113 protein-coding genes, 1 tRNA gene and 1 riboswitch (2 of these 115 cut by a window edge) are annotated in these 109,959 nt (G+C 65.1%); of the genes, 61 read left to right on the top strand and 53 right to left on the bottom strand.

Going from position 1 to position 109,959, the window contains the following annotated elements; all coding sequences use genetic code 11:
• The 3 genes in view from ACFSX5_RS01740 to rpe are tightly spaced (at most 30 nt apart) and all read right to left on the bottom strand, a layout consistent with a single transcriptional unit that may run on beyond the window.
• Nucleotides 1-479, bottom strand: partial view of an RBBP9/YdeN family alpha/beta hydrolase gene (locus ACFSX5_RS01740; protein WP_386831189.1) — the 5' portion only. Its footprint begins 73 nt before the window's first position; the window shows 479 of its 552 coding nt (coding positions 1-479); its start codon is at nt 477-479; its stop codon lies beyond the left edge, outside the window.
• Nucleotides 476-1,807 (bottom strand): adenylosuccinate lyase, encoded by a 1,332-nt coding sequence (purB, locus tag ACFSX5_RS01735; RefSeq protein ID WP_386831187.1) that lies wholly within the window; start codon nt 1,805-1,807, stop codon nt 476-478. The genes ACFSX5_RS01740 and purB overlap by 4 nt, the downstream gene beginning before the upstream one ends.
• Nucleotides 1,808-1,837: 30 nt before the next feature.
• Entirely contained in the window at nt 1,838-2,518 is a 681-nt protein-coding gene (gene rpe, locus ACFSX5_RS01730; RefSeq protein ID WP_386831185.1) for a ribulose-phosphate 3-epimerase, read from the bottom strand.
• A 315-nt stretch (nt 2,519-2,833) separates the two neighbouring features.
• On the opposite strand from rpe, the gene cysD reads away from it, so the two are divergent.
• Nucleotides 2,834-3,742, top strand: coding sequence for a sulfate adenylyltransferase subunit CysD (gene cysD, locus ACFSX5_RS01725; RefSeq protein WP_386831183.1), 909 nt, complete (start codon nt 2,834-2,836; stop codon nt 3,740-3,742).
• Entirely contained in the window at nt 3,742-5,628 is a 1,887-nt protein-coding gene (cysN, locus tag ACFSX5_RS01720; protein WP_386831181.1) for a sulfate adenylyltransferase subunit CysN, read from the top strand. Before cysD ends, cysN begins: the two co-directional genes overlap by 1 nt.
• A 252-nt stretch (nt 5,629-5,880) precedes the next feature.
• Here the strand turns inward: cysN and ACFSX5_RS01715 are convergent, their stop codons facing one another.
• Genes ACFSX5_RS01715 through ACFSX5_RS01705 form a run of 3 tightly spaced genes read right to left on the bottom strand, consistent with a single transcriptional unit; the run spans nt 5,881 to nt 7,407 of the window.
• Nucleotides 5,881-6,564 carry an RNA polymerase sigma factor gene (locus ACFSX5_RS01715; protein WP_386831180.1) on the bottom strand — a complete coding sequence of 228 codons (684 nt, stop codon included), beginning with the start codon at nt 6,562-6,564 and terminating at the stop codon, nt 5,881-5,883.
• Nucleotides 6,565-6,604: 40 nt separating this feature from the next.
• Nucleotides 6,605-6,922, bottom strand: coding sequence for an amicyanin (locus ACFSX5_RS01710; RefSeq protein WP_386831178.1), 318 nt, complete (start codon nt 6,920-6,922; stop codon nt 6,605-6,607).
• Nucleotides 6,919-7,407: a DUF4142 domain-containing protein gene (locus ACFSX5_RS01705; RefSeq protein ID WP_386835555.1), complete on the bottom strand. Its 489-nt coding sequence runs from the start codon at nt 7,405-7,407 to the stop codon at nt 6,919-6,921. The genes ACFSX5_RS01710 and ACFSX5_RS01705 overlap by 4 nt, the downstream gene beginning before the upstream one ends.
• A gap of 234 nt (nt 7,408-7,641) precedes the next feature.
• Here ACFSX5_RS01705 and ACFSX5_RS01700 point away from each other — a divergent pair, with 234 nt between their 5' ends.
• Both ACFSX5_RS01700 and ACFSX5_RS01695 read left to right on the top strand, forming a co-directional pair.
• On the top strand, nt 7,642-8,250 hold the full coding sequence (locus ACFSX5_RS01700; protein ID WP_386831176.1) for a HEAT repeat domain-containing protein: 609 nt from the start codon (nt 7,642-7,644) through the stop codon (nt 8,248-8,250).
• A 194-nt stretch (nt 8,251-8,444) separates the two neighbouring features.
• On the top strand, nt 8,445-9,296 hold the full coding sequence (locus ACFSX5_RS01695; protein WP_386831174.1) for a hypothetical protein: 852 nt from the start codon (nt 8,445-8,447) through the stop codon (nt 9,294-9,296).
• Between the two features lie 116 nt (nt 9,297-9,412).
• Here ACFSX5_RS01695 and ACFSX5_RS01690 read toward each other — a convergent pair whose 3' ends face one another.
• Nucleotides 9,413-9,826: an RrF2 family transcriptional regulator gene (locus ACFSX5_RS01690; protein WP_386831172.1), complete on the bottom strand. Its 414-nt coding sequence runs from the start codon at nt 9,824-9,826 to the stop codon at nt 9,413-9,415.
• Between the two features lie 214 nt (nt 9,827-10,040).
• Here ACFSX5_RS01690 and ACFSX5_RS01685 point away from each other — a divergent pair, with 214 nt between their 5' ends.
• Entirely contained in the window at nt 10,041-10,895 is an 855-nt protein-coding gene (locus ACFSX5_RS01685; protein ID WP_386831170.1) for an alpha/beta fold hydrolase, read from the top strand.
• Between the two features lie 344 nt (nt 10,896-11,239).
• Here the strand turns inward: ACFSX5_RS01685 and ACFSX5_RS01680 are convergent, their stop codons facing one another.
• The gene (locus tag ACFSX5_RS01680; RefSeq protein ID WP_386831168.1) at nt 11,240-12,271 is read right to left on the bottom strand and encodes an IS110 family transposase; all 1,032 of its coding nucleotides are present in this window, start codon (nt 12,269-12,271) and stop codon (nt 11,240-11,242) included.
• A gap of 117 nt (nt 12,272-12,388) precedes the next feature.
• A complete protein-coding gene (locus tag ACFSX5_RS01675; RefSeq protein ID WP_386831166.1) occupies nt 12,389-12,952 on the bottom strand; it encodes a hypothetical protein in 564 nt (187 codons plus the stop codon).
• Nucleotides 12,953-13,463: 511 nt separating this feature from the next.
• Here ACFSX5_RS01675 and ACFSX5_RS01670 point away from each other — a divergent pair.
• From ACFSX5_RS01670 to ampH, 3 genes are all read left to right on the top strand, one after another.
• Nucleotides 13,464-13,958 (top strand): DUF421 domain-containing protein, encoded by a 495-nt coding sequence (locus tag ACFSX5_RS01670; RefSeq protein WP_386831164.1) that lies wholly within the window; start codon nt 13,464-13,466, stop codon nt 13,956-13,958.
• Nucleotides 13,959-14,140: 182 nt separating this feature from the next.
• Complete coding sequence (locus tag ACFSX5_RS01665) at nt 14,141-15,754, top strand: BCCT family transporter (RefSeq protein ID WP_386831162.1); 1,614 nt, start codon at nt 14,141-14,143, stop codon at nt 15,752-15,754.
• Between the two features lie 239 nt (nt 15,755-15,993).
• Nucleotides 15,994-17,148 (top strand): D-alanyl-D-alanine-carboxypeptidase/endopeptidase AmpH, encoded by a 1,155-nt coding sequence (gene ampH, locus ACFSX5_RS01660; RefSeq protein WP_386831160.1) that lies wholly within the window; start codon nt 15,994-15,996, stop codon nt 17,146-17,148.
• A 348-nt stretch (nt 17,149-17,496) separates the two neighbouring features.
• Here the strand turns inward: ampH and ACFSX5_RS01655 are convergent, their stop codons facing one another.
• The 3 genes from ACFSX5_RS01655 to ACFSX5_RS01645 form a co-directional block, all read right to left on the bottom strand.
• Nucleotides 17,497-19,260 carry a thiamine pyrophosphate-dependent enzyme gene (locus ACFSX5_RS01655; RefSeq protein WP_386831158.1) on the bottom strand — a complete coding sequence of 588 codons (1,764 nt, stop codon included), beginning with the start codon at nt 19,258-19,260 and terminating at the stop codon, nt 17,497-17,499.
• 2 nt (nt 19,261-19,262) lie between these two features.
• Nucleotides 19,263-19,487, bottom strand: a complete 225-nt coding sequence (locus ACFSX5_RS01650; protein ID WP_386831156.1) for a zinc ribbon-containing protein — start codon at nt 19,485-19,487, stop codon at nt 19,263-19,265.
• A gap of 165 nt (nt 19,488-19,652) precedes the next feature.
• Nucleotides 19,653-20,870, bottom strand: a complete 1,218-nt coding sequence (locus ACFSX5_RS01645) for an ROK family protein (RefSeq protein ID WP_386831154.1) — start codon at nt 20,868-20,870, stop codon at nt 19,653-19,655.
• A 223-nt stretch (nt 20,871-21,093) separates the two neighbouring features.
• On the opposite strand from ACFSX5_RS01645, the gene xylF reads away from it, so the two are divergent.
• From xylF to iolG, 8 genes are all read left to right on the top strand, one after another.
• A complete protein-coding gene (xylF, locus tag ACFSX5_RS01640) occupies nt 21,094-22,137 on the top strand; it encodes a D-xylose ABC transporter substrate-binding protein (protein WP_386831152.1) in 1,044 nt (347 codons plus the stop codon).
• 128 nt (nt 22,138-22,265) lie between these two features.
• Nucleotides 22,266-23,555, top strand: a complete 1,290-nt coding sequence (locus ACFSX5_RS01635) for a sugar ABC transporter permease (protein WP_386835553.1) — start codon at nt 22,266-22,268, stop codon at nt 23,553-23,555.
• A gap of 12 nt (nt 23,556-23,567) precedes the next feature.
• Nucleotides 23,568-24,350 carry an ATP-binding cassette domain-containing protein gene (locus tag ACFSX5_RS01630; protein ID WP_386831150.1) on the top strand — a complete coding sequence of 261 codons (783 nt, stop codon included), beginning with the start codon at nt 23,568-23,570 and terminating at the stop codon, nt 24,348-24,350.
• A 115-nt stretch (nt 24,351-24,465) separates the two neighbouring features.
• Entirely contained in the window at nt 24,466-25,113 is a 648-nt protein-coding gene (locus ACFSX5_RS01625) for a DUF1345 domain-containing protein (protein WP_386831148.1), read from the top strand.
• Nucleotides 25,114-25,494: 381 nt separating this feature from the next.
• Nucleotides 25,495-26,436 carry a sugar ABC transporter substrate-binding protein gene (locus ACFSX5_RS01620; protein ID WP_386835551.1) on the top strand — a complete coding sequence of 314 codons (942 nt, stop codon included), beginning with the start codon at nt 25,495-25,497 and terminating at the stop codon, nt 26,434-26,436.
• A gap of 183 nt (nt 26,437-26,619) precedes the next feature.
• A complete protein-coding gene (locus ACFSX5_RS01615; RefSeq protein ID WP_386831146.1) occupies nt 26,620-27,741 on the top strand; it encodes an ABC transporter permease in 1,122 nt (373 codons plus the stop codon).
• A 1-nt stretch (nt 27,742) separates the two neighbouring features.
• Nucleotides 27,743-28,525, top strand: a complete 783-nt coding sequence (locus tag ACFSX5_RS01610; protein WP_386831144.1) for an ATP-binding cassette domain-containing protein — start codon at nt 27,743-27,745, stop codon at nt 28,523-28,525.
• Between the two features lie 29 nt (nt 28,526-28,554).
• A complete protein-coding gene (iolG, locus tag ACFSX5_RS01605; protein WP_386831142.1) occupies nt 28,555-29,592 on the top strand; it encodes an inositol 2-dehydrogenase in 1,038 nt (345 codons plus the stop codon).
• Nucleotides 29,593-29,918: 326 nt separating this feature from the next.
• Here iolG and iolB read toward each other — a convergent pair whose 3' ends face one another.
• The 6 genes from iolB to ACFSX5_RS01575 all read right to left on the bottom strand — a co-directional run bounded on the left by iolB (nt 29,919) and on the right by ACFSX5_RS01575 (nt 36,727).
• Complete coding sequence (gene iolB / locus ACFSX5_RS01600) at nt 29,919-30,725, bottom strand: 5-deoxy-glucuronate isomerase (RefSeq protein WP_386831140.1); 807 nt, start codon at nt 30,723-30,725, stop codon at nt 29,919-29,921.
• Nucleotides 30,670-30,921, bottom strand: a complete 252-nt coding sequence (locus ACFSX5_RS01595; protein ID WP_386831138.1) for a hypothetical protein — start codon at nt 30,919-30,921, stop codon at nt 30,670-30,672. The genes iolB and ACFSX5_RS01595 overlap by 56 nt, the downstream gene beginning before the upstream one ends.
• Nucleotides 30,922-30,964: 43 nt before the next feature.
• A complete protein-coding gene (iolE, locus tag ACFSX5_RS01590) occupies nt 30,965-31,882 on the bottom strand; it encodes a myo-inosose-2 dehydratase (RefSeq protein WP_386835549.1) in 918 nt (305 codons plus the stop codon).
• Between the two features lie 129 nt (nt 31,883-32,011).
• A complete protein-coding gene (iolD, locus tag ACFSX5_RS01585) occupies nt 32,012-33,853 on the bottom strand; it encodes a 3D-(3,5/4)-trihydroxycyclohexane-1,2-dione acylhydrolase (decyclizing) (protein WP_386831136.1) in 1,842 nt (613 codons plus the stop codon).
• Between the two features lie 5 nt (nt 33,854-33,858).
• The gene (locus ACFSX5_RS01580) at nt 33,859-35,793 is read right to left on the bottom strand and encodes a bifunctional 5-dehydro-2-deoxygluconokinase/5-dehydro-2-deoxyphosphogluconate aldolase (RefSeq protein WP_386835548.1); all 1,935 of its coding nucleotides are present in this window, start codon (nt 35,791-35,793) and stop codon (nt 33,859-33,861) included.
• 100 nt (nt 35,794-35,893) lie between these two features.
• Nucleotides 35,894-36,727: a MurR/RpiR family transcriptional regulator gene (locus tag ACFSX5_RS01575; RefSeq protein ID WP_386831134.1), complete on the bottom strand. Its 834-nt coding sequence runs from the start codon at nt 36,725-36,727 to the stop codon at nt 35,894-35,896.
• Between the two features lie 111 nt (nt 36,728-36,838).
• Here ACFSX5_RS01575 and ACFSX5_RS01570 point away from each other — a divergent pair, with 111 nt between their 5' ends.
• A complete protein-coding gene (locus ACFSX5_RS01570) occupies nt 36,839-37,951 on the top strand; it encodes a Gfo/Idh/MocA family protein (protein WP_386831132.1) in 1,113 nt (370 codons plus the stop codon).
• Between the two features lie 131 nt (nt 37,952-38,082).
• Here ACFSX5_RS01570 and ACFSX5_RS01565 read toward each other — a convergent pair whose 3' ends face one another.
• A complete protein-coding gene (locus ACFSX5_RS01565; RefSeq protein WP_386831130.1) occupies nt 38,083-39,048 on the bottom strand; it encodes a DMT family transporter in 966 nt (321 codons plus the stop codon).
• An 85-nt stretch (nt 39,049-39,133) separates the two neighbouring features.
• Nucleotides 39,134-39,275, bottom strand: a riboswitch (FMN riboswitch).
• 168 nt (nt 39,276-39,443) lie between these two features.
• Between ACFSX5_RS01565 and ACFSX5_RS01560 the strand changes: the two genes are divergently transcribed.
• On the top strand, nt 39,444-40,181 hold the full coding sequence (locus tag ACFSX5_RS01560) for a cytochrome c biogenesis CcdA family protein (RefSeq protein WP_386831129.1): 738 nt from the start codon (nt 39,444-39,446) through the stop codon (nt 40,179-40,181).
• Here the strand turns inward: ACFSX5_RS01560 and radC are convergent.
• Nucleotides 40,178-40,906 (bottom strand): RadC family protein, encoded by a 729-nt coding sequence (gene radC, locus ACFSX5_RS01555; protein WP_386831127.1) that lies wholly within the window; start codon nt 40,904-40,906, stop codon nt 40,178-40,180. The genes ACFSX5_RS01560 and radC overlap by 4 nt on opposite strands.
• On the bottom strand, nt 40,906-41,742 hold the full coding sequence (gene map, locus ACFSX5_RS01550; protein WP_386831125.1) for a type I methionyl aminopeptidase: 837 nt from the start codon (nt 41,740-41,742) through the stop codon (nt 40,906-40,908). The genes radC and map overlap by 1 nt, the downstream gene beginning before the upstream one ends.
• Before the next feature lie 124 nt (nt 41,743-41,866).
• On the opposite strand from map, the gene ACFSX5_RS01545 reads away from it, so the two are divergent.
• From ACFSX5_RS01545 to ACFSX5_RS01535, 3 genes are all read left to right on the top strand, one after another.
• Complete coding sequence (locus ACFSX5_RS01545; RefSeq protein ID WP_386831123.1) at nt 41,867-42,640, top strand: competence/damage-inducible protein A; 774 nt, start codon at nt 41,867-41,869, stop codon at nt 42,638-42,640.
• Nucleotides 42,641-42,708: 68 nt separating this feature from the next.
• On the top strand, nt 42,709-43,206 hold the full coding sequence (gpt, locus tag ACFSX5_RS01540) for a xanthine phosphoribosyltransferase (RefSeq protein WP_386831121.1): 498 nt from the start codon (nt 42,709-42,711) through the stop codon (nt 43,204-43,206).
• Between the two features lie 7 nt (nt 43,207-43,213).
• Nucleotides 43,214-43,299: transfer RNA gene (locus tag ACFSX5_RS01535), tRNA-Leu, on the top strand.
• A gap of 19 nt (nt 43,300-43,318) precedes the next feature.
• Here the strand turns inward: ACFSX5_RS01535 and ACFSX5_RS01530 are convergent.
• The 7 genes from ACFSX5_RS01530 to ACFSX5_RS01500 all read right to left on the bottom strand — a co-directional run bounded on the left by ACFSX5_RS01530 (nt 43,319) and on the right by ACFSX5_RS01500 (nt 49,653).
• The gene (locus ACFSX5_RS01530) at nt 43,319-43,639 is read right to left on the bottom strand and encodes an XRE family transcriptional regulator (protein WP_386831119.1); all 321 of its coding nucleotides are present in this window, start codon (nt 43,637-43,639) and stop codon (nt 43,319-43,321) included.
• 66 nt (nt 43,640-43,705) lie between these two features.
• On the bottom strand, nt 43,706-44,080 hold the full coding sequence (gene mnhG, locus ACFSX5_RS01525; RefSeq protein ID WP_386831117.1) for a monovalent cation/H(+) antiporter subunit G: 375 nt from the start codon (nt 44,078-44,080) through the stop codon (nt 43,706-43,708).
• Nucleotides 44,080-44,361, bottom strand: a complete 282-nt coding sequence (locus ACFSX5_RS01520) for a K+/H+ antiporter subunit F (RefSeq protein ID WP_386831115.1) — start codon at nt 44,359-44,361, stop codon at nt 44,080-44,082. The genes mnhG and ACFSX5_RS01520 overlap by 1 nt, the downstream gene beginning before the upstream one ends.
• A complete protein-coding gene (locus ACFSX5_RS01515) occupies nt 44,358-44,846 on the bottom strand; it encodes a Na+/H+ antiporter subunit E (RefSeq protein WP_386831113.1) in 489 nt (162 codons plus the stop codon). The genes ACFSX5_RS01520 and ACFSX5_RS01515 overlap by 4 nt, the downstream gene beginning before the upstream one ends.
• Nucleotides 44,843-46,420 carry a monovalent cation/H+ antiporter subunit D gene (locus ACFSX5_RS01510; RefSeq protein ID WP_386831111.1) on the bottom strand — a complete coding sequence of 526 codons (1,578 nt, stop codon included), beginning with the start codon at nt 46,418-46,420 and terminating at the stop codon, nt 44,843-44,845. The genes ACFSX5_RS01515 and ACFSX5_RS01510 overlap by 4 nt, the downstream gene beginning before the upstream one ends.
• Before the next feature lie 3 nt (nt 46,421-46,423).
• On the bottom strand, nt 46,424-46,759 hold the full coding sequence (locus ACFSX5_RS01505) for a Na+/H+ antiporter subunit C (protein ID WP_386831109.1): 336 nt from the start codon (nt 46,757-46,759) through the stop codon (nt 46,424-46,426).
• Nucleotides 46,750-49,653, bottom strand: a complete 2,904-nt coding sequence (locus tag ACFSX5_RS01500; RefSeq protein ID WP_386831107.1) for a monovalent cation/H+ antiporter subunit A — start codon at nt 49,651-49,653, stop codon at nt 46,750-46,752. Before ACFSX5_RS01500 ends, ACFSX5_RS01505 begins: the two co-directional genes overlap by 10 nt.
• Before the next feature lie 232 nt (nt 49,654-49,885).
• Here ACFSX5_RS01500 and ACFSX5_RS01495 point away from each other — a divergent pair, with 232 nt between their 5' ends.
• Genes ACFSX5_RS01495 through ACFSX5_RS01480 form a run of 4 tightly spaced genes read left to right on the top strand, consistent with a single transcriptional unit; the run spans nt 49,886 to nt 52,599 of the window.
• Complete coding sequence (locus ACFSX5_RS01495) at nt 49,886-50,779, top strand: universal stress protein (protein ID WP_386831105.1); 894 nt, start codon at nt 49,886-49,888, stop codon at nt 50,777-50,779.
• Between the two features lie 5 nt (nt 50,780-50,784).
• Nucleotides 50,785-51,924, top strand: a complete 1,140-nt coding sequence (locus ACFSX5_RS01490) for a pyridoxal-phosphate dependent enzyme (RefSeq protein ID WP_386831103.1) — start codon at nt 50,785-50,787, stop codon at nt 51,922-51,924.
• 7 nt (nt 51,925-51,931) lie between these two features.
• Nucleotides 51,932-52,312: a RidA family protein gene (locus tag ACFSX5_RS01485; protein ID WP_386831101.1), complete on the top strand. Its 381-nt coding sequence runs from the start codon at nt 51,932-51,934 to the stop codon at nt 52,310-52,312.
• Entirely contained in the window at nt 52,312-52,599 is a 288-nt protein-coding gene (locus tag ACFSX5_RS01480; RefSeq protein WP_386831099.1) for a hypothetical protein, read from the top strand. The genes ACFSX5_RS01485 and ACFSX5_RS01480 overlap by 1 nt, the downstream gene beginning before the upstream one ends.
• Here ACFSX5_RS01480 and rnd read toward each other — a convergent pair whose 3' ends face one another.
• Nucleotides 52,600-53,769, bottom strand: coding sequence for a ribonuclease D (gene rnd, locus ACFSX5_RS01475; RefSeq protein WP_386831097.1), 1,170 nt, complete (start codon nt 53,767-53,769; stop codon nt 52,600-52,602).
• 192 nt (nt 53,770-53,961) lie between these two features.
• On the opposite strand from rnd, the gene aspS reads away from it, so the two are divergent.
• From aspS to ACFSX5_RS01460, 3 genes are all read left to right on the top strand, one after another.
• Nucleotides 53,962-55,749 carry an aspartate--tRNA ligase gene (gene aspS / locus ACFSX5_RS01470; protein ID WP_386831095.1) on the top strand — a complete coding sequence of 596 codons (1,788 nt, stop codon included), beginning with the start codon at nt 53,962-53,964 and terminating at the stop codon, nt 55,747-55,749.
• Nucleotides 55,750-55,838: 89 nt separating this feature from the next.
• A complete protein-coding gene (locus ACFSX5_RS01465; protein WP_386831093.1) occupies nt 55,839-57,443 on the top strand; it encodes an EAL domain-containing protein in 1,605 nt (534 codons plus the stop codon).
• Nucleotides 57,444-57,548: 105 nt separating this feature from the next.
• Nucleotides 57,549-59,831, top strand: coding sequence for an NADP-dependent malic enzyme (locus ACFSX5_RS01460; RefSeq protein ID WP_386831091.1), 2,283 nt, complete (start codon nt 57,549-57,551; stop codon nt 59,829-59,831).
• Between the two features lie 4 nt (nt 59,832-59,835).
• On the opposite strand, the gene ACFSX5_RS01455 is transcribed toward ACFSX5_RS01460, so the two are convergent.
• A complete protein-coding gene (locus tag ACFSX5_RS01455) occupies nt 59,836-60,495 on the bottom strand; it encodes an RluA family pseudouridine synthase (protein WP_386831089.1) in 660 nt (219 codons plus the stop codon).
• Between the two features lie 92 nt (nt 60,496-60,587).
• Between ACFSX5_RS01455 and ACFSX5_RS01450 the strand changes: the two genes are divergently transcribed.
• The 6 genes from ACFSX5_RS01450 (at nt 60,588) to ACFSX5_RS01425 (ending at nt 64,642) form a co-directional block, all read left to right on the top strand.
• A complete protein-coding gene (locus ACFSX5_RS01450) occupies nt 60,588-60,770 on the top strand; it encodes a CsbD family protein (RefSeq protein WP_386831088.1) in 183 nt (60 codons plus the stop codon).
• Nucleotides 60,771-60,832: 62 nt separating this feature from the next.
• Entirely contained in the window at nt 60,833-61,363 is a 531-nt protein-coding gene (locus ACFSX5_RS01445) for a methylated-DNA--[protein]-cysteine S-methyltransferase (protein ID WP_386831086.1), read from the top strand.
• Between the two features lie 5 nt (nt 61,364-61,368).
• A complete protein-coding gene (locus ACFSX5_RS01440) occupies nt 61,369-62,259 on the top strand; it encodes a CHAD domain-containing protein (protein WP_386831084.1) in 891 nt (296 codons plus the stop codon).
• The gene (locus ACFSX5_RS01435; protein WP_386831082.1) at nt 62,260-62,736 is read left to right on the top strand and encodes a CYTH domain-containing protein; all 477 of its coding nucleotides are present in this window, start codon (nt 62,260-62,262) and stop codon (nt 62,734-62,736) included.
• 50 nt (nt 62,737-62,786) lie between these two features.
• Complete coding sequence (locus ACFSX5_RS01430; protein ID WP_386831080.1) at nt 62,787-63,560, top strand: MerR family transcriptional regulator; 774 nt, start codon at nt 62,787-62,789, stop codon at nt 63,558-63,560.
• A 131-nt stretch (nt 63,561-63,691) separates the two neighbouring features.
• Nucleotides 63,692-64,642 carry a DMT family transporter gene (locus tag ACFSX5_RS01425; protein ID WP_386831078.1) on the top strand — a complete coding sequence of 317 codons (951 nt, stop codon included), beginning with the start codon at nt 63,692-63,694 and terminating at the stop codon, nt 64,640-64,642.
• Here ACFSX5_RS01425 and ACFSX5_RS01420 read toward each other — a convergent pair.
• Nucleotides 64,584-65,126: a gluconokinase gene (locus ACFSX5_RS01420; RefSeq protein WP_386831077.1), complete on the bottom strand. Its 543-nt coding sequence runs from the start codon at nt 65,124-65,126 to the stop codon at nt 64,584-64,586. The genes ACFSX5_RS01425 and ACFSX5_RS01420 overlap by 59 nt on opposite strands.
• Before the next feature lie 2 nt (nt 65,127-65,128).
• On the bottom strand, nt 65,129-65,893 hold the full coding sequence (locus ACFSX5_RS01415) for an SDR family oxidoreductase (protein ID WP_386831075.1): 765 nt from the start codon (nt 65,891-65,893) through the stop codon (nt 65,129-65,131).
• Between the two features lie 200 nt (nt 65,894-66,093).
• Here ACFSX5_RS01415 and gndA point away from each other — a divergent pair, with 200 nt between their 5' ends.
• The gene (gene gndA, locus ACFSX5_RS01410; RefSeq protein WP_386831073.1) at nt 66,094-67,515 is read left to right on the top strand and encodes an NADP-dependent phosphogluconate dehydrogenase; all 1,422 of its coding nucleotides are present in this window, start codon (nt 66,094-66,096) and stop codon (nt 67,513-67,515) included.
• Between the two features lie 10 nt (nt 67,516-67,525).
• Here the strand turns inward: gndA and ACFSX5_RS01405 are convergent, their stop codons facing one another.
• The 4 genes from ACFSX5_RS01405 to ACFSX5_RS01390 form a co-directional block, all read right to left on the bottom strand.
• Nucleotides 67,526-68,020 carry a GNAT family N-acetyltransferase gene (locus tag ACFSX5_RS01405; RefSeq protein ID WP_386831071.1) on the bottom strand — a complete coding sequence of 165 codons (495 nt, stop codon included), beginning with the start codon at nt 68,018-68,020 and terminating at the stop codon, nt 67,526-67,528.
• Nucleotides 67,989-69,329, bottom strand: a complete 1,341-nt coding sequence (locus ACFSX5_RS01400; RefSeq protein WP_386831069.1) for a TCR/Tet family MFS transporter — start codon at nt 69,327-69,329, stop codon at nt 67,989-67,991. Before ACFSX5_RS01400 ends, ACFSX5_RS01405 begins: the two co-directional genes overlap by 32 nt.
• Before the next feature lie 105 nt (nt 69,330-69,434).
• On the bottom strand, nt 69,435-70,622 hold the full coding sequence (locus tag ACFSX5_RS01395; protein WP_386831067.1) for an FAD-dependent monooxygenase: 1,188 nt from the start codon (nt 70,620-70,622) through the stop codon (nt 69,435-69,437).
• A gap of 12 nt (nt 70,623-70,634) precedes the next feature.
• Nucleotides 70,635-70,877 (bottom strand): zinc-finger domain-containing protein, encoded by a 243-nt coding sequence (locus ACFSX5_RS01390; protein ID WP_386831065.1) that lies wholly within the window; start codon nt 70,875-70,877, stop codon nt 70,635-70,637.
• 125 nt (nt 70,878-71,002) lie between these two features.
• Here ACFSX5_RS01390 and ACFSX5_RS01385 point away from each other — a divergent pair, with 125 nt between their 5' ends.
• The 3 genes from ACFSX5_RS01385 (at nt 71,003) to ACFSX5_RS01375 (ending at nt 73,040) form a co-directional block, all read left to right on the top strand.
• A complete protein-coding gene (locus ACFSX5_RS01385) occupies nt 71,003-71,779 on the top strand; it encodes an alpha/beta fold hydrolase (RefSeq protein WP_386835547.1) in 777 nt (258 codons plus the stop codon).
• A 108-nt stretch (nt 71,780-71,887) separates the two neighbouring features.
• Complete coding sequence (gene cysE / locus ACFSX5_RS01380) at nt 71,888-72,712, top strand: serine O-acetyltransferase (protein ID WP_386831064.1); 825 nt, start codon at nt 71,888-71,890, stop codon at nt 72,710-72,712.
• A 112-nt stretch (nt 72,713-72,824) separates the two neighbouring features.
• Entirely contained in the window at nt 72,825-73,040 is a 216-nt protein-coding gene (locus ACFSX5_RS01375; RefSeq protein WP_386831062.1) for a DUF3126 family protein, read from the top strand.
• Between the two features lie 3 nt (nt 73,041-73,043).
• On the opposite strand, the gene ACFSX5_RS01370 is transcribed toward ACFSX5_RS01375, so the two are convergent.
• A complete protein-coding gene (locus tag ACFSX5_RS01370) occupies nt 73,044-73,709 on the bottom strand; it encodes a hypothetical protein (protein WP_386831060.1) in 666 nt (221 codons plus the stop codon).
• 98 nt (nt 73,710-73,807) lie between these two features.
• Here ACFSX5_RS01370 and ACFSX5_RS01365 point away from each other — a divergent pair, with 98 nt between their 5' ends.
• Entirely contained in the window at nt 73,808-74,131 is a 324-nt protein-coding gene (locus tag ACFSX5_RS01365) for a DUF6949 family protein (RefSeq protein ID WP_386831058.1), read from the top strand.
• A gap of 333 nt (nt 74,132-74,464) precedes the next feature.
• On the opposite strand, the gene ACFSX5_RS01360 is transcribed toward ACFSX5_RS01365, so the two are convergent.
• From ACFSX5_RS01360 to ACFSX5_RS01345, 4 genes are all read right to left on the bottom strand, one after another.
• Nucleotides 74,465-75,088, bottom strand: coding sequence for a transglutaminase-like cysteine peptidase (locus tag ACFSX5_RS01360; RefSeq protein ID WP_386831056.1), 624 nt, complete (start codon nt 75,086-75,088; stop codon nt 74,465-74,467).
• A 105-nt stretch (nt 75,089-75,193) separates the two neighbouring features.
• A complete protein-coding gene (locus ACFSX5_RS01355) occupies nt 75,194-75,703 on the bottom strand; it encodes a hypothetical protein (RefSeq protein ID WP_386831054.1) in 510 nt (169 codons plus the stop codon).
• Between the two features lie 59 nt (nt 75,704-75,762).
• Nucleotides 75,763-76,392: a PilZ domain-containing protein gene (locus tag ACFSX5_RS01350; protein ID WP_386831052.1), complete on the bottom strand. Its 630-nt coding sequence runs from the start codon at nt 76,390-76,392 to the stop codon at nt 75,763-75,765.
• 111 nt (nt 76,393-76,503) lie between these two features.
• A complete protein-coding gene (locus ACFSX5_RS01345) occupies nt 76,504-77,160 on the bottom strand; it encodes a PAS domain-containing protein (RefSeq protein WP_386831050.1) in 657 nt (218 codons plus the stop codon).
• Nucleotides 77,161-77,339: 179 nt separating this feature from the next.
• On the opposite strand from ACFSX5_RS01345, the gene ACFSX5_RS01340 reads away from it, so the two are divergent.
• Nucleotides 77,340-78,080: a rhomboid family intramembrane serine protease gene (locus tag ACFSX5_RS01340; protein ID WP_386831048.1), complete on the top strand. Its 741-nt coding sequence runs from the start codon at nt 77,340-77,342 to the stop codon at nt 78,078-78,080.
• Here the strand turns inward: ACFSX5_RS01340 and hisI are convergent.
• The 3 genes from hisI to folE form a co-directional block, all read right to left on the bottom strand.
• Complete coding sequence (hisI, locus tag ACFSX5_RS01335; RefSeq protein WP_386835546.1) at nt 78,074-78,514, bottom strand: phosphoribosyl-AMP cyclohydrolase; 441 nt, start codon at nt 78,512-78,514, stop codon at nt 78,074-78,076. The genes ACFSX5_RS01340 and hisI overlap by 7 nt on opposite strands.
• A 117-nt stretch (nt 78,515-78,631) precedes the next feature.
• On the bottom strand, nt 78,632-79,039 hold the full coding sequence (locus ACFSX5_RS01330) for a hypothetical protein (RefSeq protein ID WP_386831047.1): 408 nt from the start codon (nt 79,037-79,039) through the stop codon (nt 78,632-78,634).
• A 60-nt stretch (nt 79,040-79,099) separates the two neighbouring features.
• Nucleotides 79,100-79,723, bottom strand: a complete 624-nt coding sequence (gene folE / locus ACFSX5_RS01325) for a GTP cyclohydrolase I FolE (protein WP_386831045.1) — start codon at nt 79,721-79,723, stop codon at nt 79,100-79,102.
• Between the two features lie 78 nt (nt 79,724-79,801).
• Between folE and ACFSX5_RS01320 the strand changes: the two genes are divergently transcribed.
• Complete coding sequence (locus tag ACFSX5_RS01320) at nt 79,802-80,320, top strand: iron-sulfur cluster assembly scaffold protein (protein WP_386831043.1); 519 nt, start codon at nt 79,802-79,804, stop codon at nt 80,318-80,320.
• The gene (yidD, locus tag ACFSX5_RS01315) at nt 80,320-80,631 is read left to right on the top strand and encodes a membrane protein insertion efficiency factor YidD (protein ID WP_386831041.1); all 312 of its coding nucleotides are present in this window, start codon (nt 80,320-80,322) and stop codon (nt 80,629-80,631) included. Before ACFSX5_RS01320 ends, yidD begins: the two co-directional genes overlap by 1 nt.
• Before the next feature lie 56 nt (nt 80,632-80,687).
• On the opposite strand, the gene ACFSX5_RS01310 is transcribed toward yidD, so the two are convergent.
• Nucleotides 80,688-81,626, bottom strand: coding sequence for an IS110 family transposase (locus ACFSX5_RS01310; protein WP_386831039.1), 939 nt, complete (start codon nt 81,624-81,626; stop codon nt 80,688-80,690).
• Nucleotides 81,627-81,988: 362 nt separating this feature from the next.
• Here ACFSX5_RS01310 and thrS point away from each other — a divergent pair, with 362 nt between their 5' ends.
• From thrS to ACFSX5_RS01285, 5 genes are all read left to right on the top strand, one after another.
• The gene (thrS, locus tag ACFSX5_RS01305; protein WP_386831037.1) at nt 81,989-83,971 is read left to right on the top strand and encodes a threonine--tRNA ligase; all 1,983 of its coding nucleotides are present in this window, start codon (nt 81,989-81,991) and stop codon (nt 83,969-83,971) included.
• A complete protein-coding gene (locus tag ACFSX5_RS01300) occupies nt 83,971-84,198 on the top strand; it encodes a hypothetical protein (protein ID WP_386831035.1) in 228 nt (75 codons plus the stop codon). The genes thrS and ACFSX5_RS01300 overlap by 1 nt, the downstream gene beginning before the upstream one ends.
• Before the next feature lie 13 nt (nt 84,199-84,211).
• Nucleotides 84,212-84,643, top strand: coding sequence for an alternative ribosome rescue aminoacyl-tRNA hydrolase ArfB (gene arfB, locus ACFSX5_RS01295; protein WP_386831033.1), 432 nt, complete (start codon nt 84,212-84,214; stop codon nt 84,641-84,643).
• 144 nt (nt 84,644-84,787) lie between these two features.
• Nucleotides 84,788-86,131, top strand: a complete 1,344-nt coding sequence (locus ACFSX5_RS01290) for a UDP-glucose dehydrogenase family protein (RefSeq protein WP_386831031.1) — start codon at nt 84,788-84,790, stop codon at nt 86,129-86,131.
• A 21-nt stretch (nt 86,132-86,152) separates the two neighbouring features.
• The gene (locus tag ACFSX5_RS01285; RefSeq protein WP_386831030.1) at nt 86,153-87,154 is read left to right on the top strand and encodes an NAD-dependent epimerase/dehydratase family protein; all 1,002 of its coding nucleotides are present in this window, start codon (nt 86,153-86,155) and stop codon (nt 87,152-87,154) included.
• 89 nt (nt 87,155-87,243) lie between these two features.
• On the opposite strand, the gene ACFSX5_RS01280 is transcribed toward ACFSX5_RS01285, so the two are convergent.
• A complete protein-coding gene (locus tag ACFSX5_RS01280) occupies nt 87,244-89,034 on the bottom strand; it encodes a hypothetical protein (protein WP_386831028.1) in 1,791 nt (596 codons plus the stop codon).
• Between the two features lie 73 nt (nt 89,035-89,107).
• A complete protein-coding gene (locus ACFSX5_RS01275; protein ID WP_386831026.1) occupies nt 89,108-90,082 on the bottom strand; it encodes a hypothetical protein in 975 nt (324 codons plus the stop codon).
• Between the two features lie 164 nt (nt 90,083-90,246).
• On the opposite strand from ACFSX5_RS01275, the gene ACFSX5_RS01270 reads away from it, so the two are divergent.
• From ACFSX5_RS01270 to ACFSX5_RS01255, 4 genes are all read left to right on the top strand, one after another.
• Nucleotides 90,247-90,840, top strand: coding sequence for a nitroreductase family protein (locus tag ACFSX5_RS01270; protein ID WP_386831024.1), 594 nt, complete (start codon nt 90,247-90,249; stop codon nt 90,838-90,840).
• 62 nt (nt 90,841-90,902) lie between these two features.
• Nucleotides 90,903-91,712 (top strand): transglycosylase SLT domain-containing protein, encoded by an 810-nt coding sequence (locus ACFSX5_RS01265; protein WP_386831022.1) that lies wholly within the window; start codon nt 90,903-90,905, stop codon nt 91,710-91,712.
• A gap of 155 nt (nt 91,713-91,867) precedes the next feature.
• Nucleotides 91,868-92,017 (top strand): hypothetical protein, encoded by a 150-nt coding sequence (locus tag ACFSX5_RS01260; protein WP_386831021.1) that lies wholly within the window; start codon nt 91,868-91,870, stop codon nt 92,015-92,017.
• 41 nt (nt 92,018-92,058) lie between these two features.
• Nucleotides 92,059-93,303 carry a DUF2336 domain-containing protein gene (locus ACFSX5_RS01255; protein ID WP_386831019.1) on the top strand — a complete coding sequence of 415 codons (1,245 nt, stop codon included), beginning with the start codon at nt 92,059-92,061 and terminating at the stop codon, nt 93,301-93,303.
• Here the strand turns inward: ACFSX5_RS01255 and ACFSX5_RS01250 are convergent.
• Nucleotides 93,300-94,067 carry an NAD kinase gene (locus ACFSX5_RS01250; RefSeq protein ID WP_386831017.1) on the bottom strand — a complete coding sequence of 256 codons (768 nt, stop codon included), beginning with the start codon at nt 94,065-94,067 and terminating at the stop codon, nt 93,300-93,302. The genes ACFSX5_RS01255 and ACFSX5_RS01250 overlap by 4 nt on opposite strands.
• Before the next feature lie 227 nt (nt 94,068-94,294).
• Here ACFSX5_RS01250 and ACFSX5_RS01245 point away from each other — a divergent pair, with 227 nt between their 5' ends.
• The 3 genes from ACFSX5_RS01245 (at nt 94,295) to ACFSX5_RS01235 (ending at nt 96,333) form a co-directional block, all read left to right on the top strand.
• Nucleotides 94,295-95,329 (top strand): UDP-glucuronic acid decarboxylase family protein, encoded by a 1,035-nt coding sequence (locus ACFSX5_RS01245; RefSeq protein ID WP_386831015.1) that lies wholly within the window; start codon nt 94,295-94,297, stop codon nt 95,327-95,329.
• 156 nt (nt 95,330-95,485) lie between these two features.
• Entirely contained in the window at nt 95,486-95,851 is a 366-nt protein-coding gene (locus tag ACFSX5_RS01240; protein ID WP_386831013.1) for a hypothetical protein, read from the top strand.
• 305 nt (nt 95,852-96,156) lie between these two features.
• Nucleotides 96,157-96,333, top strand: coding sequence for a DUF4169 family protein (locus ACFSX5_RS01235; protein WP_386831011.1), 177 nt, complete (start codon nt 96,157-96,159; stop codon nt 96,331-96,333).
• An 11-nt stretch (nt 96,334-96,344) separates the two neighbouring features.
• Here ACFSX5_RS01235 and ACFSX5_RS01230 read toward each other — a convergent pair whose 3' ends face one another.
• On the bottom strand, nt 96,345-96,770 hold the full coding sequence (locus ACFSX5_RS01230; protein WP_386831009.1) for a VOC family protein: 426 nt from the start codon (nt 96,768-96,770) through the stop codon (nt 96,345-96,347).
• Nucleotides 96,771-96,933: 163 nt separating this feature from the next.
• Between ACFSX5_RS01230 and eno the strand changes: the two genes are divergently transcribed.
• The gene (gene eno / locus ACFSX5_RS01225) at nt 96,934-98,211 is read left to right on the top strand and encodes a phosphopyruvate hydratase (protein ID WP_386831007.1); all 1,278 of its coding nucleotides are present in this window, start codon (nt 96,934-96,936) and stop codon (nt 98,209-98,211) included.
• Nucleotides 98,212-98,883: 672 nt separating this feature from the next.
• Here eno and ACFSX5_RS01220 read toward each other — a convergent pair.
• Together ACFSX5_RS01220 and ACFSX5_RS01215 are read right to left on the bottom strand one after the other, a co-directional pair.
• Nucleotides 98,884-100,359, bottom strand: coding sequence for an AMP nucleosidase (locus ACFSX5_RS01220; protein WP_386831005.1), 1,476 nt, complete (start codon nt 100,357-100,359; stop codon nt 98,884-98,886).
• Nucleotides 100,360-100,644: 285 nt separating this feature from the next.
• Complete coding sequence (locus tag ACFSX5_RS01215) at nt 100,645-101,079, bottom strand: DUF1801 domain-containing protein (RefSeq protein ID WP_386831003.1); 435 nt, start codon at nt 101,077-101,079, stop codon at nt 100,645-100,647.
• Nucleotides 101,080-101,199: 120 nt separating this feature from the next.
• Here ACFSX5_RS01215 and folD point away from each other — a divergent pair, with 120 nt between their 5' ends.
• The 3 genes from folD to ACFSX5_RS01200 are packed head-to-tail and all read left to right on the top strand — an operon-like array spanning nt 101,200 to nt 103,688.
• The gene (gene folD / locus ACFSX5_RS01210; protein ID WP_386831001.1) at nt 101,200-102,102 is read left to right on the top strand and encodes a bifunctional methylenetetrahydrofolate dehydrogenase/methenyltetrahydrofolate cyclohydrolase FolD; all 903 of its coding nucleotides are present in this window, start codon (nt 101,200-101,202) and stop codon (nt 102,100-102,102) included.
• A complete protein-coding gene (locus ACFSX5_RS01205; protein ID WP_386831000.1) occupies nt 102,099-102,647 on the top strand; it encodes a DUF1643 domain-containing protein in 549 nt (182 codons plus the stop codon). The genes folD and ACFSX5_RS01205 overlap by 4 nt, the downstream gene beginning before the upstream one ends.
• A 3-nt stretch (nt 102,648-102,650) precedes the next feature.
• Complete coding sequence (locus tag ACFSX5_RS01200; RefSeq protein WP_386830998.1) at nt 102,651-103,688, top strand: dipeptidase; 1,038 nt, start codon at nt 102,651-102,653, stop codon at nt 103,686-103,688.
• Here ACFSX5_RS01200 and ACFSX5_RS01195 read toward each other — a convergent pair whose 3' ends face one another.
• Nucleotides 103,689-104,546: a DsbA family protein gene (locus ACFSX5_RS01195; protein WP_386830996.1), complete on the bottom strand. Its 858-nt coding sequence runs from the start codon at nt 104,544-104,546 to the stop codon at nt 103,689-103,691.
• 142 nt (nt 104,547-104,688) lie between these two features.
• Here ACFSX5_RS01195 and ACFSX5_RS01190 point away from each other — a divergent pair, with 142 nt between their 5' ends.
• Both ACFSX5_RS01190 and rnk read left to right on the top strand, forming a co-directional pair.
• Nucleotides 104,689-105,831 carry a pyridoxal phosphate-dependent aminotransferase gene (locus tag ACFSX5_RS01190; protein ID WP_386830994.1) on the top strand — a complete coding sequence of 381 codons (1,143 nt, stop codon included), beginning with the start codon at nt 104,689-104,691 and terminating at the stop codon, nt 105,829-105,831.
• Nucleotides 105,832-106,058: 227 nt separating this feature from the next.
• Nucleotides 106,059-106,502, top strand: coding sequence for a nucleoside diphosphate kinase regulator (rnk, locus tag ACFSX5_RS01185; RefSeq protein ID WP_386830992.1), 444 nt, complete (start codon nt 106,059-106,061; stop codon nt 106,500-106,502).
• A 59-nt stretch (nt 106,503-106,561) separates the two neighbouring features.
• Here the strand turns inward: rnk and ACFSX5_RS01180 are convergent, their stop codons facing one another.
• Complete coding sequence (locus tag ACFSX5_RS01180) at nt 106,562-109,267, bottom strand: Rne/Rng family ribonuclease (protein WP_386830990.1); 2,706 nt, start codon at nt 109,265-109,267, stop codon at nt 106,562-106,564.
• A 623-nt stretch (nt 109,268-109,890) separates the two neighbouring features.
• Here ACFSX5_RS01180 and ACFSX5_RS01175 point away from each other — a divergent pair.
• A protein-coding gene (locus ACFSX5_RS01175; protein WP_386835544.1) for an N-acetylmuramoyl-L-alanine amidase crosses the window boundary here: on the top strand, nt 109,891-109,959 show its start. It continues 1,155 nt past the right edge of the window; 69 of the gene's 1,224 nt are visible here — the first part of the coding sequence; the start codon lies at nt 109,891-109,893; its stop codon lies beyond the right edge, outside the window.

Below are 109,959 nucleotides of genomic sequence, written 5' to 3'. Positions count from 1 at the left end.
ATGTGCCCGGCGTCACCCGCCTGGTGGAAGTCCGATCCCCAGCAGGTGGCAAACTCCACCGCACGGTCGACGCTGCACAGCGGGTCGTTGGCCGACGCCACCAGCATCGACGGGAAGGGCAGGGGATCGCGCGGGATCGGTCCGAAGCCGAGCGCCTCTTCCGGCACCGCTTGGCTCTGCTCCACATCCGGCAGAGACACCAGGAAGGCGCCACGGACATTGCTGTGCGCCAGCCGGGGCGCCACATGCGCCACCGCCAATACTGCCAGCGAGTGCGCCACCAGCACCACCGGCCGATCGGTGAGGCGTACAGCCTGCTCGATGGTCAGCACCCAGTCGTCGAGGTCCGGCTCGTCCCAGTCCGCCTGCTCGACGATGGCGGCGGTGTTCATCCGCTCGGCCCAGCGCTGCTGCCAGTGGCCGGGACCGGAATTGCCAAGACCCGGCAGGACCAGGATGTCGGCCTCGGAAATCTTCATTGCCCGAATACCCGGCGGAAGATCGTGTCGACGTGCTTGAGGTGGTACGCGTCATCGAACATGGCGTCGATTTGCGCATCGCTCAGAGTCACTTCGGGGTCGTCCTTGAGGTTTTGGGCGAACAGGCCGGTGCGATCGCCCCGGTGCTCCCACACCTTCATGGCGTTGCGCTGGACGGCGGCATAGCTGTCCTCGCGGCTGTAGCCGGCCTGGGTCAGCGCCAGCAAGACGCGCTGGGAGTTGTGCAGGCCACCGAGCAGGTCGAGATTCTTGCGCATGTTCTCGGGATAGACCACCAGCTTGTCGATGACGCCGGTCAGCCGGGCGAGGGCGAAATCGAGGGTCACCGTGGCGTCGGGGCCAATCATGCGCTCGACCGAGGAGTGCGAGATGTCGCGCTCGTGCCAGAGGGCGACGTTCTCGAGGGCAGGGGTGACCATGCCGCGGACCAGACGGGCGAGGCCGGTGAGGTTCTCGGTCAGCACCGGGTTGCGCTTGTGGGGCATGGCCGACGAGCCCTTCTGGCCGGGCGAGAAATACTCCTCGGCTTCCAGCACTTCGGTGCGCTGCAGGTGACGGATTTCCACCGCGACGCGCTCGATCGAACTGGCGACCACGCCGAGAGTGGCAAAGAACATTGCGTGGCGGTCACGCGGGATCACCTGCGTCGACACCGGCTCGATGGCCAGCCCGAGCTTGTCGGCGACATATTCTTCCACCGACGGGTCGATATTGGCGAAGGTGCCGATGGCGCCGGAGATGGCGGCCGTCGCGATTTCGTCACGGGCGGCGACAAGGCGGACGCGGTTGCGGGTGAACTCGGCATAGGCCTCGGCCAGCTTTACCCCGAAGGTGGTCGGCTCGGCGTGAATGCCGTGCGAGCGGCCGATGGTGATGGTGTCCTTGTGCTCGAAGGCGCGGCGCTTGAGGGCCTCCAGGAGCGCGTCGATATCGGCGATCAGGATGTCGGCGGCGCGCTTAAGCTGCACCGACAGGGTGGTGTCGAGAATGTCCGACGAGGTCATGCCCTGGTGCACGAACCGCGCCTCCGGCCCGACAATCTCGCTGAGGTGGGTCAGGAAGGCGATGACGTCGTGCTTGGTGGTGCGCTCGATCTCGTCGATGCGGGCGACGTCGAAGCCATAGTCGCCACGCTCGGCCTTGCGGGCGTTCATCGCCTCCCAAATCCGCGCCGCCGCTTCGCGCGGCACCACCCCGAGTTCCGCCAGTTTCGTGGTGGCGTGGGCTTCGATTTCGAACCAGATGGCGAAGCGGGTTTCGGCCGACCAGACGGAGACCATTTCGGGGCGGGAGTAGCGGGGAATCATGAGCTTACGGCTGTCCGGTCAGAGATTGAGTCAGGCGGTGCGGGTGGTCGCGGCGCTGCGAATTGCAGCGATACGGTGAGGATATGTCTGCGTTTCGTTACCGCCGAACACCGAAGAGCCGGCAACGAACACGGTTGCGCCAGCATCGGCAACGGCACGGGCATTGTCGGCGGTGATGCCGCCGTCGACCTCGATCTCGATCGGGCGATTGCCAACCAGGGCGCGGGCCTGTCGCAGCTTGTCGAGCGTGCCGGGGATAAAAGCCTGGCCGCCGAAGCCGGGGTTCACCGACATCACCAGCAGGAGGTCGATGTCGTCGAGCACGGCCTCGACCGCGGACACCGGCGTGCCGGGATTGATGGCGACACCCGCGTTCTTGCCCTCGGCGCGGATCGCCTGCAGCGTGCGGTGGAGGTGCGGGCCGGCCTCGGCATGAACGGTGATGACGTCGGCGCCGGCTTTGGCGAAGGCGGCGATATAGGGATCGACGGGGGCGACCATCAGGTGCACGTCGAACGGCTTTTGCGTCACCTGGCGCACCGAGGCCATCACTGCCGGGCCGAAGCTGATATTGGGCACGAAATGGCCGTCCATGATGTCGACATGGATGTAGTCGGCCCCGGCGGCATCGATCGCGGCGACTTCCTCCGCCAGCCGGCCGAAATCGGCCGACAGGATCGAAGGGGCAATGCGGATGGGACGGCTGGTCATCTCGGCCTCGCGGGCGGTGAGCGGCCCGCCTGCCTTAGCGGCCAGGGGCGCGCGTGACAAGCTAGCCATGGTGCAAGGACCTGGCGCACAGAGCCGGGCGCTCTCGCCGTGAACTATTTTTCCGGGCACTGCGGTGCCGTGCGAACCCAACGCCCGTGGGGACCGGCGCGTGCGCAGCGTTGTACTGGCAGCCGGGGCCGCCAGAGAAACATGTCCCGACCGGCGGGCCAGACGCGCGTCGGTGCCGGGTTTGTCTCTTGCTCCCTGCCGTGCAGCTACCGTACTTAGTCCCATCCTCGGGAGCCCGGACGCGCCTTGACCACGACCCGCCTCACGCATCTGCAAACGCTCGAAGCCGAGAGCATCGAGATCTTCCGCGAAGTCGCCGCCAGCTTCGAGCGGCCGGTGATGATGTATTCGGTCGGCAAGGACTCCAGCGTCCTGCTGCACCTGGCGCGCAAGGCCTTCTATCCCAGCAGGATCCCGTTCCCGCTGCTCCACATCGACACCACGTGGAAGTTCCGCGAGATGATCGCCTTCCGCGACCGCATGGCGGCCGAATACGGGTTCGATCTCATCACCCACACCAATCCGGATGGGCTGCGGGACAACATCAATCCGTTCGATCATGGCTCGTCGCGCTATACTGACATCATGAAGACCGCGGCCCTGCGCCAGGCATTGAGCGCCGGCCAGTACGATGCCGCCATCGGCGGGGCCCGTCGCGACGAGGAAAAGTCCCGCGCCAAGGAGCGCGTCTTTTCCCACCGCAATGCCAGCCATGCCTGGGACCCCAAGAACCAGCGCCCCGAACTCTGGCGCCTGTTCAACACCCGCCTCAACCCTGGCGAGAGCCTCCGGGTGTTCCCGATCAGCAACTGGACCGAGCTCGATGTGTGGACCTACATCTACGCCGAGAACATCCCGATCGTGCCGCTTTATTTCGCCCAGAAGCGCCCAGTTGTGGAGCGCTCCGGCACCCTGATCATGGTGGACGACGAGCGCTATCGCCTCGAAGCCGGCGAGACGCCGCGCGAGGAACTGGTGCGCTTCCGCACCCTTGGCTGCTACCCGCTGACCGGCGCCATCCGTTCGGGCGCCGCGACGCTCCCCGAGATCATCATGGAAATGCAGGCCAGCCGCACCTCCGAGCGTGAGGGCCGGCTGATCGACTCCGACCAGGCCGGTTCGATGGAAAAGAAGAAGCAGGAGGGCTATTTCTGATGAGCCTGTCCCTTGCCATCTCCAACACCGAACTCGATCGCTGGCTTGCCGAACAGACCGACAAGTCGCTGCTGCGCTTTCTCACCTGCGGCAGCGTCGACGATGGCAAGTCCACCCTGATCGGGCGGCTGCTCTATGACAGCCAGCTCGTGCTCGACGACCAACTCGCCACCCTGCGCAAGGATTCGCGCAATCGCGTGACCGGCGACGAAGGCATCGATTTCTCGCTGCTGGTGGACGGGCTCGCCGCCGAGCGCGAGCAGGGCATCACCATCGATGTCGCCTACCGGTTCTTTTCGACCGACAAGCGCAAGTTCATCGTTGCCGACACGCCCGGCCATGAGCAGTACACCCGCAACATGGCGACCGGCGCCTCGACCGCCGACCTGGCGCTGGTGCTGGTCGATGCCCGCAAGGGCCTTCTCACCCAGACCCGGCGCCATACCTTCATCCTGTCGCTTCTCGGCGTGAAGCACGTGGTGCTGGTGGTCAACAAGATCGACCTCGTCGGCTACGATCAGGCGGTCTTCGACCGCATCGAGGCCGAGTACCGCGCCCTCGCCGAGCCGCTCGGTTTCTCGACCCTCCACGCAGTGCCGGTTTCGGCCCTTCGCGGCGACAACATTCTCGCGCCCAGCACCAACATGGCTTGGTTCACCGGCACGCCACTGGTGCCGTATCTCGAAACCATCGTGGTGGACGAGGACCGCACCAGCCTGCCGTTCCGCCTGCCGGTGCAGTGGGTGAACCGACCCAATCTCGATTTCCGCGGCTTCTCCGGCACCGTCGCCTCCGGCACGATCGCGGTGGGCGAGGAGGTGCTGGTCGCCGCCTCGCGCAAGCCGGCACTGGTCAAGCGCATCGTCACCATGGATGGCGATCTCGAGCGCGCCGTGGCGGGGCAGGCGGTGACGCTGGTGCTGGACCGCGAGCTCGATATTTCCCGCGGCGACGTCTTGGCGAGGCCGGGCGAGACGCCGGACTATTCCAACCAGTTCCAGGCGCGGCTGGTGTGGATGAACGAGGGGCCTGCCTTTGCCGGCCGTTCGTACCTCCTCAAGATCGGCACGCAACTGGTGCCGGCGACCATCACCGACATCAAGTTCCGCACCAACGTCAACACGCTGGAACAAGCGCCGGCGACCAAGCTCGACCTCAACGAGGTTGCCACCGTCACCATCGCCACCGACAAGCCGATCGCCTTCGATCCCTATGCAGAGAACCGCTTGACCGGCGGCTTTATCCTGATCGACCGCGTCTCCAACAGCACGCTGGGCGCCGGCACCATCGAGTTCGGCCTCCGCCGGGCGCAGAACCTGACCTACCAGAATTTCGACGTGAACCGGCAGGTGCGCGCCGAGCTCAAGGGGCAGACGCCGCGGATCGTGTGGTTCACCGGTCTCTCCGGATCCGGCAAGTCCTCGGTCGCCAACCTGCTCGAAAAGCGCCTCACCGCCGAGGGCCGCCACGCCTATATCCTCGACGGGGACAATGTGCGGCACGGCCTCAACAAGGATCTCGGCTTCACCGAAGCCGCCCGCGTCGAGAACATCCGCCGCGTTGCCGAAGTGGCCCGCCTGATGGCCGATGCCGGCCTGATCGTCCTCGTCTCCTTCATCTCCCCCTTCGAAAAGGAACGGCGCCTCGCCCGCGAGATCGCCGGCGACATCGACTTCACCGAAGTCTATGTCGACACCCCTCTCGAGGTCTGCGAGGCGCGCGACCCCAAGGGGCTCTACAAGCGCGCAAGGGCAGGGGAGATCAAGAATTTCACCGGCATCGACTCCCCCTTCGAGGCGCCCACCAACCCCGACGTGGTGCTGCACGGGGCGGAAGCGGAGCCGGTGGAATTGGCCGATGTGCTGTATGGGCGGCTGGGGCTTTGAGGCCAGGGCCAGTGGACCGCTGACGCCCGGCCAGCGCGTTACAGGGATGCCGGGCAGCGTCTTCTGTGTGCGCCCTTGCGCGTTGCCCCTGACGGCAAGACGTTCCTGGTGCCGACCGACCTCTTCCGGTTCGGGGTGGTTCTTGACGCGGCAATCGCCTCCGGTAGCACGGGCGCATACCCCAAACAGTTCGCGGAGCTGGACACGGTGCTCGCAGATGTCCGCCCCGGTGTGGCGGGGTGATCGTGCGGTTCAGCGGCGGATGGCGTCAAGGACGTGATCTGCCATGGAGGCGCAACGCTCGCCATCGAAAGGGTAGAGGTTGGCGAACGATCCGGTGACCTGTGAGGTGAACTGCGTGCGTAACTCGCGCCGCGCCCGGTGCAGTCTCGACTTCACCGTTTCCGCCGGGATTTCGAGCAGGGTGGCGGTTTCCTCGGTGCTGAGGCCCTCGATGTCGCGGAGCACGAAGACCGAGCGGAAGCCCGGTGCCAGCCGGTCGACCATGCGTTCCAGCAGCCGGGCCACCTCGTGGCGCGCAACCTCCTCCTCAGGGCTGGGCTCGCCCGAATTGAGAGCCGGCGCGTCGTCGTCCAGTGCGTCGATGCGCTCGGTGGGGCGCCGCCGGCGCAGGCGTCCGAGCGCTTCGTTGACGGTGATGCGGGTCAGCCAGGTGGCCATGCCTGAGTCTCCCCTGAAGCTGTCGAGATGGGTGAAGGCCAGGGCATAGGATGCCTGGACCACATCCTCCGCCTCGGCATCATTGCCGAGGATGGACCGGGCGGTGCGGAACAGCCGCTGGTTGTGCCGCTTGATCAGGAGGCGAATAGCGCGCTCGTCCCGCAGGCGGGCCAACGAGACAAGCTCCAGCTCTCCGAGGAGCGCGTAGTCGGGCGGGTGCGGCATCCTGCTGACGGCCAGAGCAGGGATGGTCATGACTCTCCTCCTTTCCGCTGCGCGGGGATGGCAGGCGCGTTCATGGTTCCACCACCAGATCGAGGGTCATTCCCGGGTGGTAGCGGCAGTAGACCTCGAATGTTCCGGCCGCGGCAAGCGTCAGCCGGGCCTCGGCGCCCGGCTCGAGATCCATGTCGAAGCTGCCGCCGCGGTCGGTGGCGGTGTGGCGGAAGATGTCCTCGTTGCGCCAGACGATCACGTCATTCTCCTTCAGTCCGTCGGGCGGCGCGGCGAACTTCATGGCATCGATGACGATGACGTACTCCTCGGCAAGCGCAGGGCTGGTCAGAAGCACCAGGCCGGCGAGCAAGGCGGGCAGAAGGCGGCCACTGCTCATTTGAACGTGGCCGCGAGATGTTCGGCGTGCATCTGGTGTTCGCCGAACAGGGTGAGGCCCGACTCCAGCAGAGCCTTCAACTCAGCATTTTCCGCGGAGGGGATCAGCGTTGCCGCGAGGGCCTCATTCACCGTCTGGTGGAAGGCCACTTCGTTGGCGACATAAGCCGCGTCGAAGGCTTCTCCCTCCAGTGCTTCGAGCTCTTCGAGTTTGGCTGCGGCGGCTTCGCTCAGGGCTGCGCTGGTGGCGTTGTCCTCGGGTTCGACGCCAAGCTTTTCCAGCAGCGACAAAGCCTGCTCGTTCACGGCGCGGTGGTCCCGCACCATGGTTTCGGCGAACTCGGTCACCTCGGGATTCGTGCTCTTGCGCAGCGCCTGCTCGGCCGCGGCAATGTCGATCTCGCCAGCCGTATAGGCGATATGGGCGATCTGCGGGTCGGTGAGATCAGCCTGGGCGAAGGTCGGGCTGGCCAGGGCCACCGCCATGGCTGCCGAGGTCACTAGGGTTCTGAACATGTCCACTCCTGTGCAGGACCTGGGGCGCCGCGGCGGATGCCGGCGCTGCACAGGTCTCACCAGAATAGATGCGGCACGCAGAGAAAGGTCCCCAGATCTGTGGGCACGATCGGCCAAGAGTGTTTTGTTGCCAATGCATGAGCACAAAACGTCTCGCATCGGCGAGCGTCCTATGTTCGCATGCAAGCGATGGAGGCCGGTTCAATGCTGAAGATTACAAGCTCCAAGGCAGTCCTGGTGCTCTGGCTCATGGCATTGGCCGGACCGGCGGCGGCGGAAGGCCCGTTGGGCGGCCTGGCAGAGAGGGCTACGGACAGCTCTGTTGATACTGACGTTTTTGCCCAGGAGGCCAACGCGGAGGTGCTTCGGCTGCTGCAACATGATCCAACTGAAGCGGACGTGGCGGCAATACCGAGACTGATCGACGCCTTCCATCGATCAGGGACCGACAGGCAGGATGATGTTCTGAAATTGCTCGCCCAGCTTCTACCGGGCAGCACGAAGTATCACTCGGCCATTCTCGACACAGCAGTGGAGGCACTACAATCGCCGTCACCTGGTGTGCGGGTGGCTGCTGTCGACGTTTTGGCGCGTAGCAAAAATGCCGCCGTGGTTTCGCAAATGGTGGACAGTCTCAGTGACCCGTATTGGGGTGTCAGATATCAGGCACTTTACGGGCTTTCCTTCTTTGTCGATCAGGGAGGGCACGAAGAGATTCTCGAGGCTGTCGCCCCTCTGGTCGAGGATAAAAACGAGCGGGTCCGCGTCATGGCCCGCACGCTGATGCGCGAAGCACTTGGAGCCGGGGACTAGAAGGCCCGGTGTCGGTGGTACATTCAGACTGGTGACTGGAACTGACCCGCGGCTGGGGTGGCTCCGGGCGTGTTGGTCGACGCGGGGCAGGGGATGATGTTGCAATCAGACTCAGAACTGGAGATGCCGTTCGGATGACAAGGAAGGCAGACGGAACGCTGGCGAGTGGGCTGGGGCGCGACGACATCGACGCCATGCTGGGCGCGGCGGAGCCGCGTCGGATAGAGGTACTGTCCGCCAGCCTCAATCTGGTGGGCGCTACCTTCTTTGTCTTGCTTGAATACCTGGAGGCGTTTCTTTTAACGCCACTGGCTGCGGCGCTGGGGGCTTGGGGGGTGTGGCGGCTGTCGCAACGGTTGTGGCGCGATCTTGCCATTGCCGTGCTGGCGCCGGCCATCGGCGAGCGCTGGGGGCAGGTCGAGTTCGCCAGCGGCTGGGGCGCGGTCGAGATCGAGAAGTGGCTCGGCGACCTGTTCAGCGACGAAGGCATGCGTGTCGCCGCCTGGCAGAGCCGCGGCCGCTATCGCGAAATCGACTATCGCCTGATCGAGTCCACGATCTGGCGGCGGCGCAAGTCCGGACGGCGGATCACCCATGTCATGCAGGTCGAGATCGCAGTTCCACGATCATTTTCCGGAAACGTGCAGTTGGTGCCGCGGTCAGGCTTTGCCGCGGAGGTGGACGACCTGCTGCGGCAGGTGACGGGCAGCCGGGAGCGAAGACAGGAGATAGATCCCGAGTTCGATGCGGTCTTCGAAACCATCGTCAGCGAAAATGCCTCCGCCGACATCTTGCTGACACCGAATTTTCGGCGCGCCATGCCGGCGCTGGCTGCACGCCATCCGAATACCTATCTAACCGCGGGCTTCGAACATGGATGGTTCAGCCTGCGCTTGCCTATCCCCCATCTCGTCTTCGCCTCGACCAGCCTCGTCAAGCCGCTCACCGACATGGCGGACGATGCAGATGCCCTTTGGTGGGACCTGACCGTGCCGCACCGGTTGATCGATGCACTCACGGGCACTCACGACGGCGCGCTGCGCTAAGGCATGGGAGTGAAGCACGAAGGTTGTGGGAGCCCAGGAGGCTTGTCTCAAGAAGGGGCCATTCAGCCGGAAGCGGACTGTCGGCAACCCACCCCGTGGTAGACCACAATCTACGTCTAACCAGTGCTTCGGTACCTTTGCGCGATTGCCTCGATCGTCACCCGGCTCAGTTGATCGGACAAGGCAGCCTCGGCCTTGTGTAGGGCGTGTCCGATCAGGTGGTTTACAGTTTGCTCTACGGGGCAGTTTGGATGGTCATTCGAGCAACTGATGGCGAAGACTTGGCTGGTGAGAGCACGATGAACGTCGAGCATGGTTACTGTCTCGGCGGGCTGTGCCAGACTCCATCCTCCGCTCCGGCCGCCTGCCGAGGAAACAAGGCCAGCGTCGCGCAGGAGGCCCATGGTGCGTCGCACCACAACCGGGTTGGTGTTCAGCATCCGGGCTATCACCTCCGATGTCTCGGAGCCGCCGAGCAGGTGCATGTGCACCAGAACGTGCATCATCCGGGCAAGTCTTGTGTCGCTCATGCCTTACCGTAACAGCGTCAGTTGCAGAATATTGACCTCGCTAGTTCTGTAACATATTCAGTTACGCATTGCAGCAGGAGATCTGGCTGACCATGACGAGTGTGAACGCAAACGGGCTAGAGATGAAGTTGGTCGAGGAGGGTAGCGGAATGGCCGTGCTGTTCCTCCACGTTTTCCCGAAACGTCGTATGCTTGGCGTCATCAAATCAAAGCGTTGGCGGAAGCAGGTTACCGGGCCATAGCACCCGACCTGAGGGGGTATGGAGGCACGGCCAGGCCGCAAGAGCAGGAGGCTTATTCGATCTACGACGGTGTTGGAGACGTGATCGGGCTGCTTGATGCCTTGGCCATCGAAGACGCGGTTCTTGTTGGAAATGACTGGGGCAGTACCCTGGCGTGGAGCGCTGCCCAGGCTAGACCTGACCGAATTCGAGGCGTGGCAGCAATAGGAGTGCCCTTTATGGACCCGGCGCCTTTGCCGCCGTCCAGCTTTTTTCCGCAGAATGAAGAGGCCTTGTTCTACACGCTCTACTTCCAGCAGCAGGGAGTGGCTGAGGCGGAGTTCGAGGCTGATATCGCGCTGACGCTTCGCAAGATATTGTTCGCTGCATCGTTCGATGCCGGCCCCCGTCTTCCCGGTGATGGAACACCGAACCCCTTTTCCATGGTCTCGCGACAGGACGGTCTTCTTGGCCCGCTACCGGATCCTGCAGTGCTTCCAAGCTGGCTCAGCGAGGCAGACCTGCAGAACTATGTTGCAGCGTTCACGGCAAGCGGCTTCATGGGGCCTCTCAACTACTATCGGAACCTTGATGCGAACTGGCGTCTTCAGAGAGCTTTCTCAGGTCGGCGGATCGAGGTGCCAGTCGTGTACATGATTGGCCAGCAGGACGTGGGCCTGAGCATTCCAGGAATGCGCGAGATTATCGCCGGCATGAGGGACAGCGTCCCAGGACTACGCCGCTCGGTGTTCATCGAGGAGTGCGGCCACTGGGCGCCCCAGGAGCAGCCTGAGCAGGTGAACGACATCCTTTTGGAATTCCTTGGAGAGCTGACGGACCTGCCTTGAGGTTGAGTCTTGGAGACCCTCTGTCAGCTTCCCCAGCGACGTCCGCTCTTGATGTCGCCTGTATCTATAGCCGACGTTCGGCTTCCCATCTGTGGACGCCCCGTAAGACGCAAGTGGTTTGTTGGGAGGTCTCGGCACGTTGTCGGATGCTGCCATCTGTCCGGCCTCTGATGCAGCACCAGAGGCTGCGGGCCCGTATGGGAGTTCGCGGACCGGATCCATATCACCCACAGCGTGCTCTTGGCACAGTGGAAAGCCCTGGTTGTCCGGCCCCGTCACCGACTGTTGCGCCATACCTTCCTTCGAACCGACTACGTCTCCGACGACCTCTGGTTCGCTATGGCTTACGCCGTAGCTGCAACCGGAGCTTTGTAATCCTCCTGCTTCATGAGCAGCGCCCAGATGATGCGCGCTGTCTTGTTGGCAAGCGCGACCGTCACCAGCATGCGTGGCTTCCGAGCCATCATCTGTTCAAGCCACGAACCTGCTGGGGCACCTCGTTTGCTCGCATGCAGCACGACTGCGCTACAGCCGATGATGATGAGACGCCTCAGCGTTCGTTCGCCCATCTTCGTGATCGACCCAAGCTTTTGCTTGCCTCCTGTCGAGAGCTGCCGTGGCGCCAGGCCGAGCCAGGCGGCAAAGTCTCGTCCTCTGGTGAATGTCTCGGCGGGCGGGGCAAGGGCAACAATCGCTGCCGCGATGATGGGGCCCACGCCTGGTATCGTCATGAGCCGCCTTCCAACGGCATCCTCGCGAGCGCGCCGCGCGATCTCCTTGTCCAGTTCGATGATCCTGGCGTTCAACGTTTCCAGCAGATCGAGCATCATCCGGAACATGGGCACGGCTGCCTGCGGAAGCGATGAGCCTATCTCGCCCTCGAGCAGGTCGCTCAACACCGCCACATGCGAAGGGCCTTTTGGTGCGACCCATCCATACTCGGCCAGATGCCCGCGGATTGCATTGATCAGCTGGGTTCGCTGCCGCACCAGCAGATCACGGGTTCGGAACACAAGCGCCGAGGCCTGCTGCACCTCACTCTTGATCCCCACAAAGCGCATGTTCGGTCGCTGCGCAGCCTCGCAGATTGCCTCCGCATCGACAGCATCGTTCTTGTGCCGCTTCACGAAGGGCTTCACGTAAGCCGGCGGAATCAGCTTCACCTCGTGACCCAATAGGGTCAGTTCGCGGGCCCAGTGGTGGGCACCGCCGCAGGCCTCCAGCGCCACCGTGCAGGGTGGCTGCCGGGAGAAGAACTCAAGCAACTTGCTGCGGCTGATCTTCCGGCTGAACAGCGCTCGGCCGGTCGCATCTGCCCCATGCGCGTGGAAAACGCTTTTCGCAATATCCAGACCGATTGTGGTAACTTCCGACACGGGCGCCTCCTCATGTGGTGTGTTTCGACACCTCCACTTTGGCACATCGATGCCGCCGGGGGCGTCCACCCCATCACCCCTACCCTGCCGGCCACCGACCCAGTGCATTTGGCCGCGCTAAGCGAAGGCGAGCATCGCTGCGCATGCGCTCGCCCCAACCAAGAAGGGAAGGAAGCGACCGTCGCTACTGGCGGGCAGTTCCTGACGTAGAATGTTGAGGATCATGCCGCCGGCCAGTAGTGCGAAGGCGCTGCCGATGATCAACGGTGGCATTGTGGTGGCGTTCCCCACCGCCCAACCGGCGAGAACGCTCGTCGCCATGACCCACCTCCCGATGCGATCGTAGAGCTGTTCGTGTTGCCCTCGGAAAGCGGCGTCGAGCGCCAGGATGTGTATCCCCAATACAAGGATATACAGGATCTCCTGTAGATCCCCCGGGTCTCCGCGGTGCTGGAGAAAGTACCCGATCAGGGCGAAATACAGCGAGTATCCGGCCGTGTGGACGACGAACGCAGTCCGCCCGCCTGCACGTCGGCTGCTGGAGAGGAAGGATTCAATTCCGTAGTAGATGCACGTTCCGCCCAGAAGGACGACGTAGAGAATCCCTCCAGAGCTCCCCTCCGCGTCCTCGTCAATCTGCTCACGGTAGTGGCCAATCTCGGGCAAGAGATGGATGAACAAGTAGGCCGTCGCCACACCCCCCGCCAAGCTGAGCCAGGTTTGCCGCTGAAATCGCGACACGATGCCCAGCCGACCGGCTCCAATGCAGACCGATGCAAGAGTGATAGCGCCTAGCGCTGCTAGCCAATTCATTGCGGACGAATGCGTCTGCAGGAACATGAGTTCATTGGTGCCCGATCAGGAACATCGGGCCCGGCCAACTATTCCCCTGCCAGCTTCTGGCCCGGCGCAAACGGAAGAGCTCCGAGGCAACCGCGCTTTTCGCGCTTCGGCAATGTTGCCGGCTGCCTGCAGCAATCTCAACAACTCCCCAAGCGCACCGGGCATCAGCTCGGCACGCCAGCGCGCCATTCTTCTGGGATAAAGATCGCACCATTCGGGGTGCCGGCGACCTGTTGGCTCCACCGCCAGCTTCCTAGTCGGTCAACCATTCAGTACGCGGGACACCATTCAACCCCGAAGCCGTTTGGTCTTTGGCACACCCCGGGCGGGATACGAATTGGAGGATCGAATGAACTGGACGAACATGTTCTTTCAGGACTGGACAGGGCTGGTCCGGACCGGCGTCGTCGGCGTGCTCGCCTACGCTACCCTGGTGCTCTTTCTACGCATTTCAGGCAAGCGAACACTGGCAAAGCTCAATGCGTTCGATCTGGTGGTCACCGTCGCCCTGGGTTCAACTCTGTCCGCCATTTTGCTGCAGGAATCCATCGCACTTGCCGAGGGTGCGCTCGCGCTAGGATTGCTGATCCTTATGCAGCTCCTGGTGACATTCACGTCCGTGCGCTGGCGAGGCTTCGCTCAGGCGGTCCGATCGGAGCCCACGCTCCTTGCCCATGACGGTGAGTACTGCCATGCCGCTCTCCAGCGCGAACGAGTGACACAGGATGAAGCGCTCAGCGCCATCCGATCTGCCGGCGGCGAGCACGTCGGTAGTGTCCGGTACCTGGTTCTGGAAAGCGATGGCACCATCAGCGCCGCCCTGCGCTCCAAGGGTGACCAATGACACAGCTTTCGTTCCAACTGACGCCGGGCCGTCCATTCACTTGCATAGCAAGCGGCCAAACCCTTCCCGCTCCCGAGAAGACGCTCCCACACCTGCTGGAACATCTGCAGCAGCGGCAACGTTTCGACGCCAGCGGCCCTTGTGAGCTGCGTTTTCGGGTCGGCTAGCGATCGGACGAGCTGGTGGAAGGTCTTGCACGGCGACTGGGGTTACGCACTGACCCCATCATCTTTTTCGTTTCGGCGGGATGCACACTGCTCTTCGTGCTTCTGCTTGTCTTGTTTCCCGGGCCCATTGGGCAGGCTTTCGCCGCAGGTCGCGCGTGGATCGTCACCAATCTGGGCTGGTTCTTCATCCTGGGCGTAAATGTCTGGCTCGGCTTCCTGGTGTGGGCAGCCCTGAGCCAGCACGGACATATCAGGCTTGGGCCACGGGACAGCACCCCTGAATATTCCAACCTATCCTGGTTCACCATGCTGTTTGCCGGCGGTGTCGGCACGGTGCTGATGTTCTGGGGCGTGGCCGAGCCTATCAGCCATTTTTCCAACCCGCCCCTGCCTGGCGTCGCACCCTATTCGGAGCAGGCGGCGCGGGACGCCGTCTCCATCGCCCTTTATCACCTCGCGCTGCACACATGGGCCATCTTCACCCTGCCAGGCCTGGCCTTCGCCTATTTCATTCACCGTTATGATCTTCCCGTGCGGGTGAGCTCGGTGTTCTATCCGCTGCTCAAGGAAGGCATTCACGGGCCGATCGGCAAGGCAATCGACATCATCTCCATACTGGGCACCCTGTTCGGGGTCGCAGTTTCGCTGGGGCTCGGCTCCGCGCAGATTGCCGCGGGGCTCTCCGCGCTGTTCGGCGTGAGCGATGATGTGGTGCTCAAGGTCGGCATCCTCACCGTACTGACCGGGGTGGCCGTCGTCTCGATCGTGGCCGGTCTCGACAAGGGCGTGAAGTTCCTGTCCAACCTCAATATCGGGTTGGCAGTCTCCCTGCTGGTGTTCGTGGTCATGGCTGGCTCGACGCTGTTCCTGTTCCGCGGGATCGTCGAAACCATCGGGCTTTACCTCTCCAACCTGCCGCGCCTTGCCTTCTGGAACGACATGTTGGCCAACATCAATCCGACCAACGAACCCTGGGGCTGGCAGGGAAACTGGACCGTCTTCTACTGGGCTTGGACAGTCACCTGGTCGCCTTTCGTGGGCCTTTTCGTTGCGCGGATATCCAAAGGCCGGACGATCCGCGAATTTGTGGCCGGCGTCCTGCTGGCGCCCTCCCTGTTTACCCTGCTCTGGTTCGCCATTTTCGGCTGGCAGGCGATGCTGTTCGATGGCATCGGCTTGGCCCTACGCGAACAATTGGGCCCGCAGGCGGGGGAAATCAGCCGCGCCGTGGCCGAATCCGTTCCCTTGGCGATGTTCGCCTTTTTCGAACACTTCCCGTTCGCGCCCTTTATTCAGGGCGTGGCTGTCGTGGTGGTGGCGCTGTTCTTTGCTACCTCGTCCGACTCCGCTTCGCTGGTTGTCGACATGCTTTCAACCGGCACTGCGGAGCCCGGACCCGTGCGGCAACGCGTCTTCTGGGGTGTGAGCGAGGGGCTGGTGGCCGCGATGCTGATCATCCTGGCAGGCGATCTGGGCCTAACCGCCCTGCAGCAGGTGATCACCGTGGTAGGGCTACCCGTGTTCTGCCTCGTGTTCATGATGATCCCCTCGATGGTCATGGGATTCCGGATCGAGAACATCGACAATGTGACCGTGGGCAGGCGCCCACGCCTGGATGAGTTTCAGTGATATCGCACCGGTACGTGTGCCGACAGAGCAACTGCATTGGTCTATTCGTCGACGCAGGGCTGAGAAACGTCAAGCGTGTGCCGTGCTGGCCGTCCGAAGGGAGATCGTCCGCTCCTGAGCGGATTTCGCCCAAAAACGGATTGCCAAGGCCAGTTCGGTCCTTGCCATCTTGTCTTAACCCGATCTTAGACCTCGCTGCTGAGGCTGCCCTCTAGTTGCTGCTTCCGGGAGATGTTTGCATGGGCCTTTCACGTGGCATGGGGCGCTATTGGAAATCGGCCATCGTTGCTGCAGTCGTCGCCATCCCGACACCTACAGTTGCCGAAGACACGCTGCTGTCAGAAGTGGTCGACTTTACCGGGCAAGTCCTGGCGCTGGAGACGGGAGTGCCAGGCTTGATAATCGGCGCTACTCGAGGCGGCGAAACTGCGGTCTTCGGCTTCGGGGAAACTTCCGACGGCTCGGGAAGCCCCCCTGACGGCAACACCCTCATGCGAGTTGGGTCGATCACCAAGGTGTTCACAGGGGCTGTGCTTGCCTCATTGGTGGCAGACGGCACAGTGAGCCTGACGGACACTGTCGGGCAATACCTCCATGAGGACGCCCAGTTCCCCGCCATGGGCGAAAGGCCGATCCGTTTGATCGATCTGGCAACCCACACTTCCGGTCTACCGCGAGAAGTGGACCGCCCAGAGGGTACGGACGGCAACCCGTTCTCCACACTCACAGAGGAAGCCTACTACGCGGCGCTTGCCAGCGAGCCGCAGCTTTTCCCCGCCGGAGCAGGCGGACTGTACTCGAATTTTGGTTTTGACATGCTGGCGTTGGCGCTCGAACGAGCCGCGGGGAAACCCTACGAGCAAGTTCTTGCGGAGCGAATATTGGAGCCGCTTGGCCTGTCGGACACGATGCTGCGCGTGTCCGAAAGCGAGCACGATCGACTGATGCGAGGCCACGGCTTCCAGGGTGAGGAACTTCCGGACGTCCCCACACCGGCAGTGATGGCGGGTGCAAGTGGGCTCTATTCAACCGCCGACGACATCCTGAAATGGCTGCAGTGGCATCTTGATAGCAGTTCGGACCACTACGCGGAGACGCTCATGATCGATCATGCCGCTTACGTATGGCGCGATGGGCTAGAGGTGGTCTACGGCCTTGACGAGTCTGGCGAGATGGATGCCATGGCGCTTGGCTGGGTGGTGATGGCCCCTGAAGGGAACCGGCCATTGATCCTGCAAAAGGCTGGAGGTTTGCAGGGCATGTTCCTGTATCATGCTTTCGCACCAACCCGGGACGTGGGTGTCTTTGTCGCCATCAACGAGTTCGATTTCGGTGCCTCGGCAACCATCGCCGAGTTTGCCAACGATCTGATCACCCAGCTGGCCCCGCGATAGCGCGCACAGCGGTTCTCGGACGCTTCGAAGTCCGCTAGTGCAGGCTCTGCCTCCCGATCTTGTCCTGGCTGCAGCTGGAAAGCAGCCTGGTCGAGCAGGTCGGCCACGGTAAGCTCCCCCTCGACGTTTGCCGGCTGATTCAGACGGCCCGCACGGATGGCGATCTTCGCGTCCGTTATCCACGATCCAACCGGCAGCCCCAAGGCATCGAGGCGGGTCTTGATGACGCTGACCCTCACTCGCTCGGTCAAGGCAAAGGCAAGGCTTGGAATTCCGTGGTCCAGCACTGCGCCGTCCACAGTGAACTGCACCAGGTGACTCACGACTCTGCACCTGTTGGCGAACCGCTCAACCGTTATCGATCTGCATCATGGTCTTCAGCGGCTCGCGGGTGAGGTTTTCCTCGATGCGCTCGTGGTTGGGCGTCTCCGGCAGCGCTTTGCGGAAGTTCCTTGCGAACTCCGGCGGCATCTTCGGCGGCAGCATCGGTTCATAGGCGTCCACCAGGGCTTCGATGACCACCGGACCCTCCGTGGCAAAGGCGGCATCCAGCACCGGATCGATCTCTTCCGGCCTGGAAATGGAAAAACCAGCGGCGCCCATGGCCTGCGCCGCCATGGCGAAATCGATCGGCTGCAGCTCGCAGCCGAACTGGGGATTGCCCAGGAACATCATCTGTTCCCAAGCGATCTGGTTCAGCATGTTGTTCTTGAGTACCAGCACCTTGAGCGGCAGCCGATAGCGCACGGCGGTCGAGAATTCCCCGAGTTGCATGGCAAAGCCACCATCGCCGACGACGGAGACGAGTTGTCGGCCCGGGAAGGCGAACCCTGCGGCAATGGCGTAAGGCAGGCCGGTGGCCATGGAGGCCAGCGCACCCGAGACGCCGAAGCTGGCACCATCGGCGAGATCGATGTGGCGCGCTGCCATCTCCGTGTTCTGGCCGGAATCGGTGGTCAACACTGCATCGCGTGCCATGCGCAGCCCGAAGGCACGGGTGATGCGCTGCGGCTTCAGCGGCACGGCGTCACTCGCTTCCGACTGGCGCATCATCTCCCGCCAGCGCCGCATCCCCTCCTGAGCCTCGGTGAGGAAGCTGCGGTCCGGGTTGCGCCGGAGCCGCTCGTTAAGGAGACGCAGGGTTTCGCGGGCATCGCCGACGAGTCCGGCTTCCACCGGATATCTCAGGCCGATGCGCTGGGCATCAATGTCGATCTGGACGGCACGGGCCTGGCCCGGCTCGGGATAGTATTCGATATAGGGGAAGGTCGAACCAACGATGAGCAGGGCGTCGCATCGTTCCATCGCCTCCTGCGCTGGCAGTGTGCCCAGCAAGCCGATCCCTCCGACAGTCAGCGGATGATCGTCGGCGACAACCGCCTTGCCGAGTAGTGCCTTGACGATCGGCGCGCCCAGCAGGTTCGCAATGCCCTGGAGTTCATCGGTGGCGCCGAGCGCGCCGCGGCCGGCAAGGATGGCCACCCGCTTGGCATTGCTCAGGATCTCGACTGCCCGCTCGACCTCCGCGAGCGAAGCGATGCGCCGGCCCTGGAACCAGTGGTTTGGCTCATGCCGGGGTTTGTTCCGCTTCGAACGCATCTCGTCGCGAAGCGGCTGCTCCTGGATATCGCTGGCAATGGTGAGATGCGCCACACCGCGTCTGGCCAGCGCCGACCGGCAGGCGAGGCTCGCCATGTTCTCCATGTGCTCAGGACCGGTGACCTGCGCATTGAATTGGGCGACGTCCTCGAAGGCACGCTCGAGGTTCACGTCCTGCTGGGTGAAGGTCTCGATCAGGTCGTGGTACTGCATGCCGGTGATGGCCAGCACCGGCGCCTGATCAAGCTTGGCGTCGTACAGGCCGGTCAGCAGATGCGTGCCGCCCGGACCGGAGGTCGCAAGGCAGACGCCGAGCTTGCCCGTCCACTTGGCGTAGGCGGAGGCCATGAAGGCGGCGGATTCCTCGTGCCGGACCTGCACGAAGCGGACGCGATCCTGCCGCTGCCGCAGTGCCTCCATGATGCCATTGATACCGTCGCCGGGCAACCCGAAGATCACCTCGACGTCCCAGGCGATCAGCGTGTCGATCAGGATGTCGGAGGCGCTGGGCATGGTCAGCAGCTCTTGTTTCCGGGCTCGTGGTAGCGCGTGTCGAAGCTGTCGTTACCGCAATTCGGGCATTTGGGAATGGGTTTGCCGGCGCTCACATGCACCTGGTGATGGCACCGCTCGCAGCGGAAGTCTCCCGTTCCCTCCGCTTTCTCGCCAGACTTCGCCGCCACGCTCGCCTCCTGCTTTTGCGCAGAAAGCGAAACCCCGGTGGCGAAGAGGCGGTTCACGGGCTCGGGTGGGATTAACCTGGATGCCATCGCACGGAAAGCCCGGGCAGAGCGGGATGTGCGTGCTGGAACGGCTGGACTTGCGAGGACGTCAGCTTATGCGAGCGTCTGCCCGAAAGCAGACCGTCCGCATTCCACCCATTGCTGCCGCGTCTGCCAATCCGCTCACACACCCGTCTGCGCAGCGAAACCTTCGTCCACGTCGCTTAGCGTCTTCATCAGGAGGCCCTGGAAGATGGGTTCGCGTTCGTCGTGGTGGGCGACGATTTCGGGGAGGCCGTTGACCTGGCAGACCAGGGCGCTGCCGAGGGCGGCCATGATCTCGCTGCGCATCAGGGTGAAGGCGCGGGCGCCGGGGCCGAGGATCAGGACGTGGCTGGGGTCGAACACCGCCATCATGCGGCTGAGGCCGTAGCCGATCGCGCGGCCGGCGAGGTGGAAAGCGTGGGTGGCGGCGCGGTCGCCGCGTTCGGCGCGCACCACGAGCCCCGCAAATTGCTCCGGTGGCACCGAGGCAGCGGGCAGGGCGGTTTCGGGCACCGAATAGGCGGCGCGCAGCACGCCGTAATCGGCGGCATAGGCCTCGATGCAGCCGCGCTGGCCGCAGCGGCAGAGGGCGCCGTTGGGGATGTGGTTCATGTGCCCGAACTCGGTGGCGCCTTCGTCGCCGCGGCCGAGAATCTGCCCGCGGGCGGTGATGCCCATGGCAACCGTCGAGCCGACGAAGACGGTGGCGACGCTGGCGTCGCGCAGCTTGGGGTCGAGCCAGCGGGCGCCTTCGGCGAGGAGCCGGCCGCGCTTGTAGAGGCTGATCGGTAACCCCAGGGATTCGGACAGCTCGCGGGCGAAGGGTTTGCCGGCGAGGTGCGCGATGGGCGACCATTTCAGCCCATGTGCGTCGCGATCGAGGATGCCCTGGACGGAAATGGCGACGTGCCGCAGGCGCGCCATCTGCGCGGGGTTGCGCAGGTGCAACTGCTGCAGGCGCTCGCCAAGGGCGGTGGTGACCTCGGTCTCCTGAAACGTCGTTGGCGTCACCGGCGCCTCGAGCCGGTCCACCAGCACGCCGCCATAGTCCACCAGCGACACACGGATGCGGTTGACGTCGATCTCGATCAGCACCGCCGAGGCGGCGCGGCGGTCGAAGCCGACCTGGGTGGCGGGGCGGCCGCGGCCTCGCGCCTCGGCCTTGTCGTCGGGCAGCTCCAGGATCAGCTTCTGGGCGATAAGGTCGCTGGAGATGGCGCTGATGCTGGCGTGGCTGAGCCCGGTGGCGCCGGCCAGGGCCGTGCGCGAAAGGGAGCCGTGCTGCCGCAAGGCAGCAAGCACCAGTGCCCGGTTCTGACGCCGGACGCTATCGCTATCGCTGACGGTACGCGACAAACAGCCCCTCCTCCCCCGGCGGCAAGAGACACCATCCGGAGCGGCTCGTGCAACGGATTTCCTTCGAGCCGCAAATTGACGTTGACTCGTTCGCAGGGACTATGCCAGACCTTTTTTCGAGCAGCGAAATTAATGCTCAGGGCGCCGGTGGAGCGTGCGCCCGGCTGGGTCATGCCACCGGCAAACAGGCGGCAGGTCTTCTGCCGCCCATGGGAGGACAGATATGAAGAAGTTCGCATTGGCCTTGCTGGCCACGACGGCGCTTGCCGCCAGCACGGGTGCCGTGTTCGCGCAGGACGGCGTCACCATCGGCGTGAGCTGGAACAACTTCCAGGAAGAGCGCTGGAAGACCGACGAAGCCGCCATCCGGGCCGTTCTGGAAGAAGCCGGCGCCACCTACATCTCCGCCGACGCGCAGTCGTCCGCGTCCAAGCAACTCACCGACATCGAGTCGCTGATCAGCCAGGGCGCCGATGCGCTCATCATTCTGGCGCAGGACAGCGACGCGATCGGGCCGGCCGTGGCCGCGGCTGTGGCCGAGGGCATTCCGGTGGTCGGCTATGACCGGCTGATCGAGAACCCTGACGCGTTCTACCTCACCTTCGACAACAAGGAAGTGGGCCGCATGCAGGCTCGCGGCGTGTTCGAAGTGCAGCCGGAAGGCAACTACGTCTTCATCAAGGGCAACTCGGCCGACCCGAACGCCGACTTCCTGTTCGAAGGCCAGATGGAAGTGCTGCAGGAAGCCATCGACTCCGGCGCCATCGTCAATGTCGGTGAAGCCTATACCGACAACTGGAACCCGGAAGTCGCCCAGGCGAACATGGAGCAGTTCCTGACCGCCAACAACAACGAGGTCGACGCTGTCGTCGCCTCGAATGACGGCACGGCCGGTGGCGCGATTGCCGCGCTTTCGGCCCAGGGTCTTGCCGGCTCGGTGCCGGTCTCCGGCCAGGACGGCGACCATGCCGCGCTCAACCGCATCGCCCTCGGCACCCAGACCGTGTCGGTGTGGAAGGATGCCCGTGAACTCGGCAAGCGCGCGGCCGAGATCGCGCTCGAACTCGCCGAAGGCACCGCCCTCGACGCGGTGGAAGGCGCCACCACCTTCTCCGACGGCCCGAACGGGGTCGAGATGAACGCGGTGCTGCTGGCTCCCGTGCCGATCACCCAGGACAATCTCGACGTCGTCATCGACGCCGGCTGGGTCAGCAAGGACGTGGTCTGCCAGGGCGTGGCGGCCGGTTCGGTTGCCGCGTGTGACTGAGCGCATTCGGACGTAAACTGAACGGTGCCGCGGCGACATTCGCTGCGGCACTGTTGTCAACGGAGCCTGCCCGGCGCGGGCCCGTCGGGGGAGGGACGAACTTGGCCGATCAGCACGCCGCGACGACCATCACACATGCGGGGCAGACGCAGAACCCGCTGCAGCGCTTTCTGGGCGCAACGGAGCTCGACACGCGCCTGCTCGGCATGGTGGGTGCGCTCATCATCATCTGGGTCGGGTTCAACATCTTCTCGGGTGGCCTGTTCCTGACGCCGCGCAATCTGTGGAACCTGTCGGTGCAGACCGCTTCGGTGGCGGTGATGGTCACCGGCATGGTGCTGGTGATCGTCACCCGCAACATCGACCTGTCCGTCGGCTCAATCCTCGGCCTTGTCGCCATGATGATGGGCGTGATGCAGACCGACATCCTGCCGGTGCAGCTCGGCCTGGGGCTCGGGCATCCGCTGATCTGGGTGCTTTCGCTGGCCGCCGGCCTCGCCATCGGCGTCGGCATCGGGGCGCTGCAGGGCACCATCATCGCCTATCTGCGCGTACCCGCCTTCATCGTCACTTTGGGCGGCTACCTCGTCTGGCGCGGCGCCGCCTGGTGGGTTACCGCCGGCCGCACCGTGGCGCCGCTCGACCCCACCTTCCAGTTGATGGGCGGTGGTCCCTCAGGCGCGATCGGGGCGCTGTGGAGCTGGGTGGTGGCGGTGATCGCCTGCGCCGCCATCGTGATCGGGCTGTGGTGGGGCCGCCGGCAACGCCGCCGCTTCAACTTCCCGCTGCGCCCGCTCTGGGCCGAAGCCGCGCTTGCCGTGATCGGCTGCGGGATCACCATTGCCGCGGTCAGCGTCGCCAACTCCTATCCCTGGCCGTCGCGCATTGCCGCCAACTATGCCGAGGCGCGCGGTATTCCGGTGCCGGAGAGCGGCCTCTTCATCGCCCACGGCGTCGCCATTCCGGTGCTGATCGCGCTCGGGGTCGGCGTGGTGATGACCTTCATTGCCACGCGCACCCGCTTCGGCCGCTACGTCTTCGCCATGGGCGGCAACCCCGAGGCGGCGGAGCTGGCGGGCATCAACACCCGCTGGGTGACGGTCAAGATCTTCATGCTGATGGGCGGGCTCTGCGCCATCGCCGCCGCCATCTCCTCGGCCCGCCTCAATGCCGCGACCAACGCGCTGGGCACGCTCGACGAGCTCTATGTCATCGCTGCCGCGGTGATCGGCGGCACCTCGCTTGCCGGTGGCGTCGGCTCCATCGCCGGGGCGCTGCTGGGCGCGCTGGTCATGCAATCGCTTCAGTCCGGCATGGTGCTGATGGGCATAGACAGCCCGCTGCAATCCATCGTCGTCGGCATCGTTCTCGTCTTTGCGGTGTGGCTCGACACGCTCTACCGCCGCAACAAGCAGTAGGAAGTCCTCGTCATGCTGGACACCAAGACTCCCCTGGTCGAGATGACGGATATCTCGATCTCCTTCGGCGGTATCCGCGCCGTCGACCATGCCTCGATCGACCTCTATCCCGGCGAGGTGGTGGGGCTGCTCGGCCACAATGGCGCCGGCAAGTCGACGCTGATCAAGATCCTGTCCGGCGCCTACAAGCGCGATGCTGGCAGCATCCGCATCAATGGCGAGGACGCCACCATCAACAATCCGCGCGATGCCAAGGCCTATGGCATCGAAACCATCTACCAGCAGCTCGCGGTGGCCGATAACGTCGATGCGGCCGCCAATCTGTTTCTCGGCCGCGAGCTGATCACGCCGCTCGGCACGCTGGACGATGCGGCGATGGAGTCCAAGGCGCGCGAGGTGATGGGGCGGCTCAACCCCAATTTCCGCCGCTTCAAGGAGCCGGTGAAGGCTCTATCGGGCGGACAGCGGCAGTCGGTGGCGATTGCCCGGGCCATCCTGTTCAATGCGCGCATCCTGATCATGGACGAGCCCACCGCGGCCCTTGGTCCGCAGGAGACGGCGCAGGTGGGCGAGCTGATCAAGCAGCTCAAATCCGAGGGCATCGGTATCTTCCTGATCAGCCACGACATCCACGACGTGTTCGATCTTGCCGACCGGGTGGTGGTGATGAAGAACGGGCAGGTGGTGGGCAGCGCCCGGACCAGCGAGGTCACCAAGGACGAAGTGCTGGGCATGATCATTCTCGGCAAGGTGCCGCCGGGCGCGGTTCCAGGCCCCGGAGCCATTGCGGCTTAACCTGCGTTATCCCCTTGCCGGTGCAGGTGCCGGCGGCAAGCGGGAGTATGATGTGGCCAAAGCGGCGAGCAGGCCTCAACCGGGAGGCTTTGGCAGTTCTGCGATCGACCGGCTGATGCCGCGGCATGCGCCGTTCTGGGCCGGGCTGGCGCTGGGCGCGGTGACACTTCTCGTCTCGGTGCTGACGGTGCCGGAATACGCCATTGCTCTTGGTCCGATCGGCCTGTTCGTCGGCATTCTCCTCGTCAGCTATCTCAAGCTGCCACGCCTCACCGCCGACTATTTGCGCGAGCACGCCCGCGACGAGGATACGCCCGCGGCCGGCATCTTCTTCGTGGTGCTGGTGGTGGTGGTCACGTCCATGGTGTCGCTGTTCATGGCCCTCAGCAATCCAGAGGGGCCGGACCCGATCATGGTGACCGTGTCCGTGACATCGGTGCTGCTCGGCTGGTTCACGGTGCAGGCGCTCGGCGCCTTCCACTATGCCTATGAATACTACCAGGCGCCCGACGCAGGCGGGGAAGACCAGGATGTCGAGGGGGGCCTGGAATTCCAGGGCGACGAGGACCCCGACGGCACCGCCTTCATGTATTTTTCCTACACGATCGGCACGTCGGTCGCGACCTCGGACACCAAGCTGACCTCCAACGCCATGCGGCGGCGGGTGACGGTGCACCTGGTGTTCTCGCATCTGTTCAACACCATCATCCTGGCGGCGGCGGTCAATGTGATCCTGAGCCTCGGGGGAGGGGGCGGGGGATGAGCGTGGCCTGGTGAAGCCGCAGTGCGCTGCTGGGCCGTAGCCCCCACCAGCCTCCCCCGCTAGCGGGGGAGGGGGTGGATCGAGTTTGGGGCGGCGTTTCGGCAGTCACCGACTGGTTCCTCCCCCGCTTGCGGGGGAGGTTAGGTGGGGGGCGGAGTTACGGTCCTGCATAGTGCCTGCCTTGCAGCCGACACCCCCACCCTTGGTCCCTCCCCACAAGGGGGAGGGAGACGATGAGCAACTGCATTGGCGCTTGGTGCGCCAACCCATCTGCCGCTTGACGCTCCCGTTTCAAAATGGAATGTTTGTTTCGCGCCGACTGCGAGACGGTTCATTTGTTCCGAGCTGGCGGGGCGCCAAGGGAGGACATCGATGAACAACATGCTGCGGGGCCTGTCGGCCCTGGCCGTTGCCGCGACGCTTGCCGGTGCGGCCACCGTTCCAGCCCAGGCCGAGGGCGAGCGCTTCGTGCTCGTGTCGCACGCCCCGGACTCCGATAGCTGGTGGAACACCATCAAGAACGCCATTGCGCTCGCCGGCGAGCAGATGGGCGTGACGGTCGAGTACCGCAATCCGCCGACCGGTGACCTCGCCGACATGGCCCGCATCATCGAGCAGGCTGCCGCCTCGAGCCCAGACGGCATCATTTCCACCATCGCCGATTTCGACGTGCTGTCCGGCCCGCTCGGCGACGCGGTGGATCGCGGCATTTCGGTGATCACCATCAACTCCGGCACGGTGGAGCAGTCCAAGGAGATCGGCGCGCTGCTCCACGTCGGCCAGCCCGAATACGACGCCGGTTTCGGCGCCGGCGAACGCGCCAAGGGCGAGGGGGTGACCAGCTTCCTCTGCGTCAACCACTACATCACCAATCCGGCTTCGGTTGAGCGCTGCCAGGGCTTTGCCGACGCGCTCGGCGTTGAGCTGGGCAACCAGATGATCGACGCGGGGCAGGACCCCGCCGAAATCCAGTCCAAGGTCGCGGCGTACCTGCAGACGAACCCGGATACCAACGGCATTTTGACCCTGGGTCCGACTTCCGCGCACCCCACCATCGCCGCGCTCAACGACAATGGCATGGCCGGCACCGTCTATTTCGGCACCTTCGACCTGTCGCCGGAGATCGCCGAAGCGATCAAGGCCGACACCATTGCCTTTGCCATCGACCAGCAGCCGTACCTGCAGGGTTACCTGCCGGTGGTGATCCTCACCAACCTCGCCCGCTATGGCGTGGTGCCGGGCAACTCGATCAACTCGGGCCCGGGGTTCGTGACCAAGGACAATATCGCTTTGGTCGAGGAGTATGCGGGGCAGTACCGCTGAGGCGAGGGTACGCGCTCTCAATACCCACCGGGTGTCATCCCCGCGAAAGCGGGGACCCATCCTGAGATGCTGCACAACCCTCTGGCGGCCGTTCAGACATCTCGAGATGGGCCCCGGCTCAAGGCCGGGGTGACGTCGGGGGTGTGGTGAGGTCGGCGACGTGCCGATCAACCTGGAGGTTTCATGACCGACCAAACCGCCATGCCACCTGCGGACGAGCGCGTTGCGCGGCAGTCGCGCTTTCGGCAGGCTTTCGTGCGGCCGGAGCTGGGGGCTATGGCCGGCACGGTGCTGGTGTTCATCTATTTCGCCGTGGTGGCGGGCAGCACGGGCATGTTCGCGCCGGACGGCATCATGAACTGGGGCGTGGTGTCGGCGCAGTTCGCGATCATCGCGGTGGGCGCGTGCCTGCTCATGATTGCCGGCGAGTTCGACCTGTCCGTGGGCTCGATGATCGGCTTTGCCGGCATCGTCATCGCCATCCTTAGCGTCCATCTCGGCTGGCCGATGTGGGCCGCGATCATTGCCGCCTTTGTGGTGGCCATGATGGTCGGCGCGGCGAACGGCTACCTGGTGATCAAGACCGGGCTGCCGTCGTTCATCGTCACGCTGGCCTCGCTCTATATCCTGCGTGGCCTCACCATTTACCTCTCCATCTCCACCACCCGCCAGACCATTGTCGGCGGGGTGAAGGAAGCCGCCGTTGGGGACTGGCTGGCGCCGATCTTCGGCGGCAAGGTGTTCGGGTTCATCTTCACCTGGCTGGCCGATCTTGGGCTGATCGCCACCTTCAAGGCCGGCAATCGCGCTGGCCAGCCGGTGGTCGACGGCATTCCCATGCTGATGATCTGGGCCCTTGCCCTCATCGTCTTCGGGCATGTGCTGCTGACCCGCACCCGCTTCGGCAACTGGATCTATGCCTCCGGCGGTGATGCGCGCGCGGCGCGCTATGTCGGCGTGCCGGTCGACCGGGTGAAGATCGCCATGTTCGTGTTCTCGGCCTTCTGCGCCACGGTGTTCGCCACCTGCCAGGTGATGGAGTTCGGCTCGGCGGCGGCCGACCGCGGCCTGCTCAAGGAGTTCGAGGCCATCATCGCGGTGGTGATCGGCGGCGCCTTGCTGACCGGTGGCTACGGCTCGGTGATCGGGGCGGCGCTGGGGGCGCTGATCTTCGGCGTGGTGCAGCAGGGCCTGTTCTTTGCCGGGGTGGAAAGCTCGCTGTTCCGGGTGTTCCTGGGCGTCATCCTGCTGCTGGCGGTGATCCTCAACACCTATATCCGCCGCCTGATCACGGGGGAGCGCTGAGATGGCCGACACACCCCTGATCGAACTCATCGACATCAAGAAGCAGTTCGGCCCGGTGATCGCCCTCAACGGCGTTTCCGTGTCGGTGGTGGCCGGTGAGTGCCATTGCCTCCTCGGCGACAATGGTGCCGGCAAGTCGACCTTCATCAAGACCATGTCGGGGGTGCACAAGCCGACCTCCGGCGAGATCCGCATGGGCGGCCAGCCGGTGAGCTTCCACACCCCGCGCGACGCCATGGAGGCGGGGGTGGCGACGGTGTACCAGGATCTCGCGATGATCCCGCTGATGTCGGTGACGCGTAATTTCTGGATGGGCCGCGAGCCGCGCAAGGGCTGGGGGCCGTTCCGCTTCCTCGATATGGAGCAGGCCAACCGCCTCACCATGGAGGAGATGCGCCGCATGGGCATTGCCCTGCGCGAGCCGGAGCAGGCGGTGGGCACGCTTTCGGGCGGCGAGCGGCAGACCGTCGCTATTGCCCGGGCCGTCTATTTCGGCGCCAAGGTGCTGATCCTCGACGAGCCGACTTCGGCGCTCGGCGTGCGGCAGACGGCCAACGTCCTCGCCACCATCGACCGTGTCCGCAAGGCCGGGATCGGCGTCGTCTTCATCACCCACAATGTGCGCCATGCGCTGGCGGTGGGCGACCGCTTCACCGTGCTCAATCGCGGGCGCACGCTGGGGACTGCGCGGCGCGGCGAATTGAACGCCGAGCAGTTGCAGGACATGATGGCCGGCGGGGCCGAAATGGCCGAACTCAGCGCTTCCCTCGGGGGGACGGTCTAGCCGCCCCCATCTATCCTCTGGAGTTTGAAATGACTGTTCGTTTCGGCCTGCTCGGCGCGGGTCGCATTGGCAAGGTGCACGCCAAGGCGATCACCGGCAATCCGGATGCCCGGCTCGTGGCGGTGTCGGATGCGATGGCGGATGCCGCTTCGAGCCTTGCCGGCCAGTATGGCGCCGAGGTGCGTGGCACCGAGGCCATCATCGGCGCGAGCGACATCGATGCGGTGGTGATCTGCACGCCCACCGACACCCATGCCGACCTGATCGAGGCGGCGGCGCGCGCGGGCAAGGCGATCTTCTGCGAGAAGCCGATCGACCTCGATGTCGAGCGGGTGAAGGCCTGCCTGAAGGTGGTCGACGCCGAAGGCGCAACCCTGATGGTCGGGTTCAACCGCCGGTTCGATCCGCATTTCGAGGCGGTGAAGGCGGTGGTCGACCGCGGTGAGATCGGCGCGGTGGAGATGGTCACCATCGTGTCGCGCGATCCCGGTGCGCCGCCGCCGGACTATGTCCGCCGCTCCGGCGGCATCTTCCGCGACATGACCATCCACGATTTCGACATCGCCCGCTGGCTGCTGGGCGAGGAGATCGAGACGGTTTCCGCGCAGGCCTCGGTGCTGGTCGACCCGGCCATCGGTGAGGCTGGCGACTACGACAGCGCCTCGGTGATGCTCGCCACTGCCTCGGGCAAGCACGCCACCATCTCCAACTCGCGCCGCGCCACCTATGGCTATGACCAGCGCATCGAGGTGCATGGCTCCAAGGGCGCCGTTTCCGCTGAGAACCAGCGGCCGGTCTCGATCGAGGTCGCCAATGCGGCCGGCTACACACGGCCGCCGCTGCACGACTTCTTCATGACCCGCTACACCGAAGCCTATGCGCGCGAGATCAGCCGCTTCATCGACTGCGTGAACAGCAAGTCAGCGGCGACGCCCAGTGGTCTCGACGGGCTGATCGCGCTGGCGCTGGCCGAGGCTGCGGTGCGCTCGGTGAAGGAGGGCAGGGCGGTGAAGGTGAGCGAAGTCACCGGGCCGCTGGGGGATCGGGGTGTGTTCCAGGGGCGGTAGTGCTGGTGGATGAATGGACCACCGGGACAAGCCCGGTGGTGACGGTGGGGAGATATTTTGCCCCGATCCGTCGTCATTGCCGGGCTCGTCGCGGCAACCCAGGTCCGAAGCAACCCGATGTCATCCCCGCGTAGGCGGGGATCCACTCTTCCACTGACTTCAGAAAGAATGGATTCCCGCCTGCGCGGGAATGACGTGGTGGTGGTGGTAAGGTTGGTGGCCGCGACCTCCTGGTTCGACGAGCTCACCATGAGGTCTACGGTGCGCTGAGTTTTCGTAGACCTCATCCTGAGCCTGTCGAAGGACGAGGTCGCGGGCAGCCGGCCTCAAACCCCGCTCAAAATCCACTCATGCTCGGGGGCGTTGTGGAACTTCCACACGCGCCTGGGGCCGGCCATGACGTTGAGGTAGTAGGACTCGTAGCCGGCCGTGGTCGCGACAGGGTGGTAGCCGCGGGGGACTAGCACTACGTCGCCGTCCTCTACCGCGATGGCTTCGTCGAGGGAGCGGTCGTCGGTGTAGACGCGCTGGAAGGCGAAGCCCTGTGGCGGGTTCAGGCGGTGGTAGTAGGTTTCCTCGAGCAGGCTTTCGTTGGGCAGGTCGTCCTGGTCGTGCTTGTGCGGGGGATAGGAGGAGGTGTTGCCCTGCGGGGTGATCACCTCGACGACCAGCAGCGAGTGCGCTGCGTCGTCATCCTCGGGCATGATGTTGTAGACGTGGCGGACATTGTTGCCCTTGCCGCGGGTGACCCGCGGATGGGTGCCGGGCGGGATCACCCTGGCCGGATAGCTGCCGCCGCCGGGAGCGGTACATTCGGCAAGTTCGAGATCGGTGGTCGCCTCCACCTGCCAGCGTGACCCGGCGGGGACATAGAGCGCCCACGGCGCGCCCTCGAAGGGGCTCATGCGTTCGCCGAGTTCGCCGAACCCCTTGCCGTCGACGCTGAAGCGAGCCTTGCCGCTGACGAGGACGAGGCAGAGTTCACGCTCGCCGGTATCGCCGCCCGCCGTGGCGCCCGCCGCAAGCCGGCTCAGGCCGAAGCCGACATAGGTCCAGCCGGCATCGACAGGGGTGACGTCATGGATCCTGCCGGTCTTGGCTGTCGGCCGGCGGAGGAGGGGGGACTTGCTCATTGGCCTGTTCCTCGTTGGGGAAGGCATAGAAGAAGTTGTAGAGCGAATAGGCGAGCGCCGCGCCGACCAGCAGGGCCCAGAACTGATCCTGGTTCCACAGCAGTTCCCAGGCCAGCCAGACCGCCAGGAAGGCCGTCACGGCGACTCGGCGCCAGAGTGGCCTGAACCAGTTTGCGTCCTGCTGCTTGAGAGCCATGCCCACTATCCTTGCGCTGTTTCGGCGCTCTTAGCACATCGGATCAGTCCTTGGGAAAGCCGGTGGTTTCCACTGTGTAGCCCGCAGCGGTCATGACCCGCATCAGTTCGCGGTGGCCGATCTCGGCCATGCGTTGCGGCGGGGCCTTTTTCGGGTCCTGCTCGGCCTCGACCACGAACCAGCCTTCATAACCATGGTCGGCAAGACGCTGGACGATGGCGCCGAAATCGAGCGAGCCATCGCCGGGCACGGTGAAGGCGCCGAGTGCCACCGCATCGAGGAAGGACTGCTGGCTGCGGTCGAGGCTGTCGACCACGTCGCGGCGGATATCCTTGACGTGCACGTGGTTGATGCGCCGGTGGTGGTTGTCGATGGCGCGCAGCACGTCGCCGCCCGCAAAAGCCAGGTGCCCGGCATCGAGCAGGAGCGGGATGCCTTCGCCGGAATGGCGCATGAAGGCGTCGAGCTCGGGCTCGGTCTCGACCACGGCGGCCATGTGGTGGTGATAGGCCAGCGGCACCCCCTGTTCGGCACACCATTCGCCGAACTCGGTCATGCGGCGGGCATAGGCGCGCATCTCATCGTCGTCGAGGCGTGGCTTGGTGGCGAGCGGCTTGCTGCGGTCGCCCTGGATCGAGCGGCCGACTTCGCCATAGACGATGCAGGGCGCGTTGACGGCCTTGAACAGCTCGATCATCGGCAGGATGCGGTCCTTGTTGGCCGCAATCTCCTCGTCGACGACCGTGCCGGAGAACCAGCCGCCGCACAGCGTGACGTCGGCCGCCCGCAGGATCGGCAGCATTACGGCCGGATCGTCGGGGAAGCGCCGGCCCTTCTCCATGCCGGTGAACCCGGCCGAGCGCGACTGGCGCAGGCATTCCTCGAGCGAAACGTCGTCGCTGAGGTCCGGCAGGTCGTCATTCCACCATGCAATCGGCGACATGCCGAGTTTGGCTTCCAGGGGCATTCCCATCCTCTCGTAGACCCGGTCCTGAGCTTGTCGAAGGACGAGGTCGCGGCCGCTGCGTTACCGACCTCCTGGTTCGACAGGCTCACCATGAGGTCTATGAAGGTGTGGTGGACCTCGGCGCTAGAGCCGCTGCCGCTTCACCGCCTCGACGTACTCCGCCCGCGCTTCGCGCACCTGCGCGCGGTCGCTGACCTCGGGGACGGCCACATCCCACCAGTGGCCACCGGCTTCGGTGGTGATCAGCGGGTCGGTGTCGATGACGATGACGGTGGTCCGGTCGGCGCCGCGGGTTTCGGCGAGGGCGCTTTCGAGTTCGGCGATGGAGCCGACCTTGCGCGCGTCGGCCCCCATCGAGGCGGCGTGGGCGGCGAAGTCGATATGCGGCAGAGTCACATGCGTGGTGTCCTTCAACAGATTGTTGAAGTTGGCGCCGCCGGTCGCCATCTGCAGCCGGTTGATGCAGCCATAGCCGCCATTGTCGAGCACGACCACGGTGAGCGGGGTGCCGAGCATGATCGAGCTGACCAGCTCGGAATTCAGCATCATGTAGCTGCCATCGCCGACCATCACCACGACATCATCCTCCGGCCGCGCCAGCTTGACGCCGAGGCCGCCGGCGATCTCGTAGCCCATCGTCGAGAAGCCGTATTCGAGGTGGTAGCTGCCGGGCCCGCGCGCCTGCCACAGCTTGTGCAACTCGCCCGGCAGGCCGCCGGCCGCGCAGACCAGCGTGGCGTTCTGGCGCGCCCGCTGCACCGCCCCGATCACCTGCGCGTCGGAGGGCAGGGCATTGGTCGCGGCCGTGGCGCGATCGGCATCGGCCAGCCAGTCGGCCTTGCCGGTCTCCGCCTGCTCCGTCCAGTCGCGGCTGACACGCCAGCCCTGGAGGGCGGAGGCGAGGGCGTCGAGGCCGACCCGGGCGTCGCCCACCAGCGGCAGGGCGTCGTGCTTCATGGCGTCGAAAGGCTGCACGTTGAGCCCGACGATCTTCACGCCGGCGTCCTTGAACAGGGCCCAGGAGCCGGTGGTGAAATCCTGCAGGCGCGTGCCAACGGCGATCACCAGATCGGCCTGTTCGGCTAGGGTGTTGGCAGCGGACGAACCGGTAACCCCGACGGCACCCATGTTGAGCGGATGGTCGTGGGGCAGGGCGCTCTTGCCGGCCTGCGTTTCCATCACCGGAATGCCGTGCGCCTCGGTGAACTCGGCAAGGCTGTCCGAGGCTTCGGAGTAGAGCACGCCGCCGCCGGCGATCAGCACCGGCCGTTCGGCCTGGCGGATTGCGGCTGCGGCGGTGGCGAACTCGTCGGCATCGGGCATCATCCGGCGCGGCGTCCACACACGCTCGGCAAAGAAGCTCTCGGGATAGTCCCAGGCCTCGGCCTGCACGTCCTGACAGAGCGACAGCGTCACCGGCCCGCATTCCGCGGGGTCGGTCAGCACCTGCATGGCACGGCGCAGGGCCGGCACGATCTGCTCGGGGCGGGTGATGCGGTCGAAATAGCGGCTGACGGGGCGGAAGGCGTCGTTGGCCGAAACCGTGCCGTCGCCCCAGTCCTCGACCTGCTGCAGCACCGGATCGGGCAGGCGGTTGGCGAAGACATCGCCGGGCAGGAACAGCACCGGCAGCCGGTTCACATGCGCCAGGCCGGCTGCCGTGACCATGTTGAGCGCACCGGGCCCGATGGAGGTGGTGCAGGCCATGAAGCGGCGGCGGAAGCTGGCCTTGGCATAGGCGATGGCGGCGTGGGCCATGCCCTGTTCGTTCTGGCCGCGATAGGTCGGCAGCTTGTCGCGCACCGAATAGAGCGCCTCGCCCACCCCGGCGACGTTGCCGTGCCCGAAGATGGCGAAGACACCGCCGAAGATCGGCACCGTTTCGCCTTCGATCACCGTGTGCTGGGCGGCGAGAAAGCGGGCCACGGCCTGGGCCATGGTCAAGCGCACGGTGTTCTGGCTCATGGTCGTCATCCTTGTGGTCGGGCAGCCGCAGTCTGGCCCAGACGCTGCCAGACGTCGACCAGGGCGGAGAAGCGGCGCGCCATGTCGGCAATGGCGGCTTCGTCGTCAATGTCGCCGTCCAGCCAGCGGCGGGCGGCATCGAAGAAGATTGTGCGGCCCACGGCGAAGCCCCGGACGCTCCGGGAGGTGCGCGCGGCGGCGAAGCCGGCTTCGAGCTGCTCCTGCGGGGCGTCGAGCCCGAGCAGCACGACGCCGCGGCAGAACGGGTCGCGAGCCTCTATCACGGCGTCCGTAGCGGCCCAGGCGGCGGGGTTGGCCTGCGGCTCGAGCTTCCACCAGTCGGGCTTGATGGCGGCGTCATAGATTTCGGTCAAAGCGCGGGCGACCGTATCGTCCGCCAGCGGGCCATGCTTGCCGGCGATGATCTCCACCAGCAGTTCGCGGCCGACCTTGCGGGCGGCATCGTAGGCGGAGCGGAGCTTGGCGATCTGCGTCGCCTTCAGCTCGGCGGGATCGTCCGGATGGAAGAAGCAGAGCACCTTGATGCAGTGGTCGACCGGCCACTCCACGAGGCGCGAGCCGAGGTCCTGGGTGAACTCGAACTGCAGCGGCCGAGAGCCGGGCAGTTCGATCGGACGCGCAATCCAGAGGTTACCGGTGCCGCTGGCAGCATAGAGGGCATCGCGGCCGTATTTGTCGTCGATCAGCATGCCGAAACCGTCGCGGCCGGCGGCAACGCGCTTGGCAGCCTCGACCGCCAGCACCTTGAAGTGCGGGATGCGGGCGAGCCGTTCGGCATCGCCGCCGGCGAGGTCTTCCAGTTGCGAGCGGTGGTCGACGGCCAAGGCCATGAGCTGCGGCCGCTCGCGGCGGCGGGTGGTGGCCCAGTGGACGTGGTTGATCGCCTCGTCCTTGCGCAGGGCGCGCTCGCGGCTGCCATGCTCGAGGAAGTAGCTGAGTTCGGTCCAGGTGGGGATTTCTGGCGCGCAAAGCAGGCGGGAGACGGCAAAAGCGCCGCAGGCGTTGGCCCAGGTGGCGGAGGTTTCGTGCGGCTCGCCGCGCAGCCAGCCGCGCAGGAAACCGCTCATGAAGGCGTCACCTGCGCCGAGGACGTTGTAGACCTCGATCGGGAAGCCCTTGCCGACGATGCCCTCCTCGAGGTCATCGGGAATGGGGCCGTCATAGACGATGCAGCCCATTGGCCCGCGCTTCAGGACGATGGTGCCGGAGGACAGGGCCCGGATCGTCCTGAGCGCGGAGGGGAGATCGGACTCGCCGGCGGCAATCAGCACCTCTTCCTCGGTGCCGACGATCAGGTCGCACTCCGGCAGGACGGTCTTGAGATGCGCCGAAACGGTGTCCGAAGCGATATAGCGGCTGTCGCCGGCGTCGTGGCCGGCAAGGCCCCAGAGATTGGGGCGGTAGTCGATGTCGAACACCACCTTGCCGCCACTGGCGCGGGCGATGCGCATGGCCTTGCGCTGGGCGGCGTCGCTGTTGGGGCGGGCGAAGTGGGTACCGGTAACCAGAACGGCACGCGAGGAGCGGATGAAGGCCTCGTCGACATCTTCCTCGGACAGGGCCGCGTCGGCGCAGTTGTCGCGATAGAAGATCAGCGGGAAGGAGTGCTCGTTCTCGACGCTCAGCAGCACCAGGGCCGTCAGCCGGTCGGGATCGGTGACGACGCCGTGGGTGTCGACGCCCTCGCGGACGAGCTGTTCGCGGACGAAGCGGCCCATCTGCTCGTTGCCGACGCGGGTGATCAGGCCCGAGCGCAGGCCGAGGCGTGCGGTGCCGACGGCGATGTTGGTGGGGCAGCCGCCGACGGATTTGGCGAAGCTGCCGACATCCTCGAGCCTTGTGCCGATCTGCTGGCCGTAGAGGTCGACCGAGGCACGGCCGATGGTGATGACGTCGAGCGTCCGGTCACGCTCATCCATCACGCTGGTCAAGGCAGTCCTCCCGAGTGGCCTGTGGGTGGCTTCTGGCAATCATGAAACATGGGTTCTGAACGAGCGTCAATATGGAACGCCTGTTCTACTAACCCTGCCGGCGCTTCTCGGCAATGCTGACGGTCAGCGCCATGGCGAAGGCCATGCTGGCCGAGAGCGAGCGGAAGCCGGCGTGGTCGGCCTCAACCAGTTCGAACCACACGGTCGAGCACTCGGCCAGCGGTGAAAAGGCCGAATCGGTGAGGGACACCACCGGCACGCCGCGCGCCGCCATGCTGCGGGCCTGCACAGCACTTTCCGAGGCGTAGGGCGAGAAGCTGACGGCGAAGGCCGCGTCGTGCTCACCGGCCATGGCCAGCAGGTCGTCGTCGATGCCGGCGGCGGTGCCGACCAATTGGCACTTCACCTTCAGCTTGCCGAAGGCATAGGCCATGTAGCTCGAGATCGGGTAGGAGCGGCGCTTGGCGATCAGGTAAATGGTGTCGGCGCCGGCGAGCAATTCGACCGCTTTATCGAACTGCGCCGGCTCGATTGCGGCGCTCACCGCGTCGAGCGAGCGATGCGCCGCCGACACGAAACCGTTGAAGATGGTGGTGCTCTGCGCCAGCGCCACCCCGCCTTGCTCCAGCGCCCGCAGCCGGTCCTCATAGGACGAGGTGCGCTCACGCAGGCGGGCGCGGAACAGTTGCTGCAGACCGGAAAAACCATCGAAGCCGAAGAGCTGGGCAAAGCGCACCAGGGTCGAGGGCTGCACCTCGGCCGAGGCGGCAATGCTGGCGGCGGTGCCGAAGGCGATGTCGTCGGGATGGTCGAGCGCATAGGCGGCGACCTGGGTCAGGCGCTTGGGCAGTTCGGCACGACGCTCGAGAATGGCGATGCGAAGGGACTCGAAATCGGCGGGCGGCAGCGGGGCAGGGGCCATGAGCACCTCGTTCGGAACGCTCCACTTCTAGGGACCCTCGCGCCGAAATAGAAGGGCCATTCCGGAAACGGAACGGATGGACTATCCCTGTGGCGAGCGAGGGAGGAGCGCATGCAGCAGCGGATCGGGGTCGGACTCATCGGGACCGGCTATATGGGCAAGTGTCATGCGCTTGCCTGGAACAGCGTGCGGCCGGTGTTCGGCGACGGGCCGAAGCCGCGGCTGGTGCACCTGGCGGAGGTGGATGCGGAGCTCGCGGCCCGCCGCGCCGACGAGTTCGGTTTCGAACGGTCCACCGGCGACTGGCGCCAGCTCATCGCCGATCCGGAGGTGGAGGTCGTCTCCATCACCACGCCCAACGCCTTTCATGCCGAGATGGCCGTGGCGGCGCTGGAAGCGGGCAAGCACGTCTGGTGCGAAAAGCCGATGGCGGTGGCGCTGGCTGATGCCGAGCGCATGGAGGCGGAGGCACGAGCCTCCGGCAAGGTCGCGATGCTCGGCTACAACTACATCCAGGGCCCAATGGTGCGGCTGATTGGCGACCTGCTCGCCGCTGGGCGCATCGGTAGGGTGAACCACGTCCGGCTCGAGATGGACGAGGACTTCATGGCCGATCCCGGCACGCCGTTCGGGCTCAAGAGCCTCGCCGAGTCGGGCTATGGCGCCATCGACGATTTCGGCGTCCATCCGCTGAGCCTGCTGCAGGTGTTGCTCGGCCCGGTGCGGCGGGTGATGGCGCACCTGTCGAAGCCCTATGCCGAGCGGCCGGTGCAGGGGGGCGGGCGGCGGGCGGTGGAAACCCACGACGTCGCTAGCATTCTGTTCGAGATGGACAACGAGGTCAGCGGCGTGATGGCGCTGAGCCGCACTGCCTGGGGCCGCAAGGGCCGCATTGCGCTGCAGATCTTCGGCAGTGCCGGCACTATCGTCTTCGACCAGGAGCGCTTCAACGAAGTGCAGATCTATGAGGCGGGCGAGGGCACCACGGCTGGTTTCCGCACCGTGCTCGCCGGGCCGCAGCACCCGCCCTACGACCGGTTCATCCCGGCGCCCGGGCATGGACTCGGCTTTAACGACCTCAAGATCATCGAATGCCATGAACTGCTGCGGGCGATCGGGGGCGAGCCGGCGCGGGTGATCGACTTCACCACCGGGCTTGCGATCGAGCGGACGGTGCATGCGATGGCGCAGAGCCATCGGGAGAGCAGGTGGGTGGAGGTTTGAGGCTCCTCTCAGGAAGAGATCGCCACGAAGTGTGGCGACGTGGCGAGCCCCGGCCGAGAGGGTGAACCCCTCACCCTAACCCTCTCCCTTCGAGGGGAGAGGGGACGCAGGAGGCGAGCAGCCGGAGCTGCTTACGCCACCTTCAGCCGTTGCGGGGTACGGGTCTGCTCGTTCCACAGGATGAAGGTGGAGGCGCCGAGGATCAGCAGGGCGCCCGGCCAGAACCAGACGGCCGGTACCTGCGACAGTACCAGCCAGCCGAGCAGCGTGTTGAGCGGCAGCTTGAGGTCGTCGAAAGGCTGGAGATAGGTCGCGTCGGCCACCTTGTAGGCCAGGCTCAGGAAGTACTGCGCCGCGGCGGTAACCAAGCCCAGCAACAGCACCAGCCACAGCGCGTCACCGGTCGGCGGCACAAAGTCGAATCCGGTGGCGAGGCTCGCGGGCAGCGCACCCGCGGGCAGCACGGCAACCGCAATCCCCAGCACCACACCGATCAGCAGGTGGTTGGGCGTGATCAGCACCAGCATGTAGAGGGTCAGCGATTCCGGAGCTTCGTCGCGGCTGAGATATTTGGTGATCACCGAAACCGAGCCCCAACAGGCCGCGGCCAGGACCGGCAGCACCGAAGCCAGGGTGAACTGCTCGGTGCCCACCTGCGACACCATCACGGCGCCGATGAAGCCGACCACGGTGGCGCCGAGGCGCTGCACGGTCAGCCGTTCGCCCAGGAACAAGGTCGCGCCGGTGATGATGAAGAAGGGCCCCGTCATCGAGAGCGCCACCATCTGCCAGACCGGCACGCCGCTGGCGAAGCCGAAGGCGAAAAACTGCACACCGAGTGCCGACAGCAGCGCCCGCGACTCGTGCCAGAGGGGATGGCGGGTCCTGAGGGCCCCGAAGCCGATGCGGGCGATCAGCGGCAGCGCAAATGCGGTGGCGATCACGTATTGCCAGAATACCGTCGCGGTCGACGGCACGCCCATGCCGTAGGTGATGATCGGGGTGAGGATGTTGGTGATGGCGAAGGTGAGCCCCGCGCCGAGCATGAAGATAGCCCCGAGAACGGGGGCATTGGAGGCAGAGGAAAGCTGGTTCATTTGGCGTCCTTTCCGTAACCAGTTCCCTCAGGGTTACGGGAAGACGCTGCGGCCGGCGGCACGGGGCCACCGGTTCAACGCTCCATCCCGTTCTCTTTCATCCGGACTATACCGTCGGCTCCGGAGTCGCACCGGATCTGCTGACCCCGGCAGAAGCCGGGCGCTCGCGGGCTTGGCGTTGCCGCCTTACCGCCGGTGGGGAATTGCACCCCGCCCTGAGAACGTAAGCGAGACGACATCATCGGCTCGCGACGATAGAAGTAGGGCAGAGGCCCGGCGGTTGCAAGCCTGCTCCTCGGCGTGAACAATCCATCACATGCGGCTGAACGGCGATCATGCCGCATTGCTTTGTGGGCTCCTCCGGCTAGAAGGGGCGGCGAAGGAGCGTCAGCCTCGTGGAATTCTCGTTGCCATTGGTGTTCGGCGCCGGCGTGCTGAGTTTCCTCAGCCCCTGCGTGTTGCCCCTGGTGCCGCCCTATCTCACCTATATGAGCGGCGCGAGCTTCGACCAGTTGCGCGACAGCGGCAACTCCGAGGGCGCGGCGGTGCAGCGCCGCGTCGCCGTGACTTCGCTGTTCTTCATCCTTGGCTTCGGCATCGTCTTCACCACCCTCGGTGCCACTGCCACCGCGTTCGGCCAGGCTTTCCGGCAGGCGCTGCCGATCCTGACGCCGATTGCCGGCGTGGTGATCATCGCCATGGGCCTGCATTTCCTCGGCGTCTATCGCATCGCGCTGCTCGACCGGCAGTTGCGCCACCAAGGACCGGGCGTCGCCAGCGGACCGTTGGGCGGGTTCCTGCTCGGCCTGGCGTTCGCCATCGGCTGGACCCCCTGCATCGGCCCGGTGCTCGCGGCCGTGCTGTCGGTCGCGGCGAGCGGCGAGACCGCCTGGGATGGCGCGGGGCTCCTCGCGCTCTATTCGCTGGGACTCGGCGTTCCCTTCTTCCTTGCGGGCATCGCCATCGGGCCGTTCCTGACCTTTTTCAACGGCTTCAAGCGGCATCTGCGCCGGGTAGAGCAGGTGATGGGCGGATTGCTGGTGCTTACCGGTGTGCTGTTCCTCACCGGCAACTTCACTCGCATCTCCTACTGGTTCCTCGAAACCTTCCCGGTCCTCGCCACCTTCGGCTAGATCAGCTTCAGCGCCTTGAGCGAGGCATGGCCGGCCTTGCCGATGATGATGTGGTCGTGCAGCGTTATGCCAAGCGGCCGCGCGACGTCGGCGATCTCGCGCGTCATCCGCACGTCAGCCGAAGACGGGGAGGGGTCTCCTGACGGGTGATTGTGCACCAGGATCAGCGCCGTGGCCGACAGTTCCAGCGAGCGCTTGATGACCTCCCGGGGATAGACCGGGGTGTGATCGACGGTACCGGTCTGCTGCACTTCATCGGCTATCAGCCGGTTCTTCTTGTCGAGGAACAGGATGCGGAACTGCTCGACCGACGCATAGGCCATCTGGCTGCGGCAGTATTCGATCAATTCGGTCCATGAGGACAGGATCGGTTTTTCCCTGTCCAGCCGGTCCCGCCCGAACCGGGCGGCCACGGCCTGGATCACCTTGATGTGGGCGACGGAGGTCGGGCCGAGGCCGTCCACCGCTTCGAGCCGGGCCTGGCTGGCATTGAACACCCCCGAAAAAGAGCCGAACTCGCGCAGCAGCGTCTTCGCCAATGCTTTGGTGTCGCGGCGCGGGATGGCCAGTTGCAGCGCCAGTTCCAGCAACTCGTAGTCTTCCAGCGCGTCGCCCCCGAGCTTGAGGAAGCGTTCGCGCACGCGCTGGCGGTGCCCGGCATGGTCTGAACTGGCGACGGGAGGTGTAATCGGCGCTTCCGCGAACTCGTCCCCCCGGTCGCTCATCAGGCGGCTTTCCGAGCTGCGAGTGGGTTGAACAGATTGCCCGGCGAGAGGGTGAAGATCTCGCAGCCGGTCTCGGTGATGCCGATCGTGTGCTCGCATTGCGAGGACAGCGTCCGATCACGGGTCACCGCGGTCCAGCCGTCCGACAGAATCTTCACATGCGGGCGCCCGAGATTGATCATCGGCTCGATCGTGAAGATCATCCCAGCCCGCAGCGGCACGCCGGTTCCGGGCGTACCGAAGTGCATGATGTTGGGCTCGTCATGGAACAGCCGGCCGACGCCGTGGCCGACGAAGTCGCGCACCACGCTCATCCGCTCGGTTTCGGCGAGCACCTGGATGGCCGCCCCGATATCGCCGGTGGTGTTGCCCGGCTTCGCGGCCGCGATGCCGGCTTCGAGGCTGGCATAGGTGACCTCGATCAGCCGTTCGGCCTTCCGAGAAATCTCGCCCACCGGATACATGCGGCTCGAATCGCCGTGCCAGCCGTCCACCACCAGCGTGAGGTCGATGTTGACGATGTCGCCCTCGCGCAGTGGCCGCTGGTCGGGGATGCCGTGGCAGACCACGTGGTTGATCGAGGTGCAGGTGGCGTGCCGGTAGCCCTTGTAGAAGATGGTGGCGGGCACCGCGCCGTGATCCCGCGCGAATTCGTAGGCCACCTTGTCGATGGTCGCGGTCGGTACGCCCGGCTCGACATATTCGGTCAGCACGTCGAGCGCGGCCGCCGTCAACTGCCCGGCACGGCGCATGCCCTCGAAACCTTCCTCGCCGTGCAGGGGGATCACCCCCGGGGTGCGGCGAAGGCGTGGGCTGGCGTCGACAAAGGTGATCATGAGGTACTCCGGAAGGCACCATCAAAATAGTATCGACTGGCGGGCAAGGAAAGCCTTGCCGGTCCCGCTTGACGCAATCGGCACCCCGGCGCATTGCTGTGCGCCTTCAGCCTACGGAACCACCATGTCCGATACCTCCCGCGTCACCGCTGGCCTCGTCGTCATCGGCGATGAAATCCTCTCCGGCCGCACCAAGGACGTCAATATCGGCGCCGTCGCCGAATTCTGCACCGATCTCGGCATCGACCTCACCGAAGTCCGCGTCGTCGCCGACGAGATGGACGACATCGTCGCTGCGGTGAACGCCCTCCGCGCACGCTACACCTATGTCTTCACCACCGGCGGTATCGGGCCCACGCATGACGACATCACCGCCGATGCCATCGCCCGGGCTTTTGGTGTCGACCTGCCGATCAATCCGGAAGCGCGGGCCATGCTCGAGGCGCGCTGGCAGCAGACCGGCACCGAAGTCAACGAGGCGCGGCTACGCATGGCCCGCATTCCCGAAGGGGCTAGCCTGATCGTCAACGCCGTCAGCGCCGCGCCCGGCTTCCGCATCGGCAATGTTCATGTGATGGCGGGCGTGCCGGTGATCATGCGCGCCATGCTCGAGGCCATCGCGCCGACCCTGCAAGGCGGGCGCAAGGTGCAGTCCGTCACCGTCAAGGCCGCGGTGGGGGAGGGCACTATCGGCAGTCCTTTGGCGGCGCTCCAGGAGGAGTTCCCGGACGTCAAGATGGGCAGCTATCCGCAGATGGGACACGGCCGTGTCATGACGGAACTGGTGCTGCGCTCCCACGATGAAGCGCGGCTGGAGCAGGCGGCGGGGCGGGTGCGGGCGATGGTGGCCGAAGCGCATCGGAAAGCCGGAGTCACGCCGCCGGACGAGGCCTATTGAACGCCAGCGCATTGGCGGCAGCCCGCCTGTTTGCTAAGGACGAACCAAGCCCCTTGGGAGAAGCCAGTTTGACCAGCCCGAACCAGAAGTCGTTTCCCGTGACCTGGGATCAGTTCCACCGCGACAGCCGCGCCCTGGCCTGGCGGCTTGCCGCCAATGGCGGCTATGACGCCGTGGTGGCGATCGCCCGCGGCGGCCTCGTGCCGGCGGCCATCGTTGCCCGTGAACTCAATATCCGCACCGTCGAGACGGTGGCGGTGAAGAGCTACGACCACCAGAACCAGGGCATGATCAAGGTGCTCAAGGAGATCAGCCAGCCGGTGCTCGAAATCGCCAAGGGCGGCGGCAAGGTGCTGATCGTCGACGATCTCGTCGATACCGGCGGCACTGCGCGCGTTGTCCGCGAAATGCTGCCCGGAGCCCACTTCGCCACGGTCTACGCCAAGCCCAAGGGCCGGGACCTGGTCGACACCTTCATCACCGAAGTGAGCCAGGACACCTGGATATTCTTCCCCTGGGATCTCGACGTGGCCTATGTCGCCCCGATCTCCGGAGGCACCGACTAAGCCTCGCGCGGGCGTGGTGGAATGGTAGACACACCGGACTTAAAATCCGGAGGGGGTATCCCCGTGCGGGTTCAAGTCCCGCCGCCCGCACCAGAATGCGTTTGACGCCCGGTCAGGGCACGTCGTCGGGACGGGCGGGACCACCTTCGGTTTCGAGCCGCAGCAACTGCTTGACGTCCTGACGGGTGAATTTGAGCCGTACGCCGGCGCCAAGCCCGTCGGACTCTTCGATCACGAACACCCCGAAGCGCTCGAGCGCTTGCGTCAGCCCGGGCACGTCGTCCTCATTGATCCAGGCGCTGCCCTTGGATTCGACCGTCTGCAGGCGTTCGGTGGTGATCCCGGCAGCCTTGGCGAAGTCATCGCGGCTGACGCCGGCCAGCACCCGCGCTGCTGCCACCAGACGCCCCGTGAGTTTTCCGCTTTCCGACATGCTGAACTCCATGCTCGTTGCTGCTTTTCGCCAGCATGGCACGAGAGCATGGCCAAAGACAGCCGGCTAGCTCTGCCTCTCGGGTGAGCCGGCGTTGGCGCCTTCTTCGGCCGCGGCATCCGCATCGAGCTTCTGCTGCAGCCGGTCCCGGAACAGCGTGGCCCGCGCCAACAGCATCAGCGTCACCGGGGTGGTGATGCTCATGAACGCAAAGATCGCCAGTTCGGGGAAGATCGCGCGGCCTTCGGTGAAGGTGAAGTAGAGTGCCGAGGTGAGCAGGATCAGCCCGCCGCCCATGCTGGTGCCCATGGTGGGGGAGTGCATGCGCAGGTAGAAGCTGTTGAGCCGCACGAGGCCGAAGCAGCCGGCCAGTGTCAGCGCCGCGCCCATGAGCACGCAGACCGACAGCAATACCGCGAGCCACAGGGGAAGATCGGCCATCACTCGATCACCTCCCCGCGCATCAGGAACTTGGCGAGCGCGACCGTGCCGACGAAACCAAGCAGGCCGATCAGCATGGCCAGCTCGAAATAGATGTGACTCGAGGTGCGGATGCCCTGCGCGATCAGCAGCAACAGGGCCACGACGTAGATGGCGTCGAGCGCGAGAATCCGGTCCTGCGCGCGCGGACCGAACACCATGCGGTAGAGCGCCAGCAGCATCGCAAGTGCCAGCATCACCTGCGCCGCCAACAGGCTCCAGGACAGAATGGCCACGCTCATTGGAGCAACTCCATCAGCGGTTGTTCGTAGCGGGTCTTCAGTGTCCGCACCCATTCCTCCTCGTCCACCAGGTCGAAGACGTGGATCAGCACCATGCTGCGCGTGCGGTCGTATTCGAGCCAGGCGCTGCCGGGGATGGCGGTGACGAGGCAGGCGAGCACAGACAAACCGAACGGATGGGTCAGTTCGAGGTCCACCTCGACGAAACCCGCCGTGGGCTTGGCATCGGGATGGATCAGCACCCAGAACACGGCGAGGTTGGACCGCACAATGTCGATGCTGGCATGGGCGAGGATCTTCAGGACCGCCAAGGGACGCCGGAAGATCACCTGCTCGGGCAGGAGTGGTGCCACCGCCACCGGAATGACCAGCGCCAGCAGAGCTCCGAGCAGCAGGTGCCCGAGCCCGGCCGATTGCTGGAACAGCAGCCAGAGCCCAAGCAGCATGGCCGACAGGACGGGATGGGGGAGAAGCCGTTGCCTCATGGGACGACCTCCCCACTGCCGAGCACGCCGGTGATGTAGATCTCGGGGTTGTGCAGGTTGCCGGCCGTGCTCGCCAGGATGTCGATGATGGGTCCAGCCAACATCGTCGCAATCACGCACAGCGCCAGCAGCAGCACCACCGGTATGATTTCCAGCAACCGGACGCGGATGCCGGTTTCCGGCATCGAGGTCCAGAAGATGTTGATGCCGTTGCGAACCATGGCGATCAGCACCAGCAGGCCCGACCCGATTACCGCGGCGGCAAACCACCAGGTCTGCGGACCAGGATGCTCCACTGCCGTGAAGGCGGAGGAGATCATCACGAACTTGGACAGAAACCCGGCGAGCGGCGGCAGGCCCGCAAGCACCAGGGCCACGATGGCGAAGCACCAGCTGATCAGGGCGGCACCGGCAGGCACGGTGGGGCTCACCTCCTCGTCCTCGTCGATCTCGTCCTCGTCGTCCTCACCATAGAATTCCAGCGAGATGGCGAGCACCTGCGCTTCGGCCGGCAAGGCCTGGTCGATGATGTCCTTGAGCAGGAAAAGAGCGCCGGCGGCAAGGGTTGCAACGATCAGGTAAAGCAGTGCGCCCGCCGTGACACCCGGCACATCATAGGCGGCAGCGAGCAGCATCGTTCCGGCCGAGACCAGGAGCAGATAGCTCGCCAGCCGGTCGAGCGCCTTGGACGACAGCGCCCCGATGCTGCCATAGGCAAGCGTGACGAGTCCAATGACGAACAGGGCAAGCTCCCCGAAATCGCTGCCGGCAAAGGCCAGCGTCTTGAGGCGCAGGACGGCGTAGAACCCCACCTTGGTCATGATGGCGAACAGCGCCGCCACCGGCGGAGCGGCAGCCGAATAGGCCGGCGGCAACCAGAAGTGCATGGGCCAGGCGCCCGCCTTCACCAGGAAGGCGATGCCCAGCACCGACGCGCCCACCTCGAACAGGATGCGCGGGTCGCCCTCGAGGCTCATCGCCCGCCGCGCGACGTCCGCCATGTTGAGCGTTCCGGTCGCCCCGTAGATCAAGGCGACGCCGATCAGGAACAGCGAGGACGCAACGAGGTTGACGGCGATGTAGTGCAGTGCCGAGCGCACGCGGTTGCGGCCGCTGCCATGCAGCACGAGGCCGTAGGAAGCGGCCAGCAGCAGCTCGAAGAAGACGAAGAGGTTGAACAGGTCGCCGGTGAGAAAGGCGCCGTTCAGTCCCATGGTGAGGGCGTGGAACAGGGGGAAGAAGGCCGTGCCGCGGCGGTACCAGCGCGCCGTGGCGAACAGGAGGGCCGCCAGCGCCAGTACCGAGGTGGTCACCACCATCACGGCCGCCAACCGGTCGGCCACGAAGACGATGCCGAACGGGATCGGCCAGTTGCCGAAGCTGTAGACGGCCATGGCCGTCTCGCCACCGGTCATCAGCCCCGCCAGCAAGGCGCCCGAGACCAGCAGCAGGACGATGCTGAAGGCGATGTTGATGCCCAGGATGCGGCCGCGGCCATCGCCGAGCACCAGATTGGCAATCACCGCAGCCATGGGAACGAGGACGGGCAGGACCGCCAGGGTCGTCAGGTCCATGCCTCAGTTCCCCCTGCCGTCAACATGGTCGTTGCCCGAGAAGCCGCGGGCGGCCAGCAGAACAACGAGGAACAGGGCCGTCATGGCAAAGCCGATGACGATGGCGGTCAGCACCAGCGCCTGCGGTACCGGATCGGCATAGTCCGCAGCATTTACCGCACCGTGCTCGATGATCGGCGGTGCGCCGACGCGGAGACGTCCCATGGCGAGGATGAACAGGTTCACGCCATAGGAGATGATCGACAGCCCGATGATCACCTGAAAGGTGCGCGGGCGCAGCACCAGGTAAACCCCGGATGCAATCAGCACGCCGATGGCAAGCGAGAGAATCAGCTCCATTGGTCGGACTTCTGGATCTGGCGACGGCGGGCCGGCGCGGCGGGTTGCGGTTTACGGATGGACTGGTGCGCGAGGGCGACCAGCATCAGCATGGTGGCGCCGACCACCAGCACGAACACACCGAGATCGAACAGCAGGGCCGAGGCCATCGGCACCTTCCCGATCCACGGCAGGTCGGCATAGGCGAAGGCGGAGGTGAGGAACGGATAGCCGAGCAGCATGGCGCCGAGGCCGGTGAGCAGGGCCAGCAGCAGGCCCCATCCGACCCAGAGCATGGGCCGGATGCGAAGCCGCGATTCCACCCAGCGCGTACCGCCAGCCATGTATTGCAGGATGAACGCCAGGGACAGGATGATCCCGGCGATGAACCCGCCGCCCGGCAGGTCGTGCCCGCGCAGGAACATGTAGAGGGCGATCAGGATCACCACCGGGAAGATCCAGCGCATCATGTAGGATGGCACCAGCAGGTACTCGGCAACGTCACGGCCACTTTCGTCCTTGGCAGCGAACGCCTCCTGCACCTGCTGCTGCTCGGGGCGCTCAAGGCTGTCCGCGGCCGGGCGGAACCGTCGCAGCAGCGCGAACACGGTGATCGCCACCATGCCCAGAACGGTGATTTCGCCCAGCGTGTCGAAGCCGCGGAAATCCACCAGCATGACGTTGACCACATTGGTCCCGCCGCCCTGGACATAGGCGTTCTCGAGGAAGAAGCTGGATATCCCGTCACCGGGCTGGCTGGTCATCACCGCGTAGCTCATGGTGGCCACGCCGAGGCCCACGATCCCCGCCAATAGGGCATCGCGGAAGCGGCGGAAGCGGACGCGCCAACTGACGTCCTCGGGCACGGGCAGCCGCTTGGGCAGCCAGCGCAGACCAAGCAGGATCAGCACCGTGGTGGCGATTTCAGCCAGCAACTGGGTCAGCGCCAGATCGGGAGCCGACAGCCAGGCAAAGGTGATGCAGGTGGCCAGCCCGGCGCCGCCGAGCAGGATCATGGCCGCCAGCCGATGATACTTCGCCTGCTGGGCCGCTGCCACCGCGCTCAATCCGCCGAGTGCCCACAGCAGCGCGAACACCGGATCGAACTCGCGGGGCAGGGGAAGTTGCCCCAGCCGGGCCCAGCCGGCGCCGACGCCCGCCGCGAGCGCCACTGCGACGACGAGGAAGATCTGTGTCTGCAGCCTCTTGGTGCCGAGCGCCGCCGTCAGGCGCACGGCCCATTTGTTGGTGGCGGTGAGCAGGATGCGCTCGAAGATGCGCTGGCCTCTGAGGCGACGCAGCAGTGGGACGCCGTCGACATTGCGCAGGCGGCGATAGTAGGAAATGTAGATTACCGTGCCGCCCGCCATGGCGATCAGGCTCATCACCAGCGGCAGGTTGAAGCCGTGCCAGACCGACAGGCTGTAGTAGGGCACGTCCGGCCCCAGCACGGCGGTCACCGCGGCAGCGAGATAGGGTCCGATGGTGATGCCGGGAACGATGCCGACCGCCAGGCAGGCCAGCACCAGCAATTCGATCGGGCGGCGCATCAATGGCGGTGGTTCGTGCGGGGTGCGATCCAGGTCCGTCGCCGGCGGCCCGAAGAACACCCCGTGCACGAACTTGATCGAGTAAGCGACGCTCAACATGCTGGCGAGCGTCGCCACGATCGGCAGCGACAGGTTGACGAACGGATTGGGGTCGAACTCGGCCGTTTCGGTGAAGAACATCTCCTTCGAGAGGAACCCGTTCAAGAGCGGCACGCCGGCCATGGCGCCGCTGGCGATGATCGCGAGCGCGGAGGTGAAAGGCAGCGCCTTCCGCAAGCCGCTGAGCTTGCGGATGTCGCGCGTGCCGGTCTCGTGGTCGATGATGCCCACCGCCATGAACAGCGACGCCTTGAAGGTGGCGTGGTTGGCGATGTGGAAGATGGCCGCCACCGCGGCCAGCGGTGTCCCCATGCCGAGCAGAGTGGTGATCAGCCCGAGATGGCTGATGGTGGAATAGGCGAGCAGGCCTTTGAGATCGCGCTGGAAAAGCGAGGTATAGGCGCCGACCAGCAGCGTGATCAGCCCGGTATAGGTGACCACCCAGAACCACAGGTCCGACTGCGACATCACCGGCCAGAAGCGGGCCATGAGGAACACGCCCAGCTTCACCATGGTGGCAGAGTGCAGATAGGCCGACACCGGCGTCGGTGCCGTCATGGCATTTGGCAGCCAGAACTGGAACGGGAACTGCGCGCTCTTGGTGAAGGCGCCGATCAGGAACAGCACCAGCGTGACGGGGTAGAGCTCATGCTGAACGATCAGCGAGCCCGAGGCGAGCACGTCGTCGAGCTGGTAGCTGCCTACGATATGGCCCACCAGCAGCATGGCGAAGAACAGCGCCAGCCCGCCGGCACCGGTCACGATCAACGCCATGCGGGCGCCGTCGCGGGCGTCGCCACGGTGATACCAGTAGCCGATCAGCAGGAATGAGACGAGGCTGGTGACCTCCCAGAAGATGGCGAGCTGGATGATGTTGCCCGACAGGACGACGCCGATCATCGAGCCCATGAAGGCCAGCAGCAGCGAATAAAGGCGATGCACCGGATCGCGCGGCGACATGTAGTAGCGCGCATAGAGCACCACCAGCAGGCCGATGAAGGTGATCAGGATGCAGAACAGCCAGCCGAGCCCGTCGAGCCTGAAATCCAGGTTGAGGCCGGCCATGGGGATCCACTCGGTCCCCACCCGCAGCACTCCGCCGTCTGCCACCGAAGGAAAAGCCGCGACGGTCAGCACGAATCCGATAGCGGCGACACAGCCGGCCAGCCACGCGGCGCCATTGCGCGCCGAGGTGGGCAGCAATATCGCCACGACGCTGGCGGCAAAAGGCAGCGCCCAAAGCAGAGTAATGATCAGTTCGGACATGCGGGCAACCTAAGGAACTCGATCCAGCAGCACAATGACCGGGGGAGCGACAGGCTGCCCTTTGGGCCTGATTTTCAGTCCAAAAATATCGTTATGACGTCCCACTTCACCCGAAATGCCACCCGGTCTTGCCGCGCCGGTGTACTCAACCCTAAGCTCGTCCTGAATTCGACCGATGCGACACCAACGATTGGCTCGGTTCGAATCGCCGGTGAGGCAAGGAGAGAGCGAAATGAATGACACAGGCTGGCCGGTTATCCCGCCGCGCCGGATCCTGCTGGCCACCGATCTCAGTGCCCAGTCGGACCGCGCCCTCGACCGGGCCCTGCAATTGGCCCGGACATGGAACGCCGAACTGGTGGCGGTGCATGCCATCGAGCAGGCGGAGGCATGGCGCGATCCCGCGCGCATTCCCTCCTGGCACAATCCGCCCGACCTCACGAGGCGCGTCGAGGATCAACTGCGCGACGATCTCGGCGGCGTCGCTTCCCTGCGCATACGCGTCGTCGAGCAGCCTGCTGCGGAAGCCATTCTGGCTGCGGCCACCGCAGACCAGTGCGATCTGATCGTTGTCGGAGATGGCCGCCACCGGCCACTGGGCGGTCTCGGCGCCACGCTGAGCGAGCTGTTCAGGACCTCACCCGTCTCCGTGCTCGTCGCCAAGCAGAGGGTGCGCAGCCCGTACCAGCGATTGCTGGTGGGCACCGACTTCACCGACGAGGCCTTGATCGGCTTCGAGATCGCGGCACGGCTGTTCCCATCGGCGCGGTTCACCCTCATGCACGCCTTTGACCTCCCCTACCGCTCGCTGCTCGCCGACAACAGCCTGAGCCGCGACTTCCAGTCGATGGAGCGCGAGACCATCAACGAATTCGTCGGCAAGGCGCAGTTGCCGCAATCGGTTCGCGACACGCTCGAAACGCTGGTCGAGCACGGCCCGCCATCCGAGATGCTCTACCGCTATGCCTGGGATCACCAGGTTGATCTCACCGTCATCGGCGCCTATGAGCGCGGCCGTCTGTTCCACGCACTGCTCGGCGGGGAGGGGCCGCGGATTCTCGAGTCGGTCACCAGCGACATCCTGGTGGTGCGGCCACCGGGCGGCGCTGCCGCTGCCGAGGCGTAGAAGGCGTGTCCTCGGAACCGGGCGCTCGCTCCTCTGCCGCGGTGGACATCGTGCGAAAGGTCTCGCTCGCTAACGCTTCGCTAGGCTATGGCGACAATGGCCTGATCTTCGAGGTCCATGATCCGCTGCCCGAAGCGTTGTGGCAGCATCCACAGCAGTTCTGGTCGCCTGTCCTGTCGTCCCGCATCCCGGGACTCCGTGGAGTCTGGATCAAGTACGAGGGCAGCCACATCAGCGGCTCCTTCAAGGACCGGATCATTCGCGCCACCCTGGCGGCGCTGCTGGAAAAGCACCCCGACTGCTCAGGTATCGTCGTGCCCTCGAGCGGCAACGCTGCCGTGTCCGCTGCCGTGTTTGCGGCGCGGCACCAGCTACCGATGATTGCGATCGTGCCGGAAGGCACGCCCGACGCCCGCATGCTGCCGATCCTTGCTCGCGGCGCCGCAGTGCTGCGGGCTGGAGAGGGGCCAAGCGCCTCCTACGCGCTGGCCTATCGGATCGCCTCCGAACTTGGCTACTTCCCGCTTCTGTCGACCTTCGCCTCCCCCTGGGCGGAGTGGGGCTGTCGCGCCATCGGGCGTGAACTCGCCGTGCAACTGCCGCAGGTGCAGCATGTGGTTGCCCCGGTGAGCGCCGGCCCGGTGCTGGTCGGCACGATCAACGGCTTGCGCGAAGCAGGGCATCCTGCCGTGTTCCCGGTTGCCATTCAGGCGCAGGGCTGCGCGCCCATCGCCGCCGCCTTCCGCGCCGGCAGCGACCATGTCGTGCCGTGGCAGCAGCCCGTCACCACCGCTGCAGGAGCCATCGCTGACCGGCTGGAGGGCTATCCGCAGGACGGTACCCGTGTGCTGTCGCTGCTGCGCCAGCATGGCGGCCTTGCCGATGCTGTCAGTGACGAGGCCATGGCTTACGCGCGGGCGGCGCTTCTGCGCTACGACGGACTCGATGCGGAGTTTTCGGCATGTGCTGCCGTCGCCTGGCTGATGGGTGCGCCTGATCGAGTCCGCCCGGGTACTGTCGCCATCGTCACCGCCTCGGGCTTCAAGCACACCTTTGCCGGCGACGTGCCGGTGGCATCGCCGAACCACGCTGCTATAGAGGGCCGACTTCGGCACCTGTTGCCGCCCGGCGCGTCTTTCCTGTGAGGTTCTCTTGACCATCGAATCCATCTCCACCGGCATCGTGCCATCATCCGCTCCCGTCAGCGACGCGGTGCGGGCCGGCAAGCAGGTCTGGCTCGTCGCCATCGCCGAGGACCCGGAGACGGGCGCCATTGTCGATGGCGGCATCGAGGGGCAGACCCGGCGTACGCTGGAGAACCTCGACATGGCCGTCCGCGCCGCCGGCGGCACGCTCGCCAACGTCGTGCAGGTGCAGGTATTTCTGATCGACAGCGCCGATGCGGCGGGAATGAACGCCGTTTACCGCGAGTTCTTCGCCGCGCCCTATCCGGTCCGCGCCACCGTCGTGGTCAAGGAATTGCTCGCCAAGGGGCTCAGGGTGGAGATGCTGGCGACGGCGGTTCTCGACTGATGCTGCTCAAGCGCGAACTTGTCGAAGACATCCGTGCCGGCAAGGTGGACCTGATCTTCCGCCGCTGGAGCCGCCCCACCGTCAAGGCCGGTGGTACGCTGAAGACCAGGCTGGGTACCCTCGCCATCAAGGCGATCGACGATCTCAAGCCCGAAGACGTCACGCCGGAGGAGGCGCGCCGCGCCGGCTTCGCCGACCTCGACGACTTTCACCGCTGGCTGGCGACCATGAAGCCGGGCCACCTGTTCCAGCGCATCACCGTCGGCTGGCTCGCCGACGCAGAATAGCTACTCGGCCGGTTCGGCCTGCTTCACCGCGAACTCCACCACGCCCTTGCGGGTGGCGACGAGGCCGATGCGGCCGTGCTTGATGTCGAGCGCCTTCTCGCCGAACAGCTTGCGCCGCCAGCCGCGCATCGCCGGCACGTCGGCCTCGTCGTCGAGCACGATGGCGTCGATGTCGTCCGAGGTGGCGATGATCCGCGCCGCCACCCCGTGCTGCTCGGACACCGATTTCAGCAGCACGCGCAGCAGGTCGCCCACGGCGCCTTTGGGGGAGGGGCCACGATAGCGCTCCGGCGCCGGCGGCAGCGCCGATTTCGGCAGGGCCTCGACCTCCTTGAGCAGCGCCATGATCTCGGCAGCCGCGGAACTGCGGCCATAGCCGCGCGGCACCGCGCGCAGCTTCTCGAACGCGTCGGGCGTCAGCGGTCGCTGCTGCGCCAGTTCGAACAGCACGTCGTCCTTGAGGATGCGGCTGCGCGGCTGGTCCGTCTCCTGCGCCTTGCGCTCGCGCCACTCGGCGAGCTTCTGCAGCGCCGCCAGGTCACGCGGCCGGTTGACCTTCATCTTGAGCCGCTCCCAGGCGCGCTCCGGCCGGATCACATAGGTGTCGATGTTGCGCAGGATGCCGAGCTCATCCTCCACCCAGTCCCACCGCTTTGTGCGGTCCACCTGCTCGCGCAGTTCGCGATAGATGTCGCGCAGATGAGTCACGTCCGCGATGGCATAAAGCCGCTGCTTCTCCGACAGTGGCCGCGCCGACCAGTCGGTGAAGCGGCTCGACTTGTCGAGCTCGATCTTGACGATCGAGCGCACCAGATTGTCGTAGGAGATGCTGTCGCCGAAGCCGCAGACGCTGGCGGCGATCTGGGTGTCGAAGATATTGTGCGGCACCTCGCCAGTCAGCTTGACGAAGATTTCCACGTCCTGCCGCGCGGCGTGGAACACCTTGGTAACGTTGGGATTGGCCAGGAGGGTGAAGAACGGCGCGAGATCCAGCCCCGGGGCCAGTGGATCGATCAGCACCGCCTCGTCATCCGTTGCCGCCTGAATGAGGCACAGCTTCGGCCAGTAGGTCGTCTCTCGCAGGAATTCGGTGTCGACGGTTACGAAGTCAAACTTCTGCGCGCGCTCGCAGAAATCCGCGAGCACGTTCGTAGTGGTGATCAGATCCATACTGTGGTCCGTCAAACTTCCGTCTCAAAAAAGCCGGTATTCTTCCTAGCAGGCTCGCGCCCTGCGCTCCAACGATTTTCCGGCGGCCGCCGGATGTTGCTCCATCAGGCCCGCGAGACCGCCCCGCCTTGACAAGGCCGGGGCTGCGTGTGCTTTACCCGCCCCAGATTCCGCTGTTTCCCAGAGTATGCCATGACCCTCCACCGCTATCGCTCGCACACCTGTGGCGCGTTGACCGACGCCGATGCGGGTCAGACCGTGCGCCTCAGCGGCTGGGTCCACCGCATCCGCGATCATGGCGGGCTGCTGTTCATCGACCTGCGCGACCACTACGGCGTCACCCAGTGCGTCATCGATCCCGATTCCCCGGCCTTTGCCGAGGCGGAGAAGGTCCGCTCCGAATGGGTCCTGCGCATCGATGGCGAGGTCAAGCTGCGCGACGCCGCCGCAGTGAACCCCAACATCGCCACCGGCAAGGTGGAAGTGTTCATCCGCGAACTGGAAGTGCTGTCGGCCGCGAAAGAGTTGCCGCTGCCGGTGTTCGGCGATCAGGAATATCCGGAAGACATCCGCCTGCGCTACCGCTTCCTCGACCTGCGCCGCGAGAAGCTCCACGCCAACATCGTCAAGCGCACGCAGATTATCTCGGCGATGCGCACGGGCATGGGCGGCGCCGGCTTCACCGAATTCTCGACCCCGATCCTCACCGCGTCCTCGCCCGAGGGTGCGCGCGACTTCCTGGTGCCGAGCCGCATCCACCCCGGCAAGTTCTTCGCCCTGCCGCAGGCGCCGCAGCAGTACAAGCAGTTGCTGATGGTGGCTGGCTTCGACCGCTACTTCCAGGTCGCCCCCTGTTTCCGCGACGAGGATCCGCGTGCCGACCGTCTGCCGGGCGAGTTCTACCAGCTCGACCTCGAGATGAGCTTCGTCACCCAGGAAGACGTGTGGAACACTGTCGAGCCGGTGATGACGAGCGTGTTCGAGCAGTTTGCCGACGGCAAGCGCGTCACCCGCAACTGGCCGCGCATTCCCTACGACACCGCCATCCGCAAGTACGGCTCGGACAAGCCTGACCTGCGCAACCCGATCGAGATGGTGGCGGTCACCGAGCACTTCGCCGGCTCCGGCTTCAAGGTGTTCGCCAACCAGATCGAAGCCGACCCGAAGGTGGAAGTCTGGGCCATTCCGGCCAAGAACAAGGCTGGCGCCGAGCCGATCGGCCGCGCCTTCTGCGACCGCATGAATGCCTGGGCGCAGGGCGAAGGCCAGCCGGGTCTTGGCTATATCTTCTTCAAGGACGGCGCCGGGTCCGGTCCGATTGCCAAGAACATCGGCGAGGAGCGGACCGCCGCGCTCAAGGCCCAGCTTGGCCTCGAAGATGGTGACGCCGTCTTCTTCGTCGCCGGCCGCCCCGAGAAGTTCTACAAGTTCGCCGGCGAGGCCCGCACCAAGGTCGGGACCGACCTCGGCGTGGTGGACACCGAGCAGTTCGCGCTGTGCTGGATCGTCGACTTCCCGTTCTACGAGTGGAGCGAGGAAGAAAAGCGCATCGACTTCGCGCACAACCCCTTCTCGATGCCGCAGGGCGGTCTCGAGGCGCTCAACACGCAGGACCCGCTGACGCTCAAGGCCTATCAGTACGACGCGGTCTGCAACGGCTACGAGATCGCCTCCGGCTCTATCCGTAACCAGGAGCCCGAGACCATGGTCAAGGCGTTCGAGCTCACCGGCAAGTCGCGCGAGGAAGTGGAAGAGCAGTTCGGCGGCCTCTACCGGGCCTTCCAGTATGGCGCTCCGCCGCATGGTGGCGCCGCCTTCGGCATCGACCGCATCGTCATGCTGCTGTGCGGCGTGCAGAACCTGCGCGAGATCACCGCCTTCCCGATGAACCAGCAGGCCGAGGACCTGCTGATGGGCGCGCCGAGCCCGGCCGACAACAAGCAGTTGCGCGAGCTCAGCATCCGCCTCAACGTTCAGTAGCCGCTCACCGGCGGTTAACCAGGCTTAATGGTGCGTTAACATCGCACTGCTACCGCTGAGGCACTGGTCGTCCTCGTCGGATTCGCACTGTGCGGTCGCGCTATTCAAATGCCCTGATGCTGATCGGCGCGATCCTTGCGTTCGCGCCGATCCTCGCGGTCGACTACTTGCTCGACTCCTATGTGCGGGTCCGCGAAAAGGCGACGTCGCAACTCTATACCGCCGCCCTTGCCTCACAGATAGAAACCGCCGTGCAGGAGTCGGTCACGACGCTACGGACCATCCTCGCCGACAGTCCCTCACTCTGTACGCCGACATTCCTCGCCAACGCGCAGGCGGCGATGGAATCCAGCCTCAACGTCAAGCAGGTTCTGGTCGAGAATGCCGATGGGGTGCAGTACTGCGATGCCGTCGGTCGCACGGTGCAGTATTCGCCGCTGTCGGAAGACCTGCCAATCCCGGGTCAGACGGAAACCGTTGCGGTGGTGATGTTGGGCAACCTCGACATCCCGGCTTTCAAGATCACACAGGCATTCGGCACGACCCGAGACGTGTCGGTTTTCCTGCCGCTGCTGGGGCAGGGGACCGAAGCCATCGCGCGAGGCATGCGGAGCGGCGCCATGCTGCGCGTGGTCCTCGCCAATGGCGATCCGGTGCTGAGTGTGGGGGATGCCGATTCCTTTGACAGGCGAGCCAACAGCTCCGAGTTTGTGCACGGTCAGGCCTTCGCAGGAGAACTGCCCCTCAAGGTGGAGTACGCCGCGCCGTTCGCCATGACGCGCGCCGACTATGTGGATCTCGATGTCGGCTTTACCGTCGTCGCCTGCCTGATGAGTGCCGCCTTCCTGGTGCTGGCGCTGCAGTATGTTCGACGTTCCCGCGTGCCGGCGTTCGATCTCGAGCGCGCCATCGCCCGCGGCGAGATCAAGCCCTACTACCAGCCCGTGATCAACCTGCGCACCGGCGTGCTCGAGGGTTGCGAGGTGCTGTGCCGTTGGGAGAAGAAGAATGGCAAGGTCGTGCCGCCCGGCGCCTTTATCGACTATGCCGAGGTGACGGGCCTCGCCATTCCCATGACCCTGTCGCTGATGCAGCAGGTGAAATACGACTTGAGCGACCTGGCGCGAATGATGCCGGACCTCAAGATCTCCATCAATCTGTTCGAGGGGCACTTCCGCGACGGCAGCATTGTCGACGACGTGCAGGCGATTTTTGGCAACTCCGCCATCAGCTACCGCCAACTTGTGTTCGAGATCACCGAGCGCCACCCGCTCGGGAACTCCGCCGTGGCACAGAGTGTGATCTCGGGGCTGCACGCGCTCGGCGCGAGGGTCGCGCTCGACGATGCCGGCACCGGGCACTCGAACCTGGCCTATATCGGCACGCTCGGCTGCGACATCATCAAGATCGACCGCATCTTCATCGACATGATCAAGCCCGGCACCACGCAGGTTCCGGTCCTCGACGGCCTCATCGCCATGGCCAAGGACCTCAACTGCGAGATCGTGGCCGAGGGCGTCGAGACGGAAGAGCAGGCGCTCTATCTGCGTGCTCACGGGGTGCTTCAGGCGCAGGGCTTCATCTTCGCGCCGGCACTGAAGATCGGCGCCTTCCGTGAACTGGCGACCGCCCTGCACACCACCGCCACCCCCCGCGCCCGCATCAACGAGATCGTTGAGGCCGCCGCTGCGTGAGTTCAGCGCGACAGGGCAAGTTTGCCTTTTCATCGACGCCGTTTGATGGCACCAACGCCATGTCTGTGTTGCCGCAAACGCAGCGCAGGCAAGGGGAGATAATGCGTGAGCACTGACGTCAACGAGCAGCGCAAGGCCCTGCGCGAAGCGGCCCTGCATTTCCATGAATACCCGAAGCCGGGCAAGCTCGAGATCCAGCCGATCAAGCCGCTGGGCAACCAGCGCGACCTGGCGCTGGCCTATTCGCCCGGCGTGGCCGCTCCCTGCGAGGAGATCGCTGCCGATCCGGATACGGTGGCGCGCTATACCTCGCGGCAGAACCTGGTGGCGGTGATCTCCAATGGCACCGCGGTGCTGGGGCTGGGCAATATCGGCGCACTGGCCTCCAAGCCCGTGATGGAAGGCAAGGCCGTCCTGTTCAAGAAGTTCGCCGGCATCGACGTGTTCGACCTCGAGATCGACGAGCTCGATCCCGCCCGCTTCGTCGAGGCGGTGGCGCCCCTCTGGCCCACCTTCGGCGGCATCAATCTCGAAGATATCCGCGCCCCCGACTGCTTTGCCATCGAGGAAGCGCTGCGCGAGCGCATGCCGATTCCGGTTTTCCACGATGACCAGCACGGCACCGCCATTATCGTCGGTGCCGCGGTCCTCAACGGCCTCGAACTCGCCGGCAAGCGCATCGAGGACGTGAAGATCTGCACCTCCGGGGCAGGGGCCGCAGCCATCGCCTGCCTCAACGTCCTGGTTGCGCTGGGCGCCCGGCACGAGAACATCTGGGTGGCGGACAAGGACGGCCTCGTCACCCACAAGCGCAACGACGTCAATGACAAGTGGCGGGGCCAGTTCCGTCGCGAGAGCGACGCCACCACACTGGCCGAAGTCATCGACGGCGCCGACATCTTCCTCGGCCTTTCCGCCGCCGGCGCGCTGACGCCCGAAATGCTCCAGCGTATGGCTTCACGCCCGCTGATCCTCGCGCTGGCCAATCCGTATCCGGAAATAATGCCGGAGGTTGCCCGCGAGGTGCGACCCGACGCCATGGTTTGTACCGGCCGCTCGGACTATCCGAACCAGGTCAACAACGTCCTCTGCTTCCCCTTCATCTTCCGCGGTGCGCTCGACGTGGCTGCCACCACCATCAACGAGGAGATGAAGCTGGCCGCGGTGCGCGCCATCGCCAAGCTCGCCCATGATCCGGGGCTTGAAGTCTCCGCCTCCGGGGCCCCCACCGTGTTCGGGCCTGAGCACATAATTCCCAACCCCTTCGACCAGCGGCTGATCCTCCGGATCGCCCCTGCGGTGGCGCGTGCTGCGGTCGAAAGCGGTGTCGCCAAGCGGCCGATCACCGATTGGGAAGCCTACCACCACAGCCTCAACCGCTTTGTGTTCCGCTCCGGGCTGGTGATGAAACCGATCATCGATCGGGCTCAGGGGCGCAATCAGCGCATCGCCTTTGCCGATGGCGAGGACGAGCGGGTGCTCCGCGCCACCCAGGTGCTGCTCGAGGAGCGCATCGCCCGCCCGATCCTGATCGGCCGCCCGTCGGTGATCGAAGCCCGCATCGAGCGTTTCGGGTTGCATCTGCGCCCCGGCACCGATTTCGAGGTGATCAACCCCGAGGACGATCCGCGCTACCGCGACTATGTCGCGCTGTTCCACTCGCTAGTGGGTCGTAGCGGCGTCACCCCCGAGACCGCCCGCACCATCGTGCGCACCAACACTACGGTCATTGGCGCGCTGGCGGTGAAGCGCGGTGAAGCCGACGCGCTGATCTGCGGCCTCCAGGGCCGCTATATCCGCCACGTGCGCGATATCCGCTCGGTGGTCGGGCTGCAGGATGGCGTGCAGGACGTATCGGCGCTGTCGATGCTGATCATGCCGCGTGGCGTGTTCTTCCTCGCCGACACCTATGTTCACATCGATCCGTCGGCGGACGCCCTGGTCGGCATCGCGCTTCAGGCACGCGATCATCTCAAGCGCTTCAACATCGAGGCGCGCATCGCGCTCTTGAGCTACTCCAATTTCGGCTCGCGCGATGGCCAGAGCGCCGAGAAGATGCGCGAAGTCTACCAACGGCTGAAGGCCATCGACCCGGACATGATCGTTGAAGGCGAGATGCAGGGCGACCTGGCGCTCAACAGCGAACTGCGCGAACGCTACATTCCGGACACGGTCCTGCGTGGCGAAGCCAATCTGCTGCTGTTCCCCAATCTCGACGCTGCCAACCTGTCGATGACGCTGCTCAAGGAAATGAACCACGCGCTTTCGGTGGGGCCGATCCTGATGGGCACCCGGTCGCCGGCGCACATTCTGGCGCCGTCGAGCACCAGCCGTGGCATCGTCAACATGGCCGCAATCGCTGCGACCGAGTCGCTGGGCGAGGGCTGATCGCCTAGAACGGGGTGGGTGCCACGAAGGTGGTGAACTCCCCCGTCGTCGGGTGAGTAAAGCCCAACTCGGCCGCGTGCAGTTGCAGGCGGTCGGCTGCGGCCATGGTCTCGGGATCGCCATAAAACGCATCGCCCAGAATCACATGGCCGATGGCCTTCATGTGAACCCTGAGCTGGTGCGTGCGTCCGGTGAGGGGATGCAGCCGCACCCGCGTGACGTTCGGCTCCCGCTCGATCACCCGCCATTCCGTTTGCGACGGCCGCCCGTTCTCGTAGTCGACGCGCTGCCGCGGCTTGTTCTCCCAGTCGGTCGCCAGCGGTAGGTCGACGAGCCCGCTGTCGGTCTCCATCACGCCAGCCACCCGCGCCAGGTAGGACTTCGTGGTCTTGCGGTGCTCGAACTGCGAGCCGATGCGACCGTGGGCGCGCTTGTTCAGCGCCAGCACCAGCACGCCGGAAGTGTCCTTGTCGAGCCGGTGCACGATGCCGGCCGTGGGCCAGGTCTGCCGCGCCCGATACTCGACGCAGTCCCACAGCGACGGGTCCTTGCCTGGTACGGTGAGCAGGCCGCTCTGCTTGTCGACGACGAGGATGTCATCGTCGACATGGAGCACACTAAGGTACGGCTCCATTGGCGGGCGGTAGTCGAGAAGGGTGGGCATGGGTCCGGTCACCGCCGGGCTCTAGCAGTCTCGTGAAGGAACGTCCATGCGTTGCCGGGGTTTAACCGGTATCAATGAACGGAGGACGTGCCATGCACAAGGACGAAGCCAAAGGTGCCGGAAAGCAAGCAAAAGGTGCCGTAAAGGACGCAGCCGGCGGTCTCACCGGTAACGAAAAGCTGCAGGCCGAAGGCAAAATGGACAAGGCCGAAGGCAAACTGCAGCAGAAGGTCGGCGAGGCCAAGGAAGGCGCTCGCGACGCGCTGAAGCACTAAGGCGACGGGCCGCTCGAGAGAGCGGCCCTTTTCTTTTCAAGCCGTTACGCTATCTTGGCCGCATGCAAACGGCAGTCTTTCCCACGAGCCTGGGTGAGTTCGTCATCGGCTGGACCGACGCCGGCATCTGCCGCCTGCTGCTGCCCGACAGCGATCCCGACCGCCTCCGCCAGCAACTCGGCGGCGAACCTGCCGATCCCCCGCCAAACATTGCCGACGCTATCGCTCTGATCCAGCGCTACGCTGACGGTGAGCGCGTGGACTTCGCTTCCGTGCCACTCGACATCACCAGCCTTCCCGAGTTCCACCGTCGCGCCTATGCGCTCTTGATGGAGCTTGGCTATGGCGAAACAACCACCTACGGCGCGATGGCGTGCCAGTTGGGTGACGTTGGCCTGTCCCGCGCCGTGGGCCACGCCATGGGTGCCAACCCGATCCCGCTGATTATTCCCTGTCACCGGGTGCTCGGTGCCAACGGAAGTCTCGGCGGGTTTTCAGCCCCCGGGGGTGGCGACAGCAAGCGGCGTCTCCTGCTGCTGGAAGGCGCCCGCACCAGCGCCGCGCCGGCAGCGCAACTGGCACTGGATTTCTAGCGATCATGGGCTTTGCCTTCACCACCCGCACCGATGCCGCCGGACAGGTCCGGCGCATTGCGCTCGAACAGGTCGAAAAAGCCCTCGAGGACGCCGAAGAAATGGCGGATGGCTTCGATGCCACCGTCCACCGCATTCGCCGTCGCTGCAAGCGGCTGCGTGGTCTGCTCCGCCTCATCCGTCCGGTGTTCGATGGCTACTCGCGCGAGAACGCCACCATCCGCGATGCCGCCGCCGAACTGTCCGGTAGCCGCGACGCGAAAGTGGTGCTCGATACATTCGACGCCCTGCTTGCCGACGGTGCGCTGTCCCTCTCGGTGGAAAACCGGGAGGCCGTCCGTGCGTTGTTGCAGCCGCCGGAAGGGGCGGTATCGGAGCAGCATGGCCGCGCGGTGCTGGACGATTTCACGGCGCGCATGCGCCCGTTGCGCGACCGCATTGCCGATTGGGATCTCGACGGCAACGGCTTCGGCCTGATCGAGGATGGGCTGGAGGCGACGTACCGAACGCTGCGCGAGGATTTCGCCACCGCCTCCCGTTCTGAGGACGCCGAAGACCTGCACGAGTGCCGCAAGGCCGTCAAATATCACTGGCACCATGTCACGCTGCTGGAAAAGAGTGCTCCCAATATCCTGTCGGCGCAGCGAGACGCTCTTGGCAAACTGGGGGAACATCTGGGCGACCACCACAACCTGGCTGTCCTGGCCGAGCGGCTGGACTCCGGCGATAGCACCGTGGACAAGGCCGTGACCGACAGCGTTCATGCAGCCGTCACAAAGCGCCAGCATGATCTTGCTGAAGCCGCGCGTGAACTGGGCGCCCAATTGACGGCTGAACGGGCGGGAGCCGTGCGCGACCGCTTCGCTGCCTATTGGCGTCTGCTGCCGGAGCGCTGAATGGCCCGTGAGATCGAACGGAAGTTCCTGTTGACCTCCGAGGTCTGGCGGCCGCTGGTCACCCAGACAATCTCCATTCGTCAGGGCTATCTCTCCGCCAACGCCAAGGCGACCGTGCGGGTGCGGCTGCTGGGCAGCGATCGCGCCGTGCTTACCCTCAAGGGCGCAAGCCAGGGCATATCGCGCGCCGAGTTCGAGTACCCCATCCCCTTCGCGGATGCCCTCGAACTGTACGCGATGGCCGAGCCGCACACGATCAGCAAGCAGCGCCACCTGGTGCCGTTCGGTGGCCTGACCTGGGAGGTGGACGTCTTCGATGGGCGTCACCAGGGGCTGGTGGTTGCGGAGGTCGAGCTCGAGCATGCCGACCAGCAGGTGCCACTCCCATCCTGGGTAGGGCGGGAGGTCTCGGACGACGACCGCTACTTCAATGCCAGCCTCTCGCGCGCAGCGGCGCCGCCACAAGAAGCGGCTTGACCCTCACGCGGCGTGAGGCCCTATCAGGTCATCCGCGGAGACGTGGACCGATGAAGACCTACACTGTCAGTCAACTGGCGCAGCTCGCGGGCGTATCCGTGCGCACGCTGCACCACTATGACGAGATCGGCCTCCTGAAGCCTGCGTACACGGGTGAGAACCGCTACCGGCACTATGGAGAGGAAGAACTGATGCGGCTGCAGCAGATCCTCATCCATCGCGAACTGGACATTCCTCTCGACGAAATCCGGGCCATTCTGGATGCGCCCGGGTTCGATCGCATCGAGACGCTGGCGCGGCAACGCGCGCGGCTGGAGGAACAGTCCCGGCGGTACGCCCAAATGGTCAAAACGATCGACCGCACGATCGCTAAACTGAAAGGAGGGTGTGCCATGACGGCCGCCGATCTTTATTCCGGCGTGGTGTCGCCAGAGAAGCAGGCAGAATACGATGCCTGGCTCGTGGAGAAGTATGGTCCCGAGATGGAGGACCAGCTTGCCGTCAGCCGCGAGGCGATGAGCGATCAATCAGCGAGCGGCATGGCCGCCCGTATGACAGAGCTCAAGGAGATCGAGGAGGCGCTGGCCGAAGGCCTGCGCCATGGCGTGCCACCGCAGGCGGCCGCTCTGGAGCCTGCCATAGCGCACCACCGTGACTGGATCGCCGCTAGCTGGGGCCGCGACTGCACCCCACAAGCCTATGCCGGGCTCGCCGACATCTACGAGCATCCGGACTTCAAAGCGCGCTTCGAGGCGATTGAACCCGGCTTCGCCGACTATCTGACGACTGCCATGCGCTCTTGGGCGTCTCGGCAAGCCGGATAGGTGCTGCCGATCTGCGGGTGGCGGATACCGCCACCCGTTAGTGGTTCACCGCGACTTTGAGCTGGCGCGGTGATGACAGCGGTCCAACCAGTCGCTATGGAAAAGTCATACTTTTCGCGTGGACCGCGTTCGTGACCAAGCCAAATTCTCGTCTTGCCATTGGGCTGGCCACGGTCGCCCTGGCCATCATGGCCGCTATGTCGGCTGCGATCCACGAGGCTGCGAAGGTGGCGCCGACCGGGCAGCTCATCTTCTGGCGCAGTGCCTTGGCGCTGCTTCCGATTGTTCTCTACATGGCACTGCGCCGCGAACTGCTGCCGTCGCTGCGGACCCGTTACCCCCACAAGCACTTGATCCGGGGTCTCCTCGGCTGTGCGGTGATGTTCTTCTCCTTCGTATCGCTGGCTTACCTGTCGGTCGGCCTCGCCACCGCGCTGAGCTATCTGGCGCCGGTGCTGTCCATCGCCGCCGCGATGGCGTTCCTGCGAGAACGCCCGGGCCCGGTGGTCTTTCTTGGTGTGATCATGGGCTTTGCTGGCATCCTGCTCATGCTCTTTCCGGCGCTTGTGGGGCAGGAGGTTCGAGAGGGCGCGCTTATCGGTATCGGCGCTGGCGTCGCCATGGCGGCGACCAACGCCCTGTCGCGGGTGCAGGTGAAGGATCTCACCCGCACCGACCCGCCGTCGAGCGTGGCGCTGTCCTTTGCCGTCATCTGCAGCATCGTCGGGCTGGCGACGGCACCCTTTGGCTGGGCGGCGCTGGAGTTCGAGACAACCGTCCTGCTTGCCGGAGCGGGTCTTCTGGGTGGCGCCGGGCATATTTTGATGATGGAGGCCATTGCCCGGGCGCCCGTCTCGCTGCTCGCGACCTACGAGTACACCGGCATTCTCTGGGCCTTCGCCTTCGATGCGCTCCTGCTCGGAGTGGCGCTGAACGTATGGGTGGTAGCGGGTGCGCTGGTCGTCGTGGCGGCCGCCGTGCTGGTGGCCTATGGCCAGGGGCAGTTGGCGGTGAAGCCGGGCGCTACTGCCAGCGTCGGAAGCTCTTCAGGTGCTCCAGGTTCTTCAGCACCGTCCGGGTGATCTTCTCGACACTGTCGGTGATCGGTACGGCAAGCACATTCTCCGTAGCCGGATCAGGGACCTCAAGGGTTGCGAACTGGCTGTCGAGCAGCGCGGCAGGCATGTACTCGTGCTGGCGCGTTGCCATGCGCGACGCGATCAGTTCCTTGCTGCCCTCGAGGTGGACGAACAGGATCGGCTCGCCAGCCTTCTCCACCAGGTAGTCGCGGTAAATCCGCCGCAGCGCCGAGCAGGCGCCAACCGCCACACCCTTGGGCTCGGCCGCTTCGCACAGGGCCTTTGCCAGCCGCTCGAGCCAGGGCCAGCGATCTTCGTCCACCAGCGGCGTGCCGGCACGCATCTTTTCGACATTGGCCGGGGGGTGGAACTGGTCGCCATCAAGAAATGGAGCATGCAGTTGCCGCGCGATAGCCTGGCCGGTGGTCGACTTGCCGGAGCCGCTCACCCCCATGACGATGATGATTCGAGCAGGAACAAGGGACATGGCTACACCGTCGCCTTGAAGCCGCCATCCACGTAGAGGATGTGGCCGTTGACGAAGCTTGCCGCTGGCGATGCCAGGAAAACGACGGAGCCGCCGAGTTCTTCCGGTTCGGCCCACCGACCCATCGGCGTGCGCTTTTCCACCCAGGCGTTGAACTCCGGGTTCGCGATCAGCGTCGCATTCAGCTCGGTCTTGAAATAGCCCGGGGCCAGCGCGTTGACGTTGATGCCGTGCCTGGCCCATTCGGTCGCCATGCCGCGGGTCAGGTTGCCGACGGCAGCCTTTGCAACCGCGTAAGGCGTGGCCGTCGGGCGCACAACATCGGTCACGATCGAGCACAGATTGATGATGCGACCGAAACGCCGCTCCATCATGCCTTTCACTACCGCCTTGCTGACCATGAAGGTGGCGGTGACGTGGGTGGTCAGCAGCTGCTCGAATTTGTCGACCGGGAAGTCCTCCAGGGGACCGCGCACCTGCTGGCCGGCATTGTTGACCAGGATGTCGATGGGCCCGATGTCCCGATCGCAGTGCGCGATCGCCTCGGCAACGCTCTCTTCGCTGGTCACGTCGAAGGCGAGCGCCTTCACCTTCGCGCCGCTTCCGGCGATTTCCTCTGCGGCGGCCCCAAGTGCTTCCGGGTCGCGCCCATTGAGCACGATATCGGCGCCGGCCGCCGCCAGTGCCTTCGCCATGGCAAAGCCCAAGCCGCGGCTGGAGCCGGTGACCAGTGCGCGCCGGCCCGTCAGATCGAAGGGTGAGGTCATGGAATGCTCCGAAAGAATGAGCGCGACCCTATGAGGCGGGGCTTGCGCTGGCAACAGGTTCTTCCATACAAGGCCGCAGATCGGCTCAAAATTTCCCCTGCAATGGCTTCCGTCAGCAGCGGCTTTGTGGTCAGGTCGCCCCGCGTGCGCCAAGCCCACGCGTCCATTGGATTGGTTGTGACTTCAGAAGGACTGCTCGCATGTCGACAGCGGATATCGGCCTTATCGGCCTGGCGGTGATGGGTTCGAACCTCGCGCTCAACATCGCCGAGAAAGGCTATACGATCGCTGTCCACAACCGGTCTTCGGGCCGCATCGACGAGTTCGTCGCCGAAGCAAAAGCGCAGGGCCTCGATAGCCGCACCATCGCCAAGTACGACCTCGCCGACTTCGTGCAGACGGTGAAGCGTCCGCGCTCGATCATCATCATGGTCAAGGCCGGTGCACCGGTCGATGCGATGATCGAGCAGTTGCTGCCGCATCTCGAGGAGGGCGACGCCATTATCGAATGCGGGAACTCCCTGTTCACCGACACGCAGCGGCGCTTTGACTACCTCAAGCCCAAGGGCATCGGCTATCTCGGCGTCGGCGTGTCCGGCGGCGAGGAGGGGGCCCGCCATGGTCCCTCGATCATGGTCGGCGGCTCCAAGGAGCAGTGGCACAATGCCGAGGCGGTGCTGACCGCCATCGCGGCCAAGTTCAAGGGCGAGAGCTGCTGCGCCTATCTCGGCGAAGGCGGCGCCGGCCATTTCGTCAAGACCATCCACAACGGCATCGAATATGGCGACATGCAGATGATCGCCGAAATCTACGGCGTCATGCGCGATGGTCTCGGCATGGATCCAAAGGCTTGCGCCGAAGTCTTCAAGGAGTGGAACAAGGGTCCGCTCAACTCCTACCTGATCGAGATCACCGGCCACGTCCTCGACGCCGTCGACGAGCAGACCGGCAAGCCGCTGGTCGAACTCATCCTCGACAGGGCCGGCCAGAAGGGCACCGGCGTCTGGTCCGCCATCGCCGCCCAGCAGATGGGCGTGCCGGCAACCGCCATCGAAGGCGCCGTTGCCGCCCGCTCTATCTCCTCCCGCAAGGCCGAGCGCGTTGCTGCCGAAGGCATCTACGGCAAGCCGAGCCGCGCCCAGACCGACGTCACCCTCGCCGACCTTGAACAGGCGCTGCTCGCCGGCAAGATCGTCTCCTATGCCCAGGGCTTTGCGGTGATCGCCAAGGCCAGCGAGGAGAACGGCTGGAACCTGCCGCTCGCCACCATCGCCAAAATCTGGCGCGCCGGCTGCATCATCCGCTCGCGCTTCCTCGATCAGATGTCGGCTGCCTATGAAAAGGGCGGCAACACCAACCTGCTGGTCGTGCCCGACTTCGTCGAGTTGATGAAGGAAGCGCATCCGCACCTGCGCAAGGTCGTCTCGGCCGCCGCCCTTGGCGAGTTCCCGATGATCTGCCTGTCGGCAGCCCTCAGCTATTTCGACAGCTACCGTCAGGCGCAGGGCACCGCCAACCTCATCCAGGGCCAGCGCGATTTCTTCGGCGCGCACGGCTTCGAGATCGAGGGGCGCGGCTCCGACCTCCACGGCAAGTGGCCATCGACGCTGGGCAAGGACTGACCCTCCGCTGCTAGAGCAGCGAGCGGTACATTACATAGCTGTCGACATATCCATGCACCGGGTGCCGAAAGGCGCCCGGTAGCGTTCCGACGATCTCGAAGCCGAGCGACTGCCACAGCGCCACGGCTCGGGTGTTCGTCGACACCACGTGGTTGAACTGCATGGCGCGAAAGCCACGCTGCTTCGCCCGCTCCAGGGAATGCAGGCACATCGCCCGTGCCACCCCGCGCCCTTGCGCCGCCAGGGCGGTCATGTAGCCGCCATTGGCCACGTGGGCACCGCCGCCGCGGCGATTGGCCATCAGGTAGTAAGTGCCGACAATCTCGCCATCGGCCTCGACCACGAAAACCTCGTGCTCCGGCATCATCCAGAAAGAGCGAATGCCCTCGTCATCGAGGTCGCGATCGACGGCATATGTTTCCCCGGCAGCCAAAGTCGGCTTCACGATCGCCAGAATGGCCGGCCAGTCCGCTTCAGTGGCGGCGCGGATTGCTACTTGGCCCATCATCGTCCTCCAGTGGCGGGGTGCGCACCTGGCCGGGCGGTGGCACCTCCGGCACCTGCGGATGGTCCGCGACGCTCGGGCGGTGCCGCAGCTCGAAACGCCAGGCGGTGAAGGCGAAGATCAGCAGTGCCACGGCGACACTGGCGCTGGCGGCAATGAACGGCGCGCCGGGGAAGTAGCCGGGTGCGTCGGCGGTGGTGGTGAAATAGGAGAAGATCTGCGTTGCAGCCAGCGGCCCGATGATCGTTGCCAGCGAACTTGCCGCGTTCACCGCCCCCTGCAACTCCCCCTGGCCATTGTCCGGCACCTGCCGTGACAGCACGCCATTGATCGCGGGCGGGGCGAGGCCGCTCACCGTGCCGACCATGATGAAGAGGTAGAGATAGAACACGCTGTCGGCCAAGGCGACGCCGGCAAAGCCGGTGATGGCGGCCAGGAGTCCGATCATCGCCACGGCAGGCTCACCGATACCGCGCGACAGCGGCCCCACCAGCACCGCCTGGCTGATGGCGAAGCCGAGCCCGAAGGCGCCCAGCGTGCGTCCGATGGTCGAGGAGGTGAAGTTGAACACCTCCACGGTGAAGTAGCTGAACACCGTCGGCAGGGCCTGAGCCGCCAGCTGGAAAAAGAATAGCACCGCCAGCAGCCACAGTACCGAAGGGTATTTCCGCAGCGACAGGACCGCGCCGAATGGATTGGCGCGGCGGATGTCGAACTTGCGCCTGGAGGTCTTGGGCAGGCTTTCAGGCAGGACGAACAGCCCAAACAGGAAGTTGGCGAAGGCCAGGCCCGCCGCTGCGTAGAAGGGAACGCGTGGTCCGAACTCTCCCAGTTCGCCACCCACCACCGGGCCGATGATGAAGCCCAGCCCGAAGGCCGCACCGATCAGGCCGAAGCGGTGCGTGCGCTTATGGGGAGGGGTGATGTCCGCCATATAGGCAGTGGCTGTCGCCAGCGCCGCCCCTGCGATGCCGGCGATGACGCGCCCGATGAACAGGTACCAGACGACCGGAGCGATCGACATCATGACGTAGTCGAAAGTCAGCCCCAGCAGGGACAGCAGCAGCACCGGCCGCCGGCCGAACCGATCCGACAAATTGCCGAGCACGGGGGAGAAGACGAACTGCATAAAGGCGTAGGTGAAGACCAGATAGCCGCCGATCACCGCAGCATTGGCCACGCTGCCTCCAGTCAGGTCTTCCAGCAGTTCCGGCAGGACAGGCACGATGATGCCCACGCCGATCATGTCGATCAGGATGGTGACGAGGATGCAGGCCAGGGTCAGGCGTGAGCGGGTGGCGGCTTGCATGCGGTTGCGGTCAACCTCGTTGAGTCCCGGTGCCGGGCCTGGATGCCGGGCAATTGACACGGCGCGCCGGGCCAAAGCAAGGCGGAACCCGGCGGCCGCAGTTCATCACGGACGGGCGCCCGCAATCTCTGCGTCATAGCCATAAAGCCAGCCGAGCCGCTGCAGTTGCCCGCGCGGGCCGGATGTTTTGATCACCAGGTCGCGTCCGAGGCTCAGGGGCCACGGCAGGTGGAAGATGGTCCCATTCATCCGAGAAATCCTGGCGACGCGGGCGACCCGCTGCTGCCGCAGCGTGGCATAGCGGGCAAGTGCCGCCTCCGGCTGGTCCGTGCTCGCGAGCAGCGGCGCCAGAACGGCAGCATCCTCGATGGCCATGGCCGCGCCCTGTGCCTGGAACGGCACCATGGCATGGGCGGCATCGCCGATCAGCCCAATGCGGCCGCGGTTCCAGTTCGGGGTAGTGACCGCAAACAAGGGCCAGGGGGTCCACCCGCCGCCGGCAGCATCGAGCACGGCCTCTACCCGGTTTGACGGCCGACCAGGGATCACCGGCTGCGCGCCCGGCGCCACGCGCGGATCGCCGGAGGCAATGAACAGCGCCAGATTGACCTGCGCCCGATGGGGCAGGGGATAGCACACCATGTGGTACCCGGGCCCGAACAGGACCGTTACCCGATCAAGCTCGATCTGCCCGGCTACCGATGCTTCCGGCACCAGCGTTCGCCACGCCACCCGACCGAAATAAGATGCGTCCGGGCCGCCCAGCGTTTCGCGCCGGGTCGCGGAGTGGACGCCATCGGCGCCGATCCAGGCGTGGACGGGAACCTCACGTTCGGCGCCACCTTGCCGGAGCGTCACCCGGGCTGCCGCATCGGTGTTCTCGACTGTCCACGACTCGACGCCGAACAGGATCTCGATGTTGGCGAAACGGCGCGTGGCCTGGAACAGCACTTCGGCCAGATCCGCGCGATGCATCACCACATAGGGCGCCGCGAAGCGCTCGCGCATGACCGGGCCGAGTTCGAGCGTGGTCAGGGGCCGCGTGGCGCCGGAGGGAATGATGTCGATGCCCACCGGCTCGAGGCTGGTTGCAGCGATGGCGTCGCCGAGCCCGAGCCGATCAAGAATGCGAAAGGCGTTTGGGCTGATCTGGAGGCCCGCGCCGAACTCGGAAACCGCTGCCTGCCGCTCCAAAACCACCACGCGCAGGCCGAACTTGGCCAGCGCCAAAGCCAGCGTCAGCCCGGCGATTCCGGCGCCGGCGATGTAGATGCTGCGCCCGTCTGTGGGCATGATCGTCGCCGCTTAGGCGGCGTCGTGGAAGACGGCGGAGGCCGGGTTGGCGGTGCCGGCGGCGAGGCGGGAGTTGAACACGTAGTGGGTCGAGCAATAGGGGCAGACGATCTCGTTGTCCTTGCCCATATCGATATAAATATGGGGATGGTCGAACGGGGGCAGGGCGCCTACGCACTTGAATTCCTTGGATCCCACCTCGATCTGGCGGAGGCCTTCGGTGTTGTGGAAGTGCGGCGTGGTGTGATGCGCCATGGCAGAATAGACCCGAACGGTGGACGTGCGCCGGGAACTTAGTCGAACCGCCGGTGCAATGGAAGGCAGCGAAAGGGGCAATTTCCGATTGCTTTCCGTTACCCGTTCCGCGAAAGCGGCAGCAGATCGGAGAACTTCCAGTGCCACTCTTCACATCTCGCGGTCACACGCTTTCCTTCGAGACACATGGCAGCGGCGAGCCGGTGCTGTGCATCCACGGCTTTGCCTCGAGCGGCAAGGTCAACTGGCTGGATACCGGCTGGGTGGAGACGCTGACCGAGGCCGGCTATTGCGCCATCACGCTCGACAATCTCGGCCATGGCGAATCCGAGTCCTCGCACGAGCCGGAGGACTATACGCCGCAGGCGATGGCGGCCGATGCGGTGGCGCTGCTCGACCACCTCGGGATCGAGCGGGCGGCGCTGCTCGGCTATTCGATGGGCGCGCGGATTTCGGCCTTCCTCGCCTTCGAGCATCCCGAACGGGTGCCGTGCGCCGTGTTCGGCGGTATGGGCATGAATCTCATCAATGGCCTTGCCGACGGCAACGAGATCATCGCGGGCCTCCTGGCGCCGTCGCTCGACTATGTCACTGGCCCGACGGCCCGGCAGTTTCGCATCTTTGCCGAGCATACCAAGTCGGACCGGCAGGCACTTGCCGCGTGTATGGAAACCTCGCGGGCGCCAATGGCGCGGGCCGATGTCCGCCGGATCGACGTGCCCGTGCTGGTTGCGGTGGGTGAGCAGGACGTGATGGCGGGGTACCCCGAGGAGCTGGCGCAACTGTTGCCCCAGGGGGAGGCAGTGGTGATCCCGCGGCGCGACCATATGCGCGCCACCGGCGACAAGGTGTTCAAGGCCGCCACGCTCGATTTTCTCGCCCGTCATTGGCCCGCTGTTTAGGAACGCCGTTTCACATTTGGGGCACTGTGTGAACCAACGCACCCGACAGCCTTTGTGCTGAGGGACACGATGCTCTATATCGGTGTTCTTCGATGAAGCGGAGTTGAAATGTCCACGCTACGCAAGCCGGCCAATCTTCAGAGCGTCGATCCCGTGTGGGAAGCGGTGCGTGCGGGCGCGCGCCAGGTGCTCGAGAAGGAGCCGTCGCTGGCGAACATGGTGGTCGCCAACGTCCTCAACCACGACAGCTTCGAAGCGGCGCTGGCGCACCGGCTGGCGACGCGACTCGACCATGAGGACGTTTCCGCTGACCTGATCCGCCAAGCCTTCGCCGAGACCTTGGCCGACAGCCCCGAGATTGCGGACCTCGCGCGCGCGGACCTTGCCGCGACGCTTGAGCGCGATCCCGCCTGCCACCGGGCAGTCGAGCCGCTGCTCTACTTTAAGGGCTATCAGGCCATCCAGACTCACCGCTTTGCCCATGCCATGCACAAGGCGGGGCGGCGCGACTTCGCCCTCTACCTGCAGAGCCGCTCGAGCCAGGTGTTCCAGGTGGATATCAACCCCGCCGTGCCGATGGGCAAGGGCATCATGCTCGACCATGGCACCGGTCTTGTCATCGGCGAAACCGCGGTGGTGGGGGACAACGTCTCGATGCTGCAGAACGTGACGCTCGGCGGCACCGGAAAGTCAGACCAGGACCGGCATCCCAAGATCGGCAATGGCGTGCTGATCGGCGCCGGAGCCAAGGTGCTCGGCAATATCCGCATCGGCGAGTGCTCGCGTATCGGAGCGGGCTCGGTGGTGCTGAAGGAGGTGCCGCCGCGGGTGACCGTCGCCGGCGTTCCGGCCAAGGTCATCGGTGAGGCAGGATGTGCACAGCCGGCGCTGGTGATGGACCAGGTGATCCTGGTTCACGACATGACCAGCTGACGGCACCGCAACCCCTGTTGGCGCGTTGTCACCGCTAAACACCTGAACTGCAGGGTTGCCACTCTGCGGGTTGGGGCTATTTTCCCGCCATTCCAATCATCAGGACGGTCCAGTGAACCACGCCGAGATCATCAAGCTGCAGAAATTCCTGCAGACCAAGTTCAACAACCGCAACATCGACGTGCGACCGCGCGGCAAGCTGAACGATTCCGTGGAAGTCTATATCGGCGACGAGTCGATCGGTCTGATCCATGTGGACGACGAGGACGGCGACAAGTCCTACATCTTCAATATGTCGATCCTCGACATCGACCTCGACGAGGTCTGATCCTCACATCGCGCCGATGCGGCCGAGCCAACGGCCCATCTCGCTGTCGAACTCGCGCCAGGCGGCAAGCGCCGGCTGGCTGAAGGTGTAGACGGCAGCAATCCCCGAGGGCAGATAGACGGTGCGCACGCACTGCTCCGCCCCCTCCGGCTCCACCGGGGCCAGGCACTTGGCCACGAACGGGTTGGGCGACAGGGGATCGTACCACACCGTCTCGCCGCGGTAGCCAGGGCCGGCCACCGGCTTGCCCACCAGCCCCATCACCCCAGACAGCGTTTCTTCGCCGAACTGGTGCAGGTACACCCGGTCCAGCAGGCTGGCGCTCGTGCGCGCCCGGCTTGGCGGCAGCAGTGTCACCTGCACCGGGATCGGCTCGGCCTCAGGGGGCGTGAGGGTCACCAGCAGGTCGATCTGGCTGGCGAATCCGGTGCGTGACTCCTGGCCGTTGCGGAACCAGCTCTGCGGGATGCTCAGTTCCTGGCCGGCAATGGTCTGCGTCACCAAACGATCGTCGTTCAGCACGGGCCCGGGTGTTCGGGCCTCCCGCGTGGCACCATCCACCCAATAGGCGAGCCCGACCGCCGCCAGCAGCACCATCACCGATAGCGCCGCAAGGTTGAAGCCGATGGCCGAGGGCGCGTTTGGCGCGCGTGCGGTGGAGGAAGCCATTTCCGGCATTAACCAGATTTGTCCGGAGGAGGTGACAGCCAATCAGGCAGCCAATATGCTTAACAAAGTGTTAAGTTCTGCCGCGCGGGGACGCTGGAATGAGTACCGAACTGCTTCTGGCTGCGTTTCTGATCTGTGTCGGCTTGTGCACCGCGGGAGCGGGAACGCATCTGTATCAGATGCTATCGGGTCAGCAGGCCATGCTGCGCTATGACGGCAAGACCTTTGCCGGCACGCTCGGGCATCTGTTCATGAGCTTCATCTGCGGCCCCTACATCATGCTGCAGATGGGCTGGCAGCATGAGGACAACAGCACCCTGTCGATGAGCAATGCCCTGATCGCGGCCATGGTCGCCTTCGGTTGGGCGTTCCTCACCGGCCTGCTGATCGTCGGCAGCTACGTCGCCGTCCTGCGGCTTTAGCAGGGCCGGAACTGTTCCCTTCAAACTCCTGGGCGTGCTCGCGGCATCGGCTCCATCGCCTCCCTCCCCGTTGAGAGGGTGAGGGTGGGGTTGTCGAGGGCAATACAGGCTGGGAACTCCCAGTATGCACATGCTCCGACACCCCCACCCCTTACCCCTCCCCTCAAGGGCGAGGGGAGGTCGATGTTTCCGCGCTCGAGCCGTTTCTTCGCCACCGAAGGGCAAAGAGAACACTCCAAAAGCAGTGAGGCCAGCCGTGGTTTGCGCCGGGCTGGCCTCACTCTTCAGACCCCTATCAGGGATGTATTGGGCGGGGTCCGGAAACCGTGAAGATCAGTCGATCGCTGCGGTGGTGACAATGTTGCGGTCGTCGAACATGTCCACCCAGGCGCCGGCATCGGCCTGCGACTGACGCTTGACGAATTTGTACGGGGTGTTGCTCCACAGATCGACACTGCCGACCTGGTTGTCGAGCACGAGATCGCCGCGATCGGTGCGGACCAGCAGCACGGCGTGGCCTTCGCCATTGGCCTGCTTGACCACGGTGATCAGCAAGGTGCTGGCGGGCCAGCCCGCCTCGATCAGGGCCCGGCGCTTGGCGAGAACGTAGTCTTCGCAATCGCCATAGCCGTTGGGATAGGTCCAGAACTCTTCAACCTGGTAGAGATCGGCGTCGGTAACCGGCACGATCTGCTGGTTGAAGGTGGCGTTCACGGCCAGCAACTGCTGCCATAGCGGCTCGGTCAGCGTCACGGCGCCGACGGGGTTCTGGTGCGGCGTGCACTCGGCGGGGCGAGCCCGGCAGAACTCGGCATGGCCCACGGGAATGCTGGTGGCGCTGGTGGCGGTCTGGATGAAGGCGACATTCTGGAAATCCAGCGCCGCCACTGGTGCTGCGGCCAGGAACGCCAGAGCGATCGCCGCCGTCGCCCGCTTTGCCCAAGTTGTTGTACGCATTGCAGTCTCCCTGATGGAGACCACGCTACGGCTGGCGGTTTGCCGCGATCGGAAAACTGCCGCGCAGTTTTTATGCGAGTTTTATCGAGTGGATTCGGTGCTTGTTTACCGTGTTGCCGCGCCCAGGCGGCTCTTCACTTCGGCAAAGACGGCATCGTCCTGGTGCGGCCCCTCCCGGCACTGCTTGGAGCCGATATGGATCGTCGAGGCCCTGTCGAGGCCGGCGGCAGGATATGTGAACACCTCCTCACGCACCTGACCATCCGTCATGTACCAGTTGGTGTGGTGGACTGCGAGGTTGCGCCCGGCCGCGTCCACCACCACGGCGGTGACGCAGACATCGTCGTCGTCATACCAGTCGTTGTCCTCGAGGCGCTGGGTGAGCCTGAGGCTTTCCTGCCCAAGCGTGACCCAGATGCTGACCCACTGGTCGCGCTTCCAGTCCCACTTTTCCCGGTAGAGAGGACAGACGCGTCCTTCATCCCCCGCCGTGCAATCGGCGACATCGATCGTCTGCCAGGCATAGCCGGCCCAGTCGGACCGCCCGTCGGCAAGAGCCGGCGCGGCCAGCACGGCCAGGGCAGTCACAAGCGGGAAGAGGCGGCGCGATCTCACGCCAGCGTCATACGCGATCGGAGGGCGCAGTGTCAGCCCCTCACGCATGGAGGTGCGTTTCAGTTCACCCGCAGGTTCTGCTGCACCACGGTCAGCATTTCCTGCGCCGAGGCGAACTCCACCGCCACCCCGTTCTGGAAATGGCGCACCACGCGGGCGCGCATGCGGCCGAGCGTAACCGGAGTGCCCATGGCGGGACGAACGTCGAGTTCGATGGCGGCACCCGAGAGCGAGATGTCGATGATCTTGCAGTTGTACCGCCGGCCATCGTCGAGCACCACATAGGAGTGGCGAATGTCCGGCACCACGCGCTCGTGGCGGCGGTCCTCCGGCAGGTTCAACAGATCCTTGTTGGCAAGCCAGGTGAGTTGGGCCGCCATCTTGTCGCGCTTGCGCGGGCTGGCGTCGATGCTCATCGAGAAGCCGCCTTCGACCTGCGACTGCACATAGCCTTCGATGCGGCCGAGATGATCGATGTAGCCAATGACGCGCTCGCCGACGACGCCGGGCACCGGTGCCACCATCATGGCGTCACCGGGGGACATTTCCAGCACCTGGCAAGGAAATTCCCGCCGGTCCGAGAGCATGTACCGGCCGAGCAGCGACACCGATACGCGCTGGAAGCGATCCGCTTCGAAGCGGGGCGCCGGCGAGGCCAAAGGCTGTGATGGCAGGTCGTCGCTGAGCATTCGCCGGACCGTCTGGTAGGGGTTTTCCCCGCCAGACTAGTGGCTGTTGGTTAACGCTTGGTGGAACCGAAGCAACGCTCCGCCGCCACAAACCGGTAAAACTGCAAGAGTTTAGCGGCGGCCGCCGTCAATGACCGCAAGGTGCGCGTAGCGGCGTGCGGTGCGGCCGAAAACCACCGCCGGAATGCCGGCCGGGGCAGGGGCGGCGTGGGAGTATCCGACGTCGTTGACGACCTGCGAGGCGACTTCCTGCGGGGCATCCGACGGCAGCTGGTCGTCCGGCCAGATCAGCCGAAGGCCGGTGATGCGCTGCTCGGTAATCGGCTGCACGCCGAGCCAGTAGGGCTCGTCGATGGCGGTCATGGCGCCCAGGATGCGCGTGTGCGTGGTACCGTTGTGGCGCAGCGGCAGCAGGATGCACTCGAAGTTGACCTTGGTCTGCACCGCAGTGGTGGCCTGGAACGTCACCAGCGCCACTGCATGATCTTCGGTGACCGCGCGGATCAGCGTATCCATCGCGTCGGTGTCGCGCTCGTGCCAGAGGGCGGAGAAGGACCGGCCCTTCAGTTCGCGGCAATAGCTGGTACACAGGTGCGAGCCGGCGAGGCGGAACGAGAAACGATCATCATCCGCAAGCTCGAGGATGAAGGTGTTGGCCAGCGCCTCGCGGATGTGCGTGGGATCGATATCCTTGCGGTCTGGAGCGCTGCGGGAACCCCTGAGGCTGTTCCAGTAGTTGTAGAGCGTTCTGGTGCTGTGCTTTTGCATCTTCAATCGACCCGCCAAGAAGGGCGGCGCTTTCTCCCCGAGAGCGCGTCCACCGCGGCTGAACTCTCGCAAATGGGCGCGGCAAAATCGCTCTTAAAGAAGAGTTAAGGTTAACGCGGCGGCGGCAATGTGGAAAAGAGGCACAAGTGCCGGGGCGCCGTGCCGAATCGGAGAACATGATGGTTGAAAACGGGCAGGGTCCCCAGCAGCAGGCGGTTTCCGGGCGCGAGCCGGTGTTTCTCCTGCCTGGCGCCGTGACGGCGGTCGCTGCGCTGTTCGTGGTCATTCACCTGGCATCAACCCTGGTGCTTAACCCCGAGGGGCAGGTGGAATTCCTGTTCTGGTTCGCCTTCCAGCCGCTGCGCATCGTCGCCGCACCGCAGGATCCGAGCCTTGCCATCCCCCTGATTTGGACGCCCTTTACCCACGCCTTCCTTCATGGCGGGTGGGAACACCTGCTGGTCAACACGGCGTGGTTCGCGATCTTCGCGACCCCGGTTGCGCGCCGCTATGGCACCGGGCCGATGCTGGCGATCTTCCTCGTATCCGCGGCGGCCGGCGCGGCGCTGTTCGCCGCAACCACGCTGCTGACAGGAGCCTATCTTGTTGGCGCCTCCGGCGGGGTGGCGGGGCTGACCGGGGCGGCAGTCCGTTTCATCTTCCAGCCGGTGGTGGTTGCCAACCATCCCGAGACCGGCGAGCGGGTCGTGCTCGGGCGGCATCTGGCCCGGCCGATCGACCTCTGGCGCGACCCGCGGCCGCGCTTCTTCATCCTGATCTGGGTGCTGCTCAATGCCGCCGTGCCGCTGTTGCCGCTGCTCACCGGCTCGATGCTCAGTGTCGCCTGGCAGGCGCATCTGGGCGGGTTTGCCGCCGGCTTGCTGATGGTGGGACTGTTCGAGCGGCCGAGGCGTCAGTAGACGCTGGCGGGATCTAACAGGCGCGGCAGGCCCGTGTCCTCGAGCGTGACCGACCCGTCGGCGACCACTGCCCGGCGATAAAAGCAGGTCTTGCGGCCGGTGTGGCAGGCAGCGCCGCGGCCGGTCTGTTCCACCGTCAGCAGCAGCACGTCCTGGTCGCAATCGGTGCGCAGTTCGACCACCTGCTGCAGTTCGCCCGAGGTCTCGCCCTTCTTCCACAGCTTGCCGCGTGAGCGCGACCAGTAGTGGGCGATGCCGGTCTCGAGCGTCAGCGACAGCGCCTCGGCATTCATGTGCGCGACCATCAGCACCGCGTTGGTGTCGGCTTCGGTGGTGACGACGGTGATCAGCCCGGCGGCGTCGAAGCGCGGGGCGAAGGCGGTGCCTTCTTCGAGCGCGGCGTGGTCGAGGGTGTCGGGTGCGGTGAAGGTGATAGCCATGATGCGCGCTTTAGTAGCGCGCATCGGGGGCGGGGACCAGCGGCTCAGCGCTTGAGGCCGAACGTAGAGGCCCAGCGCGTGGCGACCATGCAAACAGCGACCTCCCAAGCGTCAGTTCAGGACGGTGACCTCAACCCAATCACGGCCGTTGGCGCTCAGGACGTCTACCTGGATGACAGCGCCGCCGCCGACGATCGCGCGGCGGGCGGAGTTGCTGATGGTTCCCCTAGCCAGCATGCGCTCCATGGCATCGCGATTGGCGGAGCTGGCGAAGAAACCGTCATTCTCGTCGAGCCGGTCGCGGATGCCGAAGCGATGGAAGTTGGCGCGATCCTGCCGGATGATCTGCCACGGCTGATCAAGCCGCTTGCCGCTGGAGTTGTAGAGGTCGTCCTCGCCGACATAGGCGACGTAACTATCGAGCAAAGTCGTGCCACGGGAGCGGCTTATCGAAGACTGCGCACTTGCCGGGACCAGCGTCGCTGCAAGAAGTACTGCAGCACTAAGTAGCTTGTACATGCCATTCCCCCGAGATGTTTCCCCTTGCGTATATCAGGGGAGCAGAGCGCAAGGAATGACTCAGCGCTGGCCGACCATGGCGAAGAAGCGGTCCTGTTCCACCCGGTCCTCGGCGAAGACGCCAGTGAAGCGGTGGGTCACGGTCTTGACGCCGTGGGCGCGCACGCCGCGCATGGTCATGCACATATGCTCGGCCTCGAGCAACACGGCGGCGCCGCGCGGGCCAAGGTTCTCGTTGAGAGCGTCGATGATCTGGGCGGTCAGCGTTTCCTGCGTCTGCAGGCGGCGGGCGAAGGCTTCCACCAGTCGCGCCAGCTTGGACAGGCCCACGACACCGTCATGCGGCAGATAGGCGATGTGCGCCTTGCCGAAGAAGGGCACCATGTGGTGCTCGCAATGGGAGAAGAACGGGATATCGCGCACCAGCACGATATCGTCATAGCCGCCGACCTCGCGGAAGGTTTTGGAGAGGATCTCCTTGGGGTCCTGCGTGTAGCCGCCAAAGAGCTCGCCATAGGCCTTGGTCACGCGGGCAGGAGTTTCCAGCACGCCTTCACGGCGCGGGTCGTCGCCGGCCCAGGCAATCAGGGTGCGCACGGCCGCTTCGGCTTCTTCGCGCGTCGGGCGCAGGGCGGGCTCCAGCGGAAGCTTGGCAGTGCCCAGCGGGGTTATCTTGGCGTCCATGGATCGGCTCCTTGCCGACGGTGCCGCATCGGTGCGGCGGGCACTGCTGGACCCAAGAGCGGGTCTGATCCTGACAGCATGCGTGAGACACCCTATATAGTCGGCGACACACCCACCGACAAGAAATGGCCTTCGCGTGCGCTCGTGGAATTGAGCAACCTGTACTCCGACCGGCTTCTCGAGCTTGCTGCAAATGCGCCGCAGCCGGGGCGGCTTGCCGCGCCGGACGCGTCCGCGCGCAAGGTCAGCCGCGTCTGTGGCTCGCTGATCGAGGTCGATCTCGTGGTCGAGGGCGGGGTGGTGACCGCTTATGGGCAGGCAGTCTCGGCCTGCGCCATCGGACAGGCGAGTGCCGCGGTGGTGGCAAGAAACATCGTTGGGACCGAGGCAGCCGAGTTGCGTGCGCTGCGGGCGCAGATGGTCTCGATGCTCAAGGAAGGCGGCGCGCCGCCGGAGGGGTGTTGGGCCGACCTCGGCTGGCTCGCTCCGGTGCGGGACTACCCGGCTCGTCAGCCTTCGGCGCTGCTGGTGTTCGATGCGGTCGTCGAGGCGCTGGATAAACTTGAGTCTTCTCAGGCTCTTCCGGCCGATGCTTGATGCGTAACGTCATGCATACGCTTTGGCGGTGGATCGACCTGCCGTTCAAGTTCGCGGCTGTCGCGCTGATTACCCTCTACCGCTATACGCTGTCGGCTTTTGTCGGGCGCACCTGCCGGCATGCGCCAACCTGCTCGGAATTTACCGGCGAAGCGATCTGGCGGTTCGGCTTCTGGCCCGGCGGCTGGATGGGCCTCGCCCGCCTCAGCCGCTGCCGCCCTGGGGGTACGCACGGCTATGACCCGGTGCCGGAACGGCTGCCCGAGGCAGGGCGATGGTACCTGCCGTGGCGGTATGGGCGGTGGAAGTAGCGCGCTCAGTGCCCGCGACCTCGTCCTTCGACAAGCTCAGGATGAGCAACCATTAGCTATGGGGTCCAGGGTTGGCCTCGTTGCAGAACGGTGTTGGCGAAGATGACGAGTTTTCGAGCGCAGGCGACGAGGGCGAGCTTGTGGGGTTTGCCAGCGGCAGTAAGGCGGGCATAGAGCGCCATGAGTTGGCGGTTCCATCGATAGGCGGCAGGCAGGGCCGCGGCGTAGAGGGCCTGCCGGGGGCGGGCACGGCCGCCGGCGATGTGGCGCCGCCCGTGATGCTTGCCGCTGTCGTGGTCGAACGGTGCCAACCCGATCAGGGCAGCGGCCTGTTCACGGCTGATGCTGCCCAGTTCCGGCATGGCGATCAGCAAGGCCAAGGCGGTCGGTATGCCGATGCCGGGGACGGAGAGCAGCAGATCGAGCCGCCGCCCGAGAGCCTTGTCGGCCCGCACCGCCCGTTCCAGCCGGCGCCGTTCGTCGCGCAGGCGGGCCTTGAGTGCGGCAATGTCAGCGGCAACCAGGCTGGCAAGACGGGTATCGTGCAGATGCTCGAGCCGGGTCTTGAGCCGGGCGATGTCCTGGACCAGCTGGTCGATGAAGACCAGATGCTCGTGCAAGCCGGCCAGTGTCGGATCGGCAGCCGCCCTGTCCATCCCGAACAGGACGGTGAAGGCAGCAATCACCCGGGCATCCAGCCGGTCGTTCTTGGCGCGCTGCAACCGCATGCGGGCAAACAGGCGTACCTGCAGCGGCTGGTGCAGGATCACCTTGAACCCGGCCTCCCGCAAAGCCGCGACCACGCCACGTTCGTAGCCGCCGCTGGCTTCGATGCCGACCCGATCGACACCGGCCTTGAGCAACCACTCCGCCGCCGCTTGCCATCCGGCCGCGTCATTGTTCACCCGCAGCCATCCCTCGCCGGGCGTCACCGCCAGATCAAGAGCTGCCTTGCCGGTATCGATCCCGGCCACAAATGTGCTAGAATGGCTCATCTTCCTCGTCCCGTCCTTGCAATGCGAACCCTGGGTTCAATCAACCATGCGGGCCCGATGAAGACTGACGGCAACGATCCCGCTCATCCTCAGACAAAGGTGCACACCACCAGTCTGGGTCTACCTCGATCCGATGCCGCCGCCGCGGCCTGGTGTCGAACAGGCCGCGGCACCCCCACATTCGCACATCCCGCTAATACAAGGTCTATGGGATCGCTGCGTTTGCGTAGACCTCATGGTGAGTCCGTCGAACCACGAGGTCGCGGGCACAAGGCTGGAAATACCGCTCAATCGTGCTAGACAGGCGCCCTTGTCGCGCGGCGGTCGTGCGACAGAGCCAACATGAGTTCTGGAGACTTCCGATGTCGATCAAGGTGACGTTCCCCGATGGTGCTGTTCGCGAATTCGCGCGCGGCACTACCGGCACCGAGATCGTGGAGGGGATCAGCAAGAGCCTGGCCAAGAAGACCGTCGCCATGCGCTGGAACGGCGCGTTGAGCGACTTGTCCGACGCGCTCGAAAGCGATGGCAGGATCGAGTTCGTCACGCGCGACAGCGGGTCGAAGGATGTGCTGGAGCTGATCCGGCACGACGCCGCGCACGTCCTCGCCGAGGCGGTGCAGGAGCTCTGGCCCGGCACGCAGGTGACCATCGGCCCGGTGATCGAGAACGGCTTCTATTACGACTTCAAGCGCGACACGCCGTTCTCGGAAGAGGACTTTCCGGCCATCGAGAAGAAGATGGCCGAGATCGTCGAGCGCGGCGCGGCGTTCACCAAGGAGATCTGGACGCGCGACCAGGCCAAGCAGGTGTTCCAGTCGAAGGGTGAGGACTTCAAGGTCGAACTCGTCGACGCGATCCCCGAGGACCAGTCGATCAAGATCTACAAGCAGGGCCAGTGGTTCGACCTTTGCCGCGGGCCGCACATGCGCTCCACCAAGGATGTGGGCGCCGCCTTCAAGCTGACCAAGGTAGCCGGCGCCTATTGGCGTGGTGACAGCAACAACCCGGTGCTGAGCCGCATCTATGGCACCGCCTTCCCGTCGCAGAAGGAACTCGACGAGTACCTCCACATGATGGAGGAGGCGGAGAAGCGCGATCACCGTAAGATCGGCCAGGAAATGGACCTCTACCATTTCCAGCCGGAGGCGCAGGGCTCGGTGTTCTGGCACCCGCGCGGCTACGTGCTCTACAACCAGATGGAGACCTATATCCGGCGGCGTCTCAATTCGTCCGGCTATGTCGAGGTGAAAACCCCGCAGTTGATGAGTTCGAAGTTCTGGGAAATGTCCGGCCACTGGGGCAAGTACCGGGAGAACATGTTCGTGGTGCCCGACGAGGTGCCGAACACCGAGGACGAGGGGCCGGTGCTCTCCGGCGAAGGCGAGCTCATGGCGCTCAAGCCGATGAACTGCCCGGCGCACGTGCAGATCTTCAACCAGGGCATCAAGTCGTATCGCGATCTGCCGCTGCGCATGGCCGAATTCGGTTGCTGCCACCGCAACGAGGCGCATGGGGCCCTTCACGGGCTGATGCGCGTGCGCCAGATGACCCAGGACGACGCCCACATCTTCTGCCGCGAAGACCAGATCCAGAGCGAGACGGAGCATTTCGTCCATCTGCTGTATTCGGTCTATGCCCACATGGGCTTCGACAACGTGGTCATCAAGCTCGCGACGCGGCCGGAAAAGTTCGGCGGCACCATCGAGCGCTGGGACGCTGCCGAGAAGGCGCTGGGCGACGCCCTGCGCGCCACCGGCTATGACTTCGAGATCGCCGAGGGGGAGGGCGCCTTCTACGCACCCAAGCTCGAGTTCCACCTGAAGGACGCCATCGGCCGTTCCTGGCAGGTGGGTACGCTGCAGCTCGACTATGTGCTGCCGGAACGGCTCGGCGCCACCTATGTCGCCGATGACGGTTCGCGGAAATACGCGGTCATGCTGCACCGCGCTATCCTCGGCTCGCTCGAGCGCTTCATCGGCATGATGATCGAGAACTATGCGGGCAAGATGCCGATGTGGCTCGCTCCGACCCAGGTGGTGGTGGCGACCATCGTCTCCGAGGCCGACGAGTATGCCGAGAAGCTGGTGCGCCAGTTGCGCGCCGCGGGCCTGCGTGCCGAGCTCGACACCCGCAACGAGAAGATCAACTACAAGGTGCGCGAGCACTCGGTCGGCAAGGTGCCGCTGATGTTCGTGGTCGGCAAGCGCGAGGCCGAGGAGGGCACGGTGTCGGTCCGCCGCCTCGGCACCGAGGGCCAGCGGGTGCAGCCTTTCATGGATGCGCTGGTGTCGCTGGTTGCGGAAGCCACGCCGCCCGACCTCAAGGAACAGGCGGCTGCCTGATGCCGCAGCGGCCGTCCAACCGCGAGCTCAAGGTCCTCTCCCATCTGGGGGAGGACAATGCGCTCGGCCCCGATGACTTCAAGGATGTCGGCGACAAGGTGTTCGCCGGCATGCTGAAGAAGGGTTGGGTCGTGCCGGCCGACCAGCCGGGCAAGTACCGGGCGACCATCAAGGGGCTCACCGTCCACGAGGGCGAGATCATCTTCGCGGGCCGCTGGAAGCGCTAGCCAGGGGGCGATCATGGCCGAGCCGATCGTCATCACCCGCTCCGTCAGCCTCGATCCCTCCGAGATCGAGGAGACGTTCGTGCGGGCGTCAGGACCGGGCGGGCAGAACGTCAACAAGGTGGCAAGTGCCGTTCAGATTCGGTTCAGGTTGATGGATTCCCCGTCCATTCCCGAGCCGATGAAGCGGCGCGTTGTGGCGCTGGCCGGCCGGCGCCTGACCAAGGATGGGGTGCTGGTGATCACCGCCGACAGCCACCGCGACCAGCCGCTGAACCGCCAGGAAGCCCTGTCCCGGCTGATCGACCTGCTCCGGCAGGGCGCCCATGCTCCCAAGGCCCGCATCGCCACGCGGCCAACCCTGGCGTCGCGGCAACGCCGGCTGCAGGGAAAATCCATCCGCTCCGGGGTGAAGCGCATGCGCGGCAATCCCCGCCCCGATGATTGATTGCGTTGCTGAAATCACACGCAATGCAACCTGTATCATATTTCCGACTTACCACTCACGGTGCTGTGTAGTCCGCCCTGCCAAGTAGAACGGGCTTGACCAACGCAGTCAGCCGACAGGACTGTGTGGTTAAGGGAGAACAGCGTGAAGATCGCAGTGGTGGGTTCTGGCTACGTGGGCCTGGTGACCGGCGTCTGCCTCGCCGATTTCGGACACGAGGTCGTCTGCATAGACAAGGATGCCAGCAAGATCGCGGCCCTCGAGCGTGGCGAGATTCCCATCTACGAGCCGGGCCTGGCGGCGCTGGTCGCGGGCAATACCGCTGCGGGCCGGCTTTCCTTCACCACCGAACTGGAAGACGGCGTGCGGGATGCAGCCGTGGTCTTCATTGCCGTCGGCACTCCGAGCCGCCGTGGCGACGGTCATGCGGACCTGAGCTATGTGTACGGCGTTGCAAAGGAACTCGCCCATGCGGTGAGTGGCTTCACCGTAGTGGTGACCAAATCCACCGTCCCTGTGGGCACGGGTGACGAGGTGGCCCACATCATCCGCAGCACCAATCCCGATGCCGACGTCGCCGTGGTGTCGAACCCGGAATTCCTGCGGGAAGGTGCGGCGATCGAAGACTTCAAGCGGCCCGACCGCATCGTGGTCGGCGTCGAGGACGAGCGCGCACGCGCCGTGATGGCCGAAGTATACCGGCCGCTCTATCTGAACCAGGCGCCGCTGATGTTCACCAACCGGCGGACGGCGGAATTGACCAAATATGCCGCGAACGCCTTCCTCGCCATGAAGATCACCTTCATCAACGAGATCGCCGACCTGTGCGAGGCCACCGGCGCCAATGTGCAGGAGGTGGCGCGCGGCATGGGGTTGGATAACCGGATCGGCGGCAAGTTCCTTCATGCCGGCCCGGGCTATGGCGGCTCCTGCTTTCCGAAGGATACGCTGGCCATGGTCAAGATCGGGCAGGATTTCGACAGCCCGATGCGACTGGTGGAAACCACCGTTTCGGTGAACGATCAGCGCAAGCGCGCCATGTCGCGCAAGGTGATCACGGCCTGCGGTGGCGACGTGCGCGACAAGACTATCGGGGTGCTCGGGCTGACCTTCAAGCCGAACACCGACGACATGCGCGAGGCTCCGTCGATCGACATCATCCGCGGCCTGCTCGATCGGGGGGCGCGCGTCGTGGCCTATGACCCGCAGGGCATGAAGGCAGCACGCGAATTGATCGAGGGCGTCGAGTTTGCTAACAGCGCCTATGCCGTTGCCCAGGACGCGCATGCCGTTGTGCTGGTGACGGAATGGAACGAGTTCCGCTCGCTTGATCTGGCCCGGCTGAAGCGGGGCATGAAGACGCCGGTGCTGGTGGATCTGCGCAATGTCTATCGGCACGATGAGGTCGCAAAGCATGGCTTCAGCTATGTCAGCATCGGACGCCCGCAGCCGGTCCTGGCGGAATCGCTGGCGCAGGCGGCCGAGTGACCGACCCAAGGATGGGTGCCGGTGAAGATATTCGTCACCGGTGCCGCCGGGTTCATCGGCTTTCATGTCAGCCGGCTGCTGCTCTCCCAGGGGCATGAGGTCGTCGGTTTCGATGGGCTCACCGCATATTACGACCCGGCGCTGAAACGTGGCCGGGTCGCGATCCTGGAGCAGGAGCCCGGCTTTCGCTTCGTTGAAGGCATGCTTGAGGACCAGGAGGGCCTGTCGGCACTGTTGCGGTCTGAAAAGCCCGATGTGGCGATCCATCTCGCCGCGCAGGCGGGGGTGCGCTACAGCCTCGAATCTCCCGGCAGCTACATCCAGTCAAACATCGTGGGTACTGCCAGCCTGCTCGAGGCGCTGCGGCAAACGCCGGTGAAGCACCTGATCTTTGCCTCGACCAGCTCGGTCTATGGCGGCAACATGAAGATGCCCTTTGCCGAAACCGATCGCGCCGACCACCCGGTGTCGCTCTATGCGGCGACCAAGAAGGCCGGTGAGGCGATGGTGCATTCCTATTCGCACCTGTGGGGCCTGCCGACCACCTGCTTCCGCTTCTTCACCGTCTATGGCCCCTACGGCCGGCCCGACATGGCGCCGATCAAGTTCGCCTCGGCGATCAGCGCCGGCCGGCCTATCGATGTTTATGGCTACGGGCGGATGCGGCGCGACTTCACTTATGTGGATGACCTTGCCGATGCGGTGGTGCGGCTGATCCCGGTGACGCCGCAACGCGGGCTACCGGTGGAAAACGACAGCCTTTCGCCGGTGGCGCCATATCGCATCGTCAATGTCGCGGCCGGCAAGGCGGTGGAACTGATGGATTTCATCGCGGCGCTGGAGACCGCGCTGGGCCGCAAGGCGGTGCTGAACCTCCTGCCGATGCAACCGGGGGACGTGGGCGCCACCGAGGCAGCCACCGGCCTGCTGCACCGGCTCATCGGCCCGATGCAAACCACGCCACTCGAAGTGGGCGTGCAGAGATTTGTCGAGTGGTTCTCGAGTTACAGGGCGAACGAGTAGGCCGGCACAACTGCTGGACGGGGCCGTTGGGCACGGCCGTGACTGCGATGCGCTGAAACGAAAGGGCCACCCGGAGGTGGCCCTTGTGGTCAGTTGGCTTCGGCGCTCACATTTACCTTGTCGAGCAGTACCGTCGGGTTCTCGCTCGCCGACAGGAAGTCCACCAGGCCGAGACCGGGCTGCTGCTTGGCCTCCAGCTCGATCCGCAGCGTCCTGGCGGTGCCCTGAACGAACGCGCTCACTGCCTGGGCCACCTCTTGCGCGTTGGCGGTCGTTGCGAGCTGGCCAAGGATCGTGCCCTGGGCGATGCCGGCGAACACCGTGCGCAGGTCGGCAGGGGTGGCGCCCTGTTCGGCGGCGGCCTGCTCGAGCACGATGTCCGAGAAGCCCGCGTCGACAAGCTCGAGCTGCAGGTCGGACACCGAAAGGGCAAGTGCTGCCAGTTGCGCCTTGTCGGGGTCCACGTCGAACAGGTCGGCAGTGGCATTGGTGATGGTGCCCGTGACGGCCAGAGTCGCGAGATCGGCCGCCGAAACCGAGAGATCGCTGATCGCGATGCTGTTGGCGGCCTCGTCCCAGGCAAGGTCCAGATTGAAGCCGGCATCGATGCTGGTGATGCCCATGGCGATCAACTGCTGGATCGACTCGTCCTCGGTGTCTTCCGGCAGGTCGACCACCAGATTTTCGAGGCTGGTGGCGATGCTGGCGGGAATGCCGTTGCGATAGTCGCCAAGCGTCAGGTCGAACAGGCCCAGCGAACCGGTGATGCGGGTCGCAGGCGCGTCGGGATCCGGGATGTCGACAGACACATCGGCGAAGGACAGCCCCTCGAAGGCCGGAATGAACGCACGAGCATTGGCCTCGAACCAGTTCGCGTCGACGGTGTCGGGAGCCGAGCGGAGTGCATCCACCACGCTGGTCAGGTCCATGCCCTTGAAGCTGAACTCGCCGATGGAGATCTGGCCATCATCGACAACGGCCATGTCGATGTCGTTGAGGGTTATCGACGGGTAGTGGCCCGCGGTGAAGGCGCTGGCCTTGCCAGGGCCGACGCTGAGTGTGATTTCCTCGCCGTCCTCGCTCTCGAAGGCGCAGCCGAAGCCCTCGAAGCTGATCGGCTCGGCCTCCATGGCGGTCAGGAACTCGGCATACATGCGCATGGCCTGACCGATAAGTTCCGGCGGTGGCTCGTCACCGGCCGCCTCCAACTGCTCCACCAGGGTGAAGAATTCGGCGAAGGAGAAGGAAACTGGACGAACGCGCACCTCCGAGCCGCTGAAGCCACCCATGGTGCATTCGCCATCGGGGGCGCTCACGGTGCCGCCTTCGAAGTTGAAGCTCGAATACAGCGTCTCCATCTCGGTGCTGCCGGTCTCGACCAGCCCGTAGAGCCCGAGCAGCGCAGCGATGTTGAAGTCGGTGGCTTCCATCGCGCCGAACGAGCCAGTGGCGTCTTCGTCACCGGACATTTCGAAGCTGCCAAGAGATACGGTAGCTGCAACGCCATCCGTGACATCGAGGAAACTGATGTCGCTGATTGTGAGCGTGCTTTCGGACGTCTCGCCGTCCACTTCTGCACTCACCAGAATGGAGATCTCGGGGATCTCGATGCTGCTTGCGGTCAACTCCGCCAGCGCCTCGGCATTGTCGACGAACTCGCCGCTGAAGATGTCCCGCAGGGTTGCTTCGTCGACGCTGGAGTCAGCGGTGATGATTTCGGGAATATCGACACGCACGTCCGGCATGGACGCAGTTGCGGTCGCTTCCGCTGGCGCCTTGGACTTGGTCTTCTGTGCCATCGCTGTTCCCGCGGAGAGAGCGATGGTCAGCAGGCAGGCCGCCGCGATCGCGGCCAGAGGGGAGTGCGATGGGCGGAACATTGACGTCTCCAGTTCGCAAAAGCGGCTGCAATCTGAAGGAAGCGCTCCTGGTCGGCAAGCCTGCTGAGAGCGGTCAATAGACGGAGGTGAGAACCTCGATCTCGCGTGGCGGGCCGGGCTGCACCTGGAACTCCCGATTGTAGACTGTCTCGCCCAGCTTCGCGAGCACCAGATAGTCGCCCTCGGCAAGCACGGTCGTCGGGAAGGCCCCGAGATTGCTGAACACGGTGGTGCCATCCGCGGTCTTGACGGTCCACTCGACGTCGGCGATCGCCTCGCCTCCCTGTTCGGACACCAGCTTGAACGAGATCTGCGCCGCGTGATGATAAAGCGTTGCGTCGGTGATCTGCCCCGGCTCCACGCGCAGGTCGGCGCGCACGGTGGCGTTGACCTCCCCGAAGCGGGAGACCACGTGGTAGGTGCCAGAGTTGAGGGTGACGATCTCGTTGGGCGAAACGGCCTCGGCGATCAGACCACGAGCCACTTCTTCCTGGTCGGTGTAGATGTCGAAGGCGAGTAGGCCTGGAGGGATCGGGACCTCCCCTGTGACAGCGGCGTTGAGCCGCAAGGCGCCGGCACCGAGCACCATCTCAATGCTGCCCTGGCCCGGTTGAATGGTCACTGTTTCGCTGCTCTGCGCCCGCCCATAGGCCACGTGGACCACGTACTGCCCCGGCTCGAGTTCGATGCTCGCCTCTCCGGATTCCGACTTGGCAAGCAGCGCGAGCTCGCCGTTGCTGTCCGGTTCGGATTCGAAGATGCGCCAGACCAGTCCTTCGGGAATCGGTGCGCCGTCGGGAGTGATGCGTGCCGTCAACACGACGGCTTGTGGCGCGGCTGTCGCCGCGTCGATGGCATCCGTTGCCGGGGTGACCTGGTTTACGGGTGCGCCGCCGTCAGTCGGCAGAGCATCAGGGTCGGGGCGCGGTCGGGGGAGGGGCGGCATCTCCGCCTCCTCTTGCGCCAGGACGTGCACGGGCTGCAACGGCCCAGACGCCAGCCCTGCAGTGAGTACGACCAGAATAGCGAACAGCGGTCGCAAACGCATTGCGCAGACACTCCTGAATCGGTGCGCTCCTAAGCGGCGATTGGGGAGAAGCTGTGTCACAGGTGCCTGTTGATGAAAACCGCTGCGGTGGAATTTCCGCCCGAGGTGGGATGCTGGCCCTTGCCTCCACCCCGCGCTAAGGAATGCAAAAAAGGAGTCTGCCAATGCCCGTGAACGCCGCGCTACGCGACCATCTCAAGACCCGGCGCTCGGTCGGTATCGGCTTCCTCCAGGAGCCGGGACCGGATGAGGCGGTGCTCGCAGAGATGCTGGCCATTGCGACGCGCGTTCCCGACCATCGCAAGCTCGCTCCATGGCGGCTGGTGCTTTATCGCGGCGCGGCAAGGGCTCAGGTGGGTGACAAGCTGGCTGAGATTGCCAGGCGCCGAAACCCGGATATCGACGAGGCGAGCCTCGATGCCGAGCGCCAGCGCTTCCTGCCCGCGCCGCTTACCGTTGGCGTGCTGTCGGTGCCAGTGGAGGATCCGAAAGTGCCCGAGATCGAGCAGGTGTTGTCTGCCGGCAATGTGTGTTTCAACCTTCTGCATGCCGCTGCGGCGTTCGGGTTCGGCGCGTCCTGGGTGACCCGCTGGTACACTTTCGACGCCGAGGCCGCTGCCACGTTGGGGGCAGGGGAGGGCGAGCGGTTCGTCGGCTTCGTCCATATCGGCACCGCGACTGCCGTCATCGAAGACCGGGATCGGCCGCAGCTCAGCGACGTCGTGCGGGAATGGGGTGTGGACCGGGCTTATGGTTAACAGCCGGTTAACCATCCTCGATGCTAAGGTGAGGTTCATGATTCTCTGGAGCTCCGCCGGGCATGGGCGTGCAGCCGATATCCATTCCCCAGAGCCTCGCCTATGTCCTTACGGCTGCCGGCGACCGTAGCGGCGTCGACTTCGACTACCTGCTGCAGACCGCCGTGCGCGAGAGCAGCCTCAATCCTGAAGCCAAGGCGCAGACCTCCTCCGCCGTCGGTCTATTCCAGTTCCTGGAGAGCACCTGGCTGCAGGTGATGAAGGAGGATGGCCCGCGGCTCGGCTATGGCCAGTACGCCGATGCCATCCAGCGTACTGCCGATGGCGACTACGTGGTCCGCGACCCGCAACTCCGGTCGCAGATTCTGAGCCTGCGGACCGACCCGCAGATTGCAGCCGACATGGCGGCAGCCTTCACCAAGTCCAACGGTGATTATCTGACCGCCCGCTTCGGCCGGATGCCGAGTGCAGGGGAGCTCTATATCGCTCACTTTCTCGGACCTCAGGGCGCCGAGAAGCTGTTCACGGCCGGTCTGTCCAACCCGGACCAGATCGCGGCCAATCTGTTTCCGCGGCAGGCCGCCGCAAACCGCGCCATCTTTTACGACAATGGCGCGCCGCGCTCGATCCGGGATGTGTATCGGGTGCTCGTGGCCAAGCACGAAGGGATTGGCACCAATCCTGCCTTTTCCGTGCAGCAGATGGCCGGGGAGTCTCCCCCGGTGACTGAAGCACCTGTCGTTTCGTCCCGCTTTTCCCCCGCCAACATGTCCTTCACGGGTCTGTTCAGGAACGTTCCAGAGCCCGCTCAATCGGACGCGGCCGGCGAAGCGGGCGACGCTGCCTTCTTCACGCAACTCTATGCGCAGTAGCTGAACTAAAACTCTCGCGAACGCGTTTACTGAGGAGAAACGATCACTGAGGAAACGCCGGCAAATACTGCCGATAGAAGCAAGCCGGCGTATCCGTGGTGACAATCGATTAAGGGCCGCCGCCCAAATTCGGTTGCGAGCCAAGGGAGGAACCCATGCGTGACATCGCAGCCAATCATCACACTGCTACCGCGGTACCCCGCGGGCTGGTGATTGTCGGCGCCGCATCTGCCAGCTGGCTGCTGGTCGGCGCGACGGGCCTGGCGGTCTTCCAGGTTCTGGCACTGCTGGGCGCCGCGGTCTGACGATCCGCCCCGTCCAAACGTGGTGAACGGTTCCTTAAAACTTGCCGCCTAAGGTCTTCGCGTGGTTCGCGGAGACCCCGATGATTGCCTTGAGTGACTTCGTTGCCCTCACCTCGTCTCGGGACAGCGAGGAACGGGCCCGTGCCGCGCACCTGGCGGCTCTCTGCTATCTTGATCATACCGGGCCGGCCGACGAGCATGCCGCGCTTTATGCCGTGCTGATCGGCTTTCTTGATGATCCGTCGGTAAAGGTTCGCGCCGCCCTGGCGTACGGCCTGCTCCACTCGGCTCACGCACCGAGGGCCGTCGTGCTCGCGCTTCTCCGCGACAGCGCGGTTATCGCCCGCGCGATTGCTCAGTACTCGCCGGCGCTGCTGGATGCCGACCTGTTGCCGTTGGTTCCTGGCGCGCCGTTGCCGATGGTGCTGGCACTGTGTCAGCGATCGCAGATCAGCGGAAGGCTCGCCGCCGCCTTGATCGGGAGCGGGATGCGGGAAGCACAATTGCTGCTGTTGCGGCGCACGGACGTGCCGGTTCCCGCTGAGGTTTTGCTTCGTCTTGCCGACAGCGAGGGGAGGGATTGCGAGCTTCGAGGGGCATTGCTGGCGCGGCGAGACCTGCCCCCGGATGCGCGTCTGCTGCTGGTCCGCTACGCTGCCAGCGATCTCCGCCAGGCCCGCATCGTGCGCGGTGCCCTCCATGCTCCCCGCCTCGACAGGCTGTTCCGCGCGAGCGAAGACGAGGCCATCGCTGCAATCGGCGAAAAAGCGGCAGCGCAGGAGAATGCGCATTATGCTTCGGCGCTGGCGGCAGCCGAACAACTCAATACCAGGCTGTTGTTGCATGCGCTGGTCAGTGGCCAGGTGCTGTTCCTTGCCGAATGCCTGGCGCAACTCGCGCAAACGCCGCGGCGGAAGGTGCTGAACCTGCTGGAGACCGGTAGCCGGGCGGCCCTGCAGGCCCTGCTGGCAGCGTGTAGCGTGTCCGATCCCGTGCGCGGCGTTCTGGTTCAGCTCATTCGGCACGCCCGGACCGTCGATCTGGCGAGCGACGTTGCCGGACGGCATTACGTGATCACCGTGGTACTAGAAGAACTGATTGCCGAATACGACGATGGTATCCCCGCGGATCTCGAAGAAGCGTTCAGCTATCTGAGCGAGCAGAATGTGCGCCTGGCTCGTGAGGCGGCCCGGCAGGTGATGTCTGCCTTCACCGGACCAGAAGGGCAGGGCACCGCTGTCGCTCTTCCCGTGACGGACGAACGGCGGCTGCTGCCTGCCGCCTAGTAGCGGAACTGTTCGATCAGCCCGCGCTCCTCGAGGCCCGTGCCGGGGTCGAACAACAGCGTTACTCCGTTGGTGCGGTCTTCCTGCACGGTCACGTCGACGACGTTCTGGAATTCAACATTGTCAGCCACGGCACTCACCGGCCGCTTTTCGGCTTCCCGGGCCACGAAGCGCACCCGGGCCCGGTTCGACAGAATCGCGCCCCGCCAGCGCCGGGGCCGGAAAGGCGAGATCGGCGTGAGGGCGAGGAGCGGCGCCTCGATGGGGATGATCGGGCCGTGCGCCGAGAGGTTGTAGGCAGTGGAGCCCGCCGGCGTGGCGAGCAGCACGCCATCGCAGATCAGCTCGTCGAGCCGCACAGCCTCATCGACCATGATCTGGATCTTGGCCGCCTGATAGGTCGAGCGGAACAGTGAAACCTCGTTGAGCGCCAGCGCCTGATGCTGCTGGCCGGAGGCGTCGGTGGCCGCCATGGAGAGCGGGAAAATCTCGGTCCGCTGCACCGACTTCAGCCGCTCCAGCAGGTCGTCCTCGGAGAACGGGTTCATCATGAACCCGATGGTGCCGAAGTTCAGCCCGTAAACCGGGGTATCGGTGCCCATTACCCGGTGCAGGGTCTGCAGCATCAACCCGTCGCCACCCAGAGCGATGACCACATCGGCGGCGTCGAGCGGATGGTCGCCATAGCGCTGGCGGAGCCGGTCGGCGACGGCGTCCGCTTCCGGCGTGCCATTCGTGACGAAACTGAGAGTCCGAATTGCCAAGACGCCCTCCGTGGTTCAGCGCTGCCTATCACGCTGGCCCGTCTCGAGCCAGACAGTGGCGCCGCGCTCGCCGCCGCATGCGACGCTGGTACTATGATCCATGTTAATCACATCGGTACGGCGGCAGCGACCGTACAGGCCCGGCGTTGTGCGGCGGAGGGTAAGAGGCTGCTCCGGCGAGGTAATCCCGCGGCCAGCCCTCGACACACAAGCAGCGAGGGCAGGGCATGACGAAGCGCGTGGTGGTAACAGGCGGGGCGGGTTTCATTGGGTCCCATCTGTGCAAACTGCTGCTGGACCAGGGCCACGAGGTGCTCTGCGTCGACAACTTCTTTACCGGCTCGCGCGCCAACATCCTTCCGCTTCTGAACCATGACAATTTCGAGCTGCTCCGGCACGACGTGACGTTCCCGCTCTATGTCGAGGCCGACGAGATCTACAACCTGGCTTGCCCCGCATCGCCGGTGCACTACCAGTTCGATCCGGTGCAGACGGTCAAGACCAGCGTCATGGGCGCCATCAACATGCTGGGCCTGGCAAAGCGCCTCCGCGTGCCGATCCTGCAGGCCTCGACCTCGGAAGTGTATGGCGACCCGCATGTGCATCCGCAGCAGGAAAGCTACTGGGGCAATGTGAACCCGGTCGGGCCGCGCTCCTGTTATGACGAAGGCAAACGCTGCGCCGAGACGCTGTTCTTCGACTACCACCGCCAGCACAAGCTGAACATCAAGGTGGTCCGGATCTTCAATACCTATGGGCCGCATATGCACCCGGCCGACGGGCGGGTGGTGTCGAACTTCATCGTCCAGGCGCTGAAGGGCGAGGACATCACCGTGTACGGTACGGGCAGCCAGACCCGATCCTTCTGCTATGTCGACGATCTGGTCGACGCGATGATGCGGATGATGGCGACCGGCCCCGAAGTCACCGGCCCGATCAATACCGGCAACCCACATGAGTTCACCATCCGTCAGCTGGCTGATCTGGTCATCGAACTGACCGGCTCGCGTTCACGCGTGGTCTACCGCGACGTGCCTGTGGACGATCCCAAGCAGCGGCGCCCGGACATCACCCAGGCCCGCGCGGTGCTGGATTGGCAGCCAACCGTGCAGTTGCGCGATGGGCTTGCCCGGACCATCGAGTATTTCGACGGGGTGCTCGGCACGGGCCGCGGCTTCGCGGCGGATCGACTTCCGACCTACCAGCCGGGGGCCGGGTCGGCAGCCATTCCCGGCAACGCGGTCGTACACGGGCAGCGCTGATTCAGCAGAACCGCCAAGGGTAACGGGCGCGGACCTTGCCGCTCGGGCTCGTGCTCCACGACCGGTACAAATTGCGTAAAATTTGAGAGAAATTTGGAATCGGGCGGCAATGTGGCCCGGGCAGTCTGATGCCATCAGAGCTTGGGAGCGGGCAAGGTGGCTCTCGAGGGCGGCGAGGTCGCCGCGACGGGAGGCAATCATCGCCAGCACCGCTTCGGTTTGCCCATCGGCAGCAATGCTCGTGAGAGCTTGGCCGGCAATGCTCTCGCACCGGTCGAGCAAACGGGTACGCACCTGTTCGGGCTGCGCGCGCATGGCGGCGCTATCGAAAGACAGCAGGATCTCCTGGCAATCCATCAGCGTATGGCGAATCGTGAGAGCGCTGGCGCCAATCGGGTCCTGAGGGCCGGTAAGTGCCTGAATGCGCTCGAGGGGCGTTCGTCCGCCGCGCAGAACTGGTCCGGCCTCCGAGTACATGGACCAGCCGCCCAGCAAGACGCTGGCGACGCCCATCAGAAGTAATGCCACGCGCCCCAACTGCATGTACCGCTACTCGATTACGCTGATGACTATGCCACGACATCCATAAACAAGTGGCTACGCGTCGCCTGTGTCGCGACCAGTGCGTTTGCTGGCCTTCTAGCCAGCTTTGTGCCTGAAGGCGAGAGCAACTCGCGGCGTCGTTAATGCAATCACGACTGCCGAACCCTACATGCCAGCGGCTTGACGGGGCTCAAAAAAAGCGCGGGTGCTCCAGTCGCGTCGGGGGAGAGTCGCGGTGGGAAGGCCTGGTGCCAGAGCAATCGGGAACGTGCTATCGTTCACCCATGGCCGACATCATCAATCTTCGCACCGTCCGCAAGCAGAAGGCCCGCGCCGACAAGGCGGTTACGGCCGAGCAGAACCGCCGACTGCATGGCCGCAGCAAGGCCGACAAGCAGCTCGACGCCGCCGAGAAGGCACGTGCCGAGCGGCAGATCGAGGGACATAAACGCGACGATTAGGTTGCGTTTCGTTACCAGTCCACCTGGCACTGCACACCATCCGGGCCGAACTGCATGCTCTTGTCGGTGTACTGGAAAATCTCGAGCTTCACCCCGCTCGGGTCGGCCAGCCAGCACTGCCAGGTGTGATCAACCCCGAGCTTCTTGTCGGTGACCGACACACCCTTGCTGCGCGCATTGGCCATGAAGGCGTCGATGTCGTCGGTCTCGAAGCAGAGATGGTTGATCTGGTTGGTCTCGTCGAAGCGCGACTCGCCCTTCCGGAAGACTTCCACGAAAGTCCGGTTGCCGAAATCGAGATAGAAGCCGATCCGATCCTCACCCCGCATGAAGTCGAACTTCGGCGCCACCCCGGTGATGTCGCGGTAGAAGGCCTCCACGGCATCGAGGTCGCGGGCGAAGATACAGGTGTGGGCAACCTGTTTGACGAGCGGCATGACGTATCCTCCTCTGGAAACGATACCGGTAGAGCAGGGCGCCGGTTCGCTGGCAAGGGCGGCTGAGGGACGACAAAATTTCAGCCACCCTCTTTCCCTTGTCATAGGCTGCGTCTAGGAGAAGCCGAACCCACCAAACTTCGCCAGAAAAAGGGCTTAGCCGATGTCCTCCATCATCCATGTCCAGGGCCGCCAGATCTATGACAGCCGCGGCAATCCCACCGTCGAAGTCGATGTGGTGCTGGATGACGGCAGCTTCGGCCGCGCGGCTGTTCCCTCCGGGGCCTCGACCGGTGCCCACGAGGCGGTCGAACTGCGCGACGGCGGCAAGCTCTACAACGGCAAGGGCGTGACCCAGGCGGTCGAGAACGTCAACACCGTCATCTTCGAGGAGATCCAGGGTCTGGATGCGCTCGATCAGCTCGCAGTCGACCAGGCGATGATCGAGCTCGACGGCACCGCCAACAAGAGCAAGCTCGGCGCCAACGCCATTCTGGGCGTGTCGCTGGCGGTGGCCAAGGCGGCCGCGGAATCGAGCGAACTGCCGTTCTACCGCTATATCGGTGGCCCGAACGCCCATGTGCTGCCGGTGCCAATGATGAACATCATCAATGGCGGCGAGCACGCCGACAACCCGATCGACATGCAGGAGTTCATGATCCTGCCCGCCGGCGCCTCGAGCCTCGCCGACGCCGTCCGCATCGGTTCGGAAATCTTCCACACCCTCAAGAAGGGTCTGTCCGCCGACGGCCACAACACCAATGTGGGTGACGAGGGTGGCTTTGCGCCCAACCTCAAGTCGGCCGACGACGCGCTCGGCTTCATCATGCGCTCGATCGAAAAGGCCGGCTACAAGCCGGGCGAGGACGTGTTCATCGGGCTCGATTGCGCCTCGACCGAATACTACAAGGGCGGCAAGTACGAGATGGTGGGCGAGGGCAAGTCGCTCGCCTCGGACGAGAACGTCCGCTTCCTCGAAGACCTCGTGTCGCGCTTCCCCATCATCACCATCGAAGACGGCATGGCCGAGGACGACTGGGACGGCTGGAAGGCCCTGACCGAAGCCATTGGCAAGAAGGTGCAACTGGTCGGCGACGACCTGTTCGTCACCAACGCCGAGCGCCTGCGCTCGGGCATCAAGATGGGCGTCGCCAACTCCATCCTGGTCAAGGTCAACCAGATCGGCTCGCTGTCCGAGACCCTGGACGCCGTCGATACCGCCCACCGCGCCGGCTACACCTCGGTGATGTCGCACCGTTCGGGCGAGACCGAGGATTCGACCATTGCCGACCTCGCCGTGGCGCTGAACTGCGGGCAGATCAAGACCGGCTCGCTCTCCCGTTCCGACCGTCTCGCCAAGTACAACCAGCTGATCCGCATCGAGGAGCAGCTCGGTTCCTCGGCCAAGTACGCGGGCTACTCGGTGGTCAAGGGCCGCTGAGCCTACCGAAGGTACCCCCACCTAACCTCGCCCTGGTACGGGGAGGGACACATCGGGGGGGGGGGAGGGGCTGGGCAGGGCGGCAAGCTCGATAGGCTCCTCCCCCGCGGGGGAGGTTGGGTGGGGGATTTCACAACAAACGCGGTGTCATTCCCGCGAAGGCGGGAATCCAGCCTCAGATGCTTGCACCACCATCTGGCGGCGGTTGAGGCATCTCGGGATGGGCCCCCGCTTTCGCGGGGGTGACATCAAGTGTGGGTGAGGGTGGTGAAGGGCCTACCGAAGGTACCCCCACCTAACCTCCCCCTAGTAGGGGGAGGGACGTATCGGGGTTGTGGAGGGGCTGGGGAACCACTCGGGACTACTTGGCTCGTCAAGAGGCGGCGATGGATGCAAGGCCCGCAGAGACGCCGGGCTTCTTGTTGGTGGGGTTTTGAGGCACCCCCTCATCCGCCCTTCGGGCACATTCTCCCGCAAGGGGAGAAGGGGCGTCGTGCCAGCAACGAGCGCAGAGTTCCCCTCGCCACTATGCCTCCACCTCCTCGGACCGTCCTCGGGCTTGACCCGAGGACCTGCCGCTACCTCCACCGCCATTGAGAGAGGCCCTCGGGTCAAGCCCGAGGGCAGATCGTGGGGTGTGGGCGGATTTGGGGATGGAGCCGAGCCCCCCGCTTACTGGAAAGCCGTCTCCGCGAAGCTCCTGAGCTTGCGGGAATGCAGGCGCTCGGCTGGTTCGTTGCGCAGGATCTCCATTGCTCTGAGGCCAATCTGCAGGTGGCGGTTGACCTGGGTGCGGTAGAAGTCCGAGGCCATGCCGGGCAGTTTCAGTTCGCCATGGAGCGGCTTGTCGGAGACGCAGAGCAGGGTGCCGTAGGGCACCCGGAAGCGGAAGCCGTTGGCGGCGATGGTGGCGGACTCCATGTCGAGGGCGACCGCACGCGACTGGCTCAATTGCCGGACGATTTCGGTCTGGTCGCGCAGCTCCCAGTTGCGGTTGTCGAAGGTTGCGACCGTTCCGGTGCGCATGATCTTCTTGGTTTCGACGCCCTCGGTCTGGGTGATTTCCTCCACCGCCTGCTCGAGCGCCACCTGCACTTCCGCCAGGGCCGGTACCGGCACGGTCAGCGGCAGATCGGCGTCGAGCACATGGTCTTCGCGGAGATAGGCGTGGGCCAGCACGAAGTCGCCGAGTTCCTGCGAGTTCCTGAGGCCGGCGCAATGGCCGAGCATGATCCAGGCGTGCGGGCGGAGCACCGCGATATGGTCCGTGATGGTCTTGGCGTTAGAGGGCCCCACGCCGATATTGACCATGGTGATGCCTTTGCCGCGCTCGGCCTTGAGGTGATAGGCCGGCATTTGCGGCGCGCGGACCGGCGTCGTGCCCGCTACGCCGCCGCCGCGCAGCATGTTGTCGGTCACGACATTGCCCGGCTCGACGAAGCTCGTGTAATCGCCGTGCCCTGAGCGCATGTACTCCTTGGCGATGCGGCAGAACTCGTCGACATAAAAGGCGTAGTTCGTGAAGATCACGAAGTTCTGGAAGTGATCGGCGTCGGTGCCCGTGTAGTGCGCCAGCCGGAACAGCGAATAGTCGACGCGCGGCGCCGTGAACGAGGACAGTGGGTAAGGCCCGCCGCGCGGCGGCACATAGGTGCCGTTGGCGATCTCGTCGTCCGTGTTGGCCAAGTCCGGTGCATCGAACATGTCGCGCAGCGGGATATTGAGCGCGTTGAGGGCGTCACCATCCACTCGTTCGTTGGGCTGCACCGCAAAATGCAGCGGGATGGGGGTGTCGGATTCGCCGATGTCGATGGTGCCGCCATGATTCTTGAGGATGACGGCGAACTGCTCCTGGAAATAGCCCTTGAACAGGTCGGGAGCCGTGACGGTGGTGCGATAGAGGCCCGGCGTGTGCAGATAGCCGTAGGGCAGGGTGCTCTCGTGCTTGCTGTAGCTGGTGGAACGCACCTCCACCTGTGGGTAGCAGGCGCGCACGCGGCCGGCCGGCACATTGCCCTTCGCCAGTGCGTCGAGATGGTCGCGGATGAAACGGGTGTTGCGATGGTAGATGTAAGCCAGATGTTCCCAGGCCTTGGCGGGGTCGGTGAAGGACTGTGTTTCGAGGCGGGGCGGGGATATCAGGGTCATCGCAGGTCTCGCATCATCTGGCACGGCTACGTGCTGTCTCCATGACAGGTTCCGGCTCCGGCTTCAACGCGCGGACGCACCCGCTATCACATCGCGGTGAGCGCACCTTTTCTCGCCGTATTCGATGACCATCTTCTTGCGTAGTTCACTGGAACGGCAAGCGACCCATGCAACCCGGTGAACTCGCGGAGCCCGCCGGCCGCATGTCCCCCAAGCCCTCAACAGCGTGGCGGGTGGCGCTCCCCCTAAGGGCCGTGATGCACCCCCCGTGCGTTGCGGCCCTTTTTATTGCGTAGGATAGGTCTTGCGCAGTCCTTCTGCGGACATCGCGGCCAGGTCTCTCAGGGCCTCTCGGTCGATATCGCTCAACCGCTTGAAGTAGAGGCAAGCCTTGCCGGCGCGATACTTGCCGAGGCGAGCCATCAGCGCCTGCCGCCCCGGCTCATCACCCGCAAGCTCGGCGCCCATGACGTAGACGGTAAATTCGGCCTTGCGGGGCGCGAAGCCGGCGAGAAACGAGTCGCCTTCAGTACCGCTGGCATAGCGGTAGTGATACTGGCCGAAGCCCATCATCGACCCCCAAACCGCCGGCGGCTCTCCCGTCGCCTCCTGCAGCAGGGCGACCAGCGCTTCCGCGTCAGCCCTGCGGACGGGTTCGACCCGGTCCAGAAACGCCGCCACGGCCTCGGGTCGAGCATCCACTTTCTGCGTACCCGCCATCGGACTTCTCCTGTTGGTGAAGCATGTGGCTGCCGTCACATGGGCGTCAAGCGCCGCGAGGCAGTGGACGCGGGAGCCGTGGTTTTCTATGGCTGGGCCGGCGCATTCCCGGAGACTCGCATGACCGCTTCCCTGATCGACGGCAAGGCCTTCGCCGAGGGCCTCAGGCACCGCATAGCCGAGCATGTGTCCCGCCTCAACGCAGAGCACGGCATCACCCCAGGCCTGGCGGTGGTGATCGTCGGCTCCGATCCGGCCAGTCAGGTCTATGTCTCCAACAAGTCCAAGCAGACTGTGGAAGTGGGCATGGCCTCTTTCAAGCACGAACTGCCCGAGGATACGTCCGAGGCTGACCTGCTCGCCCTGGTGCGCCAGCTCAACGCCGATCCGGCCGTGCACGGCATTCTGGTGCAGATGCCCGTGCCCAAGCATATCGACCCGGACAAGGTCATCGAGACCATCGACCCGGCCAAGGACGTCGACTGCTTCACCCCCGCCAATGTCGGCAAGGTGCAGATCGGGCTGCCGGGCCCCGTCTCCTGCACCCCGCTCGGCTGCCTGATGCTGCTGCGCGACCGGCTCGGTTCCCTTTCCGGCCTCAACGCGGTGATCGTGGGGCGCTCCAACCTGGTGGGCAAGCCGATGGCGCAACTGCTGCTGCGCGAGAATTGCACTGTCACGGTCGCCCATTCGCGCACCCGCGACCTGCCGGCGCTGCTGCGGCAGGCCGACATCGTCGTGGCCGCGGTGGGGCGTCCCGAGATGATCCGCGGCGACTGGATCAAGCCGGGCGCAACCGTGATCGATGTGGGCATCAACCGCATTCCGGCACCCGAGCGTGGCGAGGGCAAGACCCGGCTGGTCGGCGATGTCGCCTTTGCCGAAGCGGCCGAGGTGGCTGGCGCCATCACTCCCGTTCCGGGCGGGGTGGGGCCCATGACCATCGCCTGCCTGCTCGCCAATACCGTAACCACGGCGTCACTGATCAACGGCCTTACCCCGCCGGGCGACCTCACCGCATGATCGACGGCACGGCGCACGATCCAGGCGGCCGCGTGCGGCTGGCGCTGATGCCGGGCGTTAAGGGTGACGCCGAGTTCAGTGATCACGAGCATCGCCAGCTGATGCGGCGCTGGATCGGGGACAGCTTTCCCGAGCGCTACATCATGTTCATCGGCATGAATCCGTCGACGGCCGACGCCAATGTCAACGACCCCACCTGCGCCCGCGAGTGGAGCTTCGCCCAGCGCGAGGGCTATGACGCCATGGCCAAGGGCAATGTCGGCGACTACCGCGCCACCGACCCCAAGATGCTGCTGGCGCCGGGTGTGGTCGCCGTGTCACCGCACAACCTGCCGTCGCTGCGGGCTGCTGCCCGCAAGGCCGACAAGGTCGTGCTCGCCCATGGCAAGCTCAACAAGGCGCTGGCGGCTGCGGGGCGGGAGCTGGTCGAGGTGCTGCGCGCCGACGGCATTCCGCTCTGGTGCTTCGGCGTCAATGCCGACGGTTCGCCCAAGCACCCGCTCTACCTCCGGCTCGACACGCCGCTGATCCCGTTTCCCGGATAGCTCATGCCCATCCCTTTCTTCGACGGCCACAACGACACCCTCCTGAAGCTGCTCGAGTTCGGGCCGGGTGCTGAACAGCGGTTCATCGACGGTTCATCTTCCGTTCATATCGACCTGCCGCGCGCCCGATCGGCCGGGATGGCGGGCGGTTTCTTCGCCATGTTTCCGCCTCCGCTGAAGGGGTCCTCCGGGACCATCGTCCCCACCGGCTCCATCCCCAGCCTCCCGCCGGAGCTCGACATCGCCGAGGCGCAGCGGTCCACGTTCGGCATGGCCGCGATCCTGCTGCGGCTCGAGCGCATGGGGGCGCTGAGGGTGTGCCGGTCGGCTGCCGAGGTCCGCGCTGCGGTGGCAGCGGACATGCTTGCGGCGGTGTTCCACATCGAGGGCGCCGAGGCGATCGATCCGGATCTGCAGGCGCTGGAGGTGCTTTACGCCGCTGGTCTGAGGTCAGTCGGCCTCGTGTGGAGCCGTGCCAATGCCTTCGGCACCGGCGTTCCCTTCCGCTACCCCGCCGATCCCGATATCGGGCCGGGGCTGACCGACGCCGGCAAGGAGCTGGTGCGCGCCTGCGACCGCATGGGCGTGATGATCGACCTGTCGCACCTCAATGCCGCCGGGTTTCGCGATGTCGCGGCGATCAGCAGCAAGCCGCTGGTCGCGACCCACTCCAACGTCCACGCCATCTCCCCGCATGCCCGTAACCTCGCGGACTGGCAGCTTGCCGCGATCCGCGAGAGCGGGGGCGTGGTGGGGCTCAACTTCGCCACCGGCTTCCTGCGCGCGGATGGGCAGATGCGGGCGGATACCGGCATCGACATCATGGTTCGCCATGTCGACGCGCTGGTGGAGGCGGTGGGCGAGGATGGCGTGGCCATCGGCTCGGACTTCGACGGGGCGTTGATCCCGGCCGCGATCGGCGACGTCACCGGCGTGCCGAAGCTCCTGCAGGCGCTGCTCGACAAGGGCTATGGCGAGGCGCTGGTGCGCAAGTTCGCCATGGAAAACTGGCTGTCGCTGATCGCGCGGACGATCGGCTGATCAGCCCTCGCACTGCGTTTCGCCGCAGGCGCGCATATTGGCGATGCGGGTGCGCAGTTCGTCGACACCGATTGCGCCCGGAATGATCTCGTTACCGATGATGTAGGTCGGCGTGCCGGTGATGTTGAGCGCCTTGGCGATCTCGTAGGAGGTCTGGATGGTCCGGGCGACCTTCTCGGTGCCCATGTCCATCTCCAGTGCCACCTTGCTGAGGCCGAGCGCGGCGGCTGCGTCCAGCGCCACGTCCTTGTTGACCTGCCCGCGCGCTGTGAACAGGGCTTCGTGGAAGGCCCAGTAGTCGGCATCGGATTGCCCGACCAGTACCGCGACGCGGGCAGCGTCGATCGACTCGTTGGAGAGGATCGGGAATTCCTTCAGCACGACCTTGAGGTTCGGGTCCTCGGCGATAAGAGCCGCCAGGTCGGGCAGGGCGCTGCGGCAGTAGCCGCAATTGTAGTCGAAGAACTCCACCAGCGTGACGTCGCCGTCGGGATTGCCGAGCACCACCTGACCGGGATCGTTGAAGATGGCGTTCTGCATGGCGGCGATGGCGGAGCGGGACTTGGCCTGCTCCTCCTGGCGGATGGTGGTCTCGAGAGCGACCGACATGCGCTGCAGGATCTTCGGATCGCTCAGAAGGTAGGATTCGATCAGGGGGTTGATCTGGTAGGCGTCGATGGCGGGCGGCGTTGCCGCCGCTGTTGCGAGCCGCTGCCCATCATAGTCAGCCAGCGCCTTGTCGATCAGTGCCTGCACCGCCGCAGGCTCGAGCGGCTGCGGGCGGGTGACGAGGCTATACCCAAGGGCGCCGGCAAGTATGCCCACAAGGGCGACCAGAACAAGGGTGAGGCGGGACATGGCAGGCTCCGAGAGTCGTCTAGAGAGTTCTAGCAGAGGTCCGCCGAGCGTGGCAGGTGCTGCTGAACACTGTGCTACTTTGCCCATCAACTCTGGTTGAGACCACCCTTGCCGCCACGGCGGGGGCGGGGCATGAGAGGGCATGTCTTCTGCACCCGATGGGCTGATGCCCTTTCACGCCATGGAGATTCTCAAGCGCGCCAATGCGCTCGAGGCCTCCGGTCGAACCGTTTGCCACCTGGAGATCGGCGAGCCGGGCGCGCCGCCCGCGCCGCGGGTGCTGGAAGCCGTTGCCCGGGCGCTTCCGGCGGGGCAGGCTTATACGCAGGCCAAGGGAATGCCGGAACTGCGCCATGGGTTGGCGAACTACTATCGCGCTCAGCACGGCGTGGACGTCGATCCCGAGTCGATCCTGTGCACGATGGGGTCGTCGGCGGGGTTCATCATCGCCTTCCATACGGCGTTCCGGCCCGGCGCGCGGATCGCCATCACCCGCCCGGGCTACCCCGCTTATGTGAACACCTTGATCGGGCTCGGTTTCGAGGTGGTGGAGATACCGGTCACGGCCGCCAATGGCTGGCAGTTGACGGGGGCCGACATTGCCGCGGCGCATGCGGACGGCGGCTTCGACGGGCTGCTGTTCGCCAGCCCCGCCAACCCCACCGGGGCAGCGGTGGACCGCGCGGGCCTCGCCGATATCGTGGCGACCTGCGAGCGGCTCGGCGTCACGTTCATCTCCGACGAGATCTACCACGGGCTCGACTACCGTGGCCCCTCGGTCAGCGCGCTGGAGGTCACCGACCGCGCCATCGTCATCAACAGCTTCTCGAAATACTACTGCATGACCGGCTGGCGTATCGGCTGGATGGTGCTGCCATCGGAGTTCATCCGCCGCGCCGAAATCCTGCAGCAGAACCTGTTCATCTCGGCGCCGACGTTGAGCCAGATCGCAGCCACGGCCGCCTTGCAGGAACGAGACTATTCAGAGGAGCAGAAGGCGCGCTATGCGGCCAACCGGCTGCTGCTGACCAATGGACTGCGCCAGATGGGCTTCGACATCGACCATCCTGCGGAAGGCGCCTTCTATGCCTATGCCGGCATCTCGCGCTTCTCCAACGATGCACTGACCTTCTGCGAGCATCTGCTCGACACGGCGGGAGTGGCGGCGACGCCGGGTGTCGATTTCGACCGCGTCAACGGCCACCACTATGTTCGCTTCTCCTATGCCGGACTCACCGAGACGATCGAAGCTGCCCTCGAGCGGCTGCAACGCGCCCTGAGGTAGGTCGGCGGGTCGGAGTTGACTTTCCGGTTCGCTGGCCTACCTTCATGGGATGACTGATCCTCTGGCGACATTGCTGAACATCCTGCGGTCCCGCACCGCAGCAAGAACGCAGCCCTGAACCCGCGCCCCGTCCGGCGCCTGCCGGGTTCAGGGGACCGCATAGCCTCGGCGCCAGCCACCTTTTTCAGAAAACCTGTGCCGTGCCGCTCCGCGGCCGAAGGATCGTCATGACCACAATTTCGCTTTCCGACTTCAGCCTCTCTCCCGAAATCATCCTGGCCAGCAGCGAGCATCGCCTGTTGCTGCGGCTCGCAATGGGAGGATCCGGCCACACCGCCGATGACGCCGACGACCTGCTTTATGAGCTAGAGCGGGCGACGGTTGTCCCGGATCAGTTCCTGCCGTCCGACACTGTCCGGATGGGCTCGACCGTTTCCTTCCGTACCGCCGAGGGCGAGCAGAAGTCGGTCGAACTGGTGCTTCCGATCGACGCCGACATCGCGGAGGGCAAGATCTCGGTTTTGACTCCGATCGGCACTGCCTTGCTGGGTCTGCGGACCGGGCAGTCGATCTCCTGGCGGACGCGGGACGGGCGCCGTCAGGCTCTTACGGTGCTGCAGGTGCAGGCTCCGCAGCTCACTGACGAGCCGGAGCCGCCGACCGCCGCCTAAGGCACGGCACAAATGAAAAGGGCCCGCCAAGGCGGGCCCTTTTGCTTCGGGTGCTGGCGTTAGCCCAGCCCGAGCCGGCGCTGCCACCAGCCCACTTTCTTCTTCTTTTCCGGTTCCGCATCTTCCGCCGCTGCAGCGGCCGACGACGTTACGACCACGCCCTCGGGCGGAAGCTCCTTACGAGCCCGGGTCGGGCGGGTCGGCTCTTCAGCCGCTTCAGGCGTGATCGACGCCGGAGCCTCGGCGGATGCCTCGACCGCAGCGGGCTCAGCCTGGGGCTGAGCATCGCTCTCGGCCGCGGCCTCCGGCACTGCCTCGACTGCATCGGCCTTGGGCTTGCGGGTACGCGGCTTGCGCTTCGGCTTTTCCTCGGCGGCCGGATCTGCCGCGGCCGTCGCATCCACGGGCGTCGTTTCGACCGGAGTTGTCTCTTCGGTCTCGACAACCTTGCGGCGGCGCGGTCGCTTCGGCTTCTCCGTCACGGCTGGTTCAGCGGCAATCTCGGCCGGAGCAGACTCGGTGACGGGCTCCGCTTGCGCAACCGGCTCAGCGGTCGCTTCAGTGGGGGCAGGGGCCTCTGCCTGTTCCGTCAGCTCTTCCGCCACTTCGCTGGCTTCGGCCATGGTCGGCTGACCGTTGGCGGTTTCATCGCTTTCGGATGCGCCATTGGTTTCCAGCTCACGCCGGTTGCGGCGACCGCCACGGCGGCCACGACGACGGCGCTTGCGCGGCTCGCCTTCTGCGGCAGAAACGGTCTCGTCCGACTCCGTGTCACCATTCGATTGCTCGGCGGCATCATCCTCGGACGCTTCGCCTTCGACCTGCGGAGCTGGTGCGGTGCGCTGAGCCTCGCCACGCTCGCCGCTGCCGCGGCGCCGACGGCGCCGACGGCGCCGACCGTTGCCTTCGCCCTCGCCGTTGCCTTCGCTGGCGCTATGGCTTTCGGTCTCGTCTTCTTCGCTTTCGACGATCTCGTCTTCCTCGACGAGATCCTCGATTACGGCGGTGTCGACGCGAACATGCGTGGCCGCGCGCTGGTCGGCATAGGCAGGCGCCCGCGCTTCACCCTTTTCGATGAAGAACTGCTGACCGGTCAGCTTGCCGTCGGCGGTGATGGTGATCGACAGATTGTTGCGCGCTTCCAGCGCGGTCAGCGTGTCACGCTTGAAGTTGAGGATGTAGAGCGCCACTTCCGTCGGCACCCGCACATTGATCGACTGGCCCTGCTTGCGCAGCACGTGATCCTCGATGTGGCGCATGATCATCAGCGCCAGGGATTCGGTGGAGCGTACCAGTCCGGTGCCGTCGCAGATCGGGCACTTGTGGGTGGAGCTTTCCACCACGCCGAAGCGGATGCGCTGCCGGCTCATTTCCATGAGGCCGAAATGGGAGATGCGGCCCACCTGGATGCGGGCGCGATCGTCCTTGAGGCAGTCCTTGAGCTTGCGCTCGACGGCACGGTTGGAGCGATTCTCCATCATGTCGATGAAGTCGATGACGATGAGACCGGCCAGGTCGCGCAGCCGCAGCTGGCGCGCCACTTCATCCGCTGCTTCCAGATTGGTCTGGAGCGCGGTGTCCTCAATGTTGTGCTCCTTGGTGGAGCGGCCCGAGTTCACGTCGATCGAAACCAGCGCTTCGGTGGGGTTGATGACGATGTAGCCCCCGGAGGGCAGGGTCACCACCGGCGAGAACATCTGATCGAGCTGAGACTCGATGTTGTACTTCGAGAACAGCGGCTGTTCCTCGGTGTACGGCTTCACGTTCTTGGCGTGGGACGGCATTATCATCTTCATGAAGTCCTTGGCCTCGCGGTAGGCGTTGTCGCCTGCCACCAGAACTTCATCGATGTCCTTGTTGTAGAGGTCGCGGATCGTCCGCTTGATCAGCGATCCTTCCTCGTAGACGAGGCAGGGCGCCTGGCTCTGCAGGGTGAGCGTGCGCACGCTTTCCCACAGCCGCATCAGGTATTCGAAGTCGCGCTTCACCTCGGCCTTGGTGCGCGAGGCACCCGCCGTGCGCAGGATCACGCCCATGCCCTGCGGCACCTCGAGATCGGAGGTGATCTCCTTGAGGCGCTTGCGGTCGGCCGCGTTGGTGATCTTGCGCGAGATGCCGCCACCGCGCGCGGTGTTCGGCATCAGCACCGAGTAGCGTCCGGCCAGCGACAGGTAGGTGGTGAGGGCGGCGCCCTTGTTGCCGCGCTCTTCCTTGACGACCTGAACCAGCATCACCTGCCGGCGCTTGATCACTTCCTGGATCTTGTAGTTGCGCCGGTTGGGCGACGTGCGACGGCGTTCCGGCACTTCCTCGAGCGCGTCCGCACCGCCGATCGACTCGACCGGCTCGGCATTGGCCGGCGCCTGCTCGATATGGCTGTGCTCTTCGCCTTCGGAGCCCTCTGCCTCGCTCTCGGGGTCGGCAGCGCTGTCCTGGGCGGAAGCGGTCTCGTCGCTGTCCTCGCTGTGGTCGTCCTCGTGTTCTTCTTCGCGCAGCAGGGCTTCGCGGTCGGCAACGGGGATCTGATAATAGTCCGGATGGATTTCGCTGAAGGCGAGGAAGCCGTGGCGGTTGCCGCCATATTCGACGAACGCTGCCTGCAGCGACGGCTCTACGCGAGTGACCTTTGCGAGATAGATATTGCCACGCAACTGGCGGCGGGTGGCGGATTCGAAATCGAACTCTTCGAGCCGGTTACCCTGGGTGACGACAATCCGTGTTTCTTCCGGGTGGATGGCATCCACCAGCATTCTCTTGGTAGCCATAATGAACTCCGCGCGCTCGCGCACCGACCGTCGGGAGCCGGCGTACCGGCCCTCCTGCGATGGCGCTATGCGAGGCGTATGGTTGTGAGAGATCGGCGCGCAGAAGCTCTGCCTTGAGCGCACCAGTTGTATCGGTCATGGCCAGAAAGTGGGGCAGGGGAGAGCGGCAATCGGCATATTCGATCGCGTCGCGCTGTATCCGCCTGCGGGCCATATGACCTCTTCCTGTTGGGCTGCCGCCCGGGATTCCAGCCGGCAACCGTCCGGCCCATCAGGGCCGAAATCCGTAGAGGCGCAGAAATCGCCGCTTTCAAACCGGGCGCAGACGAAATGCCGCGCATCCGGTTGCTCCCCCTCGCGGACGGTCTTGACGACCAGCCGAAAACGATCCGGCGGAGCTTACGCCTCACTCTAGCGTGTAGGAGGGTTGCGGTCGGATGGCAACAGGAAAGTCGTTGGCGGTGTTCCCGGTAAATTGTGCCAGTCGTGTTTGCCCATCCGGCAAATCATCGCATAAGGACCGCACGGCCGCAGAATCGCCCGAGTCCTGCGGCCACTGCTGAGGTCTTCGTCCAAGGTCGGTTTCCGGTTTGCCCACGTTTTGTCATCTGCTGATCCGGCTCGTGGTGGTGCTTGGTCTTCTTTTGCCGTCCGGTTTTGCCGGGGCTCAGGAGCCTGCGTCCGAACCGCTG

This window comes from Devosia albogilva, assembly GCF_042685625.1.
In the GTDB taxonomy this organism is placed as follows: Bacteria; Pseudomonadota; Alphaproteobacteria; order Rhizobiales; family Devosiaceae; genus Devosia; species Devosia albogilva.
This window is presented reverse-complemented; position numbering and strand designations above follow the sequence as displayed.

What these genes read in the sequence shown, in the direction of transcription:
- purB (WP_386831187.1), bottom strand. Translation starts at nt 1,807, where the DNA reads ATGATTCCCCGCTACTCCCGCCCCGAAATGGTCTCCGTCTGGTCGGCC.
- rpe (WP_386831185.1), bottom strand. Translation starts at nt 2,518, where the DNA reads ATGACCAGCCGTCCCATCCGCATTGCCCCTTCGATCCTGTCGGCCGAT.
- cysN (WP_386831181.1), top strand. Translation starts at nt 3,742, where the DNA reads ATGAGCCTGTCCCTTGCCATCTCCAACACCGAACTCGATCGCTGGCTT.
- ACFSX5_RS01715 (WP_386831180.1), bottom strand. Translation starts at nt 6,564, where the DNA reads ATGACCATCCCTGCTCTGGCCGTCAGCAGGATGCCGCACCCGCCCGAC.
- ACFSX5_RS01710 (WP_386831178.1), bottom strand. Translation starts at nt 6,922, where the DNA reads ATGAGCAGTGGCCGCCTTCTGCCCGCCTTGCTCGCCGGCCTGGTGCTT.
- ACFSX5_RS01705 (WP_386835555.1), bottom strand. Translation starts at nt 7,407, where the DNA reads ATGGCGGTGGCCCTGGCCAGCCCGACCTTCGCCCAGGCTGATCTCACC.
- ACFSX5_RS01700 (WP_386831176.1), top strand. Translation starts at nt 7,642, where the DNA reads ATGCTGAAGATTACAAGCTCCAAGGCAGTCCTGGTGCTCTGGCTCATG.
- ACFSX5_RS01695 (WP_386831174.1), top strand. Translation starts at nt 8,445, where the DNA reads ATGCTGGGCGCGGCGGAGCCGCGTCGGATAGAGGTACTGTCCGCCAGC.
- ACFSX5_RS01690 (WP_386831172.1), bottom strand. Translation starts at nt 9,826, where the DNA reads ATGAGCGACACAAGACTTGCCCGGATGATGCACGTTCTGGTGCACATG.
- ACFSX5_RS01670 (WP_386831164.1), top strand. Translation starts at nt 13,464, where the DNA reads ATGAACTGGACGAACATGTTCTTTCAGGACTGGACAGGGCTGGTCCGG.
- ampH (WP_386831160.1), top strand. Translation starts at nt 15,994, where the DNA reads ATGGGCCTTTCACGTGGCATGGGGCGCTATTGGAAATCGGCCATCGTT.
- ACFSX5_RS01655 (WP_386831158.1), bottom strand. Translation starts at nt 19,260, where the DNA reads ATGCCCAGCGCCTCCGACATCCTGATCGACACGCTGATCGCCTGGGAC.
- xylF (WP_386831152.1), top strand. Translation starts at nt 21,094, where the DNA reads ATGAAGAAGTTCGCATTGGCCTTGCTGGCCACGACGGCGCTTGCCGCC.
- ACFSX5_RS01630 (WP_386831150.1), top strand. Translation starts at nt 23,568, where the DNA reads ATGCTGGACACCAAGACTCCCCTGGTCGAGATGACGGATATCTCGATC.
- ACFSX5_RS01625 (WP_386831148.1), top strand. Translation starts at nt 24,466, where the DNA reads ATGCCGCGGCATGCGCCGTTCTGGGCCGGGCTGGCGCTGGGCGCGGTG.
- ACFSX5_RS01620 (WP_386835551.1), top strand. Translation starts at nt 25,495, where the DNA reads ATGCTGCGGGGCCTGTCGGCCCTGGCCGTTGCCGCGACGCTTGCCGGT.
- ACFSX5_RS01615 (WP_386831146.1), top strand. Translation starts at nt 26,620, where the DNA reads ATGACCGACCAAACCGCCATGCCACCTGCGGACGAGCGCGTTGCGCGG.
- ACFSX5_RS01610 (WP_386831144.1), top strand. Translation starts at nt 27,743, where the DNA reads ATGGCCGACACACCCCTGATCGAACTCATCGACATCAAGAAGCAGTTC.
- iolG (WP_386831142.1), top strand. Translation starts at nt 28,555, where the DNA reads ATGACTGTTCGTTTCGGCCTGCTCGGCGCGGGTCGCATTGGCAAGGTG.
- iolB (WP_386831140.1), bottom strand. Translation starts at nt 30,725, where the DNA reads ATGAGCAAGTCCCCCCTCCTCCGCCGGCCGACAGCCAAGACCGGCAGG.
- ACFSX5_RS01595 (WP_386831138.1), bottom strand. Translation starts at nt 30,921, where the DNA reads ATGGCTCTCAAGCAGCAGGACGCAAACTGGTTCAGGCCACTCTGGCGC.
- iolD (WP_386831136.1), bottom strand. Translation starts at nt 33,853, where the DNA reads ATGAGCCAGAACACCGTGCGCTTGACCATGGCCCAGGCCGTGGCCCGC.
- ACFSX5_RS01580 (WP_386835548.1), bottom strand. Translation starts at nt 35,793, where the DNA reads ATGGATGAGCGTGACCGGACGCTCGACGTCATCACCATCGGCCGTGCC.
- ACFSX5_RS01575 (WP_386831134.1), bottom strand. Translation starts at nt 36,727, where the DNA reads ATGGCCCCTGCCCCGCTGCCGCCCGCCGATTTCGAGTCCCTTCGCATC.
- ACFSX5_RS01570 (WP_386831132.1), top strand. Translation starts at nt 36,839, where the DNA reads ATGCAGCAGCGGATCGGGGTCGGACTCATCGGGACCGGCTATATGGGC.
- ACFSX5_RS01565 (WP_386831130.1), bottom strand. Translation starts at nt 39,048, where the DNA reads ATGAACCAGCTTTCCTCTGCCTCCAATGCCCCCGTTCTCGGGGCTATC.
- radC (WP_386831127.1), bottom strand. Translation starts at nt 40,906, where the DNA reads ATGAGCGACCGGGGGGACGAGTTCGCGGAAGCGCCGATTACACCTCCC.
- map (WP_386831125.1), bottom strand. Translation starts at nt 41,742, where the DNA reads ATGATCACCTTTGTCGACGCCAGCCCACGCCTTCGCCGCACCCCGGGG.
- ACFSX5_RS01545 (WP_386831123.1), top strand. Translation starts at nt 41,867, where the DNA reads ATGTCCGATACCTCCCGCGTCACCGCTGGCCTCGTCGTCATCGGCGAT.
- ACFSX5_RS01530 (WP_386831119.1), bottom strand. Translation starts at nt 43,639, where the DNA reads ATGTCGGAAAGCGGAAAACTCACGGGGCGTCTGGTGGCAGCAGCGCGG.
- mnhG (WP_386831117.1), bottom strand. Translation starts at nt 44,080, where the DNA reads ATGGCCGATCTTCCCCTGTGGCTCGCGGTATTGCTGTCGGTCTGCGTG.
- ACFSX5_RS01520 (WP_386831115.1), bottom strand. Translation starts at nt 44,361, where the DNA reads ATGAGCGTGGCCATTCTGTCCTGGAGCCTGTTGGCGGCGCAGGTGATG.
- ACFSX5_RS01515 (WP_386831113.1), bottom strand. Translation starts at nt 44,846, where the DNA reads ATGAGGCAACGGCTTCTCCCCCATCCCGTCCTGTCGGCCATGCTGCTT.
- ACFSX5_RS01510 (WP_386831111.1), bottom strand. Translation starts at nt 46,420, where the DNA reads ATGGACCTGACGACCCTGGCGGTCCTGCCCGTCCTCGTTCCCATGGCT.
- ACFSX5_RS01505 (WP_386831109.1), bottom strand. Translation starts at nt 46,759, where the DNA reads ATGGAGCTGATTCTCTCGCTTGCCATCGGCGTGCTGATTGCATCCGGG.
- ACFSX5_RS01500 (WP_386831107.1), bottom strand. Translation starts at nt 49,653, where the DNA reads ATGTCCGAACTGATCATTACTCTGCTTTGGGCGCTGCCTTTTGCCGCC.
- ACFSX5_RS01495 (WP_386831105.1), top strand. Translation starts at nt 49,886, where the DNA reads ATGAATGACACAGGCTGGCCGGTTATCCCGCCGCGCCGGATCCTGCTG.
- ACFSX5_RS01480 (WP_386831099.1), top strand. Translation starts at nt 52,312, where the DNA reads ATGCTGCTCAAGCGCGAACTTGTCGAAGACATCCGTGCCGGCAAGGTG.
- rnd (WP_386831097.1), bottom strand. Translation starts at nt 53,769, where the DNA reads ATGGATCTGATCACCACTACGAACGTGCTCGCGGATTTCTGCGAGCGC.
- aspS (WP_386831095.1), top strand. Translation starts at nt 53,962, where the DNA reads ATGACCCTCCACCGCTATCGCTCGCACACCTGTGGCGCGTTGACCGAC.
- ACFSX5_RS01455 (WP_386831089.1), bottom strand. Translation starts at nt 60,495, where the DNA reads ATGCCCACCCTTCTCGACTACCGCCCGCCAATGGAGCCGTACCTTAGT.
- ACFSX5_RS01450 (WP_386831088.1), top strand. Translation starts at nt 60,588, where the DNA reads ATGCACAAGGACGAAGCCAAAGGTGCCGGAAAGCAAGCAAAAGGTGCC.
- ACFSX5_RS01445 (WP_386831086.1), top strand. Translation starts at nt 60,833, where the DNA reads ATGCAAACGGCAGTCTTTCCCACGAGCCTGGGTGAGTTCGTCATCGGC.
- ACFSX5_RS01440 (WP_386831084.1), top strand. Translation starts at nt 61,369, where the DNA reads ATGGGCTTTGCCTTCACCACCCGCACCGATGCCGCCGGACAGGTCCGG.
- ACFSX5_RS01435 (WP_386831082.1), top strand. Translation starts at nt 62,260, where the DNA reads ATGGCCCGTGAGATCGAACGGAAGTTCCTGTTGACCTCCGAGGTCTGG.
- ACFSX5_RS01430 (WP_386831080.1), top strand. Translation starts at nt 62,787, where the DNA reads ATGAAGACCTACACTGTCAGTCAACTGGCGCAGCTCGCGGGCGTATCC.
- ACFSX5_RS01420 (WP_386831077.1), bottom strand. Translation starts at nt 65,126, where the DNA reads ATGTCCCTTGTTCCTGCTCGAATCATCATCGTCATGGGGGTGAGCGGC.
- ACFSX5_RS01415 (WP_386831075.1), bottom strand. Translation starts at nt 65,893, where the DNA reads ATGACCTCACCCTTCGATCTGACGGGCCGGCGCGCACTGGTCACCGGC.
- gndA (WP_386831073.1), top strand. Translation starts at nt 66,094, where the DNA reads ATGTCGACAGCGGATATCGGCCTTATCGGCCTGGCGGTGATGGGTTCG.
- ACFSX5_RS01405 (WP_386831071.1), bottom strand. Translation starts at nt 68,020, where the DNA reads ATGGGCCAAGTAGCAATCCGCGCCGCCACTGAAGCGGACTGGCCGGCC.
- ACFSX5_RS01400 (WP_386831069.1), bottom strand. Translation starts at nt 69,329, where the DNA reads ATGCAAGCCGCCACCCGCTCACGCCTGACCCTGGCCTGCATCCTCGTC.
- ACFSX5_RS01395 (WP_386831067.1), bottom strand. Translation starts at nt 70,622, where the DNA reads ATGCCCACAGACGGGCGCAGCATCTACATCGCCGGCGCCGGAATCGCC.
- ACFSX5_RS01390 (WP_386831065.1), bottom strand. Translation starts at nt 70,877, where the DNA reads ATGGCGCATCACACCACGCCGCACTTCCACAACACCGAAGGCCTCCGC.
- cysE (WP_386831064.1), top strand. Translation starts at nt 71,888, where the DNA reads ATGTCCACGCTACGCAAGCCGGCCAATCTTCAGAGCGTCGATCCCGTG.
- ACFSX5_RS01370 (WP_386831060.1), bottom strand. Translation starts at nt 73,709, where the DNA reads ATGGCTTCCTCCACCGCACGCGCGCCAAACGCGCCCTCGGCCATCGGC.
- ACFSX5_RS01365 (WP_386831058.1), top strand. Translation starts at nt 73,808, where the DNA reads ATGAGTACCGAACTGCTTCTGGCTGCGTTTCTGATCTGTGTCGGCTTG.
- ACFSX5_RS01360 (WP_386831056.1), bottom strand. Translation starts at nt 75,088, where the DNA reads ATGCGTACAACAACTTGGGCAAAGCGGGCGACGGCGGCGATCGCTCTG.
- ACFSX5_RS01350 (WP_386831052.1), bottom strand. Translation starts at nt 76,392, where the DNA reads ATGCTCAGCGACGACCTGCCATCACAGCCTTTGGCCTCGCCGGCGCCC.
- ACFSX5_RS01345 (WP_386831050.1), bottom strand. Translation starts at nt 77,160, where the DNA reads ATGCAAAAGCACAGCACCAGAACGCTCTACAACTACTGGAACAGCCTC.
- ACFSX5_RS01340 (WP_386831048.1), top strand. Translation starts at nt 77,340, where the DNA reads ATGGTTGAAAACGGGCAGGGTCCCCAGCAGCAGGCGGTTTCCGGGCGC.
- ACFSX5_RS01330 (WP_386831047.1), bottom strand. Translation starts at nt 79,039, where the DNA reads ATGTACAAGCTACTTAGTGCTGCAGTACTTCTTGCAGCGACGCTGGTC.
- folE (WP_386831045.1), bottom strand. Translation starts at nt 79,723, where the DNA reads ATGGACGCCAAGATAACCCCGCTGGGCACTGCCAAGCTTCCGCTGGAG.
- ACFSX5_RS01320 (WP_386831043.1), top strand. Translation starts at nt 79,802, where the DNA reads ATGCGTGAGACACCCTATATAGTCGGCGACACACCCACCGACAAGAAA.
- yidD (WP_386831041.1), top strand. Translation starts at nt 80,320, where the DNA reads ATGCGTAACGTCATGCATACGCTTTGGCGGTGGATCGACCTGCCGTTC.
- ACFSX5_RS01310 (WP_386831039.1), bottom strand. Translation starts at nt 81,626, where the DNA reads ATGAGCCATTCTAGCACATTTGTGGCCGGGATCGATACCGGCAAGGCA.
- thrS (WP_386831037.1), top strand. Translation starts at nt 81,989, where the DNA reads ATGTCGATCAAGGTGACGTTCCCCGATGGTGCTGTTCGCGAATTCGCG.
- ACFSX5_RS01300 (WP_386831035.1), top strand. Translation starts at nt 83,971, where the DNA reads ATGCCGCAGCGGCCGTCCAACCGCGAGCTCAAGGTCCTCTCCCATCTG.
- arfB (WP_386831033.1), top strand. Translation starts at nt 84,212, where the DNA reads ATGGCCGAGCCGATCGTCATCACCCGCTCCGTCAGCCTCGATCCCTCC.
- ACFSX5_RS01280 (WP_386831028.1), bottom strand. Translation starts at nt 89,034, where the DNA reads ATGTTCCGCCCATCGCACTCCCCTCTGGCCGCGATCGCGGCGGCCTGC.
- ACFSX5_RS01275 (WP_386831026.1), bottom strand. Translation starts at nt 90,082, where the DNA reads ATGCGTTTGCGACCGCTGTTCGCTATTCTGGTCGTACTCACTGCAGGG.
- ACFSX5_RS01270 (WP_386831024.1), top strand. Translation starts at nt 90,247, where the DNA reads ATGCCCGTGAACGCCGCGCTACGCGACCATCTCAAGACCCGGCGCTCG.
- ACFSX5_RS01265 (WP_386831022.1), top strand. Translation starts at nt 90,903, where the DNA reads ATGGGCGTGCAGCCGATATCCATTCCCCAGAGCCTCGCCTATGTCCTT.
- ACFSX5_RS01260 (WP_386831021.1), top strand. Translation starts at nt 91,868, where the DNA reads ATGCGTGACATCGCAGCCAATCATCACACTGCTACCGCGGTACCCCGC.
- ACFSX5_RS01245 (WP_386831015.1), top strand. Translation starts at nt 94,295, where the DNA reads ATGACGAAGCGCGTGGTGGTAACAGGCGGGGCGGGTTTCATTGGGTCC.
- ACFSX5_RS01235 (WP_386831011.1), top strand. Translation starts at nt 96,157, where the DNA reads ATGGCCGACATCATCAATCTTCGCACCGTCCGCAAGCAGAAGGCCCGC.
- ACFSX5_RS01230 (WP_386831009.1), bottom strand. Translation starts at nt 96,770, where the DNA reads ATGCCGCTCGTCAAACAGGTTGCCCACACCTGTATCTTCGCCCGCGAC.
- eno (WP_386831007.1), top strand. Translation starts at nt 96,934, where the DNA reads ATGTCCTCCATCATCCATGTCCAGGGCCGCCAGATCTATGACAGCCGC.
- ACFSX5_RS01220 (WP_386831005.1), bottom strand. Translation starts at nt 100,359, where the DNA reads ATGACCCTGATATCCCCGCCCCGCCTCGAAACACAGTCCTTCACCGAC.
- ACFSX5_RS01215 (WP_386831003.1), bottom strand. Translation starts at nt 101,079, where the DNA reads ATGGCGGGTACGCAGAAAGTGGATGCTCGACCCGAGGCCGTGGCGGCG.
- folD (WP_386831001.1), top strand. Translation starts at nt 101,200, where the DNA reads ATGACCGCTTCCCTGATCGACGGCAAGGCCTTCGCCGAGGGCCTCAGG.
- ACFSX5_RS01205 (WP_386831000.1), top strand. Translation starts at nt 102,099, where the DNA reads ATGATCGACGGCACGGCGCACGATCCAGGCGGCCGCGTGCGGCTGGCG.
- ACFSX5_RS01200 (WP_386830998.1), top strand. Translation starts at nt 102,651, where the DNA reads ATGCCCATCCCTTTCTTCGACGGCCACAACGACACCCTCCTGAAGCTG.
- ACFSX5_RS01195 (WP_386830996.1), bottom strand. Translation starts at nt 104,546, where the DNA reads ATGTCCCGCCTCACCCTTGTTCTGGTCGCCCTTGTGGGCATACTTGCC.
- ACFSX5_RS01190 (WP_386830994.1), top strand. Translation starts at nt 104,689, where the DNA reads ATGTCTTCTGCACCCGATGGGCTGATGCCCTTTCACGCCATGGAGATT.
- rnk (WP_386830992.1), top strand. Translation starts at nt 106,059, where the DNA reads ATGACCACAATTTCGCTTTCCGACTTCAGCCTCTCTCCCGAAATCATC.
- ACFSX5_RS01180 (WP_386830990.1), bottom strand. Translation starts at nt 109,267, where the DNA reads ATGGCTACCAAGAGAATGCTGGTGGATGCCATCCACCCGGAAGAAACA.